This is a genomic window from Nonomuraea sp. NPDC047897 (assembly GCF_043204415.1).
In the GTDB taxonomy this organism is placed as follows: domain Bacteria; phylum Actinomycetota; class Actinomycetes; order Streptosporangiales; family Streptosporangiaceae; genus Nonomuraea.
Genome location: NZ_JBIDCC010000002.1, coordinates 186,656 through 299,435, shown reverse-complemented (window position 1 = coordinate 299,435; position 112,780 = coordinate 186,656). Strand labels below are relative to the sequence as shown.

At 73.0% G+C, this 112,780-nt stretch carries 103 protein-coding genes (2 of these 103 cut by a window edge); 49 read left to right on the top strand and 54 right to left on the bottom strand.

Features of this window, described 5'->3' with window-relative positions; all coding sequences use genetic code 11:
- Nucleotides 1-132, top strand: partial view of a carboxymuconolactone decarboxylase family protein gene (locus tag ACGF0J_RS04805; RefSeq protein ID WP_393142112.1) — the final stretch only. Its footprint begins 204 nt before the window's first position; the window shows 132 of its 336 coding nt (coding positions 205-336); the start codon falls outside the window, past its left edge; the stop codon is at nt 130-132.
- A gap of 104 nt (nt 133-236) precedes the next feature.
- On the opposite strand, the gene ACGF0J_RS04800 is transcribed toward ACGF0J_RS04805, so the two are convergent.
- Complete coding sequence (locus tag ACGF0J_RS04800; protein ID WP_393142111.1) at nt 237-1,352, bottom strand: virginiamycin B lyase; 1,116 nt, start codon at nt 1,350-1,352, stop codon at nt 237-239.
- Nucleotides 1,353-1,479: 127 nt separating this feature from the next.
- Nucleotides 1,480-2,016 (bottom strand): hypothetical protein, encoded by a 537-nt coding sequence (locus ACGF0J_RS04795; RefSeq protein WP_393142110.1) that lies wholly within the window; start codon nt 2,014-2,016, stop codon nt 1,480-1,482.
- Between the two features lie 317 nt (nt 2,017-2,333).
- Between ACGF0J_RS04795 and ACGF0J_RS04790 the strand changes: the two genes are divergently transcribed.
- A complete protein-coding gene (locus tag ACGF0J_RS04790) occupies nt 2,334-2,879 on the top strand; it encodes a hypothetical protein (RefSeq protein ID WP_393142109.1) in 546 nt (181 codons plus the stop codon).
- Between the two features lie 19 nt (nt 2,880-2,898).
- Complete coding sequence (locus ACGF0J_RS04785; RefSeq protein WP_393142108.1) at nt 2,899-3,912, top strand: hypothetical protein; 1,014 nt, start codon at nt 2,899-2,901, stop codon at nt 3,910-3,912.
- Here ACGF0J_RS04785 and ACGF0J_RS04780 read toward each other — a convergent pair.
- Entirely contained in the window at nt 3,909-5,042 is a 1,134-nt protein-coding gene (locus tag ACGF0J_RS04780) for a ferritin-like domain-containing protein (protein WP_393142107.1), read from the bottom strand. The two genes, ACGF0J_RS04785 and ACGF0J_RS04780, sit on opposite strands and share 4 nt — an antisense overlap.
- An 81-nt stretch (nt 5,043-5,123) precedes the next feature.
- Here ACGF0J_RS04780 and ACGF0J_RS04775 point away from each other — a divergent pair, with 81 nt between their 5' ends.
- Nucleotides 5,124-5,771 (top strand): TetR/AcrR family transcriptional regulator, encoded by a 648-nt coding sequence (locus ACGF0J_RS04775; RefSeq protein ID WP_393142106.1) that lies wholly within the window; start codon nt 5,124-5,126, stop codon nt 5,769-5,771.
- 60 nt (nt 5,772-5,831) lie between these two features.
- Here ACGF0J_RS04775 and ACGF0J_RS04770 read toward each other — a convergent pair whose 3' ends face one another.
- Nucleotides 5,832-6,557, bottom strand: a complete 726-nt coding sequence (locus tag ACGF0J_RS04770; RefSeq protein WP_393142104.1) for a lytic transglycosylase domain-containing protein — start codon at nt 6,555-6,557, stop codon at nt 5,832-5,834.
- 266 nt (nt 6,558-6,823) lie between these two features.
- Entirely contained in the window at nt 6,824-7,261 is a 438-nt protein-coding gene (locus ACGF0J_RS04765; protein ID WP_393142103.1) for a transglycosylase SLT domain-containing protein, read from the bottom strand.
- A gap of 187 nt (nt 7,262-7,448) precedes the next feature.
- Between ACGF0J_RS04765 and ACGF0J_RS04760 the strand changes: the two genes are divergently transcribed.
- Both ACGF0J_RS04760 and ACGF0J_RS04755 read left to right on the top strand, forming a co-directional pair.
- Nucleotides 7,449-7,934, top strand: a complete 486-nt coding sequence (locus ACGF0J_RS04760) for a glutathione peroxidase (RefSeq protein ID WP_393142102.1) — start codon at nt 7,449-7,451, stop codon at nt 7,932-7,934.
- 17 nt (nt 7,935-7,951) lie between these two features.
- Nucleotides 7,952-8,755, top strand: a complete 804-nt coding sequence (locus tag ACGF0J_RS04755) for an alpha/beta hydrolase (protein ID WP_393142101.1) — start codon at nt 7,952-7,954, stop codon at nt 8,753-8,755.
- A gap of 4 nt (nt 8,756-8,759) precedes the next feature.
- Here ACGF0J_RS04755 and ACGF0J_RS04750 read toward each other — a convergent pair whose 3' ends face one another.
- A complete protein-coding gene (locus tag ACGF0J_RS04750) occupies nt 8,760-9,230 on the bottom strand; it encodes a hypothetical protein (RefSeq protein WP_393142100.1) in 471 nt (156 codons plus the stop codon).
- Between the two features lie 307 nt (nt 9,231-9,537).
- On the opposite strand from ACGF0J_RS04750, the gene ACGF0J_RS04745 reads away from it, so the two are divergent.
- Nucleotides 9,538-9,933, top strand: a complete 396-nt coding sequence (locus ACGF0J_RS04745) for a hypothetical protein (protein WP_393142099.1) — start codon at nt 9,538-9,540, stop codon at nt 9,931-9,933.
- A gap of 28 nt (nt 9,934-9,961) precedes the next feature.
- On the opposite strand, the gene ACGF0J_RS04740 is transcribed toward ACGF0J_RS04745, so the two are convergent.
- Nucleotides 9,962-11,035, bottom strand: coding sequence for a LacI family DNA-binding transcriptional regulator (locus ACGF0J_RS04740; RefSeq protein WP_393142098.1), 1,074 nt, complete (start codon nt 11,033-11,035; stop codon nt 9,962-9,964).
- Between the two features lie 178 nt (nt 11,036-11,213).
- On the opposite strand from ACGF0J_RS04740, the gene ACGF0J_RS04735 reads away from it, so the two are divergent.
- A complete protein-coding gene (locus ACGF0J_RS04735) occupies nt 11,214-12,428 on the top strand; it encodes an ABC transporter ATP-binding protein (protein ID WP_393142097.1) in 1,215 nt (404 codons plus the stop codon).
- A 166-nt stretch (nt 12,429-12,594) separates the two neighbouring features.
- On the opposite strand, the gene ACGF0J_RS04730 is transcribed toward ACGF0J_RS04735, so the two are convergent.
- A complete protein-coding gene (locus ACGF0J_RS04730; RefSeq protein ID WP_393142096.1) occupies nt 12,595-13,431 on the bottom strand; it encodes a PaaX family transcriptional regulator C-terminal domain-containing protein in 837 nt (278 codons plus the stop codon).
- 89 nt (nt 13,432-13,520) lie between these two features.
- Between ACGF0J_RS04730 and ACGF0J_RS04725 the strand changes: the two genes are divergently transcribed.
- Nucleotides 13,521-15,188, top strand: a complete 1,668-nt coding sequence (locus ACGF0J_RS04725) for an acyl-CoA dehydrogenase family protein (RefSeq protein WP_393142095.1) — start codon at nt 13,521-13,523, stop codon at nt 15,186-15,188.
- A gap of 55 nt (nt 15,189-15,243) precedes the next feature.
- On the opposite strand, the gene ACGF0J_RS04720 is transcribed toward ACGF0J_RS04725, so the two are convergent.
- Nucleotides 15,244-15,996: an SDR family NAD(P)-dependent oxidoreductase gene (locus ACGF0J_RS04720; RefSeq protein ID WP_393142094.1), complete on the bottom strand. Its 753-nt coding sequence runs from the start codon at nt 15,994-15,996 to the stop codon at nt 15,244-15,246.
- Between the two features lie 208 nt (nt 15,997-16,204).
- Between ACGF0J_RS04720 and ACGF0J_RS04715 the strand changes: the two genes are divergently transcribed.
- Complete coding sequence (locus ACGF0J_RS04715) at nt 16,205-17,200, top strand: endonuclease/exonuclease/phosphatase family protein (protein ID WP_393142093.1); 996 nt, start codon at nt 16,205-16,207, stop codon at nt 17,198-17,200.
- A 15-nt stretch (nt 17,201-17,215) separates the two neighbouring features.
- Here ACGF0J_RS04715 and ACGF0J_RS04710 read toward each other — a convergent pair whose 3' ends face one another.
- From ACGF0J_RS04710 to ACGF0J_RS04690, 5 genes are all read right to left on the bottom strand, one after another.
- Nucleotides 17,216-17,515 carry a hypothetical protein gene (locus ACGF0J_RS04710; protein ID WP_393142091.1) on the bottom strand — a complete coding sequence of 100 codons (300 nt, stop codon included), beginning with the start codon at nt 17,513-17,515 and terminating at the stop codon, nt 17,216-17,218.
- Nucleotides 17,516-17,540: 25 nt separating this feature from the next.
- The gene (locus tag ACGF0J_RS04705) at nt 17,541-18,368 is read right to left on the bottom strand and encodes an MBL fold metallo-hydrolase (RefSeq protein ID WP_393142090.1); all 828 of its coding nucleotides are present in this window, start codon (nt 18,366-18,368) and stop codon (nt 17,541-17,543) included.
- Between the two features lie 18 nt (nt 18,369-18,386).
- The gene (locus ACGF0J_RS04700) at nt 18,387-19,658 is read right to left on the bottom strand and encodes an NAD(P)/FAD-dependent oxidoreductase (protein WP_393142089.1); all 1,272 of its coding nucleotides are present in this window, start codon (nt 19,656-19,658) and stop codon (nt 18,387-18,389) included.
- Nucleotides 19,659-19,769: 111 nt separating this feature from the next.
- Nucleotides 19,770-21,479, bottom strand: a complete 1,710-nt coding sequence (ctaD, locus tag ACGF0J_RS04695) for a cytochrome c oxidase subunit I (protein ID WP_393142713.1) — start codon at nt 21,477-21,479, stop codon at nt 19,770-19,772.
- 171 nt (nt 21,480-21,650) lie between these two features.
- A complete protein-coding gene (locus tag ACGF0J_RS04690; protein ID WP_393142087.1) occupies nt 21,651-25,166 on the bottom strand; it encodes a S8 family serine peptidase in 3,516 nt (1,171 codons plus the stop codon).
- 325 nt (nt 25,167-25,491) lie between these two features.
- Here ACGF0J_RS04690 and ACGF0J_RS04685 point away from each other — a divergent pair, with 325 nt between their 5' ends.
- A complete protein-coding gene (locus tag ACGF0J_RS04685) occupies nt 25,492-26,004 on the top strand; it encodes an RNA polymerase sigma factor (protein WP_393142085.1) in 513 nt (170 codons plus the stop codon).
- Nucleotides 26,001-26,858: a hypothetical protein gene (locus ACGF0J_RS04680; RefSeq protein WP_393142084.1), complete on the top strand. Its 858-nt coding sequence runs from the start codon at nt 26,001-26,003 to the stop codon at nt 26,856-26,858. Before ACGF0J_RS04685 ends, ACGF0J_RS04680 begins: the two co-directional genes overlap by 4 nt.
- An 88-nt stretch (nt 26,859-26,946) precedes the next feature.
- On the opposite strand, the gene ACGF0J_RS04675 is transcribed toward ACGF0J_RS04680, so the two are convergent.
- The 6 genes from ACGF0J_RS04675 to ACGF0J_RS04650 form a co-directional block, all read right to left on the bottom strand.
- Nucleotides 26,947-27,591, bottom strand: a complete 645-nt coding sequence (locus ACGF0J_RS04675; protein WP_393142083.1) for a response regulator — start codon at nt 27,589-27,591, stop codon at nt 26,947-26,949.
- Nucleotides 27,582-28,745, bottom strand: a complete 1,164-nt coding sequence (locus tag ACGF0J_RS04670; RefSeq protein ID WP_393142082.1) for a sensor histidine kinase — start codon at nt 28,743-28,745, stop codon at nt 27,582-27,584. The genes ACGF0J_RS04675 and ACGF0J_RS04670 overlap by 10 nt, the downstream gene beginning before the upstream one ends.
- A gap of 117 nt (nt 28,746-28,862) precedes the next feature.
- Nucleotides 28,863-29,660 carry an ABC transporter permease gene (locus ACGF0J_RS04665; protein ID WP_393142081.1) on the bottom strand — a complete coding sequence of 266 codons (798 nt, stop codon included), beginning with the start codon at nt 29,658-29,660 and terminating at the stop codon, nt 28,863-28,865.
- Nucleotides 29,657-30,553, bottom strand: coding sequence for an ABC transporter ATP-binding protein (locus ACGF0J_RS04660; RefSeq protein WP_393142080.1), 897 nt, complete (start codon nt 30,551-30,553; stop codon nt 29,657-29,659). The genes ACGF0J_RS04665 and ACGF0J_RS04660 overlap by 4 nt, the downstream gene beginning before the upstream one ends.
- Nucleotides 30,554-30,632: 79 nt before the next feature.
- Nucleotides 30,633-31,109 (bottom strand): metallophosphoesterase family protein, encoded by a 477-nt coding sequence (locus ACGF0J_RS04655; RefSeq protein ID WP_393142079.1) that lies wholly within the window; start codon nt 31,107-31,109, stop codon nt 30,633-30,635.
- 39 nt (nt 31,110-31,148) lie between these two features.
- A complete protein-coding gene (locus tag ACGF0J_RS04650) occupies nt 31,149-32,921 on the bottom strand; it encodes an IucA/IucC family protein (RefSeq protein WP_393142078.1) in 1,773 nt (590 codons plus the stop codon).
- An 85-nt stretch (nt 32,922-33,006) separates the two neighbouring features.
- On the opposite strand from ACGF0J_RS04650, the gene ACGF0J_RS04645 reads away from it, so the two are divergent.
- The 6 genes from ACGF0J_RS04645 (at nt 33,007) to nirD (ending at nt 42,325) form a co-directional block, all read left to right on the top strand.
- Entirely contained in the window at nt 33,007-34,632 is a 1,626-nt protein-coding gene (locus tag ACGF0J_RS04645; RefSeq protein WP_393142076.1) for an IucA/IucC family C-terminal-domain containing protein, read from the top strand.
- Between the two features lie 113 nt (nt 34,633-34,745).
- A complete protein-coding gene (locus tag ACGF0J_RS04640) occupies nt 34,746-36,056 on the top strand; it encodes an MFS transporter (RefSeq protein WP_393142074.1) in 1,311 nt (436 codons plus the stop codon).
- 26 nt (nt 36,057-36,082) lie between these two features.
- Nucleotides 36,083-38,128: a molybdopterin oxidoreductase family protein gene (locus ACGF0J_RS04635; protein WP_393142073.1), complete on the top strand. Its 2,046-nt coding sequence runs from the start codon at nt 36,083-36,085 to the stop codon at nt 38,126-38,128.
- Nucleotides 38,125-39,522, top strand: coding sequence for an FAD-dependent oxidoreductase (locus tag ACGF0J_RS04630; RefSeq protein WP_393142071.1), 1,398 nt, complete (start codon nt 38,125-38,127; stop codon nt 39,520-39,522). Before ACGF0J_RS04635 ends, ACGF0J_RS04630 begins: the two co-directional genes overlap by 4 nt.
- Complete coding sequence (gene nirB, locus ACGF0J_RS04625; protein WP_393142069.1) at nt 39,519-41,957, top strand: nitrite reductase large subunit NirB; 2,439 nt, start codon at nt 39,519-39,521, stop codon at nt 41,955-41,957. The genes ACGF0J_RS04630 and nirB overlap by 4 nt, the downstream gene beginning before the upstream one ends.
- Complete coding sequence (nirD, locus tag ACGF0J_RS04620; RefSeq protein ID WP_393142068.1) at nt 41,954-42,325, top strand: nitrite reductase small subunit NirD; 372 nt, start codon at nt 41,954-41,956, stop codon at nt 42,323-42,325. Before nirB ends, nirD begins: the two co-directional genes overlap by 4 nt.
- Nucleotides 42,326-42,389: 64 nt before the next feature.
- Here nirD and ACGF0J_RS04615 read toward each other — a convergent pair whose 3' ends face one another.
- Nucleotides 42,390-43,976, bottom strand: coding sequence for an MFS transporter (locus ACGF0J_RS04615; RefSeq protein WP_393142067.1), 1,587 nt, complete (start codon nt 43,974-43,976; stop codon nt 42,390-42,392).
- 109 nt (nt 43,977-44,085) lie between these two features.
- Here ACGF0J_RS04615 and ACGF0J_RS04610 point away from each other — a divergent pair, with 109 nt between their 5' ends.
- A complete protein-coding gene (locus ACGF0J_RS04610; RefSeq protein ID WP_393142066.1) occupies nt 44,086-47,382 on the top strand; it encodes a BTAD domain-containing putative transcriptional regulator in 3,297 nt (1,098 codons plus the stop codon).
- A gap of 180 nt (nt 47,383-47,562) precedes the next feature.
- Here ACGF0J_RS04610 and ACGF0J_RS04605 read toward each other — a convergent pair whose 3' ends face one another.
- Genes ACGF0J_RS04605 through ACGF0J_RS04585 form a run of 5 tightly spaced genes read right to left on the bottom strand, consistent with a single transcriptional unit; the run spans nt 47,563 to nt 53,126 of the window.
- A complete protein-coding gene (locus ACGF0J_RS04605) occupies nt 47,563-48,528 on the bottom strand; it encodes an ABC transporter ATP-binding protein (RefSeq protein WP_393142065.1) in 966 nt (321 codons plus the stop codon).
- The gene (locus tag ACGF0J_RS04600) at nt 48,528-49,469 is read right to left on the bottom strand and encodes an ABC transporter ATP-binding protein (RefSeq protein WP_393142064.1); all 942 of its coding nucleotides are present in this window, start codon (nt 49,467-49,469) and stop codon (nt 48,528-48,530) included. The genes ACGF0J_RS04605 and ACGF0J_RS04600 overlap by 1 nt, the downstream gene beginning before the upstream one ends.
- On the bottom strand, nt 49,466-50,356 hold the full coding sequence (locus tag ACGF0J_RS04595; RefSeq protein ID WP_393142063.1) for an ABC transporter permease: 891 nt from the start codon (nt 50,354-50,356) through the stop codon (nt 49,466-49,468). The genes ACGF0J_RS04600 and ACGF0J_RS04595 overlap by 4 nt, the downstream gene beginning before the upstream one ends.
- On the bottom strand, nt 50,353-51,348 hold the full coding sequence (locus tag ACGF0J_RS04590) for an ABC transporter permease (RefSeq protein WP_393142062.1): 996 nt from the start codon (nt 51,346-51,348) through the stop codon (nt 50,353-50,355). The genes ACGF0J_RS04595 and ACGF0J_RS04590 overlap by 4 nt, the downstream gene beginning before the upstream one ends.
- Nucleotides 51,349-51,368: 20 nt before the next feature.
- A complete protein-coding gene (locus ACGF0J_RS04585) occupies nt 51,369-53,126 on the bottom strand; it encodes an ABC transporter substrate-binding protein (RefSeq protein WP_393142061.1) in 1,758 nt (585 codons plus the stop codon).
- Nucleotides 53,127-53,454: 328 nt separating this feature from the next.
- On the opposite strand from ACGF0J_RS04585, the gene ACGF0J_RS04580 reads away from it, so the two are divergent.
- On the top strand, nt 53,455-54,477 hold the full coding sequence (locus ACGF0J_RS04580; protein WP_393142060.1) for a LacI family DNA-binding transcriptional regulator: 1,023 nt from the start codon (nt 53,455-53,457) through the stop codon (nt 54,475-54,477).
- 25 nt (nt 54,478-54,502) lie between these two features.
- Here the strand turns inward: ACGF0J_RS04580 and ACGF0J_RS04575 are convergent, their stop codons facing one another.
- Nucleotides 54,503-55,360: an FRG domain-containing protein gene (locus ACGF0J_RS04575; RefSeq protein WP_393142059.1), complete on the bottom strand. Its 858-nt coding sequence runs from the start codon at nt 55,358-55,360 to the stop codon at nt 54,503-54,505.
- Nucleotides 55,361-55,386: 26 nt separating this feature from the next.
- Between ACGF0J_RS04575 and ACGF0J_RS04570 the strand changes: the two genes are divergently transcribed.
- Nucleotides 55,387-55,515 (top strand): helix-turn-helix domain-containing protein, encoded by a 129-nt coding sequence (locus ACGF0J_RS04570; RefSeq protein WP_393142058.1) that lies wholly within the window; start codon nt 55,387-55,389, stop codon nt 55,513-55,515.
- Between the two features lie 52 nt (nt 55,516-55,567).
- On the opposite strand, the gene ACGF0J_RS04565 is transcribed toward ACGF0J_RS04570, so the two are convergent.
- The 6 genes from ACGF0J_RS04565 to ACGF0J_RS04540 form a co-directional block, all read right to left on the bottom strand.
- Nucleotides 55,568-55,939: a VOC family protein gene (locus ACGF0J_RS04565; RefSeq protein ID WP_393142057.1), complete on the bottom strand. Its 372-nt coding sequence runs from the start codon at nt 55,937-55,939 to the stop codon at nt 55,568-55,570.
- Between the two features lie 12 nt (nt 55,940-55,951).
- Nucleotides 55,952-56,329, bottom strand: a complete 378-nt coding sequence (locus ACGF0J_RS04560; protein WP_393142056.1) for a VOC family protein — start codon at nt 56,327-56,329, stop codon at nt 55,952-55,954.
- A gap of 161 nt (nt 56,330-56,490) precedes the next feature.
- Entirely contained in the window at nt 56,491-57,666 is a 1,176-nt protein-coding gene (locus ACGF0J_RS04555; RefSeq protein ID WP_393142711.1) for an ABC transporter permease, read from the bottom strand.
- A 92-nt stretch (nt 57,667-57,758) separates the two neighbouring features.
- Entirely contained in the window at nt 57,759-58,553 is a 795-nt protein-coding gene (locus tag ACGF0J_RS04550) for an ABC transporter ATP-binding protein (protein ID WP_393142055.1), read from the bottom strand.
- A gap of 5 nt (nt 58,554-58,558) precedes the next feature.
- Nucleotides 58,559-59,701 (bottom strand): peptidoglycan-binding protein, encoded by a 1,143-nt coding sequence (locus tag ACGF0J_RS04545; RefSeq protein ID WP_393142054.1) that lies wholly within the window; start codon nt 59,699-59,701, stop codon nt 58,559-58,561.
- Complete coding sequence (locus tag ACGF0J_RS04540) at nt 59,701-60,225, bottom strand: hypothetical protein (protein WP_393142053.1); 525 nt, start codon at nt 60,223-60,225, stop codon at nt 59,701-59,703. The genes ACGF0J_RS04545 and ACGF0J_RS04540 overlap by 1 nt, the downstream gene beginning before the upstream one ends.
- Before the next feature lie 148 nt (nt 60,226-60,373).
- Between ACGF0J_RS04540 and ACGF0J_RS04535 the strand changes: the two genes are divergently transcribed.
- The 3 genes from ACGF0J_RS04535 (at nt 60,374) to ACGF0J_RS04525 (ending at nt 62,775) form a co-directional block, all read left to right on the top strand.
- Entirely contained in the window at nt 60,374-61,030 is a 657-nt protein-coding gene (locus tag ACGF0J_RS04535; RefSeq protein WP_393142052.1) for a response regulator transcription factor, read from the top strand.
- Nucleotides 61,027-62,235 (top strand): sensor histidine kinase, encoded by a 1,209-nt coding sequence (locus ACGF0J_RS04530; protein ID WP_393142051.1) that lies wholly within the window; start codon nt 61,027-61,029, stop codon nt 62,233-62,235. Before ACGF0J_RS04535 ends, ACGF0J_RS04530 begins: the two co-directional genes overlap by 4 nt.
- Nucleotides 62,236-62,406: 171 nt before the next feature.
- Entirely contained in the window at nt 62,407-62,775 is a 369-nt protein-coding gene (locus ACGF0J_RS04525; RefSeq protein WP_393142050.1) for an STAS domain-containing protein, read from the top strand.
- A gap of 122 nt (nt 62,776-62,897) precedes the next feature.
- Here the strand turns inward: ACGF0J_RS04525 and ACGF0J_RS04520 are convergent, their stop codons facing one another.
- A complete protein-coding gene (locus tag ACGF0J_RS04520; RefSeq protein ID WP_393142049.1) occupies nt 62,898-63,101 on the bottom strand; it encodes a cold-shock protein in 204 nt (67 codons plus the stop codon).
- 578 nt (nt 63,102-63,679) lie between these two features.
- Between ACGF0J_RS04520 and chvE the strand changes: the two genes are divergently transcribed.
- The 11 genes from chvE (at nt 63,680) to ACGF0J_RS04465 (ending at nt 75,845) form a co-directional block, all read left to right on the top strand.
- Nucleotides 63,680-64,807: a multiple monosaccharide ABC transporter substrate-binding protein gene (chvE, locus tag ACGF0J_RS04515; RefSeq protein ID WP_393142048.1), complete on the top strand. Its 1,128-nt coding sequence runs from the start codon at nt 63,680-63,682 to the stop codon at nt 64,805-64,807.
- 36 nt (nt 64,808-64,843) lie between these two features.
- Nucleotides 64,844-66,376, top strand: a complete 1,533-nt coding sequence (gene mmsA, locus ACGF0J_RS04510) for a multiple monosaccharide ABC transporter ATP-binding protein (protein ID WP_393142047.1) — start codon at nt 64,844-64,846, stop codon at nt 66,374-66,376.
- A 5-nt stretch (nt 66,377-66,381) separates the two neighbouring features.
- Entirely contained in the window at nt 66,382-67,647 is a 1,266-nt protein-coding gene (mmsB, locus tag ACGF0J_RS04505) for a multiple monosaccharide ABC transporter permease (RefSeq protein ID WP_393142046.1), read from the top strand.
- A 43-nt stretch (nt 67,648-67,690) separates the two neighbouring features.
- Nucleotides 67,691-68,317 (top strand): heme ABC exporter ATP-binding protein CcmA, encoded by a 627-nt coding sequence (ccmA, locus tag ACGF0J_RS04500; protein WP_393142045.1) that lies wholly within the window; start codon nt 67,691-67,693, stop codon nt 68,315-68,317.
- A gap of 74 nt (nt 68,318-68,391) precedes the next feature.
- Nucleotides 68,392-69,987 carry a DUF6297 family protein gene (locus tag ACGF0J_RS04495; protein WP_393142044.1) on the top strand — a complete coding sequence of 532 codons (1,596 nt, stop codon included), beginning with the start codon at nt 68,392-68,394 and terminating at the stop codon, nt 69,985-69,987.
- 129 nt (nt 69,988-70,116) lie between these two features.
- On the top strand, nt 70,117-70,530 hold the full coding sequence (locus tag ACGF0J_RS04490; protein WP_393142043.1) for an ArsR/SmtB family transcription factor: 414 nt from the start codon (nt 70,117-70,119) through the stop codon (nt 70,528-70,530).
- On the top strand, nt 70,530-71,429 hold the full coding sequence (locus ACGF0J_RS04485) for a cation diffusion facilitator family transporter (RefSeq protein WP_393142042.1): 900 nt from the start codon (nt 70,530-70,532) through the stop codon (nt 71,427-71,429). Before ACGF0J_RS04490 ends, ACGF0J_RS04485 begins: the two co-directional genes overlap by 1 nt.
- A 258-nt stretch (nt 71,430-71,687) precedes the next feature.
- Nucleotides 71,688-72,605, top strand: coding sequence for a CAP domain-containing protein (locus tag ACGF0J_RS04480; protein ID WP_393142041.1), 918 nt, complete (start codon nt 71,688-71,690; stop codon nt 72,603-72,605).
- 197 nt (nt 72,606-72,802) lie between these two features.
- Entirely contained in the window at nt 72,803-73,546 is a 744-nt protein-coding gene (locus ACGF0J_RS04475; protein WP_393142040.1) for a class I SAM-dependent DNA methyltransferase, read from the top strand.
- Nucleotides 73,546-74,664, top strand: a complete 1,119-nt coding sequence (locus ACGF0J_RS04470) for an iron-containing redox enzyme family protein (RefSeq protein WP_393142039.1) — start codon at nt 73,546-73,548, stop codon at nt 74,662-74,664. The genes ACGF0J_RS04475 and ACGF0J_RS04470 overlap by 1 nt, the downstream gene beginning before the upstream one ends.
- Nucleotides 74,661-75,845 carry a glycosyltransferase gene (locus ACGF0J_RS04465; protein WP_393142038.1) on the top strand — a complete coding sequence of 395 codons (1,185 nt, stop codon included), beginning with the start codon at nt 74,661-74,663 and terminating at the stop codon, nt 75,843-75,845. The genes ACGF0J_RS04470 and ACGF0J_RS04465 overlap by 4 nt, the downstream gene beginning before the upstream one ends.
- On the opposite strand, the gene ACGF0J_RS04460 is transcribed toward ACGF0J_RS04465, so the two are convergent.
- Nucleotides 75,835-76,275, bottom strand: coding sequence for a DUF4383 domain-containing protein (locus ACGF0J_RS04460; RefSeq protein ID WP_393142037.1), 441 nt, complete (start codon nt 76,273-76,275; stop codon nt 75,835-75,837). The genes ACGF0J_RS04465 and ACGF0J_RS04460 overlap by 11 nt on opposite strands.
- 183 nt (nt 76,276-76,458) lie before the next feature.
- On the opposite strand from ACGF0J_RS04460, the gene ACGF0J_RS04455 reads away from it, so the two are divergent.
- The 3 genes from ACGF0J_RS04455 (at nt 76,459) to ACGF0J_RS04445 (ending at nt 79,369) form a co-directional block, all read left to right on the top strand.
- Nucleotides 76,459-77,664 carry a hypothetical protein gene (locus ACGF0J_RS04455; protein WP_393142036.1) on the top strand — a complete coding sequence of 402 codons (1,206 nt, stop codon included), beginning with the start codon at nt 76,459-76,461 and terminating at the stop codon, nt 77,662-77,664.
- Nucleotides 77,665-77,771: 107 nt separating this feature from the next.
- Nucleotides 77,772-78,203, top strand: a complete 432-nt coding sequence (locus ACGF0J_RS04450) for a hypothetical protein (RefSeq protein ID WP_393142035.1) — start codon at nt 77,772-77,774, stop codon at nt 78,201-78,203.
- Nucleotides 78,200-79,369, top strand: a complete 1,170-nt coding sequence (locus ACGF0J_RS04445) for a zinc-dependent alcohol dehydrogenase (protein ID WP_393142034.1) — start codon at nt 78,200-78,202, stop codon at nt 79,367-79,369. Before ACGF0J_RS04450 ends, ACGF0J_RS04445 begins: the two co-directional genes overlap by 4 nt.
- 16 nt (nt 79,370-79,385) lie before the next feature.
- On the opposite strand, the gene ACGF0J_RS04440 is transcribed toward ACGF0J_RS04445, so the two are convergent.
- Nucleotides 79,386-80,216 carry an SAM-dependent methyltransferase gene (locus ACGF0J_RS04440; RefSeq protein ID WP_393142033.1) on the bottom strand — a complete coding sequence of 277 codons (831 nt, stop codon included), beginning with the start codon at nt 80,214-80,216 and terminating at the stop codon, nt 79,386-79,388.
- Between the two features lie 67 nt (nt 80,217-80,283).
- Nucleotides 80,284-81,126 carry a universal stress protein gene (locus tag ACGF0J_RS04435; protein ID WP_393142032.1) on the bottom strand — a complete coding sequence of 281 codons (843 nt, stop codon included), beginning with the start codon at nt 81,124-81,126 and terminating at the stop codon, nt 80,284-80,286.
- A 146-nt stretch (nt 81,127-81,272) separates the two neighbouring features.
- Between ACGF0J_RS04435 and ACGF0J_RS04430 the strand changes: the two genes are divergently transcribed.
- The gene (locus ACGF0J_RS04430; protein ID WP_393142031.1) at nt 81,273-81,914 is read left to right on the top strand and encodes a response regulator; all 642 of its coding nucleotides are present in this window, start codon (nt 81,273-81,275) and stop codon (nt 81,912-81,914) included.
- A gap of 51 nt (nt 81,915-81,965) precedes the next feature.
- A complete protein-coding gene (locus ACGF0J_RS04425) occupies nt 81,966-82,415 on the top strand; it encodes a pyridoxamine 5'-phosphate oxidase family protein (RefSeq protein WP_393142030.1) in 450 nt (149 codons plus the stop codon).
- Here the strand turns inward: ACGF0J_RS04425 and ACGF0J_RS04420 are convergent.
- Both ACGF0J_RS04420 and ACGF0J_RS04415 read right to left on the bottom strand, forming a co-directional pair.
- Nucleotides 82,363-84,048, bottom strand: a complete 1,686-nt coding sequence (locus tag ACGF0J_RS04420) for a GAF domain-containing sensor histidine kinase (protein WP_393142029.1) — start codon at nt 84,046-84,048, stop codon at nt 82,363-82,365. The two genes, ACGF0J_RS04425 and ACGF0J_RS04420, sit on opposite strands and share 53 nt — an antisense overlap.
- Before the next feature lie 90 nt (nt 84,049-84,138).
- Nucleotides 84,139-85,122: an Acg family FMN-binding oxidoreductase gene (locus ACGF0J_RS04415; protein ID WP_393142028.1), complete on the bottom strand. Its 984-nt coding sequence runs from the start codon at nt 85,120-85,122 to the stop codon at nt 84,139-84,141.
- A 301-nt stretch (nt 85,123-85,423) separates the two neighbouring features.
- Between ACGF0J_RS04415 and ACGF0J_RS04410 the strand changes: the two genes are divergently transcribed.
- Nucleotides 85,424-85,549, top strand: a complete 126-nt coding sequence (locus ACGF0J_RS04410; RefSeq protein WP_393142027.1) for a hypothetical protein — start codon at nt 85,424-85,426, stop codon at nt 85,547-85,549.
- A gap of 2 nt (nt 85,550-85,551) precedes the next feature.
- A complete protein-coding gene (locus tag ACGF0J_RS04405) occupies nt 85,552-86,163 on the top strand; it encodes an HPP family protein (RefSeq protein WP_393142026.1) in 612 nt (203 codons plus the stop codon).
- Between the two features lie 19 nt (nt 86,164-86,182).
- Here the strand turns inward: ACGF0J_RS04405 and ACGF0J_RS04400 are convergent, their stop codons facing one another.
- Nucleotides 86,183-86,836, bottom strand: a complete 654-nt coding sequence (locus ACGF0J_RS04400) for a CBS domain-containing protein (RefSeq protein ID WP_393142025.1) — start codon at nt 86,834-86,836, stop codon at nt 86,183-86,185.
- Between the two features lie 130 nt (nt 86,837-86,966).
- Here ACGF0J_RS04400 and ACGF0J_RS04395 point away from each other — a divergent pair, with 130 nt between their 5' ends.
- The gene (locus tag ACGF0J_RS04395) at nt 86,967-87,716 is read left to right on the top strand and encodes an HAD family hydrolase (protein ID WP_393142024.1); all 750 of its coding nucleotides are present in this window, start codon (nt 86,967-86,969) and stop codon (nt 87,714-87,716) included.
- A complete protein-coding gene (locus ACGF0J_RS04390; protein WP_393142023.1) occupies nt 87,713-90,697 on the top strand; it encodes a pyridoxamine 5'-phosphate oxidase family protein in 2,985 nt (994 codons plus the stop codon). Before ACGF0J_RS04395 ends, ACGF0J_RS04390 begins: the two co-directional genes overlap by 4 nt.
- 33 nt (nt 90,698-90,730) lie before the next feature.
- On the opposite strand, the gene ACGF0J_RS04385 is transcribed toward ACGF0J_RS04390, so the two are convergent.
- Complete coding sequence (locus ACGF0J_RS04385; protein ID WP_393142022.1) at nt 90,731-91,507, bottom strand: DUF6544 family protein; 777 nt, start codon at nt 91,505-91,507, stop codon at nt 90,731-90,733.
- Between the two features lie 280 nt (nt 91,508-91,787).
- On the opposite strand from ACGF0J_RS04385, the gene ACGF0J_RS04380 reads away from it, so the two are divergent.
- The 3 genes from ACGF0J_RS04380 to ACGF0J_RS04370 are packed head-to-tail and all read left to right on the top strand — an operon-like array spanning nt 91,788 to nt 94,662.
- Nucleotides 91,788-93,212: an aldehyde dehydrogenase family protein gene (locus tag ACGF0J_RS04380; RefSeq protein ID WP_393142021.1), complete on the top strand. Its 1,425-nt coding sequence runs from the start codon at nt 91,788-91,790 to the stop codon at nt 93,210-93,212.
- A gap of 3 nt (nt 93,213-93,215) precedes the next feature.
- A complete protein-coding gene (locus ACGF0J_RS04375; RefSeq protein WP_393142020.1) occupies nt 93,216-93,659 on the top strand; it encodes a hypothetical protein in 444 nt (147 codons plus the stop codon).
- A 1-nt stretch (nt 93,660) separates the two neighbouring features.
- Nucleotides 93,661-94,662 (top strand): nitrilase-related carbon-nitrogen hydrolase, encoded by a 1,002-nt coding sequence (locus ACGF0J_RS04370; RefSeq protein WP_393142019.1) that lies wholly within the window; start codon nt 93,661-93,663, stop codon nt 94,660-94,662.
- A 22-nt stretch (nt 94,663-94,684) separates the two neighbouring features.
- Here the strand turns inward: ACGF0J_RS04370 and ACGF0J_RS04365 are convergent, their stop codons facing one another.
- The 6 genes from ACGF0J_RS04365 to ACGF0J_RS04340 form a co-directional block, all read right to left on the bottom strand.
- Nucleotides 94,685-95,479 (bottom strand): ABC transporter permease, encoded by a 795-nt coding sequence (locus ACGF0J_RS04365; RefSeq protein WP_393142018.1) that lies wholly within the window; start codon nt 95,477-95,479, stop codon nt 94,685-94,687.
- Nucleotides 95,476-96,258, bottom strand: coding sequence for an ABC transporter permease (locus ACGF0J_RS04360; protein ID WP_393142017.1), 783 nt, complete (start codon nt 96,256-96,258; stop codon nt 95,476-95,478). Before ACGF0J_RS04360 ends, ACGF0J_RS04365 begins: the two co-directional genes overlap by 4 nt.
- Nucleotides 96,255-97,241 carry an ABC transporter substrate-binding protein gene (locus ACGF0J_RS04355; protein ID WP_393142016.1) on the bottom strand — a complete coding sequence of 329 codons (987 nt, stop codon included), beginning with the start codon at nt 97,239-97,241 and terminating at the stop codon, nt 96,255-96,257. The genes ACGF0J_RS04360 and ACGF0J_RS04355 overlap by 4 nt, the downstream gene beginning before the upstream one ends.
- 234 nt (nt 97,242-97,475) lie before the next feature.
- Nucleotides 97,476-99,929 carry a cation-translocating P-type ATPase gene (locus ACGF0J_RS04350; RefSeq protein WP_393142015.1) on the bottom strand — a complete coding sequence of 818 codons (2,454 nt, stop codon included), beginning with the start codon at nt 99,927-99,929 and terminating at the stop codon, nt 97,476-97,478.
- A gap of 95 nt (nt 99,930-100,024) precedes the next feature.
- A complete protein-coding gene (locus tag ACGF0J_RS04345) occupies nt 100,025-100,507 on the bottom strand; it encodes an HPP family protein (RefSeq protein WP_393142014.1) in 483 nt (160 codons plus the stop codon).
- Nucleotides 100,504-101,514, bottom strand: a complete 1,011-nt coding sequence (locus ACGF0J_RS04340; protein WP_393142013.1) for a universal stress protein — start codon at nt 101,512-101,514, stop codon at nt 100,504-100,506. The genes ACGF0J_RS04345 and ACGF0J_RS04340 overlap by 4 nt, the downstream gene beginning before the upstream one ends.
- Before the next feature lie 196 nt (nt 101,515-101,710).
- On the opposite strand from ACGF0J_RS04340, the gene ACGF0J_RS04335 reads away from it, so the two are divergent.
- Together ACGF0J_RS04335 and ACGF0J_RS04330 are read left to right on the top strand one after the other, a co-directional pair.
- On the top strand, nt 101,711-102,052 hold the full coding sequence (locus ACGF0J_RS04335) for an ArsR/SmtB family transcription factor (RefSeq protein ID WP_393142012.1): 342 nt from the start codon (nt 101,711-101,713) through the stop codon (nt 102,050-102,052).
- Nucleotides 102,049-103,755 (top strand): SulP family inorganic anion transporter, encoded by a 1,707-nt coding sequence (locus tag ACGF0J_RS04330; RefSeq protein WP_393142011.1) that lies wholly within the window; start codon nt 102,049-102,051, stop codon nt 103,753-103,755. The genes ACGF0J_RS04335 and ACGF0J_RS04330 overlap by 4 nt, the downstream gene beginning before the upstream one ends.
- A gap of 60 nt (nt 103,756-103,815) precedes the next feature.
- Here ACGF0J_RS04330 and narI read toward each other — a convergent pair whose 3' ends face one another.
- The 7 genes from narI to ACGF0J_RS04295 all read right to left on the bottom strand — a co-directional run.
- Complete coding sequence (gene narI / locus ACGF0J_RS04325) at nt 103,816-104,538, bottom strand: respiratory nitrate reductase subunit gamma (RefSeq protein WP_393142010.1); 723 nt, start codon at nt 104,536-104,538, stop codon at nt 103,816-103,818.
- Nucleotides 104,535-105,140 (bottom strand): nitrate reductase molybdenum cofactor assembly chaperone, encoded by a 606-nt coding sequence (gene narJ, locus ACGF0J_RS04320; RefSeq protein ID WP_393142009.1) that lies wholly within the window; start codon nt 105,138-105,140, stop codon nt 104,535-104,537. The genes narI and narJ overlap by 4 nt, the downstream gene beginning before the upstream one ends.
- A complete protein-coding gene (gene narH, locus ACGF0J_RS04315) occupies nt 105,137-106,789 on the bottom strand; it encodes a nitrate reductase subunit beta (protein WP_393142008.1) in 1,653 nt (550 codons plus the stop codon). The genes narJ and narH overlap by 4 nt, the downstream gene beginning before the upstream one ends.
- Nucleotides 106,789-110,430, bottom strand: coding sequence for a nitrate reductase subunit alpha (locus ACGF0J_RS04310; RefSeq protein ID WP_393142007.1), 3,642 nt, complete (start codon nt 110,428-110,430; stop codon nt 106,789-106,791). Before ACGF0J_RS04310 ends, narH begins: the two co-directional genes overlap by 1 nt.
- 18 nt (nt 110,431-110,448) lie before the next feature.
- Entirely contained in the window at nt 110,449-111,651 is a 1,203-nt protein-coding gene (locus tag ACGF0J_RS04305) for a nitrate/nitrite transporter (RefSeq protein WP_393142006.1), read from the bottom strand.
- Nucleotides 111,652-111,832: 181 nt separating this feature from the next.
- Nucleotides 111,833-112,492, bottom strand: coding sequence for a helix-turn-helix domain-containing protein (locus tag ACGF0J_RS04300; protein WP_393142005.1), 660 nt, complete (start codon nt 112,490-112,492; stop codon nt 111,833-111,835).
- Nucleotides 112,493-112,615: 123 nt separating this feature from the next.
- Nucleotides 112,616-112,780 carry the 3' portion of a helix-turn-helix domain-containing protein gene (locus ACGF0J_RS04295; RefSeq protein WP_393142004.1) on the bottom strand. It continues 147 nt past the right edge of the window, so only the last 165 of its 312 coding nucleotides appear in the window; its start codon lies off the right edge, out of view — the gene reads right to left on this strand; it ends in the stop codon at nt 112,616-112,618.

The window sequence follows — 112,780 nt, the reverse complement described above, 5'->3', positions numbered from 1 at the left end:
CTGCGCGAGGTCGTCGTCTTCCTCACCCACTACGCGGGCTGGTCGCGCGGGGCGCGGCTCAACGCCCAGGTGGAGGAGCTGATCGAGCGGGTCAGACGGCCGCGGGCCGACGCACCGGACCCCGCGGACTGAGGGGGGCTCGAAGAATGTACGGCGAACACCACTGCGGCGGCTGAGCCGCTTCGGCCGAGGCCGGCGGCCCGCCTTCGCGGGAGCCGCCGGCCTGTTGCGCGGGGTCAGGGAGTCACGACGGCGAGCTTGTCGACGTAGTCCTCGGTGACCCACAGGTTGTCGTCGGGGCCGACGGCGACCTGGAACGGCCCCGAGATCGAGGTGGGCAGCGCGTACCGGTTGACCGTGCCGGAGGTGGTGACGCTGCTGATGTTGGAGCTGCCCTGCTCGGCGAACCACAGGTTGTCGTCCGGTCCGAGCGTGATACCCCACGGGTAGGCGTAGGGGTCGTTGATGGAGTACTCGGTGAAGGTGCCCGACGTGGTGACGGAGCCGACGGCCCCGGCGATGTCGGTGTACCACAGGTTGCCGTCGGAGCCGGTGGTGATGCCGACCGGCATGGCGCCCGTGGTCGGAGCGGCGAACTCGGTGATCGTGCCGCTCGGCGTGACGCGCGCGACGCTCTCCGCCAGCGACTGGGTGACCCACAGGTTGCCGTCAGGGCCCGTCGTGATGAGGGACGGGAACGCGCCGGCGGTCGGCAGCGTGTACTCCGTGATCGTGCCGGACGTGGTGATGCGCCCGACCTTGTTGGCGTCGATCTCGGTGAACCACAGGGCGCCGTCCGGGCCGACCGTGATGCCCCAGGGATAGGCGGCGCTGGTCGGCAGGCTGTACTCGGTGATCGTGCCGTTGGTGGTGATGCGCCCGATCTTGTTGTTGGTCGCCTCGGTGAACCACAGGGCGCCGTCCGGTCCGACGGTGATGTGCGCCGGCTGCGAGTCCTCCGTGGGCAGCGAGTACTCGGTGAACACGCCCGACGTGGTGACCTTGCCGATCTTGTTGCCGAAGTTCTCGGTGAACCACAGGTTGTCGTCCGGCCCGGCCACGATGCCGATGGGCGTCGCCGGGTTGGTCGGGATGGAGATCTCCGAGATCGTCGGCGTGCGCCTGGCCTCCGCCGTGCGCAGGGCGCGCTCGCCGCGGGGCGGGCGCGGGAAACGGCAGCGGATGTTGCGGTGGGTGGGCCGCTGCTTGAGCTTCAGGCACAGCCGGACCCAGGGGCGGATCTGGGACTCCGCCTGGGGCGGCGGGGCCGCGGCCGACACCGGGACGGCGGCCGTCATGGCCAGGGCCATGACGGCGAGCGGGTAGACGAGGAATCGCGTGCGCTTTCGCAAGGGAATCCTTCCAGAATTGCTGCGGAAAGAACGCACCGAATATCTCGCGCCGTGCCTGCCGGCGGCCGGGCCCGCACGTTAAGGGCGGGTCACGTGTCGCTCAATTCGCGGGCGGCGGGAATGGCTTTCAGGCGACCGAATGCACGACGGTTCCCGTGTAGGTGCCCACCGGCGCGGTCGCCGGGATCGTGATGACGAGCGTCGGCCGCCAGCTCGTGGACGTGGGCTGCGGCCCCTTCGACGCGCGGAAGGCGGTCTGCTGCGCGGACAGCGGCACCCGCTGGTTGAAGGTAGCCTGGCCGGGCGCCCGGGTGCCGCTGCCCGAGGTCTCGGTCGTCGGGCCCGACCAGTAGGAGACGCTGGCGTTCGAGACCGTCTTGGGGCCTGCCCCGTCGCCGGTGACGAAGTTCGTCGCCGACACGGCGGCCCGCCACGAGCGGTTGCCCGGCCGGGTGTCGTTGACGGTGACCTCGTCCAGCGTGGCGCTGATCATGTTGCCCGCCCGCGTGGCCCCCATCAGGAGCATGTTCGGCAGGATGATCTCCAGCGGGAAGGCGCGCTGCACCACCAGCATCCGCCGGGCGCCCGCGTCGGCCCAGGCCGTGGCGTCGCCGAGCGCCGTCGCCAGCGCCAGTGAGACCGCCAGTGAGGGGATTGTCCGCACCTTTCTCCTCTGCCGCCGCGAAACCCGATTCCGTGCAAGGGCATGTGAAAATCCGATGGGCAGCCTAGATCGCCGGAACGCCACCGCATTCTCCAATCACGCCCGTGGATGGTAAACAGCGCGGCAGGAGTGAGCCGGGAACGCGCCGACTTCCAAGACTCGGCAGATCACGACAAAGGTGTCACCGGACGCGCGTGGCCGCCGTTTCCTCTTCGGGCGCGCGGAGCAGGATGTGATCACGTACATCCGCTCATGACCGGGAGCGGGCTTTTCTGGGGGGATGGGCAGTGCTCAAGAGCCGTTACGGCGCCCTTTGGGTGGGCGTTTCCGCTGCGATGGTGGCCACGGCGGTCGCGGTGCCGGCCAGCGCCGGCACGTGCGCGCCGTCGACCACGTGTCCGACGACGGTGACGTTCACCGTGTCCGCAGGCGACGGGCTGGAGATCACCGTGCCGGACGGGCCGGTCAGCGTCGGGACGGGAGCTCCGGGGACCCAGGTCTCCGGCCAGATCGGCACGGTGACGGTGTCCGACGAACGGGCCGCGCTCTCGGCCACCTGGATCACCTCGGTGACGGCGACGGACTTCACCACCGGCGGCGGCACCCCCAGCGAGACGGTGCCGAACACCGCCGTCCGCTACTGGTCGGGGCCGGCCACGGCCACCACCGGCGTCGGCACCTTCGTCCCCGGCCAGCTCAACGCCGCGTCGGCGGTCTTCCTCGACCAGGTGCGCACGGCGTTCAGCAAGACGACGGGCTCCGGCAACAACTCCGCCTCCTGGAACCCGACCGTCGTGGTCGACATCCCGGCCAGCGCGGTGGCCGGCCTCTACACCGGCACGGTGAACCACTCCGTTGCCTGACCCACGTCTCCTGCGAGCGGTGGCTTCCGCGCTGCTCGCGATCCTTCTCCATCCGGCGGGCGCCGCCGCGGCCGCGGCGGCCGACCGGGACTCCGACGGCACGCGGACGGTCGGCATCCGGCTGATCGAGGTGCCGGCCAGCCGGCTCGACGACCCGCGGGCGCTCTCGTACATCGTGGACCACGTCAACCCCGGCGCGACGATCAAGCGGCGGCTGGAGATCGCCAACAGCTCGCCCGCGCCGGTGCGCGTCCAGGTGTACGCGGGCGCCGCGAGCGTCGGCAAGGGCGGATTCGCCTTCGCGCCGGAGGGCGTCGCGAACGAGCTCACGTCCTGGATCACGCTCGACCGGACCGTGCTGGAGCTCGGCCCGCGCGACCGGGAGACGGTGCGGGCCACCATCGCCGTGCCCGAGACGGCCGTCAAGGGCGAGCGGTACGGCGTCATCTGGGCCCAGGTCTCCTCGGACGCCCCCGGCCCGCGCGGCAACGTCGCCCTCGTCAACCGGGTCGGCGTGCGCGCCTACCTGGACGTCGGGCCCGGCGGCGACCCGCCGACAGACTTCACCGTCGGGAAGATCCTGCCGCAGCGCACCGCGGACGGGCGGCCCCGGATCGTGGCCACGGTCGCCAACACCGGTGAGCGGGCCGTCGACCTCGACGGGGAGGTGACGCTGTCCGACGGGCCCAGCGCGCTGCGCGCCGGCCCGTTCCCGATCGTCCGCGGCACCACCCTGGCGCCGGGCCACAGCGGCGACGTCGAGGCGCTCCTCGGCCAGGAGCTGCCCAACGGACCATGGGCGTTCCGGCTCACCCTGCGCAGCGGCCAGGTGGAGCGCACCGTGTCGGGCAGGATCACCTTCCCCGACAGGCCCGGCACCTGGGGGCTGCCCGCGTCGATGGACTCCCCGCTCGGGCTGGGCATGGTGCTCGCCGGCATGCTGGCCGGCGCGACCGTCATGATCCTGTGGCGGCTGCGCAGGTCGCTGCGAAGGGCCGCCGCCCGAGCCGCCGACGACGGTCAAGACGGTTAGGACGGCTGGGACGGCTGGGACGACTCGCCGAGGGCGATCGTCTCGGCCACCTCCGCGTGCCGTTCGGCCTCCTCCTCCGCGAAGCGCGCCGCGTCCAGCTTCTCGGCGATCTCCTCGTCCTGCCTCATCAGGGCCTCCAGGGACTGGCCGGCCATGTCCAGCACGCCCATGTCCGCGTACGCCTGCTGCAGGCGCGGACTCCACAGCCCGATGTCCTTCACGCACGGCACGATGCGGCTGAACAGCAGCGACCGGAACAGCCGGAGGTACTCCGAGTGTTCGGTGGCCTCCATGGCCTCGTGCGTCTCGGCCTTCGACAGGCCCATGTTCTCCCAGGTCTCCCGGCCGCGCAGCCGGTCGCGCATGAGGTAGCAGCCCTCGATGACGAAGTCCTCCCGCTCGCGACGCTCGGCCTCGGAAAGGTCACGGTAGTGGTCGCGCAGCGCCATCCGCCCGAACGCGACGTGCCGGGCCTCGTCCTGCATGACGTAGGCGAGGATCTGCTTGGGCAGCGGCTTGGTGGTGATGTCGCGCATCACGCCGAACGCCGCCAGCGCCAGGCCCTCGATGAGCACCTGCATGCCGAGGTAGGGCATGTCCCAGCGCGAGTCGGACAGCGTGCTCTCCAGCAGCGCCTTCAGGTGCTGGTTGATCGGGTAGGCGAGGCCCACCTTCTCCTGCAGGAACCGGGCGTAGGTCTCGGCGTGGCGGGCCTCGTCCATGGTCTGGGTGGCGGCGTAGAACTTGGAGTCCAGGTCGGGAACCGTCTCCACGATCTTGGCCGAGCAGATCATGGCGCCCTGCTCCCCGTGCAGGAACTGCGAGAACTGCCAGGCGGCGCCGTGCCGGCGCACCTCCCGGCGCTGCCGGTCGTCCATCCGCTCCCACAGCGGGGTGCCGTGGATGGCGATGGTCTGGTCGGGGATGCCGAGCACGTCGTACGGGTCGACCTCAAGGTCCCAGTCGATGCGCTTGGCCGAGTCCCACTGCTTGTCCTTGCCCTTCTGGTACAGGGCGAGCATGCGGTCCCGGCCGTCGTCGTACTCCCAGGTGAACCTGCTCGAACCGGCCATCTCCACGTTCCAGGTGGAGAGCTCGGCGGGGATGGTGTAGAGATCGTGCGTCGACATCGGACCTCCGCAGGGGACGTACACCGTACGTACACCTTCGAGGCTGGCACGTACGGCGTACGTGCGTCAATAGAATGAGCTATGACCACGGAGCCCCTGTCCAGGGCGCGCATCATCGCGGCGGCGATCGACCTGATCGAGCGTGAGGGCGCCGACGCGGTGTCCATGCGGCGCATCGCGGCGGAGCTGGGCGTCGGCGTGATGTCCCTCTACAACCACGTGCCCAACAAGGACGCGCTGCTGAGCGGTGTCGCCGAGGCCGTGATGAGCGGGATCGAGTTCACCGACGACCCCGACGCCCACTGGAGCGACCGGGTGCGGATGCAGGCGCGCGCCTTCCGGCAGATCGCGCACCACTATCCCCGCTCGACCATGCTCGTGGTCAGCCGCACCCTCCACTCCAGCGCCGGGCTGCTGCCGGTCGAGCGGGCCCTGGCCACGCTGCGCAGCGCCGGCTTCGACGGGGTCGACGCGGTGCGGATGCTCCGGATGTTCATCGCCTTCATCGTGGGCTCGCTGCTGCGCGAGGTCGGGGTGACCCCCACGTTCGCGCCGCCCCAGCAGCGTTCCGTGGACGCCGAGCAGGTGGACCAGACACTGTTCCCGCACGTGAGCGAGCTGGCCCCGCTGCTCGGGCGGTGCGACCACGAGGCGGAGTTCGAGTTCGGGGTGGAGTTGCTGATCTCGGCCATCACCGTGCACCCGGCGCGCGAGGAGGGCACCCGGTGACACCGGACGCCCTCCCCCTGCCCTGGCCCGGGCAGCCGTCCCTTCCCCTGAACGGCTGCGTCAGTACCAGTTGTGCGCCTGGAAGTGCCCCCAGGCGTCGCACGGCCGGCCGTACCTGCCCCTGATGTAGGTCAGGCCCCAGCGGATCTGCGTCTCCGGGTTGGACCGCCAGTCACTGCCGGCCCCCTGCATCTTGCCCCCCGGCAGCGCCTGCGGGATGCCGTAGGCGCCGGACGAGCTGTTGTAGGCGCGGTGATTCCAGTTGCTCTCGCGGGTCCACAGACTGTCCAAACACTGGAACTGCCGGTAGGACCACGATCGCCGGACGACGTGGTCCAGGGCGATCTCCTTGTTGTGGCTTCTGGGATCGGCGGCCCTGAGCCGCTTGACGACCCGCGGCCTGGTGGTCGTCCGCCAGGTGCGGACCTTGACGACCGGCGCCCGCCAGACGTTCTCGTGGACGACCATCTGGTCGCCCTCGGTGTGCGCCCCGGCGGGCGCCGCTGCGCGGGCCGCATCTGTGCGGGCCACGCCTGCGCGGGCCACATCTGTGCGGGCCACCTCCGCGCGGGCCGCATCTGTGCGGGCCGCATCTGTGCGGGCCGCGTCCGCGTGGGCCGGGGCGCGGGATTCCATCGTGGTGGCGCCGATTGCGCTGGCCGCCGCCATCGTGGCGAGTGTGCTGCGAAGCACGCGTTTGCTGTCCAAGGCGATCCTTGCTGTCGGGTCGCGTGCGGACGTGCGCCGGGCGGCGATGCCGCCGGCGCCCTGCCGGTCCCCGTCCATGGCGCGGACGAGAAGGGTCCGCGCGGCCCGCTCCGGGATCTGTCGACCGCCCGATCGAGCTGGGCGGCCCGCAGGGGCCCACGACGTGTCCTCTAGCGGGTTTCTATTACGGACAGTGACGACTCGTCACACCATGTGACACGCCGCGGACAGGTGTTTACGAGACCGTTCCGGATCTCTGCCCGTCTCACTGGCCCGCCGTGGAGTGGCCCGACGTCACGTTGACGCGGCCTTGGCCGGACACGGGCGCGGACGTGGGACGCCGATCAGTACCAGTGGCGCGACTGGAAGTGGGCCCACGCGCCGCACGGCGTGCCGTACCGCTGCTTGATGTACCCGAGGCCCCACCTGATCTGGGTCCTGGGGTTGGTGCGCCAGTCGCGGCCCTTGGTGGCCATCTTGCTGCCCGGCAGCGCCTGGGGGATGCCGTAGGCGCCGGACGAGCCGTTGGCGGCCCGGTGGTTCCAGCCGCTCTCCCTGGCCCACAGCTTGACCAGGCACCTGTACTGGGCCTTGGTCCAGCCGCGCTTGGTCACCATGGCCCTGGCGATGGCCCTGTTCTTGGCGCCGGCCTTTTTCTTGACACCGGCCTTGGTCGTGACGCCGGTCGCCTGGGAGCTCTGCGCCTGTGCGGCCGTGGCCCCGCCTGCCGTCATGAGCGTGGCGGACAGGAGCAGGACACCGGTACGGCGGAGCATGGGCATGCGGATGCCTTTCAGACGGGGTTCGGGGACCGCGCCACCCTGCCCGACTAACGGCATTTATGGCGAATTGACCATGAAACGATAGATTCACGGCAAAGGATGATCTGTTGCGCTGTTCAGGGCTTTTGTCGTAAAAATGTGGACCTTCTCACAAAGAGGCGACGGGAGCCTTCTGTAGGGTCAGATCATGAGCCTTCGTGACATTCCGCTGCGCACCCTCGCCGGTTCGGCGACCACCCTCGACGCCCTCGCCCCCGGCCAGGCCGTCCTCGTCGTGAACGTGGCCTCCAAGTGCGGTCTCACTCCGCAGTACACGGGCCTGGCCGAGCTCCACCAGCGGTACGGCCCGCGCGGCTTCAGCGTGGTCGGCGTGCCGTGCAACCAGTTCATGGGCCAGGAACCCGGCTCGGCCGAGGAGATCCAGGAGTTCTGCTCCACGACGTACGGCGTCGACTTCCCCCTGCTGGAGAAGACCGACGTCAACGGCCCCGACCGGCATCCCCTCTACGAGGCGCTCACCGCGACGCCCGACGCCGACGGCGAGGCGGGCGACGTGCAGTGGAACTTCGAGAAGTTCCTGCTCGACCGCGACGGCGCCGTGGTGGCCCGGTTCCGCCCCGGCACCACCCCGGAGGACCCCGCCGTCGTCTCGGCCGTCGAGAAGGTCCTCTAGCCACGGGTGGAAGCGCGGTGGGAGTGACGGTGCTGGTGCGGGGCGCCCTGGTGGTGCTCGCCGTGGCCGTCCTGCTGCTCGGCCTGCTGTGGGTGTTCCAGCGTTCGCTGATCTACCTGCCGGACCGGGGGCCGGTGCCACCGGCCGGCGCGGCGCTCGCCGGGGCCCGCGACGTGTCCTTCACCACCGGCGACGGCGTCCGGCTCGGCGCCTGGTTCGTGCCGGGCGAGCACCCGGTGACGGTCCTCGTCGCGGGCGGCAACGCCGGCAACCGGTCGCACCGCGCGCCGCTGGCCCGCGCCCTGGCCGCGCGCGGGCTGCCGGTCCTGCTGATGGACTACCGCGGCTACGGAGGCAACCCGGGCCGGCCGACCGAGGAAGGGCTGCATCTCGACGCGGTCGCGGCACGCCGGTTCCTCGGCGACGTCCCGGTGATCTACTTCGGGGAGAGCCTCGGCGGGGGCGTCGTGACGCGGCTGGCCGCCGAGCATCCGCCGGACGGGCTGGTGCTCCGCTCGCCGTTCACCGACCTGGCCGCGGCGGGCCAGGTCAACTATCCGTTCCTGCCGGTCCGGCCGCTGCTGCGCGACCGGTTCCCGGTCGCCGCGCGCGTCGCCGACCTCCACGTGCCGACCGTGGTGGTGTACGGCACGGCCGACACCATCGTGCCGCCGGAGCAGAGCAGGGCCGTGGCCCGGGCGGCCGCCGGGCGGACGACGCTCGTCGAGGTGCCCGGCGCCGGCCACAACGACCTGCGGCTCCTCGACGGGCCCGAACTGGTGGCCGCCGTGGCGGACCTGGCGGCCCGCATCCGCCGGTGACCGCTCAGCCCGTCGCGGCGCGGGTGTAGGCGACCTCGAAGTCGAGGGTCCAGGTGACGCCGTCGGGTGACGCCTCCCAGCGCCCGTCGATGGCGGAGCCGTCGGGGCTGAGCGTGCCGGTGAAGCGCTGGCCGAACCCCGGCGCGTCCCGCCAGATGGTCAGCACCGCGCCGTCGAACGTCATCCGGTACACCCGGTGCACGCCGCGCCCGTCGGCGTACAGCATGGCGAACTCGCCCGTGGCGTCGTCCAGCCCGAAGACGGCCCGGGTGGGGAACGGCGCGTTGTCGCGCCAGGCCCGCGGCGCGGTGGCCGGCATCGGGTCGGCGTCGGAGTACTGGCACAGGAAGGCCCCGCCGTCCTGCCAGGCGAACTCCGTCCACGCCACGCCCAGACCCGCCACGTTCGGCCGGACCGTCCAGCGGCCGATCAGCGCGTCGAGCCGGGCGAGGGCGGGATGCCGGGTGGTGTTCATGGACATGTTCCTTCCACCGGGGGATGTCGTGTCGTCCTTACCGACTCCCCGGCGCGCGGAAACTCATCGGGCGGGCACCAGAGGGCCATCGGACGCCGCCGTCCACCAGGTAGGCGGCCGAGGAACGCGAGCTCCGGGACGTGGCGGCGTCCTCGCCGTCGCCGATGCCGTAGCAGCGCTTCATGGCCGCCGGTCACCGCCGGGCCGGTGAAACTCCACACCGCACGTCGCGGCGCGACGGGTTCGTGAAAGCGCCGGCACGGGAGTCACCTGCAGGCTGGCCGGGTCGAGAACCCAAGGAGGACCGGTGCGCTCCGCTGCCCGTATCACGGCGACGCTGCTGTTCGCCGCCGTCGGACTGCTCAACCTCGCGCCGGGGGTCGTCGCGCTGGCGCCGTCCCAACTGGCCACCGCCTACGGAGTCGTGGACACCGACGTGACGAGCGTGCTGCTGCTGCGGCATCGCGCTGTCATGCTGGCGCTGCTCGGCGTGGCGCTCCTGGCGGCCGCCGCCGTACCCGAATGGCGCAAACCCGTCCTGGTCGTCGCCGTGATCGGCAAGGTGTCCTTCATCGTGCTGGTGGCGACGTCGGCACACACCCACCCCGGACTGACCCCGGTCGCGCTCGCGGACGTCGCGGCGCTGGCCGCCCTGACGACGGCCGCCGTCCTCACCCGCGCCACATGGTCCGCAGCCGAATGACCGATCCTCCACACGTGGAGCCGATCTTCTAGTGGCGGGGGCCGCAACTGCCGCGGACGATGAGTTCCGTCGGCAGCGTCGCCCCGCGGGCCCGCCGGCCGGCGCCGCGTAGCACCAGTTCGGCCGCGCGATACCCGATGTCGCGGCCCGGCTGGGCGATCACGGTGAGCGGGGGCGAGCACAGTTCGGCCCACGGCACGTCGTCGTACATGACGAGCGAGACGTCACGCGGCACCCGCAGGTCGAGCTCCCTGGCCGCGAGCACGGCGGCCTCCCCCAGCATGTTGCCCGCCGCCAGCACGGCCGTCAGGTCGGGGCGGCTCTGGAACAGGCCGGAGGCCGCCGCGTACGCCGAGTCGCGGCTGCCGGTGGCGAACACCACGAGCTCCTCGTCCACCGGGCCGCCCACCGCCTCGCGGAAGGCCGCCACCCGCCGGTCGTGCCCCGGGCCGCCGAGGAAGGCGATGCGCCGGTGGCCGAGGCCGCGCAGGTAGCGCACCGCCGTACGGATGCCCGACCGGTCGTCGGCCAGCACGGCGGGCACGTCGGCGAGGGCGCGGCCGTGCCGGCCGACGGGAGGGGGCGGCAGGACGCCGTCGAGCAGCATGAGGTCGGCGGTGGAGCCGGGCAGGTCGTCGTCGGGCGGGGCAGCGGGCAGCCGGTCGGCGAAGACCACCGTCATGCCCGCCCTGGTGACCGGCAGCCAGGTCTCCACGCCGCCCGACGGCACGGCGATCATCCGGTCCACGCTCTGCTCCAGCAGCATGCCGACCAGCTCGGCCTCCTGCTCGGGGTCGTCGCCCGTCGAGCCGACCACCACCGGCTCCCCCGCCGCGCGGGCGCACGCGAGCACGCCCTCGGCGACCTGGCCGAAGAACGTGTCGGTCAGGTCGGGCACGAGCAGGCCGATCCCGCCGGTGCGGCGCTGGCGCAGGTTGCGGCCGAGCGCGCTCGGCCGGTAGTCGAGCTGGGCGGCCACGGCCAGCACCCGCTCCCTCGTCTCCGGGCTCGCCGAGCCGCCGGACAGCACCCGCGACACGGTCGCGACGCCCACACCGGCCGCCTCGGCCACGTCCTTGATGGTGGCCCGCCTCAGTTCCATGGAAACGATTCCATCATGGTTTCCATGTCGCGGGAAACCCGGCCGTCCCTCAAAAGCTGGTCACGGCTGGGCTCTTGACACCCAAGGTCCATTTCGGGTGAGATGCTTGAAAACGTATCCACGTGAGTGGACACCCGACGAACACCCGGGCCACCGCCCTGGACCTCAAAGGAATGTCATGGCATCCATCGTTCTGACCAATGTCGACAAGGTCTACGCCGGTGGCGTGAAGGCCGTGGACGGGCTCAACCTTGAGATCAAGGATGGCGAGTTCATGGTGCTGGTCGGCCCGTCGGGTTGCGGCAAGTCGACCGCCCTGCGGATGATCGCGGGCCTGGAGGACATCAGCGGCGGTGAGATCGCCATCGGCGACAAGGTGGTCAACCACCTGCCGCCGAAGGACCGCGACATCGCCATGGTCTTCCAGAACTACGCCCTCTACCCGCACATGACGGTCGAGGAGAACCTCGCCTTCGGCCTGAAGCTCCGCAAGATGCCGAAGCCCGAGATCCAGAAGCGGGTGAACGAGGCCGCCAAGATGCTCGGCCTGGAGACCTACCTCAAGCGCAAGCCGGCCGCCCTGTCCGGTGGTCAGCGCCAGCGTGTCGCGATGGGCCGCGCCATCGTCCGCGAGCCGCAGGCGTTCCTCATGGACGAGCCGCTGTCCAACCTGGACGCCAAGCTCCGCGTCTCCATGCGCGCCTCCCTCAACACGCTGCACGAGCGCCTCGGCGTCACGACCGTCTACGTCACCCACGACCAGGTCGAGGCCATGACGCTGGGCGACCGGGTCTGCGTCCTGCGCGACGGCCTGCTGCAGCAGGTCGACACCCCGCAGAACCTGTTCGACAAGCCGGTCAACCTGTTCGTCGCGGGCTTCATGGGCTCGCCGTCGATGAACTTCGTCAACGCCGAGCTGATCCGCGACGGCGGCGCGGCGGTCGCCTTCGCCGGCATCAAGCTGCCGATCCCCGACTCCACGTTCACCGACAAGCCGGGCCTCGACCAGTACGTCGGCAAGAAGATCATCCTCGGCATCCGCCCGTCGGACTTCGAGGACGCCGCCTCCGCGGGCAGCCACGCCAACGGCTGGGCCACGCTGCCCGTCAAGGCCGAGGTCACCGAGGAGCTGGGCTCCGAGATCAACGTGCTGTTCCTCATCGACGCTCCGCCCGTCGAGCACAAGGACACCGTCGCCGCCGCCGACCAGGGCGACGACGACGAGTCGGCGCTGCCGCTCGTGGGCGACAAGTCCCTGTGGACCGCCCGCGTCAACGCCCGCAGCCACGCCCGTCCCGGCCAGAACATCGACCTGGTCGTCGACACGCACAACCTGCACTTCTTCGACCCGGTCTCCGGCCTGGCGATCGGCCACCCGGCCAACGTCAAGTAGCCCCACCGGATGTCGGTCACGAGCCCGCTCGTGACCGACCGGGCCCCCACCGCGACCCCCTCCCGCGGCGGGGGCCCTCGCTTTTCCGCGTCCCGCCCCTACGCGCGGCCGCGTTTCGCCGTACGACGGCCCACCCGGCGGCTCACCCTGCGGCCCACCCGGCGGCTCACCCTGCGGCGCGGGCGAGGGTGGTGAGTTCTGCGCGGTAGGCGGCGTGGGCGTCGCGCAGGGCGGCGGCCGGCCAGCCAGCCGGCAGCAGGGGCTCGGGCAGCACCGGGTCGGTGAGCAGGTGCCGGACGATCGCGGCGACGATCGCGAACCGGTCGGCCGGGGCGGTCACCTCCTCGTAGGCGGCCAGGAGCGCGCGGCCGTCGCCGGCCCAGCCTTCCAGGTCCCACAGCGTCGCGGCCAGTTCGGCGGGCGGCGGTCCGGGCCGGCCCGTCCAGTGTTGGACGCGGTCCGCCGGGCGGCCGGGCCACGGCCGGGCGAGGTTGGCCGGGCGGGTCCAGACGCCCTCGCGCAGCTCGGCGAGCCGCAGGGCCGCCAGGTCGGCGCGCAACTGGGCGCGTTCGGCGGCGCCGCGCCCCGTGGCGGTGACGACGGCGAGCTCCCAGTCGCCGCCCCAGGCCCGGACGGCCGGGGCGATGGCGGCGTCCTGGCGTTGCTGGCGGAGCAGCAGCCGGTCGCTGAGCCGGTACGTGCTGCCGGTGCGGCGCAGGTCGCCGGCGGTCACCATGCGGGTGAGCGCGACCCGCAGCGTGGCACCGGAGACGCCGAAGGGCTCCACGATCCGGACGAGCGCGTGCACGGGCAGCTCGGGCGGGTGCGAGCCGAGCAGCAGGCTCAGCACGACCGACCGCGCCGACAGCGGACGCAGCCCGGCTACGACGCCGGGAACGGCGACGGCACGGGAGACGCCACCGGGGACGTCGGTGGAGAGGCCGGCGGGCCGGTCGCCGGGGACGGCAGCGGGTCGGGGCGGCCGGGTTCCCTTCGTCGGCATGCAGCCATTGTGCCCGGCCGCGGACCGGCGCAGGGCATCCCCGTATTACATACTTGCTGCGACTGCACGCGACTTCGTAATATCGACGCATGGTGAGAGCACTCGCGGCCGGATCATCCGCCACCCACGAGGTGACCAACCAGCCGCCTCCCCTGCCGCCCTACGACGCCTCGGACGACGCCGCCCTCCTGGAGGGGCTGCGCCGGGAGGGCGCGGGGTGGGCCGAGGCGGACGTGCGGCGGGTCGGCCGCCTGGCAGGGAGCGCCGAGGGGCAGCGCTGGGCGGAGGACGCCGACCGGCACGAGCCGGAGCTGCGCACGCACGACCGCTTCGGCGAGCGGATCGACGAGGTGGAGTTCCACCCGAGCTGGCACAACCTCATGCGGACCGCCGTGGCCGAAGGGCTCGCCGGGGCCGTCTGGGCCGACGGCCGGCCGGGCGCGCACGTGGCGCGGACCGCGACGGGGCTGGTGTGGGGGCACACCGAGGCCGGGCACCTCTGCCCGATGGCGATGACGTACGCCGCCGTGCCCACGCTGCGGCACCAGCCGGACCTGGCGGCGGTGTACGAACCACTGCTGGCGAGTCGCGTCTACGACCCGGGCCTGGCGGTGCCGGCGGGCAAGCGGGGGCTGCTGGCGGGCATGGGCATGACCGAGAAGCAGGGCGGCTCCGACGTGCGCGCCAACAGCACGGTCGCCACCCCGGCCGGCGAGGACGGCGTGTACACGCTGCGCGGCCACAAGTGGTTCACCTCCGCGCCGATGTGCGACCTGTTCCTCGTCCTGGCACAGGCCCCCGGCGGCCTCTCGTGCTTCCTGCTGCCGCGGGTGCTGCCCGACGGCACCCGCAACGTCTTCCGCATCCAGCGGCTGAAGGACAAGCTGGGCAACCGGTCCAACGCCAGCAGCGAGCCGGAGTTCGACGGCACGGTGGCCTGGCTGGTCGGCGGCGAGGGCCAGGGCGTCAAGACGATCATCGACATGGTCAACCTGACCCGCCTGGACTGCGTGATGGCCACCGCGACGCTGATGCGCAGGACCCTCGTCGAGGCGGGGCACCACGCGCGCCACCGGGCCGCGTTCGGCCGCCGGCTGCTCGACCAGCCGCTCATGCGCAACGTGCTGGCCGACCTGGCGCTGGAGTCGGAGGCGGCCACCGCGCTGGCGCTGCGGCTGGCCGGGGCGACCGACCGCGCGCTGGCCGGGGACCAGGGCGAGCGGGCGCTGCGGCGGATCGCCACCGCGGCGGGGAAGTACTGGGTGACCAAGCGGGGGCCGGCGTTCACCGCCGAGGCCCTGGAGTGCCTCGGCGGCAACGGCTACGTCGAGGAGTCGGGGATGCCGCGCCACTACCGCGAGGCGCCGCTGCTGTCGATCTGGGAGGGGTCGGGCAACGTCAACGCGCTCGACGCGCTCCGCGCCCTGGCCAGGGAGCCCGGCACCCGCGACGCGCTGTTCGGCGAGCTGGCCCTGGCCCGCGGCGGCGACGCCCGCCTGGACGCCGCGGTGACCCGGCTGCGCGACGACCTGGCCGACGCCGAAGGGATCGAGGCGCGGGCCCGCCGCCTGGTCGAGCGGATCGCGCTCACCCTGCAGGGGTCGCTGCTGGTGCGCCACGCGCCGCCCGCCGTCGCCGACGCCTTCTGCGCGACCCGCCTGGGCGGCGACTGGGGTCACGCCTACGGCACCCTCCCCCGCTCGGCCGACGTCACCGCGATCCTGACCCGCGCCCTGCCCGCCCGCGCGGGCGACTGAGGCGGGCAGCCGCCCGCCTGGGCGGCTGAGACGGGGCAGCGGCGGCAGTCGTGGGTCAGCGGCGCCCGAGGCGGCCCGAGACGGCGGCGACCACGCCGCGGGGCACGAACCGGCCCACCGCCACGATCGCCTTGTAGCGCAGGTCGGGCACCGAGACCGTCCTGCGCAGGGCGAGGTCGCGCATGGCCGCGTTCACCACGTCGTCGGCCTCCAGCCACAGGAAGCCGGGGATCGTCGAGGCGTCCATCCCGGCCCGCTGGTGGAACTCGGTCCGCACGAACCCGGGGCACAGCGCCATGACGCGGATCCTCGGGTGGCCGATCTCGGCCGCGGCGGACTCGCTGAAGTTGACCACCCACGCCTTGGAGGCGCTGTAGGTGCCGCGGGTGAAGAACGCGGCCACGGAGGCGACGTTGATCACCGCGCCGCGGTCACGTTCCCGCATGCCGGGCAGGGCGGCCAGGGTGAGTCGCAGCACGGCCTCGCAGTGCAGCTTGAGCATGCGGACCTCGTCCTCGACGGGCACGGTCGGGAACGAGCCGGGGTGGCCGAACCCCGCGTTGTTGACGAGCAGGTCCACCCCGTCGCGCAGCCGGCTCTCGACCCGGGTGAGGCCCTCCTCGGTGGCGAGGTCGGCGCCGAGCACCTCGACGTTCACGCCGTATCTGAGCTTGAGCCGGTCGGCGACCTCGGCGAGGCGGGCCTCGTCGCGCGCCACGAGGACGAGGGAGAAGCCGTCGCCGGCCAGCCGCCGGGCGAAGGCGGCGCCGAGGCCGGCGGTCGCGCCGGTGATCAGTGCGGTAGGCATGGCAGCACCCTAACTCCCCCGCCTGCCGGCGCGGGCGTCCAGCGCCGCTCGGCCCTTTCCTGAGAGAGTTCCCAGCAAGCGCGGGGACGATCGCCCAGGTCAGAGCGTTCCAAGGCGCGACCCGGCGGAGAGCGGCACGCGGCCGCCCTGCGCAGCGTTTAAGGTCGGGCACAGAACGTGGGCGGATCTGACGAGGACGGGCGATCGGGTGAGCATCACGGCCGACACGCGGGGGGCGGGCACGCGGAAGACCGGCGGTGGCGCCGCCGGACGGCGCCGCCGCGGCCGCCGGCTGTCGTGGATCATTGTCACGTTCCCGGCCCTGTGGGCGGTCGTCCGGCTGGGCGGGCTGGAGTGGGGCTGGTTCCTCACCCAGCTGATGACGTTCACCCCGTACGCGGTCGTCGGGTCGGGGGCCCTGGCGGTGCTGCTGGGGCTGCGGCGCAACAGGCCGGCCGCGGTGGTGGCCCTGGCCGCGTGCCTGGCGCTGGCGGCCACGGTCGTGCCGCGGACCGTGCGGGCCGCCGCGGCTCCGGGCGGGACCCCGCTGCGGGTGCTGACCATCAACCTGTTCGCGCGGGCCGACGCCGACGCGGTCGTGCGGCTGGTGCGGGAGTACGACCCCGACGTCCTCAGCGCCCTGGAGATCACGCCGGAGAAGGTCGCCGAGCTCGACGCGGCGGGCCTGGCGGGGCTGATGCCGCACCGCTTGCTGCAGGCCGACGAGGGCCCCAAGGGCAGCGGCCTGTACGCCAAGCACCCCCTGACGCCGTTGGAGGGACTGTTCACGCCGATCGGGCACAACATGCCCGCGGCGACGGTGCGCCTGCCGGGCGGGGCGAGCGCGCAGGTCGTGGCCGTCCACCCGAACCCGCCGCTGCCCGGCAGGGCCGCCGAGTGGAACGCCGCGCTCGCCGCCCTGCCGCCGGCGTCCGGCGACGCGGTGCGGGTGCTGGCCGGCGACTTCAACGCCACCCTCGACCATCGGGCGCTGCGTGACCTGCTGGACCGCGGCTACGTGGACGCGGCCGACCGGGCCGGCGAGGGCCTGGTGCCGACGTGGCCGAACAACAGGCCCATACCGCCGATGATCACGATCGACCACGTCCTGGTGGACGAGCGGGTCGCGGTGGACTCGGTGCGGGTGCTCGACGTGCCGCGCACCGACCACCGGGGCGTCCTCGCCGACCTTCGCCTCCCCTGAAGCGCGCGGTCGGGGTCAGCCGGCCGCCCCCCAGACGGACTCGAAGGCGGCCTCGGTGATCTCGGTGAGGTCCCAGATCTCCAGCGGCTGGTCGGTGAGGAAGCCGTGCTCGTCCTGCAGGTGGCCCCACCAGTAACGGTGGGCGCCGCGCGGGCCGACCTCGATCTGCCGGATCGCCCAGTGCTCGCCGTCGCCCTCGACGCTCTCGAACAGCCATGTCCCGCCGTCGCCGTCGGCGCCGTGCCAGTGGCGGCGGGGCGTGCCGGACTCGGCGAGCTGCCTGACGAGAGGGCCGCGCAGGTCGGGAAGAAGCACCGCCCCACTGTAGTCGGCGCCGCGGTCAGGTGGGCCGGCGGGCGGCCGGTCTGGCCGGGAGGGTGTAGCTGTCGCCGCGGTCGAGGCGGATGACGCGGTCGAGGTCGCCGGTCTGCCGCAGGTGGTCGAGGAAGTCCTCCAGCGGCGAGGAGAAGACCGTGTAGTCGTCGTAGTGAACGGGCAGCACCCGTTCGGGCCGGACGAGGTCCACCCAGTCGGCGCCCTGCCGGCCGTCCATGGTGACGAGGAAGGCGCCGAGCAGTTTGGTGCCGCCCAGGTGGACGATGCCGAGGTCGAGGTCGGGGAAGCGTTCGGCGATCTCGCGCAGCCGGCGGTCGAGCAGCGTGTCGCCGCTGATGTGCAGCCGCAGGTCCACGCGCCCTTCGCTGTGGAACTCCAGCACGCTGCCCATGACCGGCGGCAGCAGCGCCTCCAGTCGCCCGTACGCGTGCCGGGCGGGCACCGAGGTGATGGTGAGCACGCCGTGGGCGTTGCGCAGGCAGTACTCCTCCCACGTCTTCAGGCCGACGGCGTGTTCGAAGCCCTGGCGGCGCAGCCTGTGGGCGGCGTGCGGGGTCGTGACGACGGGGGTGGACCGGTCGAGGCCGTCGCGGGCCACCGGGTCCCAGTGGTCGCCGTGCAGGTGCGACAGCACGACGGCGTCCAGCGGCGGCAGGTCCTCGATCTCCAGGGCGGGGTCGGTGAGCCGCTTGGAGCTGAGGCCGTAGCCGAGGCGGGCCCGCTCACCGCGGTGCAGGAAGTTGGGATCGGTGAGCAGGGTGAAGCCGTTGTAGCGGATCAGCGTGGTCGCGTTGCCGACGAACAGCACGCTGCCGTGGTCCGCCCTGTCCATGACGCCTCCCGGGTGGGGTCATTCGGCGACCGAGGCGGCGCTGCGGCGCGGCCCCAGGTAGCGCCAGAAGAAGTCGATGAGCACGGTGAGCCGGTTCCGCCCGCCCAGCAGGTAGGCCACGTGCAGGAAGATCCACACCAGCCAGGCGACGAGGCCGCGCATCGTCGCGCCGTTGCGCAACTGCACGACGGCCTCGGCGCGGCCGACGATCGCCATGATGCCGGGGTCGCGGTAGGAGAACCGCCTGACGGGCCGGCCCTGGGCGGCGGCGAGGATCTGCCGGCCCACGTGCTTGCCCATCTGGATGGCGGGCTGGGCGAGCTGCGGCAGCGGCTGCGGCGGCAGCGCGAGGTCGCCGGCGACGAACACCTCGGGGTGCTCCTCCAGGTTGAGCGCCTCGGTGACGACGACCCTGCCGCCCTTGCCCTGCGGCAGGCCGCAGTCGGCGACCTCCTTGGGCGCGGTGACGCCGAGCGCCCAGACGGTCGCGTCGCTGTGCAGCCGGGTGCCGTCGTCGAGGACGACCGCGTCGGGCTCGACGGCGGCGACCGTGCTGCCGAGCATGAGCCGCACGCCGCGCTTGCGCAGCGCGTCGGCGGCGGCGTCGCGCAGCCTCGGCTTGTACGGCGCGAGCACGTAGTCGAACCGCTCGACCAGGGTGACGCTCGTCTGGTCGGGTTTGATCTCCGGGTGGGTGAGCGGGAGGGTGCGGCGGCGCAGCTCGGCCATGACGCCGGCGATCTCGACCCCGGTGGCGCCGCCGCCGACGACGACCACGTGGCCGGTGGGCCGTTTGCCCTCGGCGATCTCCTCCAGGCTGGTCTGCAGCCTCCTGCGCAGGGTGACGGCGTCGTGCAGGCCGTACAGCGGCATGGCGTGCTCTTCGGCGCCCTTGATGCCGAGCCAGTTGGTGGTGACGCCGGTGGCGATGACGAGGTAGTCGTAGTCGATGGCGGTGCCGTCGTCGAGCTCGACCCGCTTGTCGTCGAGGTGCAGCTTGCCCAGGCCCGCCACGCGGACGCGCAGGTTGGGGTACTGCCCGGCGAAGGTCCGCAGCGGGTAGGACACGTCTCCGGCGTTGATCCCGGCGGTGGCGACCTGGTAGAGCAGCGGCTGGAAGGTGGTGTAGGGACGTTGGTCGACGAGCGCCACCAGCGCGCCGCCGCGGGCGAGCTCGCGGGCGGCGTTCAGCCCGGCGAACCCCGCACCCACCACGACGACGCGCGGCCGGGCCGGCCGCTCCCCCGCCCTGCCGGGGCGGGCCTTGAGCCGCTTCACGGGGGCTGTCACCGAAGCCATCACCGAGGCCATCACTGGGGCCATCACAAAGCCATCCCTCCGACGGTCGTCCTACGGTTGCCTCTGGCACCAGACAAGGGTGTTAAACCCGTTCGCCCGCATTCACCGCTGTCTCTCGCCTTCACCGGCCTCGACGGGGCGCCGCTGCTCCTGCCCCTCACGCGGATAGTGCAGGTCGAAGGCGGGCCGCTCGGACCGGATGTTGGGGACGAAGGTGAAGTTGTGCCGGGGCGGCGGGCAGGAGGTGGCCCACTCCAGCGAGTTGCCGTAGCCCCACGGGTCGTCCACGGTCACGCGCGGCGCGTGCCGGGCGGTCTTCCACACGTTGTAGAGGAACGGCAGCGTGGACAGGCCGAGCAGGAACGCGCCGAGCGAGGAGAGCTGGTTGAGCGCGGTGAACCCGTCGGCGGCGCTGTAGTCGGCGTAGCGACGCGGGAAGCCCGCCACGCCGAGCCAGTGCTGCACGAGGAACGTGGTGTGGAAGCCGATGAACAGCATCCAGAAGTGCACCTTGCCCAGCCGGTCGTCCAGCATCCGCCCGGTCATCTTCGGCCACCAGAAGTAGAAGCCCGCGAACATCGCGAACACCACCGTCCCGAACACCACGTAGTGGAAGTGGGCCACCACGAAGTAGGTGTCGGTGATGTGGAAGTCGAGCGGCGGCGAGGCCAGGATGACGCCGGTCAGCCCGCCGAGCAGGAACGTGATGAGGAACCCGACGGAGAACAGCATGGGCGTCTCGAAGGTCAGGTGTCCGCGCCACATGGTGCCGATCCAGTTGAAGAACTTCACGCCCGTCGGCACGGCGATGAGGAACGTCATGAACGAGAAGAACGGCAGCAGCACCTGCCCGGTGGGGAACATGTGGTGCGCCCACACGGTCATCGACAGCCCGGCGATGGCGATGGTCGCCCCGACCAGGCCCATGTACCCGAAGATCGGTTTGCGCGAGAACACCGGGATGACCTCGGTGACGATCCCGAAGAACGGCAGGGCGATGATGTACACCTCGGGATGGCCGAAGAACCAGAACAGGTGCTGCCACAGCAGCGGCCCGCCGCTCTCGGCGTCGTAGACGTGCATGCCGAACTTGCGGTCGAGCTCCAGCGCCAGCATCGCGGCCGCCAGCACCGGGAAGGCCATCAGCACGAGCATGCTGGTCAGCAGCGTGTTCCAGGTGAACAGCGGCATCCGGAACATGGTCATGCCGGGCGCGCGCATGCAGATGATGGTGGTGATGAAGTTGACGGAGCCGAGGATCGTGCCGAGGCCGGCCAGGGTCAGTCCCATGATCCACAGGTCGCCGCCGATGCCCGGCGAGTACGTGGCCGTCGACAGCGGCGTGTAGGCGAACCAGCCGAAGTCCGCCGCCCCGCCCGGCGTGGCGAACCCCCACATGGTCATGATCCCGCCGAACAGGAACAGCCAGTACGCCACCGCGTTCAGCCGCGGGAACGCCACGTCCGGCGCGCCGATCTGCAACGGCATGATGACGTTGGCGAACCCGGCGAACAGCGGCGTGGCGAACAGCAGCAGCATGACGGCGCCGTGCATGGTGAACAGCTGGTTGTAGACCTGGGCGCTGACGACCTGCAGTCCCGGCTCCAGCAGCTCGGCCCGGATGACCATCGCCATCAGGCCGGCGAAGAGGAAGAAGACGAACGACGTGATCAGGTAGAGGTAGCCGATCACCTTGTGGTCGGTGGTGGACAGCCACGCGGCGATCACCGAACCCGCCCGCCGCCGCCTGACGGGGGCCAGCGGCGAGGTGAGCGGCTCGCCGGTCGCCGGCTTGTGTGTCGTCACCGCGATCTCCCCTCGCGCGACTCGGCACGGTCCCATGCCGCATTCACCAGGGAATACCCCGGTCTGTCCGGGTCTATGGTCAAGGCCCGGACGACCCTCGTTAACGGCCGCCCCAAAAGGAGCCCGCCCCGCCGCCCCGACCGGGCGGCGGGGCGGCGGGGCGGGCCGGGACAGGCGTCAGGACGTGCCGCGGTCCGGACGCTCGGAGACGCGGATCGCGTTCACGATGGGCGAGCCCTCACGTGTCGCGAAGCGCAGGTTGAGCTGCCCGTCGGTGACCTGGACCGTGTACTGCCTGCTGACGGCCGTGTACGTGCCGGCCTCCAGCGCCAGGTCCAGCGCCGGCAGCACGAGCTGCCCCTCGGCCAGCACGTCGAAGACGCGCCGGCCGATCTTCGTCGACCTGGTGTCGGCGAAGCCCAGCTCGATCGTGTAGGTGCCGGCCGGGACGTTGTCGAAGCGGTATTCGAGCATGCCCTCGCGGGCGGTCCTGAACAGCGCCTGGTCGTCGGTCCCCTTGATGGTCCTGGACGTGGAGTGCGTCCGGTTCTGGGTGGCGACGTAGCCGTGGCCGCCCTGGGCGTACCTGCGGTCGGCCGTCCAGGAGTCGCCGGCGGCGTCCACCAGGCCCCTGCTCGCGCCGACGTCCACGGCGACCTGGTGCTTGGGCACCACGACCGACACCTTGACCTCGATGACCGGCTGCCGGCCGCTGGCCGAGCGGATGACCACCTTGCCGGTGCGGACGGTGCCCGGCTGGACCCCGGCGCTGGAGACCGTGACCTTGAGCGCCACCTTCTGGCCCTTGGCCAGCTCACCCGCCGCGGGCGTCACGCCGAGCCAGCTCGACGCCGGGTCGGCGGTGACGGTGTAGGCGGTCGGCGAGCCGAGGTTGGTCAGCTCGAAGGCGCGGCTGCGGCTGGCCTCGCCCGGCATCACCACCGTGACCTCACCCAGCGAGGCGCTGACCCGGCCGGTGACCAGGGCGGTGTCGATCCTGGTCGGTGTGGCCGGAGTGACGGTGACGGGCTTGGTGAAGGTGCCGTAGTGCTCCTTGGACACCTCGACCTGGTAGTCGCCCGCGGGCACCTGGCCGTAGAAGGCGCCGTCGGCGCCGGTGGTGAGGGTGGCCACGTCGCCCACCTTGACCGTCGCGCCGGGCAGCGGGTCGCCGTCGTTGGCGTCGGTGACGACGCCGGTGACGAGGCCGTGCCGGCTGGCGGTGAAGCCGAGGCTCATCCCCTCGGACAGGGCGGCCTCCTCGTACGAGTAGAGCATCGCGTCGGTGCCGGTCGCGTTCTCGAGGCCGACGGTGGCGCTGGTGCCCCGGTCGCGCTGGCTGTCGACGTCCTTGTAGCGGAAGCTGACGCTGCCGTCCTCGCCGAGCAGGGCGGAGAAGGAGATCCGCTGCGCGCTGTCGTTGTAGTACTTGAGGTTGCGCCACTCGATGACGAAGCGGCGGTGCGGCGCGGCGCCGGTGACCGCGGTGTAGACGCCGCCGGCGGCGTCGGCGACGAGGTCGTCCCAGTACGGGTAGACGGCGTTGTTGGGCGTGCCGGCGGTGGGGAGGCGGCCGTTGGAGCCGCTGACGACCCGGTCGGCGGCGAAGGTGGCGAAGCCGTTGGTGCTGATCCACGCCTTGTTCTGCCCGGTGCCGTAGAACGGCACGGGGAAGGGCAGGGTGACCTGCTGGGCCTCGTCGTCGCCGGTGAGGGCGAGCTTGTCGGTGCCCGCGACCCACGGCTCGGCGCCGGCCTGGCAGGTGTAGCCGAAGTCGTCGCCGCGCAGGGCCAGCTCGATGTCCTGCGTCCGGTCGCCGGTGAGGGTCACCCCGACGGACGCGGCGCGGGCGCACCGGGAGGAGGGGGTGACCGCGACGGTGTACTCGCCGTGCGGCAGCGTGAGCCGGTAGCGGCCGGCGGCGTCGGTGACGGTGCTGACGGGGGTGCCGGTGGCCGCCACGGTGGCGCCCGCCTCGGGGCTGCCCGCCGTGGTGACCGTGCCGGACAGCACCGCCTCGGCCTGCTGGGTCAGGGTGACGTCGGCGGTGGCGCTCTGGCCGGCGACGACGGTGGCCGTCGCGGTGCCGCGGGCGTAGCCGAACTTCTCCACGGCGATCTCGTACGTGCCGGGGACCAGGCGCGGCACCGTGTAGCGGCCGTCGGCGCCGGTGACGGCGGTCCGCGTCAGCGGGCCGGTGATGGTGACGGTGGCGCCGGCCACGGGAGCGCCGCCCGAGGTGACGGCGCCGGCGAGGTCGCCGACCTGGTCGGCCGGGGCGGTCCGGACGGCGTTGTAGGCGTCGAGGCGGCCCTCGCCCCAGACGTTGTTGTCGGCCGCGGTGCCGCCGCAGCTCGTGTCGGAGACGTCGATCGCGGTGGTGTCCAGCAGCGGCCGGGTCGCGGCGATGTCGCCCTGCAGGGCGGGCGCGGCCGACCAGATCAGCGCGACGGTGGCCGCCACGTGCGGCGAGGCCATCGAGGTGCCCGTGTAGGAGGCGTACGAGCCGCCGGGCACCGAGGAGCGGACGCTGACGGCGGGGGCGGAGATGTTGGGCTTGATCTCGCCGTTCTCGCCCTCACCCTTGCTGGAGCGGTTGTAGAGCGCGTTGTTGACGTCGAAGCCGCCCGCGCTGTAGCTGGTCACGTACTGGCCGGGCGAGCCGCTGGTGCGGCAGGCGGGGCCCTCGTTGCCGTTGGAGAAGGCCGGGAAGATGCCGGCGGCGACCCACGCCTCGACGGTCTCCTTGTACCAGGGATCGAAGCCGGCGCCGCCCCAGGAGTTGTTGACGATGTCGGGGGCGAGGTCGGGGCGCGGGTTGGCGCCGCTCAGGTCGGTGGGGGCGAGGATCCACTGGCCGGCGGCGAGCAGCGAGGCGTCGGTGCAGGTGTTGACCTCGCAGCCCTTGGCAGCGATCCACTTGACGCCGGGGGCGACGCCGATGCCGTTGGCGCCGGCCATGGTGCCCATGGTGTGGGTGCCGTGGCCGTTGTTGTCGCACGGCGCGGAGGTCGGGCAGACCCGGGCCGGGTCGAACCAGTTGTAGTCGTGGCCGACGACCCCGCCGGCGCCGCGGCCGCGGTAGGAGGCGGCCAGGTCGGGGTGGTCGAACTGGACGCCGGTGTCGATGTTGGCGACGACGATGCCCTCGCCGCGGTTGCCCAGTTCCTCCCACACGCGGGGGGCGCCGATCCGGTCGATGTTCCACTCGACGGCGTTGACCTTGGCCTCGGCCTTGGCCGGGTCCGGCTTGGGCAGGGCGACGGTGCGGACCGGCTCGATGCTCCTGACCTCGTCGAGCTTGGCGATCTCGGCGGCCAGCTTGGGCCCGGCAGTCACCCGCACGGCGTTGACGATCCAGAACGAGGTGTAGTCGGCGTCCTGCGCGTCCAGCAGCTTGCGCAGGTCGGCCTGGGACGACGTGGCCTTGGCGGTCTTGGCCTCGTAGACGAGCTCCGCCTTGTCGTCCTTGGTGCTCGCCCGGCGGGCGGCGCCGAGGTCGGCCGCGCCCTTGAGGCGTACCCAGAAGGTGGACTTGCCGTCCTCGGCCAGTTCGGCGCGGACGGTGGCGTTGATCTTGTCCGGCTCGGGGGCCGCCTGGGCGGCGACCCCCTGCGGGAGCATGAGGGTGAGGGCGGTGATCATCCCGGTGAGTCCGGTCAGGAATGATCGCCGGCGGGGGGTGTACGGCACATGCGCTCCTTCATGCCCGGCGGGGATCGCCCACCGGGGTAGAGCTGATCTTTACGCCTACGGATGAAGGGTGAAGTGATCATGGCCGCTTTGCAAGAGTCTTGGCATAACAAGACTGGACATGTCATGAAATGTGATCTGGTCAGGGCGAGTGTCGTGATCTCGCTGGACGCCCTCGGCGCCGCACCCCGTCCCCGAAAGGACAACCCGCGCGAGTCGCGTGAAATCGGCGGCAGGCTGCCGGACACGTACCCATCGGAAGCAACCGAATGACCTCCGAGGACGGCGCGTGAATGAGCAAGACGACCGGTCACGGTTCGAAGCCGTGTACCGACAGACGTACGAACGGATCTTCGGCTATGCCGTGCGACGCTGCGGTTCACCCGAGGACGCGGCCGACGTCGTGGCCGAGACCTATGTGACCGCCTGGCGGCGGATGTCAGAACTGCCGCGCGGCGAGACCGCCCTGCTGTGGCTGTACGGGGTGGCCCGGCGCGTGCTGGCCAACCACCGCCGCGGCGAGCAGCGCAGAGCCACCCTGCACGCCGAGCTCAAGAGCGAGGCCGAGCACCTCTACACCGCGCACCCGGCCCCGGCCCCGGAGGACCGGGTCGGTCGGGCGATGGACCTGCTCTCCGACCAGGATCGCGAGTTACTCGCCCTGTCCATCTGGGAGGACCTCGACCCGGCCGAGATCTCCGAAGTGCTCGGCTGCTCGCGCAACGCCACCCGCATCCGGCTGCACCGCGCGCGCAAACGCTTCGCGCGCGCCCTGAACACCGTCAGCCCGGCCGTCCGCGTCGCAGCGCGGCCGGTGGCCGAGAAGGAGTCGAAGTGACCGATCACCTGTTCAAGAGCCAGGCCCGCGTGCTGGACGAGGACCTGTCCGGCAGCGCGTCCACCGCGGGGGCGGACGCGCTGCTGGCGGAGATCGTCGTCCTGGAGCGCGTTCCGGCCAGGCGCCGGCTGTTCGCTCCACGCCGCGCCCTGCTCGGCCTGGCCGCCGCCGCGGTGCTGGCGGGAGCCATCGTGGTCGGCCCGTCCCTGCTCGGCACGGAGAACGAGCGGGTGTACGCGAGCCAGGCAGTAACCATCGACCGGCAGGACGACCAGTACGTCTTCTACTTCACCGACGACGACCCCGATCCCGGCGAACTGCGCAAGGCCCTGCGCCAGGTGGGCCTGGACAACGTGACGGTGACGCTGTTCCCCGTCTCTCCCCAGGAGAAGAACCCGGTCTTCGGGTGGGAGAAGACCGACCCCGACGCCCGGGCGGAGTTCACCGGGAGCGACTGCGCCACGCGCGTGTCGCACTGCCTGACGTCCTTCAGCGTCAGCGCCGACATCGAGGGGCCGGCCGAGGTCCGCCTGGGCCGCCCGGCCAGACCCGGCGAGAAGTACGGCCACCCCGCCCAGGCGAGCTGGCCCGGTGAGGCGCTCGGCGGGATCGAGCTCAAGGGACGGACGGCGGGCGAGGCGGAGCGCGTCGTGCGCGAGCACCGCCTGAAGGTGTCCTACGCGCTCGACTGGCCGTTGCCCGGGGACAAGAACGGCTTCAGCGTCGAGACCGACGTGCCCGCCGCCCGGATCGATGCGAACTGGACGGTGTCCAGCGCGGAGACCTACAACGACGGCGTGATCGTCCTGCACGTCACCCCTGGGCCTGGAGCCACCCGGCCGGCCGGCTCCTGACCCGGTGACGGGCCCGCTCCGGACAGCGCCGGAGCGGGCCCGTCACCCCCGGCCGCCGGCCCGGGGAAGGCGCGCGGGGCCCGCCCGGTCACTGGTCGAGGTAACGGAGGATGGCCAGCACGCGCCTGCTGTAGGTGGGCGTCCGGGGCAGCGCCAGCTTGTCGAAGATGGCGTTGACGTGCTTCTCCACCGTGCTGAGCGAGACGTGCAGGTTGCCGGCGATGGCGGTGTTGGCGTAGCCCTGGGCGAGCTGCCGCAGCACCTCGCCCTCCCGCTCGGTCAGCGTGCGCAGCGGGTCGGCGCGCGTGGTGCGGGCCAGAAGCTGGCGCACCACCTCGGGATCGACCACCGTGCCGCCGCCCCGGACCCGCGCCAGCGACTCCAGGAACTCCGCCACCTCCGACACCCGGTCCTTCAGCAGGTAGCCGACCCGCTCGGTCGCCCCCGACAGCAGCTTGGCCGCGTACGTCTTCTCCACGTACTGCGACAGGACCAGGATGGCCACGCCGGGCCAGCGCTCCCGGATCTCCAGCGCTGCCCGCAGCCCCTCGTCGGAGTGGCCGGGCGGCATCCGCACGTCCACGACCGCCACGTCGGGCCGGTGCTCGGCCACCGCCGCGACCAGGGCCGCGGCGTCGCCGACCGCGGCCACCACGTCGTGCCCGGCGTCCGCCAGCAGCCGGGCCAGGCCCTCGCGCAGCAGCACCGAGTCGTCGGCGAGGATCACCCGCACGGCGGCCGCCCGTCCGGGGGCCGCTTCGGCAGGGACGCGGTCACCCGGGTGCCGCCCCCCTCGCCGTCGCCCACCTCGAACCTGCCGTCGAGCGCCAGCACCCGCCTGGCCAGACCGGACAGCCCGCCGCCGGCCGGGTCGGCGCCGCCGCGGCCGTCGTCGGAGACCGCCACCCGCACCTCCCGCTCGTCCTCGTCCAGGACGACCAGGATGTCACGGGCCCCGGAGTGCTTGACCGCGTTCGTGATCGCCTCACGGGCGACGAAGTACAGGGCCGTCTCCACCTCCGAGACCGGGCGGTCGCGCAGCCCGTAGTGGACGGTCACCGGCAACCCGGCCCGTTCGGCGGCACCGGCGAGGGCGGCGCGCAGCCCGAGCTCGTCCAGCGCCGTCGGGTAGATCCGCCACGCCACGTCCCGCAACTCGTCCAGCAGCCGCCGCGTCTCGGCGTAGGCCTGGTCGACCAGCTCGGGGGCCGGGGCGGAGCCGTGCCGGGCGCGGCCGAGCAGCATCGCCAGCGCCACGCCGCGCTGCTGCACGCCGTCATGCAGGTCCCGTTCGATGCGCCGCCGCTCGTCGTCCACCGCCCGCACGATGCCGTACCGGGTGGCGGTCAGCTCGGCGATGCGCCGCCGCATCAGCTCCTCGCGGCCCGGGCCGAGGAACCGGACGGCCAGCCGCCGCTCGGCGGAGGCGACCAGCAGGCACCACAGCGCGGCCAGACCGAGCACGGCCAGGCCGCAGGTGATGCCGAGCACCCAGTTCGCGGTGCTCAGCCGCGCCCCGGGCAGGCGCAGCGACACGCTCTCGCCCTTGCCGTGCAGCATGGCCCACAGGCCGCCCGCGACCAGCACCCCGCCGAGGAACCCCACCGACAGCAGCACGTAACCGCCGACCAGCCCGGCGAGGCCGCGCAACGCCAGGTAGCCCGGTCCGGGGACGCCGGGGCCGGCGTCGTGGCCGAGCCAGGCGGCCAGGCGGGCCCGCTCGACGGCGGCCAGCCGGGGCGCCCACCTGCCGCGCCACGGCCAGGCCGTCGCGAGCAGCGCGAGGGCGGCGGCGCCGGTGAACGTCCCGGCCAGCACCCCGGCCAGCCGCCGCAGCGCGGTCGCCACCAGGGCCGACGCGGTCGTCGTGACCCCCGTCCCTGCCACGGCTCCCCTTCCCTGCAGTCGTCCGCTTCCGCCACCGCCGTGCAGTCTAGGAGCGCGCCCGGCCATGCGGTCCAGGAGCGCACCCGGCCCGCGCAGTCCAGGAGCGCGCCCGGCCGGCTACGCGTCGCGCCGGCGCAGCACGGCATGGCCGACGGCCAGCGCCGTCGTCGTCCAGCCCAGCAGCCAGACCAGCCCCTCCCCCGGCGGGTACGGGATCGGCCCGCCGGTGAGGTTGTCGGCGCTGTCCATGAACGCCAGACCGGCGAACATCGGCAGCCGCATCGCCGCCTCCACCGCCACCGGGCTGCCCGTCATGAGCAGCGCCATCGGCATCCCGAACAGCAGCATGAAGGTCACGGTCAGCGCCCCGGCCGCGCCGCGCAGCGCCGTTCCGACGCCGAGCGCGATCAGCGACACCAGCGCGGCGAACACCCCCAGCCGTAGCAGGTCCACCGCCGTCTCGCCGGCGTCCAGGGTGACGAACCCGCCGAAGACCGGCATCGACAGCAGCGCGTACGTGGCCCCGGCCGCGAGGCCGCCGGCCAGCACTCCGGTCGCGAACATCACCGGTGCCACCACCAGCGCCTTGGCCGCCATCATCCGCCCCCTGACCGGCACGGCCTGCAGCGTGCCGCGGATGCTGCCGGCGGCGTACTCGGAGGTGACGGCCAGCATGCCGAGGGTGACCATGACGAGCTGGGCGAACGTCGTCCCGGAGATCACCCCTTCGGTGGCCGGCAGGCGGGCCGACGTCACGCCTTCTCGCACCAGGTCCGTCGCCCGGGAGGCGCTGAGCGTCACCGCGGACAGCACGGTGGCGGCGGCCGTCCCTGCCAGGCACCAGAGGGTCGAGCGGACCGACCACAGCTTTGTCCACTCGGCGGCCACCGGCCAGGTGACGGGTGTGAGGTTCATCGGGCGCTCCCGTACTCGACGCTGCCGGCGGTCAGCTCCTGGTAGGCCTGCTCCAGGGAGGGTTCGCGGGGGCTGAGCTCGTGCAGCCGGACGCCCGCCTCGTGGGCGAGGTCGCCGACGCGCTCGATCGGCGCGCCGGTGGCGACCAGCTCGTTCTCGCCGCGCCGCTCCACCGCGACGCCGGCCGCCGCCAGCCGTGCCGCGAGGTCCCCGGCGTGCGGGGTGCGGACGAGCACCGCCGTGGCGGCCAGGACCTCGCTGAGCGGGGCGTCGGCGAGCAGCCTGCCCCTGCCGATCACCACGAGGTGGTCCGCGGTGAGCTGCATCTCGCTCATCAGATGGCTGGAGACGAACACCGTACGCCCCTCCGCCGCCAGTGAGCGCATCAGCCGGCGCACCCAGCGCACCCCGTCGGGGTCGAGCCCGTTGACCGGCTCGTCGAACATCAGCACCTCCGGGTCGCCGAGCAGCGCCGCCGCGATGCCGAGCCGCTGGCTCATGCCGAGCGACAGCGTGCCCGCCCGCTTCCCGGCGACGGCGCCGAGGCCGACGGTCTCCAGCACCTCGCCGACGCGGGCCGTGCCGATGCCGTTGCTGCGCGCCAGCGCCAGCAGGTGCGCGCGGACGCTGCGGCCCGGGTGCACGCCCCGCGCGTCCAGCAGCGCCCCGACCACGCGCAGCGGGTTGTCCAGCTCGGGGTACGGCGTGCGGCCGATGAGCGCCCGTCCCGCCGTGGGCCGGTCCAGGCCGAGGATCATGCGCATGGTGGTGGACTTTCCGGCGCCGTTGGGGCCGAGAAAACCGGTGACCGCCCCCGGGCGCAGCCGGAGCGTGAGGTCGTCCACGGCGACGCGGTCGCCGTAGCGCTTGGTGAGATGGTCGAGGCTGATCACGTCACACCACGCTAGGGAACGCCAGGTCCGGCGGCCATGGGGGCGATCCGCCGGTTCCCGTGGGGGTTTCCCGTAACCGTCAGGGCGTCACGGGCACGATGCGCGCCTCGCGCAGCACGCCGGCCTCGATCGTCAGCAGGCCGAGGGTGCCGTGCGGCTGGCGGCGGCGGTCGGTGGGCGAGCCGGGGTTGAAGATGCGCAGGCCCTCGCCCGCCTCGTCGAGCGGGATGTGCGAGTGGCCGAACACGACCAGGTCCGCCTCGGGGAAGCGGCGGCGCAGCCGCGCCGGCCGGCCGCGGGCCGGACCGCTGTCGTGGATCATGCCGAGCCGCAGGCCGTCGAGGGTCAGCTCCAGCGTCTCTGGCGCCGTCACGTCGGGGCCGTCGTTGTTGCCCTTCACGGCGTGGACGGGCGCGTACGCGGCCAGTTCGGCCAGCACGGAGGCCACGCACACGTCCCCGGCGTGCAGGATCGCGTCCGCGCCGCGCAGGTGCTCGGCCACCCGGGGTGGGCAGGAGCGCCAGTGGCGCGGCGCGTGCGTGTCCGACAGCGCCACCACTCTCACCCTTGTCCCCTGCCCGTCCACCCGCCGCCCTCACGCTCCGGCGAGCGGGTTCGGCAGGTACGCCCAGCGGTCGCCCGGCGGGCCGCCCTCGATCTGCATGAGGGTGTGCGCCTTCACCGGCAGTTCCGGGCCGAACAGGGCCGCCCGGTCGGCCTGCCGGCCGGGCGTGGCCGGCAGCTCGTCGAACGCGTGCCGCGCGGCCGCCGCGATCTCGCTCCACAGCCGCGCCTCCCGCTCGCGGTCGCCGCGGCCGAGGGCCGAGACGAGCGTGCCGAACGTGGTGCCGACGAGCGAGCCGAACAGCTTCTCCCGCAGCCGCCGGGGGTCGTCGGTGACGAGGCGGGCGTGCAGCGGCGGCGGCTGCAGCCCGTGGCGGCCGAGCCGGGCGGGACTCACCCGGACGTCGGCCAGGTCGCGGTAGACCAGGCGCAGGGGCCGGCCGTGCCGGTCGAGGACGGCCAGCAGGTTCTGGCCGTGGGCCTCCAGCGCGATGCCCATCGCCAGCAGCCCCAGCCCGGCGGCGAACGCCGCCCGCGCGAACGCCGCCACCCACTCCGTTCCCCCTCCTCCCTCCGTTCCCCCTCCTCCCTCCGTTCCCCCTCCTGCCCGGGTGGCGGTTCCGTGTGTTTCCCGGGTGAGCGGCCCCTCGGCGAGGACGTGGATCAGGGGTGGGGCGCCGTGGGCCGGCCGCGTGGTGAGCGCGGCCAGCGGCACCACGACCTCCCCCGGTCCGGCGAACCGTGAGGGCGGCTCGCGCAGCAGGACCGCCACCTCGGCGCTGGGCCGCCCGTCCACCAGCACGGCGGCCCCGCACAGGTAGCGGGCGATGTGCGGGCCCGCCCTCCCCAGCCGGGCGGCGGCCCGCGTCAGCAGGTCCGACAGCGGGACGGCGTCCCGCACGGATGCCGCGGAGATGTCGCGGACGTGCGAGGTCATCCGCGCCGAGACGGCCGTCTTGACGTGCGGCCCGCCGTCCAGGGGCGCGAGGGTGCGCAGCGACATCAGCGGACGGGCCGGGATCATTCCGCGGCGGGACGGCTCCAGCCCCAGCTCCGGCAGCCGGTGCCTGCTCTGCCAGGGGTGCACCGGCACCAGGACGTGGCCGCCGTCGGTCAGTCCGGCCGGCCACGGGCCCGCCACGAGGCAGCGGGCGGCGGGCACGGCCACGAGGTCGAGCGGCACGACGGGCCGGTGTTCGGGCGCGTACGCGAGCTGTTCGGCGACGGACAGTCCTGGCCGGTTGCGGCAGCACGGATGGTACGGGTGCCCGTCGACCACCGCCTGCTCGAACTCCTCCAGCCCCCACCCGGGGGCGCGGGCGGCGTCCTGCGCTGCGGCGTCCCAGGCCGCGGCCTTGCAGGCGGGGTCGAGGGCCGCGGCGCCCGCCCGGGACAGGGCGAGGGAGGCGGTGCCGCGTTCCAGGTCGCCGATCAGGCGGGCCGTGCCGGGCAGGCCGAGGGCGGCGAGGAGGCGTGCGGGGTCGGTGTGGGCGCGCCCGTCCAGCCGCACCACGGACGGCGGGTCGGGGGCCAGGTCGGGGGCCAGGTCGGGGGCCAGGTCGTGCGGGAGGCTGGCGGGGCCGGTGAGGAGGCGGCCGTCGCCGAGCCGTACGCTGCCCGGACCGCGCGCGGCGACGCCCGGCAGCGGCTCGTACAGCAGCCCGCGCCAGAGCCGGGCGAGGACGGCGGCCCGGGCGCCCGGCAGCGCGGCCGCGTAGGCGTCGGTCAGGCCGGGCCGCACGGCGGCGAGCTCGGCGGCGAACCCGGCTTCGACTTCTCCGAGAGCCGGCGGAACGTGGAACATCACCCTCCATTACCCGAAGTGCCGGAACCGATACCGAGGGTAGGAAGATGTCATGTCATGTCGGGACATAGGGGAAGTTCTCACCATGACGGCCCTGCTCAACTGCGTCCTGCGCGAGGTCGCCCGGCCGGACCCGGACGGCCATCGCCTCCCGGCCACCGGTCGGCTCCTCCGCGTCCACCCGGCCCACCCACATCCCCGGGACGGGAACGGTCGCGGCGGGGCGGGGCGGTTCCCGTCCTCGGTGGAGGTGCTCACCCGCGAGGGCTGGCGGCCGCTCTCCCTGGACGGGTTGGTGGCCGTGGTGGGCGACGAGCTGCGGGCGGGCACCGGGGTCGGCAACGACGCCCTGCCCGGCGAGATCGCCCACAGCCGGGACGTCGTCGCGGCGCTGGCCGCCGCCCGCCGCGAGGCGGCGCCACCGGACGATCCGTACCTGCGGTCGGAACAGGCGCTGCTGGCGGGGCACCGCTACCACCCAGCGCCCAAGGCGCGCGGCGGGAGAGAGCCGGACACGTGGCTGCGATACGCCCCCGAGGCGTACGCGCGCTTCCCGCTGGAGTTGCTGGGCGTGCCCGAGGAGATGCTGGTGGAGGAGGGCGATCCGGCGGCGCTCGACGGGCTCGGACCGTCCCCGCCCGACGGCTACCGCCTGCTGCCGGCCCATCCGTGGCAGCTCGACCTGCTGGGCGGCCTCCCGGGGCGCGGCCGGGGCGGGGCGCACGGCCCGGTCCCGGGAGTGGTGCGGCTGGGGCGCACCGCGGTGGCGGCCGTGCCGACCTCGTCCCTGCGGACGGTGTACCTGCCGGAGGCCGACGTGTTCTGCAAGTTCAGCCTCGACGTGCGGATCACGAACGACGTGCGGCGGCTCTGGCTGCGGGACCTGCGGTGGCTGACGGCGGTGGACGGCGTGCTGCGGACCGTCTTCGACGACCTGCCGGGACACCTGCCCCGGCCGTCCGTGCTGTCGGACCGCGGTTACCGCACGGCGGACCCGGGCGGGCCGGACGGCGGCGAGGCGCTGGCGGTCGTGGTGCGCGACGGCCTGCGGAGGCACCTGCGCGCCGGGCTGACGCCGTTGCTGGCGGCGGGGATCAGCGAGGGCTACCCGGGGGCCCCGCTCGACGGCCTGGATCGGGCCGGGGCGGTGGAGTGGTGGCAGCGCTACCTCGACCACCTCGTGCCGCCGGTGCTGCACGCGTACCTGCGGCACGGGGTGGTGCTGGAATGTCACCTGCAGAACGTGCTCGTCGGCGTGGACGGGGCCACGGGGACGCCGGGGCAGGTGATCTTCCGCGACCACGAGGGGGTGAAGCTCGTCGCGGACCGACACCGCGACCTGCTGGCCGGGCGCGACGCGACCGGCGGGCCGGGCGTGAGCGCCGCCTACGGCTGGGAGCGGCTGGTGTACTGCCTGGTGGTCAACCACCTGACGGAGATCGCCGGCGCCGTCGGCGAGCGGCATGCCGGGCTGGCCGGGGAACTGTGGGGACGGGCGCGGGCCGTGGTGGCGGCGTGCGCGCGGGACCACGACGACCCGCCCGAGCTGCGCGCCCTGCTCGCCGCCTCGCACGTCCCCGCCAAGGCCAACCTGCTGCTGCGCTGGACGGGCGCCGACGGCGGCGCGATGCGGTGCGTGCCGGTGCCGAACCCGCTGGCCCCCTCACACCCCGATTGTTTCGACCGTGTTTCCGGCGTTACCCATGTGTAGCCGTTGTTACAGCGGTGAATGACCCGTAACGGAAGCACCGCCACGGACTGCAAGAGTGCGTAACCCGTCGTTCCTACGCTCAACGAGCACGAAACAGAGCGTAGGAGGCGATGATGGCGCGGTGGCTCGCCGAATGGCACCCCGATGACGAGGCGTTCTGGGAGCGCAAGGGCAAGCGGGTCGCCCGGCGCAACCTGGTCTTCTCCGTCTTCGCCGAACATCTCGGGTTCACCGTCTGGACCGTGTGGAGCATCGTGGCGACCAAGATGGGCAGCTACGCGTTCTCCACCGACCAGCTCTTCTGGCTGGTGGCGCTGCCCAACCTGATCGGGTCGGCGCTGCGCATCCCGTACACGTTCGGCCCCGCCAGGTTCGGCGGGCGCAACTTCACCGTGGCCAGCGCCCTGCTGCTGCTCCTCCCGGCCGTCCTGCTCGGCTTCGCCGTGACCGACCCGGGCACGCCGTACTGGATGTTCCTGCTGATCGCGGCGCTGGCCGGCGTGGGCGGCGGCAACTTCGCCTCCAGCATGGCCAACATCACCTACTTCTACCCGCGCTCCAAGCAGGGCGTGGCGCTCGGGCTGAACGCGGCGGGCGGCAACATCGGCGTCAGCTCGGTGCAGCTCGTCATGCCGCTGGTCATCGGCTCGCTCGGGCTGGCCGCCGCCGGCTGGTTCTGGGTGCCGTTCATCGTGCTGGCCGCCGGCTGCGCCTGGTTCTTCATGGACAACCTGACCAGCGCCAGGGCCAACCCGCGCGAGCAGCTCGCGGTGGCCGGGCGGGCGCAGACGTGGGTCATGGCGTTCCTCTACATCGGCACGTTCGGCTCGTTCATCGGCTACTCGACGGCGTTCCCGCTGCTCAGCCAGAGCGTCTTCCCCGACGCCCCGTACGCGGCCGTGGCGTTCGTCGGGCCACTCCTCGGCTCCCTGATCAGGCCGGTGGGCGGCTGGCTGGCCGACCGCATGGGCGGCGCGCCGGTCACGCTGTGGAACTTCGCCGGAATGGGCGTGGGCGTCGTGCTGGCGTGGCTCGCCATCACGTCGGGCTCGTTCTGGCTGTTCTTCCTCGCCTTCCAGACGCTGTTCGTCACGGCGGGCATCGGCAACGGCTCCACGTACCGGATGATCCCGGCGATCTTCCAGGCGAAGGCGGTCGCCGAGCGCGGCCAGGGCGAGGAGGCGCTGCTGCACGGCAAGCGCCAGGCCTCGGCGGCGATCGGCATCATCTCGGCGGTCGGCGCGCTGGGCGGCTTCCTCATCAACCGGGCGTTCGGCATGTCGTTCGCGGCGACCGGCAGCCCCGCGACAGCCTTCCTCGCCTTCGGCGCGTTCTACCTGGCCTGCTTCGCCCTGACCTGGTGGTGCTACATGCGCACCGTCGGCGTCTCCCGGGTGGCCAGCCTGGCCCACGCCCGGGTCTGAGAACCCCCCGACAAGCCCAGTCCGGCATGACGACCCCTGGTAGGACGAACGTGGAACTCCCCGTGCTGACGCACTGCCCGTACTGCGCCCTGCAGTGCGGCATGGCGATCACCCCAGAGGCCGCCATCACCCCGCGGACCGACATCCCGGCCAACGCCGGCGGCGCCCTGTGCCAGAAGGGCTGGACCGCGGGCGAACTGCTCACCAACGGCGCACGGCTGACCAGCCCGCTGCTGCACGGCAGGCCCGTCCCGTGGCAGGTCGCCCTCGACCACGTGGCCGGCCGGCTGTCCCTGATCCGCGCCGAGCACGGCCCCGACGCCGTGGCCGTGTTCGGCGGCGGCGGGCTCACCAACGAGAAGGCGTACCAGCTCGGCAAGTTCGCCCGGGTGGCGCTCGGCACCAGCCAGATCGACTACAACGGCCGCTTCTGCATGTCGTCGGCGGCGGCCGCGTCGCTGCGGGCGTTCGGCATGGACCGCGGGATGCCGTTCCCGATCACCGACCTGGCCGAGGCGGACGTGGTGCTGCTGGCCGGCGGCAACGTGGCCGAGACGATGCCGCCGTTCGTCCGCCACCTGTCGGGGCCCCGGCTCATCGTGGTGGACCCGCGCCGCACCGCCACCGCCAAGCTGGCCTGGCTGCACCTGCAGCCCACCCCCGGCACCGACCTGGCGCTCGCGCTCGGCCTGCTGCACCTCGTCATCGCCGAAGGGCTCGCCGACGAGCGGTACATCGCCGCCCGCACCACCGGCTTCGAGGAGGTGCGCACGTCGCTCGCGTCGTGGTGGCCGGAGCGGGTCGAGCGGGTGACCGGCGTGCCGGTGGCGCGGATGCGGCAGGCCGTACGGGCGATGGCCGCCGCCGGGCGGGCGATCGTGCTCACCGGCCGGGGCGCCGAGCAGCACGCCAAGGGCACCGACACGGTGACCGCGTTCATCAACCTGGCGCTCGCGCTCGGCCTGCCCGGCACGCCCGGCTCCGGGTACGGCTGTGTCACCGGCCAGGGCAACGGCCAGGGCGGCCGCGAACACGGGCAGAAGGCCGACCAGCTCCCCGGCTACCGCAGGATCGACGACCCGGCGGCCCGCGAGCACGTCGCCAAGGTGTGGGGCGTGCACCCGGACGACCTGCCGGGCCCCGGCCGGTCCGCCTACGAGCTGCTCGACGCGCTCGGCACCCCGGGCGGGCCGCGGGCGCTGCTGCTGTTCGGCTCCAACCCGGTGGTGTCGGCGCCGCGCTCGGCGCACGTCACCGGGCGGCTGGACGCGCTCGACCTGCTGGTGGTGTGCGACGTGGTGCTGTCGGAGACCGCCGCGATGGCCGAGGTGGTGTTCCCGGTGACGCAGTGGGCCGAGGAGACGGGCACGATGACCAACCTGGAGGGCCGGGTGCTGCTCCGCCGCAAGGCGGTCGAGCCGCCCGCCGGGGTGCGCAGCGACCTGGACGTCATCCGGGAGCTGGCCGCCCGGCTCGGCCACGCGTGGCCGTCGGACCCGCGCGCGGTGTTCGACGAGCTGCGCGAGGCGAGCGCCGGCGGGCCGGCCGACTACGCGGGCATCACCTACGAACGGATCGAGGCGGACAAGGGCGTCTTCTGGCCCTGCCCGTCGCCGGACCATCCGGGCACGCCGCGCCCGTTCCTCGACCGGTTCGCCACGCCGGACGGCCGGGCCAGGTTCACCCCGGTCGAGCACCGGCCCGCGGCCGAGGAGATCGACGAGGACTACCCCGTCTACCTCACCACGGGACGGGTGCTCGCCCACTACCAGAGCGGCGCCCAGACCCGCCGCGTCGGCCCGCTGGTCGAGGCGGCGGCCGAGCCGTTCGTGGAGCTGCACCCGGACCTGGCCGAGGAGCTGCGGATCGGGGCGGGCGACAGGGTGCGGGTGAGCAGCCGCCGGGGCGAGACGGAGGGGACGGCGAGGATCAGCGACGCGATCAGGCGCGACACGGTGTTCATGCCGTTCCACTGGGAGGGCGCCAACCGCCTGACCAATCCCGCGCTCGATCCGACGTCCCGGATGCCGGAGTTCAAGGTGTGCGCCGTCAAGGTGGAGAGGGTCGCATGAGACTGGTCGTCGTAGGGAACGGCATGGCGGGCTCCCGCCTGGTGAGCGAGGTGCGGGCCCGCGACCCGCACCTGCCGATCACCGTGGTGGGAGCGGAGACGTGCCAGCCGTACAACCGGGTGTTGCTGTCCAACGTGCTCGCCGGGAGCACCAGGGCCGAGCAGGTGCGGCTGCTCGACCCCTCCTGGTACGCCGCGCACCGCGTGGAGGCGATCTTCGGCAGCGCGGTGACGTGCCTGGACCGGGACGCCCGCGCCGTGGTCACCGAGGACGGGCGGCGGGTGCCGTACGACGTGCTCGTGCTGGCCACCGGCAGCGACGCCGTCGTGCCGCCGATCCCCGGCGTGGAGCGGGCCGTCCCGTTCCGGACGCTGGACGACTGCGAGCGCATCCTCGCGTCGGCGGGCAGCAGCCGCCGGGCCGTGGTGATCGGCGGCGGGCTGCTCGGCATCGAGGCGGCCCGCGGCCTGGCCGGGCGGGGCCTGCCGGTGACGCTGCTGCACCTGGCCGGCCACCTGATGGAGCGCCAGCTCGACGTGGAGGCCGGGCAGGTGCTCGGCGAGACGCTGGCCGGGCTGGGCGTGGACATCCGCACCGGGGTCAACGCGGAGGCGGTCCTGGCGGACGGCGTCCGGCTCGCGGACGGCGAGCTGGTCGAGGGCGAGCTGGTGATCCTGGCCTGCGGGGTGCGCCCGGTGACCGGGCTGGCCGCCGAGGCGGGCCTGGAGGTGCGCCGCGGCGTCGTGGTGGACGACGAGATGCGCACCGACGACCCGTCGATCTTCGCGATCGGCGAGTGCGCCGAGCACGACGGCACCGTGTACGGCCTGGTCGCCCCCGCGTGGGAGCAGGCGGGCGTCGCCGCGGACGTCATCACCGGCGGCAAGGCGCTCTACCGCGGGTCGCGCATGGTGACCCGGCTCAAGGCGCGCAGCGTGGAGCTGGCCGCGATGGGCGAGACCCAGCTCACCGAGGAGCACGCCGAGGTGGTGCGGTTCAGCCACCGGGCCCGCGGCACCTACCGCAAGCTCGTCATCCGCGACGGCCGGCTGGTCGGCGCGATCGTGCTCGGCGAGAGCGACGCGGTCGGCACGCTGACGCAGCTTTTCGACCGCGGCGGCCCGCTGCCGGGCGACCGGGCGGGGTTGCTGTTCCCCGGCCTGTCGGCGACGGCGCACGTCGCCGACAGCCCGACGCTGATGCCGGACGCGGCGAAGGTGTGCCAGTGCAACAACGTGACGAAGGGCCAGATCCGGGCGTGCTGGGAGGCCGGCGCGCGGGACGTGGCCGGGATCGCGGCCGCCACCAGGGCCACGACCGGGTGCGGCACCTGCCGCGACGCGGTCGAGGGGATCGTCGGCTGGCTGTGTGAGCAGGAAGGGGTTTCGGCATGAGCAACGTCGTCGTCGTGGGGTTCGGTCCGGCCGCCCACCGGTTCGTCGAGACCTTGACGGAGCGCGGGTTCGGCGGGCGGATCACCGTCATCGGGGAGGAGCCGCGCCCGGCCTACGACCGGGTGGCGCTGACCTCGTACCTGACGGACAAGAGCCTGGAGGAGCTCACCTACGCGGTGCCGGACGGGGTGGTGACCCGGCTGGACACCCGGGTCACCGGGATCGACCGGGAGGCCCGCGTGGTGACCACGGCCGACGGGACGGCCGAGCCGTACGACGTGCTCGTGCTCGCGACCGGGTCGGCGCCGTTCGTGCCGCCGGTGCCGGGCGCCGAGCACGCCTTCGTCTACCGCACGATCGACGATCTGGACGCCATCCGCGACGCCTCGCGGGAGGCGTCCGAGGGCGTCGTGGTCGGCGGCGGGCTGCTCGGCCTGGAGGCGGCCGACGCGCTGCGCGGTCTCGGGCTGCGCACCCACATCGTGGAGATGAGCCCGTGGCTGATGCCGCGCCAGGTCGACGAGGGCGGCGGCTCGGTGCTGAAGGGCCACATCGAGGGCCTGGGGCTGAGCGTGCACGCCGGCGCGGGCGTCAAGGAGATCGTCACCGACGCCGCCGGCCGGGTCACCGGGCTGCTGAAGCCGGACGGCACGCTGCTCGACGCCCAGGTGGTGGTCTTCTCCGCCGGGGTCAGGCCGCGCGACGAGCTGGCCCGCGCCTGCGGCCTGGAGGTGGGCGAGCGGGGCGGCATCGTGGTCGACGAGGGCATGCGCACCTCCGACCCGGCCGTGTACGCGATCGGCGAGTGCGCGCTGGCCGGCGGCATGGTGTACGGCCTGGTCGGGCCGTGCTTCACGATGGCCGAGGTGGCAGCCGACCGCGTCCTGGGCGGCGGGTCCGGCTTCGCGGGCGCCGACCTGTCCACCAAGCTGAAGCTGCTGGGCGTGGAGGTGGCGCAGTTCGGCGCGATGGACGGCGCGCTCGACGTGACCTACATGGACCCGGTGGGCGGCGTCTACAAGAAGCTGTTCATCAGCGACGACGCGCGGACGCTGCTCGGCGGCATCTGCGTGGGCGACGCCGGCCCGTACACCACGCTGCGGCCCTTCGTCGGCAAGCCGCTGCCGGCCGCGCCGTCGGACCTGCTGTTCGCCGGCTCGGGCGGGGCGAACCTGGACCTGCCCGACGAGGCGCAGATGTGCTCGTGCAACAACGTCACCGCGGGCGCGGTCCGCACGGCCATCGCCGACAAGGGCGTGACCGACGTCCCCGGCGTCAAGGCGTGCACCCGGGCGGGCACCACGTGCGGGAGCTGCGTGCCGATGCTCAAGCAGCTCCTGGAGAAGTCGGGGGTGGAGATCAGCAAGGCGCTGTGCGAGCACTTCACGTACTCGCGGGCCGAGCTGTTCGACATCATCCGGGTGCGCGGCGTCACGACGTTCTCCGAGCTGATCGCGAACCACGGGACCGGGCGCGGCTGCGACATCTGCAAGCCGACGGTGGCCTCGATCCTGGCCTCGCTGCACAACGGGCACGTCCTGGAGGGCGAGCGGGCGACGCTGCAGGACACCAACGACGCGTTCCTGGCCAACATCCAGAAGAACGGCACCTACTCGGTCGTGCCGCGCATCCCCGGCGGCGAGATCACCCCGGACAAGCTCATCGTGATCGGCGAGGTGGCCCGCGACTTCGGCCTCTACACCAAGATCACCGGCGGGCAGCGGATCGACCTGTTCGGCGCCCGCGTCGAACAGCTCCCGCAGATCTGGAAGCGGCTGGTGGACGCCGGGTTCGAGTCGGGTCACGCGTACGGCAAGGCGCTGCGCACGGTCAAGTCGTGCGTCGGCTCCACCTGGTGCCGCTACGGCGTGCAGGACTCGGTGGGCCTGGCCATCGCGCTGGAGCTGCGCTACCGGGGCCTGCGCGCGCCGCACAAGCTCAAGTCGGCGGTGTCGGGATGCGCCCGAGAGTGCGCCGAGGCCCGGTCGAAGGACTTCGGCATCATCGCCACCGAGCAGGGCTGGAACCTGTACGTGGGCGGCAACGGCGGCTTCAAGCCGCGCCACGCCGACCTGTTCGCCTCGGACCTGTCGACCGACGAGCTGATCAGGACCATCGACCGGTTCCTCATGTACTACATCCGCACGGCCGACCGGCTCCAGCGCACGGCCGCCTGGATCGAGTCCGTCGAGGGCGGCCTCGACCACGTCCGCGACGTGATCGTGCACGACTCGCTGGGCCTGTGCGCGGAGCTGGACGCGCAGATGGCGCACCACGTGGCCACGTACGAGGACGAGTGGCGCGCCACCATCGACGACCCGGAGAAGCTGAGCCGCTTCGTCAGCTTCGTCAACGCCCCGGGCGTCCCCGACCCGTCGATCGTCTTCGAACGCGAACGTGACCAGATCAAGCCGATGGTGGTGACTTCTTCATGAGCTGGATGACCGTATGCGACTACCACGTCCTGCTGCCGGAGCGGGGGGCGTGCGCCCTGGTGGGCGGCGAGCAGGTGGCCGTCTTCCGCACCTTCGAGGGGCAGGTGTACGCGATCGGCAACCTCGACCCGTTCAGCGGCGCGTACGTGCTCTCCCGGGGCATCGTGGGCACCAGGGGCGGCGAGCCGACCGTGGCCTCCCCCCTGCACAAGCAGGTGTTCTCCCTCGTCACGGGGGTGTGCCTGGACGATCCGGGCGTGCGAGTGCCGACCTATCCGGCGCGGGTGGTCGACGGGCGGGTCGAGGTGGCCGCCGGAGCCGCGATCGTGGAGGCGGCCGGCGAGCGCCGCCTCGTGGACGCCTCGTAGCGACTCGTCAGCGCCGCCACCGCGGCGACCAGCCGCAGCGGTCCCTTCCCGCCTGCCGTTGCCTTCAGCTCTCGGCTGGTTGGATGGGTCTGCCGGCTTCCGGCGCGGGCTTCGCCTCGCCGGGCCGGTCGCCGCCCGCACTCCGCCGGCGCAGCGCGGTCATCGCGATGAGCGCGGTGAGGACGCCGATGGCCACGCAGACCATGGCCACCACGTTCAGACCGTTGGTGTAGGCCTCGCGGGCGCTGACCAGGAGTCGCCCGCCCACTTCGGCGGCGACGTCGTGGCTCGTCGCGAGGGCCCCTTCGAGGCTCTCGCGGGCGGCTTCGGCGTCGGCCGCGGGCAGGCCGGCCGGTACGGCGACGTAGCTCCGGTAGACGACGGAGCCCAGGCTGCCGAGTACGGCGATGCCGATGGCGGTTCCGAGGTGGCCTGCGGTTTCCGAAAGTGAGGCGGCGGAGCCTCCCTTCTCCGGCGGTGCGGCGCTGACGATCAGGTTGGTGCCGAGAGCGCCGATCGGACCGATGCCGAAGAAGCTGATCACGAAGCCGGTGACCAGCAGCGGCAACCCGCCGGCCGGGTCGACGAAGGCGATCAGAGCGTATCCGGCGGCCGTGATGGCCAGACCGGCCGCGATGACGGTCGCGGTCGACATGCGCTTGGCGAGAGCAGGGGCCAACTGCGCGGCGACGATGGAGGCGATGGCGGAGGGCACCATCCACATGCCGGCCTGGATCGGGGACAGGTTCTCCACCATTTGCAGGAAGCCGGTGATGAACAGGTAGCTGCCGGCGACGGCGACCATGATGACCACCTGGATCGTCAGTGCGGCGGTGAAGGCGCCGTTGCGGAACAGCCGGACGTCCAGGACGGGGTTGTGCAGCTTGCCCTGCCGGGAGACGAACACTGCGCCGATCACCACACCGGCCAGGGCGGCGACAGTCGGCACCACGGCCCAGCCGTACTTGGTGATCTCCTTGAGACCGTAGATGAAGGGCAGGATCGCGGCGAGCGAGAGCACCACGCTGAGAGGGTCCATTCTCCCGCCGGCCGGGTCCTTGTACTCGGGCAGCAGCAGCGGGCCGGCCACGAGCAGGATCAGACCGACCGGTACGCCGAGCAGGAAGACCGACCCCCACCAGAAGTACTCCAGCAGCAGACCACCGATGACGGGGCCGAGCGCGGTGCCGGCCATGAAGCAGCTGGCCCACAGCGCGAAGGCGCGGCCGCGCTGTCCGGGGTCGTGGAACATGTTGCCGATCAGGGCCAGGGTGGACGGCATGAGGGTGGCCGCGGCGACGCCGAGCAGCGCGCGGCTGACGATCAGCATTTCGGCGCTGGCCGAGTAGGCGGCCAGCAGCGAGGTGAGGACGACGGCGACGGCGCCGACCATCAGCAGCTTGCGGCGGCCGATCCGGTCACCGAGAGTTCCCATGGTGACCAGGAAACCGGCCATGAGGAATCCGTAGATGTCCATGATCCATAGCGTTTGGTTGCCGCTGGGGCGCAGCGACTCCGCCAGCGCAGGCAGTGCCAGGAACAGCACGCTCTGGTCCAGGGACATGAGCAGGGTGGGCAGGGCCAGAACCGCGAGTCCGATCCATTCCCGTGCGCCGGCCTTCGGGTGGGCCGCGGGAGTGTTGGCTGTCATGTTTTCCTTCCGTGTTCGATATGGGCATCACCGTGCCCGCGGCCACTCCCGGAGCGCTCTCGGTCCACTCTCGCTGACCTGCCTGTGCCGCTGTTGATAGCGTGACCGGGTGCGTTTCGGAGTGCTTGGTCCGTTGGGGGTGTGGACGGACGACAACCGGCCGGTCCAGGTACCCGAACTCAAGGTCCGCGCTCTGCTCGCCTGCCTGCTGGCGCACGAGGGCCGCCTCGTCTCCGCCGACCGGCTGGTCATGGACCTGTGGGGCGTCAGGCCGCCGGGCGACCCGGCCGGTGCGTTGCAGAACAAGGTGTGGCAGCTGCGTCGGGCCTTGGAGGGCGCCGAGCCCGGTGGTCGCGACTTGGTGGCCCGGCAGGGGCACGGCTACCGGCTGCTGGTGGGGTCCGGTGCCGTGGACGCGGACCGGTTCCACGATCTGACGACCCGGGCACGCGCGTCCGAGGACCCACGCGTCCGGGCCGGCCTACTGGCGGACGCGCTGGCGCTGTGGCGAGGCCCGGCGTTCGCCGACTTCGCCGACGAGGAGTTCGCCCGCGCCGCGAAGGACAGGTTGGAGGAGCAGCGACTCACCGCCTTGGAGGAGCAGGCCGAGACCCGTCTCGCCCTGGGCGATCATGCGCTCGTCGCCGACGAGCTGGTCGATCTGGTCGACCGGTACCCCTTGCGCGAACGGCTGCGCGCCGCCCATGTCCGGGCCTTGTATCTGGCGGGGCGGCAGAGCGCCGCGCTGAGCAGCTACGCGGAGCTGCGCGCACGTCTCGCAGACGAGCTGGGCCTGGACCCGAGTCCCGAGCTGGCCGCGTTGCATCAGGCGATCCTGACTCAGGACCCCTCCCTCAGCCCCGCGCCCTCGCCGGCCACCACCGCGGCCCGCCCGGCGACGAATCTGCCGGCCGCGCTGACCGAGCTGATCGGCCGGGACGAGGCCGTCGAGGAGCTGCGTACGCTGCTCGGCACCCATCGGCTCGTGACCCTGACCGGCTGCGGCGGGGTCGGCAAGACCCAGCTGGCACTCGCGGCAGCCGCCCGGGTGGCCCCGACGTTCCCGGACGGCGTGCGGCTGGCCGAGTTCGCCGCGCTCGCCCCACATCCGGGATCACCGGCGAACAGGCCCGGCCGACGTCCCACGGCGGTGCCGACGGAGGTGCACGAGGCGGTCGCCTCGGTCCTCGGGATACGGGACGACATCGTGGTCGTGCCCGGAGGCGGCTCCCTTTCGCTGACCGACCGGATCGTCCAGGCGATCGGGGCCCGGCCCATCCTGCTGCTCTTCGACAACTGCGAGCATGTGATCGAACCGGTCGCCGCATTGACCGAGGAACTGCTCAAAAGGTGCCCGGCCCTGCGGATTCTGTCGACCAGCCGGAGCCCGCTGGGGGTAACCGGGGAGTATCTCCGGGAGGTGCCCCCACTGCGGTGGCCCGAACCGTCGTCGAAGGCTTCCCCTGAGGCCCTACGGCGCTTCAGCGCCGTCGAACTGTTCGTCAGGCGTGCCACGGCGGCCGCGCCGGGCTTCGTCCTGGACGAGTCCAACACCGAGGCGGTGGGGTCGATCTGCCGGCGCCTCGACGGCATTCCGCTCGCCCTGGAGATGGCGGCCACCCGCGTGCGCGCCCTCGGGGTACGGGAGTTGGACGCACGTCTCGACGACCGTCTGCGTCTGCTGACCTCCGGCGCGCGTACCGCCCCGGCCCGGCAGCGGACCCTGCGCGCGGTGATCGACTGGAGCTGGGAGCTGCTCGGCGAGCAGGAGCGGGCGGTGCTCCGCCGCCTGGCCGTGCACATCGGCGGCTTGACGCTCGCAGCGGCCGAAGAGACCTGCGGCTTCGACGGGCTGGGGCGCGCCGAGGTCCTGGATCTCCTGGCCCGGCTGGTGGACTGCTCGCTCGTGGTGATGACCGAGGGTGCCGACGGGCCGCGCTACCGTCTGCTGGAGTCCGTCACCGCGTACTGTCTGGAACGCCTGCGCGAAGCGGATGAGCTGACGGAGCTGCAACGCCGGCACCGCACCTACTACACCGGTCTCGCCGAGCGGGCCGGACCATGTCTGCGTGGCCACGACCAGGGCCGTTGGCTGCGCCTCCTGGACGCCGAGAACGCGAATCTGCGCGGCGCACTGGACAGCGCCGTACGGTCCGCGGACGCCGAGTGCGCGCTGCGCCTGGCCAACGCGCTGACCTGGTACTGGCAGCTACGCGGCCGCACCGGCGAGGCCGAACGTTCACTGACCTCGGCGCTGTCGCTGGAGGCCGCGGCGCCGGCCGCGCTGGCGGCCAGGGCCACCGCATGGCGGGGCGGGTTCCGGCTGGCGCTCGGCGGCAGCGCGGACCCGCTCGCGGACTACCGCACCGCGCTGCGCCGTTACGCGGAGGTCGACGAGCCGCAGGAGCGAGCCCACGCACAGTGGTTCCTCGCCTCCAACCTCTACGGCATGGGCGACACCGGTCCCAGCAAGGATCTGCTCCATGACGCGTTGGCGACGTTCCGTTCGTACGGGGACCGCTGGGGTACCGCGGCCGCGCTGAGCACCCTGGCCTTCCACGCCAAGTTCCGCGGGGATTTCGACGCGCTGCGGCGTGACGGGGAGCGGAGCCTGGAGATGTTCGGGGAACTGGGCGATCAGTGGGGGCGACTCCAGGCGATGGTGCCGTTGCAGACGCTCGCGGAGGTCTTCGGCGACTATCCGCAGGCCCGGCGGCTGTACCGGGACGGGCTGCGCATCGCGGAGGACCTCGGGCTCTGGCCGAACGTCACCTTCCAACTCGCCGGACTCGGGCGGATCGCGCTGCTGATGCGCGACTACCCGCGGGCTCGGGAGTTCCACGAGCGTGCGCGGCGGCTCGCGGTCGAGCAGTCGGACGCGTTCGGGGAGCAGTACGCCGAGATCGGCCTGGGGCTGGGCGCGCGGCGCGAGGGCGATCTGAGCGCCGCAGAGGCTCACATGCGCAATGTCCTCGCGCTGCACCAGAAGCTGGGGTACGAGCCGGGCATGCCCGCCTTGATCCTCGCGGAGCTGGGCTTCACCGCCGAACTGCGCGGCGATGCGCGGCGCGCGCGGGAGCTCCAACTGGAGGGACTGGCCGCAGCCCGGTCCACGGGTGATCCGCGTGCGATCGCGCTGGCCCTGGAGGGACTGGCGGGAGCGCAGGCGCTGGCGGGTCATGCTGATCACGCGGCCCGGTTGCTGGGAGCCGCCGCGGCGGCGCGGCTCTCGGTGGGGGTCCCCCTGCCCGAGGGCGAGCGGGACGACGTGGACCGTGTCGAGACGCTGGCCAGGCGGACCCTCGGCGTGGCGGAGTACGACGCCGAGTTCGCGCGGGGCCGCGAGTCGGGGCCCACGGCTTGCCTCGACCACCCGTCGCTGACGGCGGATCGCCGGACTTCGTGATCTCCTCCGCACGGGGGAGGAGATCACCTGCGGCACGTGCGGCCCCGGGTGCGCGGGGTGTGTGGTGGCGCCGTCGGCCGATCTCCCCGGCTCCGGGCACGGGGTTCTCCGCGTACCCCCAGCCTGAGGTGATGTGGGAATCCACGCTGTGCGGGTCGGAGCAGGCGGTTCCGCGGGCCCTCAGGCGGGCGGGCAGTCGGCGAGCCGGGCGCAGGCGACCAGGTGTCCCGGCCCGGCCTCGGCCATCGGCCCGCCCACCGTCCGCCCGCCCACCGTCCGCCCGCCCGCCGTCCGCCCGCCCGCCGTCCGCCCGCTCGCCGTCCGCTCGCCGCCCGCGGCCCCACTCTCGTGGTAGAGGCAGGACGTCACGGGCGGCGGATCCTCCCAGGGCGCGTTCAGCCGGGGCACCGCGGCCAGCAGGGCCCGCGTGTAGGGGTGCCGGGGGTCGCCGAACACCAGGTCCGTCGGGCCCATCTCGACGACGGCGCCGCCGCGCAGCACGACCGTGCGCTCTGCCAGGTAGGTGCCGAGTGACAGGTCATGGGTGACGTACAGCACGCCGAGACCGCGGGTCTTCAGCTCGGCCAGCAGGTTGAGCACGTCGATCCGGGTGGAGGCGTCGAGCATGCTGGTGATCTCGTCGGCGACCAGCAGCTTGAGGTCGAGCAGCAGCGCGCGGGCGATGAGCATGCGCTGGAGCTGGCCGCCGCTGAGCTGGTGGGGGTACTTGCCGAGCACCTCGCCGGGGTTGAGCCGCACGTCACGCACCGCGCTCTCCACGCGCTGCTCCCACTCCGCCGTCGCGACCCGCGGGAAGTAGCTCTCCCTGATCAGCGTGAACACGCGGTCGGCCTTGAAGACCGGGTTGTAGCAGCTGAACGGGTCCTGGAAGACGCCCTGGACGGCCCGGTAGTAGTCCTTGCCCGGCCTGACCGGCGCCCCGTCCACGGTGATGGAGCCGCTGGTCACGGAGGTCAGGCCGAGGATCATCCGGCCGATGGTGCTCTTGCCGCTGCCGCTCTCGCCGATCAGCGAGACCACCTCGCCCGGCCGCACGTCGAAGCTCACCCCGCCGACGGCCGTGACCGTCCGCCCGCCGAAGGTGCCGGTCCTGAACACCTTGGTGACGTTGTCGAGTCTCAGCATCAGGCCTTCCAGCACGCGACGAAGTGGTCAGGCTCGGTCTCGGTCACCGGCGGGTCCTCGGCGCACCCCTCGTCGGCGAGCGGGCAGCGGTCGCGGAACCGGCAGCCGGGCGGCGGGTCCAGCAGGGAGGGCGGGCTGCCGGCGATTCCGGACAGCCGCCGCTCGGCGTGCCGGACGCCGACCTCGGGCAGCGAGTTGATCAGCATGCGGGTGTACGGGTGGCGGGGCGCCTTGACCATGACGTCGGCGGGCGCCTTCTCGGCCAGCCGGCCCGCGTACATCACCATGATCGTGTCGGCGATGTGGGAGGTGAGGGCCAGGTCGTGGGTGATGAAGATCATGCTCTTGACGAAGCCGCTGTCGCGGAAGCCGAGCAGGGCGCGGGCCACCGCCTTCTGGGTGGACACGTCGAGCGCGGAGGTGATCTCGTCGGCCACCAGCAGCGACGGGTCGAGCAGCGTCGATACGACCATGACCATGCGCTGCTTCATGCCGCCGGACAGTTCGAGGGGATAGCGGTCCAGCACCTCGCGGGGCAGACCGACGAGGTCGAGCCGGCGCTCCAGCTTGGCGTGGTCGAGGGCGACGCCGCGCGACTTCAGCAACTCGGCGACCATCCGGCCGATGCGGCGGGTGGGGTTGAGCGCGCTCATCGAGTACTGCGGGACCAGCGAGACCTCGTGGAAGCGGAACTCGTTCATCCGCCGGTCGTCGGCGATGGGCAGCTCGCGGCCGTCCAGCTCGACCGTGCCGCCGGCGTGCCGCATCCGCCCGTCCAGGCGGATGAGGCTCTTGCCGAGCGTCGTCTTGCCGCACCCGGACTCGCCGGCGAGGCCGAGGATCTCGCCGTCGCGCACGCCGAACGACACGCCGTCGAGCGCCTTCACCTCGCCCCGCAGCGTCCGGTAGGAGACCCGCAGGTCGGTCACCCTGAGTGTCATGTCGTCCTCAGCTTGGGGTTGAAGACCTCGTCGAGGCCGACGTTGGCGACGTAGAGGGCGCCCACGATCGCGGTGATCGCCAGGCCGGGCGGCACGAACCACCACCACAGGCCGAGTTGCAGCGCGCTCCACTGGGTGGCGTTCTGCAGCATCAGCCCGAGCGAGACGCCCTCCGTAGGGCCGAGCCCGATGAAGTCGAGCGACGAGGCGATGAGCACCGACCCGCCGAACAGCAGGATGAACGTCATGAACAGGTAGGAGCTCATGTTGGGCGCGATCTCCCGGGCGATGATGCGCGGCGTGGACAGGCCGCTGAGCCGGGCCAGGTCCACGAAGTCGCGGCCGCGCAGCGAGAACGTCTGCGCCCGGATCGCCCGCGCCGCCCACGGCCAGGAGGTCAGGCCGATGAACAGCGCCTGCACGGCGACGCTGCGGATGCCGAGGTAGGCGTTGACGATGAGCAGCACCGCCAGCGTCGGGATGACGAGCACGACGTTGGTGAGCATGTTCAGCACCTCGTCCACCAGGCCGCCCCGGTAGCCGGCGGCGAACCCCACCACCATCGCGATCACCGCGGCGATCCCGCCGCCGAGCGCCCCGGCGGCGAACGTGGTGCGCAGGCCGTACACGAACTGGGTGAAGACGTCCTGGCCGAACGTCGTCGTGCCGAACCAGTGCTCGGCCGACGGCGGCAGCATCGGGGCGGCGACGTACTCGTTGGGCGCCGTGACGCCGAGGACGAGCGGCCCGAGCAGGCCGAGCAGCAGCAGGGCCAGCACCAGCCCGAAGCCGGCGACCAGCTTGCCGTTGCGCACCGCGAAGTGCAGCGCCTCCCGGCGGACCACCCGGGTCCCGGCGCGGCCCTCGGCGAGGGGGGTCGTCGTCATGCCTGGGCACCCGCCATTCCGGCTCGTGTGCGGGGATCGACCACGACGTAGACGAGGTCGATGACGAAGTTGGCCACGAGCACGCCGATCACGATGAACATGAACGTGCCCTGCAGCAGGAAGAAGTCCTGGTTCTGGATGGCCTTGAGGATCAGGCTGCCCAGCCCCGGATAGGAGAAGACGATCTCGGTGACGAGCGCGCCCGCCACCAGCACGCCGAGCTGCAGCGCGAGCCCGGTGATCTGCGGGAGCACCGCGTTGCGGAAGGCGTAGCGGCGGATCAGCTTGGCCGGCGCGCCGAGCGCTGCCAGGTAGGTGGCGTAGTCGGACTCCAGCTCATAGATGATCATGTTGCGCATGCCGATGGCCCAGCCGCCGAGCGCCACGAGGAACAGCGACAGGAACGGCAGCACCCAGTGGTGCAGCAGGCTCAGCAGGAACTCCCCGGTCAGCGCCGGCTGGAGCGAGAAGGCGTAGCCGCCGGCCACCGGGAACCAGCCCGCCACCACCCCGAGCCCCCAGGCCAGCAGCACGGCCAGCCACATGTACGGCATGGCCGTCAGCACGTATCCGACGGGCAGGACGGTGTTGTCGAGCAGCCTGCGCCGCGCCGCGTAGGCGCCGAGCCGGTTGCCGGCCCACCAGCTCAGCAGCACCGCCGGGATCATCAGCGCCAGCGTGTACGGCACCGCCCGCAGGATGACCGTGCTGACCGGGGTGGGGAACAGCCAGATGCTGATGCCGAAGTCACCGCGCAGCAGGGTCGCCCAGAAGCCGGCGTACTGCTCCCACAGCGGCCGGTCGAAGCCGAACAGGTCGGTGTAGTAGACGCGCATCGCCTCGACGGCCGCGGGCTGCGACACGCCGGTCCTGGCCAGCATGCCCGCCACGGGGTCGCCCGGCATGAAGCGCGGGATCATCCAGTTGACGGTGACGGCGACCACGAAGGTCAGCGCGTAGACGAGGAGTTTCCTGCCGAAGTATTGGCGCACGGGGGCCTCTCCAGGGCCGGTCAGGAGCCGGCCGGCTGGATCTGCGTGAGCGTCTCGAACCCGCCCAGCTCCAGCCAGTGGCGCCACATCACCGGCGCGGACTTGGGGGCGCCCTGCGCGGCGGACGGCCAGTTCTTCCACGAGGCGACGCTGGACTGGGCCCACAGGCCGTTGTACCAGAGCGGGATGATCGGCATCTCGTCGAGGTGGATCCGCTGGATCTGCGAGATGATCGTCTTCATGCCGGCGACGTCGTCGGTGCGGACCTGGTTGAGCTGCTGCACCAGTTCCCAGGCGCGCTTGTTCTCGTAGCGGCCGAAGTTGACGGTGTTCTGCGTCTTGTTGACGGGGAGCTGGAAGACGTAGTCGTAGTACGTCCACGGGGTGTTGGAGAGCTGGCGCTCGTTGTTGACCAGCAGGTCGAAGTCACCCTTGCTGCGCTTCTCGACCAGGGCGTTGAAGTCGGGGAAGTCGGGGGTGACGTCGATGCCGGCGGCCTTGGCGCCGGTGGCGATGGTGCGGGCCGCCTCCATCCAGTCGGTCCAGCCGGTCGGCACGATCAGCGAGAGCTTGATCTTGGATCCGTCCTTGTTCTCCACCAGCCCGTCGCCGTCGCGGTCACGGTAGCCGGCGTCGGCCAACGTCTTCCTGGCCTTGGCGGTGTCGAAGGCGAAGCCGGCGGCGCCCACCACGGCCTGGTCGACGAACTGCTCCCACTGCGGCAGCAGGCCGGTCGGGCTGGCCACCTTGACGAGGTTGCCGTACACGCCTTCGACGATCTTCTTGGTGTCGACGGAGGCGGCCAGCGCCTTGCGGAAGGCCGGATCGTCCATCGGCTTCCTGGTGGTGTTGGGCACCAGCCAGGCGGTGTTGGCCGAGAGCATGTACGGCGGCTGGTCGTAGAAGGTGGTGATGCCGAAGTTGCCCTTGACCAGGTTGGCGACGCCGGGCAGGAAGTTGTTGCTCAGGTCGAGGCCCTTCTGCAGCAGCATGCCCATGGCCACCTCGTTGCTGGGGGTGGCGACGTCCACGATGTACCGCGGTTTGGGCTCCTTGCCGAGGGCGGCCCTGCCCCACCAGTCGTCGCGCCTGACATAGACGACGCGGTCCTGGTCGTGGCTCTGGTAGGCGTAGGCGCCGGAGCCGACGGGCTTGTCGTTGGCGCCGTTGAGCACCTCCTCCTCCGACCGGCCGGCCCAGATGTGCTCGGGCACGATGACGCGGCTGTAGAGGTTGAAGTCCCACTCCTGGTAGTTGGCCTTGGAGAAGGTGAACCGCACCGTCCTGTCGTCGACGGCCTCGGCGCTCTTGAGCCAGTCGAACAGGTTGTGGAACGAGATCGTCTCGATCTTGCCCAGGCCGTAGGAGAAGGCCACGTCCTTGGCGGTGAGCGGCTTGCCGTCGGACCAGGTGACCCCGGAGCGGATCTTGGCCTCGTAGACGGTGTCGCCGGTCCAGGAGCCGCTCTCGGCGAGCCAGGGGACGAGCTTGGCGGCGTTGGGGTCGTAGTGGAAGAGCGTCTCGTAGACCAGCCCCTTGGTGCCGGTGGCGTGGTCGCCTTCGCGAATGGGGTTGAAGTGGGCGGGCGGGCCCCACTGGGTGCCGGTGGTGTAGAGCGTCTCGTTGCGGGGCAGCGAGCCGGGGTTCCCCGGGTTGCCGGCGGGCGGGCTCGCGCCCTGGGAGCCCTGAGGGGGCGGGGTGGCGCCGCCACCGGAACAGGCGGCGGCGGCCAGGGCCGCCGCAAGGAGCGGAACGAGAATCCGCGCCCGCTTTCGCATCTGTCTCTCCTTCCCCCGCCGCGGCGGAGGCTCGACCGTCTGTCTCAGCCCCGAGGTGGCGGCCCGTGGGCGCGCCGTGGTGGACCGGTCAGCGGCCGTTCCGCGCGCGGGCAGGCAAGCGGCAGGCTCGCCGTGAGAGCGCTCCCACTGAACCGGGTAAGCAACGCGACCGTAAAATCGCGCGCACGCCCAGTCAAGACCTGTGATGAGGTCGAGATCCCTCAACCCCGCTCTCGGCCGGAAATCCCCCGTTGACCCGTGTCATCCGGAGCCGGCGGGAGTATGGTTCGTCTGCACGTATGGCTAACCGGTTCACGCGGGGGGCTCGGTGAAGCGTCCGACGATCGCCGACATCGCACGGCGCGCGGGAGTCTCCAAGGTGGCCGTATCGTACGCCCTCAACGACCGGCCCGGGGTGTCGGCGGCCAAGCGAGCGGTGATCAAGGCGATCGCGGAGGAGATCGGCTGGCGGCCCAACAGCGCCGCGCGGGCGCTGAGCCGGGCGCGGGCCCACTCCGTCGGCCTGACGCTGTGCCGGCCCGCCCGCATCCTCGGCGTGGAGCCGTTCTTCATGGAGCTGATCAGCGGCATCGAGAGCGAACTGTCCCGGCGCTCGTACGCGCTGATGCTGCAGGTGGCGAGCACGCCGGAGGAGGAGCTGGAGGTCTACCGCCGCTGGTCCGGCGAGGGGCGGGTGGACGGAGTGATCCTGGTCGACCTCCGCTTCGCCGACCCCCGGATCGCCGCCCTGGAGGAGCTCGGCCTGCCGGCGGTGGTGATCGGCCATCCGTCGGAGTCCGGGCCGCTGGCGGCGGTGTGGTCCGACGACGCCGCGCCCGTACGCGAGACCGTCGAATACCTGGCGGCGCTCGGGCACCGCAGGATCGCCCGGGTGGCCGGGCTGCCCGAGCTGGTGCACACGGTGCTGCGCGACCGGGCGTTCGGCGACGCCTGCGCGGAGCTGGGGGTGGACTGGCACGCCGTCATGCACACCGACTACACCGGCGCGGAGGGGGCCCGGGCCACCCGCCGCCTGGTGAGCACGCCCACCCGCCCGACCGCGATCGTCTACGACAACGACATCATGGCCGTCGCCGGGATGTCGGCGGCCCGCGAGCTGCGGCTGGACGTGCCCGAGGACCTGTCGATCGTGGCCTGGGACGACTCGCCGCTCTCGCAGGTCGTCCGGCCGGCACTCAGCGCGGTCACCCGCGACATCCCCGCCTACGGCGCCCGCGCGGCGCGCACCCTGCTGTCGCTGATCGCCGGGGAGGACGCGGCGGGCTCCGAGGACGCCGCCGCCCGCCTGGTGCCGCGCGGCAGCACCGCCCCACCACCCGCCGCCCGATGACGCGCCCGGGCGCGGTCGAGGTCCGTCACGGGGCGTCCGGCGGCGTCTGGTCTGCCATCCGGGTGGCGGCGCAGGCGTCCTCGTCCCAGGTGAGAGCGGAGCCGGGCGAGTAGTAGCGGCGCAGCCACGCGGCCAGCCCGTCCAGGCCGGGCATCAGCGCGCGCTCGGTGATCCCCGCCTGGTCCAGCCGCTCGCGGACCTCGGCCTTGACCTCGGGTGGCACCCGCCAGGCCCACCACAAATCGCGATGCTTGTCCAGCCAGTCCTCGACCGGCCGGGTCACGTCCGACAGCGCTGACAGCACCGACGACTGGGTGATGATCCGCTCGTCCAGCGAAGGCGGCTCGAAGAACGCCAGGAACGGGTCGTCGGCGCCCAGCTCGTCGAGGGTGTCGAGGTCGGGCACCGCGCGCGCCAGCATCTCGGTGGTGAACAGCAGCGCCCCTTCGGCGTCGAGCACCTCGCGCAGCGGCGCGGGCAGCCGCCGGTGCACGGCCGCGCAGTCCACGCCGACGAGCATCGCCTCCTCCTCCGGCCAGGCGACCGTGGCGAAGTGCAGCGCCACCAGCGGCGAGAACGTCCAGTCGAGCAGCCGGGTGGGCAGGCCGTGGTGCTGCCCGAGGGCGAGCCAGTCCCACAGGGTCGGGCCGGGCGCCTGGCGGTGGGCGTACTTGCGGAAGTTGCGGATGAGGTGCCGTTCCACGCTCCGGCAGTCGCCGGTCAGCCGCGTGAGCCCCGCGAGCAACCCGTACGGAGGGCGGGCCCGGCCGCGGAAGACCATGGTCGAGTGGGAGTGGCCGCCCGTGCCATGCCCGCGCAGGCCGCTGACCTCGCTGATCGTGTCGTCGAGCTCCCTCCAGGAGGACACCGTGCGGATCGCCATGCCGCTACCGATGCCCCTTCGGTGGAGTGCCACACCTCAGGACCGGCAAGGGCAAGGCCATCAGGTTCTCGACCCTGACCCGGCTGTGCGAGGTGCTGGAGTGCCGGCGGGGCGACCTGCTGCGCTACACCGAGGACCCGCCGCCCGGCTCGTGACGGCCCCGGCCACCCGCTCCGCCCGGGTGGGCGGAGCGGGTGGCCGCTGTCCTCAGGGCTCCTGCAGGACCGACAGGATGTTGCCCGCCGGGTCGGTGAACCACGCGATGAGCGGGCCGCCGCCGCGGAAGATCCCCCGCTCGTCCGTCTCCAGGTGCGGGTAGCGCTCGAAGCGGACCCCGCGCGCGGCCAGCTCGTCCACGGCCTTGCCGATGTCGTCCACCGGGAAGTTGAGCACGGTGTACGTGGCCGGAACATGGTCGTCCTTCGGGTAGACCAGGATGTCCCGGCCGCCCGCGATGTGCAGGGTCAGCAGGCCGTTCGCCACCGACACCGACAGGCCGAGCGTGCCCTCGTAGAACGCCCTGGCCGCCTCGACGTCGTCCACGGAGAAGCCGCTGTACGCCTTGACCGAGCCGAACATGGTGACCTCCCCTCACATGGCCGCGCGATGTTCGTCGCTGAGCTGGATGATCTGGACGTAGTTGCCGTCCGGGTCGAGCGCGGTGGCGAACAGGCTGCCGTCACGGTCTTCGAGCTCCGCCAGCCACGATACGCCGAGCCCGTTCATCCGGGCGACCACGGCGCGGGCGTCGGCCACGTCGAAGTTGAGGATGAACCGGCCGGGCTCGGGATTCTTGTCGGAGATGTCGGCGCGGGTGTCGACGATGAGGTGGAAGCCGCCGAACGTGAACACCCGGTAGTCGCCGACCACGGTGTCGGCCTCCGGGTCGAGCGCGGCGGCGTACCAGCGGCCCAGCCGTCCGGGGTCGGTGCTGGCGAGCAGCAGGCCGTCCAGGGTGGGTCGTTTCATGATGCCTCCCGAGGCGATGAGGTGCTGTTACCTGTCCTGACTCGGCGGCGGGCTGGAACTCATCGCTCGGGAGGCATCGTCTTCTGTCAGCCGCAGGCCCCGGATGCGAGGGCGCCGTTGTGGGCGGCGGCGTTGCGGGCGGTATGCCCGCTCGTGCCGGGTCACGGTGCGGCGAGGGCTTCCGTCGGGGAGAGGCGGGCGGCGCGGACGGCCGGGTAGAGGCCGGCGACCGCGCCGATGGCGAGGGTGGCGGCGAGGCCGCCGCCGGTCGCCCAGGCGGGCACGACAGCCGGCCACCCCTGGTAGAGCGCGTACCCGGCCGTGACGGCCGTGCCGAGCAGCACCCCGCCGGCGCCGCCCAGCGCCGACAGCAGCAGCGACTCCGCGAGGAACTGCGTGCGGATCTGGCCGCGCGTCGCGCCGAGCGAGCGGCGCAGCCCGATCTCCGGACGCCGCTCCAGCACCGAGATGACCATGGTGTTGGCCACGCCGACGCCGCCGACGAGCAGCGCCACCGCGCCGACGCCCAGCAGCAGCCCGGTGAACGCCTGGCTGGTGGCCTGCTTGGCGGCGAGAGCGTCGGACGGGCGTGACACCTCGACCTCGTTCGGCGCCTGCGGGTTCGCGGTCGCGGCCAGCACCGCGCGGACGGCCTCCAGCCGGGTCTCCGCCGACCGGGTGTAGAGGGTCGTCGGGTGCCCGTCGAAGTCGAGGACGGTCTCGGCGACGGGCCAGCCCACGAGGGCGGCCGTGTCCAGTTCGGTGGCCAGCGGCACCGGGGCGAGCACCCCGACGACCGTGAACCTCCGCCCGCCGACGACCACTTGGGTTTCGGGCCCGGCGGCGGCCACGCCCAGCCGAGCGGCGGCGGTGGATCCGAGCACGACGGCCGGGTAACGGTGGGTGGCCGCGTTCAGCCAGGTGCCGCTGCGCGGCGCGGCGCCGACGGTGGCGAGCAGGTCGGGGCGGGCGGCGTAGACGGAGATGCCGCCGGTCTGGGCGCGGGGGATCTCCTCGCTGCGGTACACCTTCGCGTCGGGCAGGTACCCGATGGCGGAGACGGCCTCGACGGGGCCGATCCGCTCGATCATCGCCTCGGCGTCCACCGGCATCTTGGCCTCCTCGCCGAGGAGGGTGCGGCCGGAGGAGACGGTGAGCAGGTTGGTGCCGAGCGCGGAGAGCGTGCGGTCCAGCTCGGCTCCCGACGAGGAGGAGATGCCGACCACGCCGATCATGGCGGCGATGCCGATGGCGATGCCCAGCGCGGACAGGAACGCGCGCAGCGGCCGGGTGCGCAGACCCACCGCCCCGACGCGCAGCACGTCACGCGACCGCATCCGGGCCGGGACGGGCGGCGGCCGGTCGGCGTGCTCGGCCACGGCGTGCTCGGCCACGGCGTGCTCGGCCACGGCGTGCTCAGGCCCGGCCATCACGTTTCTCCCGCCGTGACGGCCACGACCGGCCTGTCCGAAGAGGCGGCCGGGTCGCTGGCGTCGGCGCCGGTGTTGCCGCCGGTGTCGGTGTCGGTGTCGGTGTCGGTGTCGGTGTCGGTGTCGGTGTCGGTGTCGGTGTCGGCGATGATCCGGCCGTCGCGCATGCGCACCTGCCGGGGCAGGCCGGCGGCGATCTCCCGGTCGTGGGTGATGATCACGATGGTGGTCCCGGCGGCGTTCAGGTCGCGCAGCAGATCCATCACCCCCGCGCCCGAGACGGAGTCGAGGGCGCCCGTCGGCTCGTCGGCCAGCAGCACCGGCGGGTCGCCCGCCACGGCCCGTGCGATGGCGACCCGCTGCCGCTCTCCCCCGGACAGCTCGTGCGGCTCGTGGCCGAGCCGGTGGCCGAGGCCCACCCGGCGCAGCGCGTCGGCGGCGCGACGCCGCCGCTCGGGCCGGGGCAGGTCGCTGTAGAGCAGCCCGTCGGCGACGTTGTCCAGGGCGGGCACCCTGGCGGCGAGGTGGAAGTGCTGGAAGACGAACCCGATCCGGGTCGCCCGCAGTGCCGACAGCGCCCTGTCGGACAGGGCGGAGACGTCGTAGCCGTCGACGCGCACGGTCCCGGACGTCGGCCGGTCGAGCGTGCCGATGGTGTTGAGCATGGTCGACTTGCCGGACCCCGACGGGCCGACGATGGCGACCAGCTCGCCCCGCCCGATCTCCAGCGACACCCCCGCCAGCGCCACGACGCCGCCGGGGTAGGCCTTGGTCACCTCGGACATGGCGATCATGGGCGTCACCTGGGCACCCCCACCGTCATGCCCGCCGTGAGGCCGGCTCCGCTGATCTCGACGCGGCCGCCGGCGAACAGGCCGGTCTCCACCGGGACGTACCTGGTGGAGCCGCCCTCGACGACCTCGACGCCGAAGCCGCCCTCGCGCAGGGCGACGAGCGCGGCGACCGGCACGGTGAGCACGTCCTCGCGCCGGGCAGCGGTGAAGGTGACGTCCACGGCGGCCTGGTCGAACCGTGCGGCCGCCCTGCGCGCGGCCTTGCCGCCGCCCAGCGAGACGAGCGCCTCCAGCCTCGTCAGCGGCTCCGCGTTCGGGCCGTCGCCGGGCTCGATGACGGTGGCCACCTCCGTCACCTTGCCGGACGAGCGCCCGCCGTCGGGGAAGGTGACGGCGACCTTGGCTCCCTTGGCGGCCATCCGCTGGTCCTCCGCGTCCAGCCGGACGGTGACGACCTTCTCGGTGCCGGTGTAGGACAGGACCGCGCGGCCGGGGGCGGTGGGCTGACCGGCCTGGGCGTCCAGTGCCTGCACGCGGACCGCCCCGGTGGCGAAGACGACCCGGCCCAGCTCGACGACGCCGGTCCGCTCCAGGCCGCGGTCGTCCTGCCATTCCATGACGGCTTCGGCGGTGGCCGCGGTGTAGGTGTCGTCCACGGTGAAGCCCTCGTAGCCGAGCTTGCGCAGGTTGCGCTCCAGGTTCTCGACGTCGCGGCCTTCCACGCCGATGCGCAGGTCGCGGTAGGCGGGCGTGGAGCCGTACATGAGCACGACGGGGTCGTTGTCGACGCGGTACAGCGACCTGCCGCAGGTGATCCGGGCGCCGCTGTCGGGCAGCCAGGTGATCGTGCCGGGCGCTCGGCTCACCGCCGTGGTGGCGGGGCCGTAGCCGAGTTCGCCGTCCACGTCACGGGTGTCGTCGAGCGTCTGCTGGGTGATCCGGGTGGTGGCGGGTGGCAGGGCGGCCGTAGCCGGCTCGGCCCCGCCACCCTCCAGCAGGCCGGTGCCGGTCACGGTCACGGCGGCCACCCCGGTGAGGGCGACGGCGGTGAGCAGGGCCGCCGCCTTCCGGCCCCGGCGGCGGCGTGGCCGGGGCGACGGCGGTTCGGTGCCGGCGGCGGGCGGGTCGCCGAGGCTGGCGCGCCCCATCAGGAGCGTCCCGCGTTCAGCCGGCACTTCTGCTGGGCCGCCTCGAAGTCGGGGTCTTCGGCGATCTTTCCGGTGACGCGCAAGCCGCCGCCCGGCTCCGGGTCGGGGAAGTCCGGCACGCCGTTGTCGCGCATGCACTGGGCGAGCGCGCGCATCCGCTCGGCGTTCTGCTGGGCGCCCGGCCCGTCGCCGCCCATCGGCTGGTACTGCTTGCACGCCGCCATGGCTTTGTCCATGGTCGCCTTGCTGCCGGGCGCGGCGGAGACCATGATGCCCTTGCCGGGTTGCGGGTCGGCCATGTCGATGCCGTTCTCCCGCATGCACTGCGCGAACTTCACCGCTTTCTCGTCGTTGCTCAGGCTCGGCGTGGCGCTGCCGGTGGCCGACGGGCCCCCGCCGGTGGCCGAGGCGACGTCGGAGCCGCCGCCGTCGTCCGCGCCGCATCCGGCCAGGGTCAGGGCTGCGGCCAGGGCCAGCGCCGGGACCGCGCCGAGGACCCGTCCCTGTCGTGAGGTGTTGCGCATGTGCTCTCCTCGTCCGGGCCGGACCCGTGCCGGCCGTACGGGGAGAGATGCAACCGGGCGCTCGGTTTCCCGGCCGTTTCCGCCGGCGCTAACGCGGAGGAAACGACCGCTGCGGCAGGATCGGCGCGGTGCGTGAGGAAGGACGGCGATGCGGGTTCTGGTGGTGGAGGACGAGCGCGTGCTCGCCGACGCGATAGCCGAGTGGCTGCGCGAGGAGACGCACGCGGTCGACACCGCGCACGACGGCGCGGCGGCGCTGGAGCGGCTCGCGGTCAACGACTACGACGTGGTCGTCCTCGACCGGGACCTGCCGGTGGTGCACGGCGACGACGTGTGCCGTGAACTGGTCGCGTCGGAGTCGGCCGCACGGGTGCTCATGCTCACGGCCGCCGCGGAGATCGGCGACCGGGTGGCGGGCCTGTCGCTGGGCGCCGACGATTACCTCGCCAAGCCCTTCGCGTTCGCCGAGCTGGCCGCGCGGGTGCTGGCGCTGGGGCGGCGGGCGCGGCCCGCGGCGCCGCCGGTGCTGCGACGGGCCGGGATCACGCTCGACCCCGCGCGCCGCGAGGTGTTCAGGGACGGCAGGTACGTGCCGCTGTCGAAGAAGGAGTTCGCCGTGCTGACGGAGTTGTTGCGGGCCAACGGGGCGGTGGTGCCGGCCGAGACGCTGCTGGAGAAGGCGTGGGACGAGAACGCCGACCCGTTCACCGGCGTGGTCCGCCTGACGGTGCTCAAGCTGCGCCGCAAGCTCGGCGAGCCGGCGGTGGTGCTGACGGTGCCAGGTGTGGGGTACCGGATTCCATGAGGCCATTCTTCCGCGCCTCGCACCCCACGCTGCGGGCCCGGCTCACGTTCGTGTACGGGGCGCTGTTCCTGCTCGCCGGGCTGACGCTGCTCGCCGTCACCTACCTGCTGTTCACCCAGCAGCTCGCGCAGTCGTTCGGTTCCCGGTACGGCGGCCCGGGCGACCGGCCGACCCGGCTCGCCATCGTCTCGCCCGGCGGGTACATGCTGCAGGGCGACGACGCGCTGCGCTGGTTGCAGGCGCAGGAGGCCGAGCTCCGCGAGGCGGCCGTGACGTCGCTGCTGAGCCAGGGGGCCGTCGCCCTGGGCGTGGTCGGCCTCGTCGCCGGCGCGCTCGGCTGGGTGGCGGCCGGCCGGATGCTCGCCCCGCTGCGCCTGGTGACCGCCACGGCCCGGCGCATCGCCGCCGCCCCGGCCGCCGAGCGCGGCCTGCATGAGCGCATCGCGCTGCGCGGGCCGGTGGACGAGGTGAAGGAGCTGGCCGACACGTTCGACACCATGGTCGAACGGCTCGACCACTCCTTCGACGGGCAGCGCAGGTTCGTCGCCAACGCCTCCCACGAGCTGCGCACCCCGTTGACGCTCAACCGGGCGCTGGTCGAGCTGGCCATGCACCGCAGGTCGGCCTCGGCCGACGTGAGACAGCTCGGGGAGAGCCTGCTGGAGATCAACGTCCGGCACGAGCGGCTCATCTCGGGGCTGCTGCTGCTGGCCCGCGCCGACCACGAGATCGGCGACCGGTCTCCGGTGGACCTGGCCGACGTGGTGGCCCACGTGGTGGCGCAGACGGCCGCGGAGGCGGAGCAGGCGCGCGTCACCGTGCGGGAGGCGGCCTTCCCCGCTCCGGCCGGGGGCGACGCGATGCTGCTCGAACGGATGGTGCACAACCTGGTCGAGAACGGCATCCGGCACAACACCGGCGACGGCACCGGCTGGGTGCGGGTCGCCAGCCGCGTCCCGCCCGGAGGAGGGGCCGAGGTGGAGGTGGCCAACAGCGGCCCTGCCGTGCCGCCGTACGAGGTGCCGGCGCTGTTCAAGCCGTTCCACCGGCTCGGCGAGGAGCGCGTGGTCACCGGGCGCGGCGCCGGGCTGGGCCTGTCGATCGTCCGGTCGGTGGCGCGGGCGCACGGCGGCGACGTCACGGCCCGGCCGCGCGAGGGCGGCGGGCTCGTCGTCACCGTCACGCTCCCCCGCCCGCCGGTGTGACAGCGGAGACGGGAGGATGACAGGGACGCCGGGGGAGATCAGGGGCGGTGGGGACGACAGGGACGGCCAAGTCGCACGTGTCGCTTACGCTATGCAATCATGTCCTGTCGGCATGTACGGGCGAGGTGCGCCGCGAGGGCGCCATGTCGCCGGCGTCGGGAGGATGTGCACGTGAACCACGCGAGGCGGACCGGCTTCTCCTCGGTCATCACCCGGCACGACGGGGCGACCGTCGTGAGCCTCGCGGGCGAGCTCGACATCGCCACGGCCGCCGAGCTGCGGCAGGCCCTGGCCGACGCGGTCACCGGTGCCGCGCCTCCGCGCGTCGTCATCCATCTGGAGGGTGTCGACTTCTGTGACTCCACGGGGCTGAGCGTGCTCATCTCGGCCATGAACGGGGCGGAGGCGGCCGGCGGGCGGGTGCTGCTCAGCGGCGTGCGGGCCCGTATGACGCGGCTGCTCACCATGACGGGGCTGACCAAGCGCTTCGAGATCCGCGAGACGGCCGACGACGCCGTCCGGGAGCTGCTCGGCGGGTAGTCGCCGCTCGCAGGGGTCCTCGGCGGGGGTTTCCTGGCTCCGCGCTGCGCGTGGGATCCCGTGGAACACCGCGAGCCGGTGACCGCCTCCTGGCGGTCACCGGCTCGCGCACGCGTTTCGGGTCAGGCGGGGACGATGTTCTCCGCCTGCGGGCCCTTCTGGCCCTGCGTGATGTCGAAGCTCACCTTCTGGCCCTCGTGCAGCTCGCGGAAGCCGCGGGCGGCGATGTTGGAGTAGTGCGCGAACACGTCCTCGCCGCCGCCGTCCTGCTCGATGAAGCCGAAGCCCTTTTCGGAGTTGAACCACTTCACGGTGCCGGTCGCCATGTCGTTCTCCCTTGATAGAGGCGCAGATCCGGGACCCGCACCTCACGGGCCCCGCGTCGCCGCCTTGGCCCATCCGGACATGACCGGTCAAAAACAAAAGTGCGCCCGAGGGTTACATCCCGTCAGGCGCACACGAGTTCATGGGTACCAAACTGCAACGCGGCCACGCTACCACAGGGCGTGGGGCGGTCACTGCGACACGCCTGACCAGGTCCGCAGGCGCGGCCGATACGGTCCGGACCGTGAACGCTCTGTTTCCGAGACGTTATCCCGAGGCGTTGACAGGCGGAATGTTAGCGATAACACTCGTGGCCCTAGGCAAGAAGTCCTCATCCGGACGACAGTCCGGGGCGGAGGTGTCAGGGCATGCCACCGAGTCGCTTACCATTCCGCAAGCCCACCTCCGGCCCGGTGACAGCACGGGTCCGAGGACGCGTCCTGCCTGATCACAGGGCGGTTCCCCCCGACGCCCGGCGACCCGGCGCCCCAGAGCGGCGCCGTCGTGGCCGTGCCGCCGCGGCGTCCGCCGCGCCGGCGGGGATCGCGTACGCACATGTCACCCCACAAGGAGACAGTTCATGAGATTCGGACGGATCGCGACGGTCCTCACAAGTCTCGCACTCACCGCCACCGTCGCGGCGTGCGGATCGAGTGAGAAGACGATCGACAAGGAGGCCGCCTCCGGCGACACGAGCGGCGCGCTGGTGGGCGTCACCATGCCGACGCGGTCCTCGGAGCGCTGGATCAGCGACGGCGAGAACCTCAAGTCCGGCCTGGAGAAGCTGGGCTACAAGGTGGACCTGCAGTACGCCGAGAACGACATCCCCACGCAGGTCAACCAGATCGAGAACCAGATCACCAAGGGCGCCAAGCTGCTGATCGTCGCCTCGATCGACGGCACCGCCCTCACCACCCAGCTCCAGCAGGCCGCCGACAACAAGATCCCGGTGATCTCCTACGACCGGCTGATCCGCAACAGCCCGAACGTCGACTACTACGCCACCTTCGACAACTTCAAGGTCGGCGTCCAGCAGGCCACCTCACTGCTGGTGGGCCTCAAGGTGCTGAACGCCGACGGCTCCGAGGGCAGCGCCAAGGGCCCGTTCGACATCGAGCTGTTCGCCGGGTCGCCCGACGACAACAACGCGACGTTCTTCTTCAACGGCGCCATGTCCGTGCTCAAGCCGCACATCGACAAGGGCGTGCTCAAGGTCAAGAGCGGCCAGACCGACTTCAAGACCGTCGCCATCCTGCGCTGGGACCCGGCCACCGCGCAGAAGCGCATGGAGGACATCCTCACCAAGACCTACTCCGGCGACTCCAAGGTGGACGGCGTCCTGTCGCCCTACGACGGCCTGTCCATCGGCATCCTGTCGGCGCTCAAGAGCAACGGCTACGGCACCTCCGAGCAGCCGTACCCCATCGTGACCGGCCAGGACGCCGAGCTGGCCTCGGTGAAGTCGATCATCTCCGACGAGCAGTACTCCACCATCTTCAAGGACACCCGCGAGCTGGCGAAGGTCACGGTCACCATGGCCGACAGCGTGCTCAAGGGCGGCAAGCCCGAGGTCAACAACACCAAGGACTACGACAACGGCAACAAGGTCGTGCCCGCCTACCTCCTCGACCCGATGATCGTCGACAGGACCAACTACCAGAAGGCCCTCGTCGACACCGGCTACTACACGGCCGCCGAGCTCGGCTGAGCCGCCGCCGGGAGGAGTACGGGAGGAAGAGTGGAGATGACCGATTCGATCCTGCACATGCGGGGGATCACCAAGACCTTCCCCGGGGTGCGCGCGCTCCAGGAGGTGAACCTCTCCGTCCGCCGGGGCGAGATCCACGCGATCTGCGGTGAGAACGGCGCGGGCAAGTCGACCCTGATGAAGGTGCTGTCGGGGGTCTACCCGCACGGCTCCTACGACGGGGAGATCGAGTTCGACGGCGAGCTGTGCCGCTTCGGCGGCATCAAGGACAGCGAGGACGCCGGGATCGTCATCATCCACCAGGAGCTGGCGCTGTGCCCGCAGCTGTCCATCGCCGAGAACATCTTCCTCGGCAACGAGCAGGCCGAGCGCGGGCTCGTCGACTGGAACCGCACCAACCACCAGGCCGCCCTGCTGCTCCAGCGGGTCGGCCTGGCGGAGAGCCCGGTCACCCAGATCTCCGACATCGGGGTCGGCAAGCAGCAGCTCGTGGAGATCGCCAAGGCGCTGTCGAAGAAGGTCAAGCTGCTCATCCTGGACGAGCCGACCGCGGCGCTGAACGACCAGGACTCCGCCCACCTGCTCGACCTGCTGCGCGGACTGCGCGGCGAGGGCATCACCTGCGTGATCATCTCGCACAAGCTGAACGAGATCATCGACATCTCCGACTCCATCACGATCCTGCGCGACGGCCGCACGATCGAGACGCTGGAGATGGCGGGCGGCGAGGTCACGGAGGACCGGATCATCTCCGGCATGGTGGGCCGCGACCTGGACAACCGCTTCCCGCCGCACGAGCCGCACATCGGCGAGGAGGTGCTGCGGATCGAGGACTGGACGGTTCACAGCCCCTCCCAGCCGGACCGGCGCGTCGTCTCCGGCGCCCACCTCACCCTGCGCAGAGGCGAGATCGTCGGGCTGGCGGGGCTCATGGGCGCCGGGCGGACGGAGCTCGCGATGAGCGTCTTCGGCCGCACGTACGGCGTCGGCATCTCCGGCCGCATCTACAAGGACGGCCGCGAGGTGGAGATCCGCACCGTCCAGGACGCCATCCGGCTCGGCATCGCCTACGCCACCGAGGACCGCAAGCGCTACGGGCTCAACCTCATCGAGGACATCAAGCGGAACATCTCGGCCGTCGGCCTGGGCACCCGGCTGAGCCGGCGCGGCTGGGTGGACGAGAACGAGGAGTACCGGGTCGCCGAAGGGTTCCGCCGCAGCATGAACATCAAGGCGCCCGGCGTGCAGAGCGTCGTGGGGAAGCTGAGCGGCGGCAACCAGCAGAAGGTCGTGCTGTCGAAGTGGATCTACGCCGACCCCGACGTCCTCATCCTCGACGAGCCGACCCGCGGCATCGACGTCGGCGCCAAGTACGAGATCTACACGATCATCAACAGGCTGGCCGACGAGGGCAAGGCGGTGCTGGTCATCTCGTCCGAGCTGCCGGAGCTGCTCGGCCTGTGCGACCGCATCTACACGCTCTCCCAGGGCCGCGTCACCGGCGAGCTGCCGCGCGGTGAGGCGACCCAGGAACGGCTGATGTACCACATGACCATGGGACAGGAGTAGCTCGGATGAGCAGCAGCACGACCCCCGCCACCGTCGAGGTGGGCCCGACCGGGACGCCCGGGGAGCAGCGCCCGCCCGGCAGGCTCAACCTCGGCCCCCTGTCCGTCAACATCAGGCAGAGCGGCATCTACATCGCCTTCGCCCTGATCGTGGTGTTGTTCTCGGTGCTGACCGACGGCGCCCTGTTGCAACCGCAGAACATCTCCAACATCATCGTCCAGAACTCCTACATCCTCATCCTCGCCATCGGCATGATCCTCGTCATCATCGCCGGGCACATCGACCTGTCCGTGGGCTCGGTGGTCGCCGTCACAGGCGCGGTGGCGGCCGTGCTGATGGTGAACTACGGCGTGCCCTGGCCCGTCGCGCTGCTGCTCACGATGGTGGTGGGCGGCCTGATCGGGGCCTGGCAGGGATTCTGGATCGCCTACTTCGGCATCCCGTCGTTCATCGTGACGCTGGCGGGCATGCTGCTGTTCCGGGCGCTGACGCTGACCGTGCTCGGCAACCAGGGCATCGGTCCGTTCCCCGACGCGGTGCGGACCCTGTCCAACGGCTTCACCGACGGCTACCTCGGCAACGTCGGCCTCGGCCCGCTGGGCGGCGCCGACCTGTTCAGCCTGCTCGTCGGGCTCATCGCCATCGCCGGCATGGCGGCGGCGCAGTGGCGCACCAGGGCCGCGCGGGCCGGATACGGCCAGTCGGTGGAGCCGCTGCCGATGTTCGCGCTCAAGCTGGTCGCCTCGGCCGTCCTGATCATGGCCGTGGTGGTGCAGCTCGCCCGGTTCCGCAACCTACCGTGGGTGCTGGTGCTGCTGGCCGTGCTGGTGCTCGGCTACTCGCTGCTGGCCAACCGGTCGGTGTTCGGCCGCCGGATCTACGCGGTCGGCGGCAACCTGCAGGCGGCGGTCCTGTCGGGCGTCAAGGTCAAGTCCGTGGTGTTCTGGATCTTCGTCAACATGGGCGTGCTCGCCTCGCTGGCCGGCATCATCTTCGCCGGCCGGCTCAACCAGGCGGGGCCCACGGCGGGCAACTCGTTCGAGCTGGACGCGATCGCGGCGGCGTTCATCGGCGGCGCGGCCGTACAGGGCGGCGTCGGCAAGGTGGTCGGCGCGATCACCGGTGGCCTCATCATGGGCGTGATCAACAACGGCATGTCGCTGATCGGCTCGCCGAGTGAGCGGGTCATGCTGGTGAAGGGCGCCGTGCTGCTGGCGGCGGTCGCCTTCGACGTGTGGACCAAGCGGCGGGCGGGCGCGGCCGGCCGCTGACCTCCTGTCCGCCGGCCAGGGCCCGCCGGGCTACGCTGAAGGCGTGTCAGCAGCGATCATCGTCGTCCGTGAAGCGAGCGTGGAGCTCGGCGGCAATCCTGTCCTCGCGGGAGTGTCGCTGACCGTGTCGCGGGGCGAGGTCGTCGCCCTCGTGGGGCCCAACGGCTCGGGCAAGTCCACTCTGCTGCGCTGCCTGGCCGGGCTGCAGCCCGTCACCGGCGGCCACGTCACGGTGCTGGGCGCCGAGCCGGTCGACGAGGCGTCGTTCTGGCGGCAGGTGGCGCTGCTGGGCGACGAGCCCGCCTGGTATCCGGGCCTGACCGGGCGCGAACATCTGGAGCTCGTCACGGCGGTGCACGGCGCTCCCCGGATGACGGCCGACGAGGCGTTGGAGCTGTTCGGCCTGGCCGAACGCGCCGACGCCCCTCCGCTGAACCTGTCCACGGGGCAGCGCCAGCGCCTCCACCTCGCCGCCGCGCTGATCCGGCCGAGCCGCGTGCTGCTGCTCGACGAGCCCGAACGCGGGCTTGACTCCGCTTTCCGCACGCGGCTCGGCGTCCTCGTCGAGGAGTACGCGGCGGAGGGCGGGACGGTGGTCATGGCCACGCACGACCCCGAGCTGGCCGGCCGCGGTCGCCGGATCTCCCCCGCGGGTCGGCTCGTCCCCTGACCGACGTCCCCCGGTGACTCCCGGCTGACCGCAGTCCCCGGTCCCGACCTCCGAGCCCTTACCTGAGGATCCGCGTGAACGTGCCAGGCCGCGCCCCCGCCACACCGTCGTCCGTACGGGCCTTCGTCCGGTCGCGGCGCGCTCGCCCGGCCGGACTGCTCGACCGGTACATGACCGTGTTCGGCGTCCTGATGGCCGCCGCCGTCCTGGGCAATCCTCTCTCCGCCGCCCTGGCGGGGCTGGCCGGGCGGATGGAGCCCGCGCGGGCGGCGGCCGGGCTGGCGCTCGTCGCGGTCGCCTGGGCGGCGTTCGTCGCCCTGGCCAGGGTCGCCGGACCGGTCGCGCTGCCGGCCGCGGACGCCGCCTGGCTGGTGCTCTCGCCACTGGACCGGCGCGGCGTGCTGGCCCGGACGGCGCGCGTGCTGCTCGCGACCGCGGTCGTCGTGGGGGCGGTGCTCGGGCTGGCCGCGCTGGCCGCGCTCGGCGCGCCCGACGCGCTGGTCTGGCGGCTGGTGGCCGCCGTGGTGCTCGGCGTCTCGGCGACGGCCGGCACGATGGCGCTCGCGGTGCTCGGGCAGGCGACGCCGACGTGGAACGGCTGGCTGACCGCCGTGACGACCGCGCTGTTGCTGGTGGCGGTGCTGCTCGGCGTCGCCGCCATGGGCGGCCGGGCGTGGTCGGCCTTCGGGCCTGTCACCGTGGTGCTGACGTGGCCGGCCGCGCTGGCGGACGCCTCGCCGGCGTGGGTGGCGGCCGTGGCCGGCGGTGCCGCGTCGGCGGCGGCCCTCCTGGTACGGCGGGCCTGGTCGGCGCTCGGCCACATGCCGGCCCGTGCCGTGCTCGCCGCCTCGACCAGGGTGGGGCACGTGGCGACGGCGACGACGACGCTGGACCCGTCGGCACTGACCTGGGCGGCCGAGGACAACCACTGGCGGACCAGGCGGCTGCGGTCCCGGCCGTGGCCGTCGTTCCCGGCCCCGTTCGCGCTGGCCTGGCACGACTGGCGACGGGCGGCCCGCCGTCCCGGCCGCCTGGTCGCGCTGCCGGCCACGGCGGTCCTGCCCACCGTGCTCGCGCAGGCGCTGGGCGGTACGGCGGGAGGCGCCGCGCCGGGCCTGCCGCCGATCGTGGTGGCGAGCGTGCTGGCGGGGGCGGTGGCCGTCGCGGTGGTCCACACGGCCGGTTCGCGCCGCGACGGCGACAATCCCGCCCTGTCCCGCCTCGCCGGGGTGGGCCGGCGCCCGGCGCTGGCGGCGCGGGCCCTGCTGCCCGCCCTGCTCGGCGGCGCGTGGGCGGCCGCGGCGCTGGCCGGTCTGATGCTCGTCGGGGCGCTGCCCGCGGGGCCGACGGCGGGCCTGGGCGGGGCGTGGTGGCTGTTCGGTCCGGCGATGGCGCCCGCCGTGGCGGCCGGAGCGCTGCGGATGGCGCGTCGCGGCCCGGTCGACCACTCCATGCCGGTCATCGACACCCCGGGCGGCGCCATCCCCACAGGCCCCCTCTTCTGGGCGCTGACCGGCGTGGACCTGGCCGTCCTCGGCTGCCTGCCGGCCCTGGCCGCGCTGGCGGCCGGCCCGGACGGGATCGGCGGCCTGCTGGCGGCGCAGGTCGTCACGGGTCTCGCGGTCCTCGCAGGCTACGTCCTGCGCGCCGGATCATCGCGCCGCCCGTAGCCACACCTCCGTAGCCGTACCCCCCATACGCGCACCGGCCGTAGGCGCGCCGCCGCGTGCGGCGGCCGGCTCGGGGTGGTCGGGTGGCCCCGTTGACAGGGTGGCTGGGGGAGGCCCTATCTTGTTCGTATGAACGGGTCTTCAGATAATCATCTGGTCATCGACGGGTGCGCCGTCCGGGTGGTGGACGCCCCGCGGGTGGCCGCGGTGCGGGAGCGGATGCCGGCAGCGGAGGACCTGCGGGGCACCGCCGAGGTGTTCGGGCTGCTGTCCGACCCGGGCCGGCTGCGGCTGCTGGTCGCGCTGCTCGACGGGGAGCTGTGCGTGTGCGACCTGGCCGCGGTGAGCGGGCAGAGCGAGTCGGCCGTCTCCCACGCGCTGCGGCTGCTGCGGGCGCACCGGGTGGTGTCGGTACGCCGGGCCGGGCGGATGGCGTACTACCGCCTGGAGGACGCCCACGTGCGCATGCTGCTGGACCTGGCGGTCGCCCACACCGAGCACACGCACGCCCTGCGCCCGGAACGCGACGAGGACACCCACTGATGGGCGCCGGGCACGGGCACGGGCACGCGGGCGGCCGGCACCGGTGGCGGCTGGCGGTGGCGTTCGCGCTGGTCGGCTGCTACTTCGTGGTGGAGCTGGTGTACGGCCTGCTGTCGGGGTCGCTGGCGCTGCTGTCGGACGCCGGGCACATGGCCGCCGACGTGGTGACGCTGGGCGCCGCGCTGGTGGCCACCCGGATCGCGACGCGTCCCGACACGACGGGCCGGCGAACGTACGGCTCCTACCGGGCCGAGGTGTTCGCCTCGCTGCTGGCCGTGGTGATGATGCTGGGCGTCGCGGTGTACGTGGTGGCCGAGGCGATCGGCCGGATCGGCGAGCGGGCGAGCGTCGCCTCCGGCCCCATGCTCGTCGTGGGCGCCATCGGCCTGGCCGTCAACGTCGTGGCGCTGCTGATGCTGCGCGCGGGCGCGGAGGAGAGCCTGAACGTCAAGGGCGCCTACATGGAGGTGGTGGCCGACACGGCCGGCTCGGTCGGCGTCATCGTCGCGGGCTGGCTGGTCGCCGCCACCGGCGACCCTCTCTGGGACACGCTGATCGCCCTGGCCATCGGGGCGTTCGTCGCCCTGCGGGCGCTGGCGCTCGGCCGCCAGGTGTTCGCGGTGCTGGGCCAGCACGTGCCGGACGGGATGGACGCCACGGCCGTGGCCGCCGACCTGACGGCCATCGAGGGTGTCCGCGACGTGCACGACCTGCACCTGTGGACGCTCACCTCCGGCATGCACGTGGCCACCGCCCACCTGGTGACGGCCGAGCGCGCCGACAACCACGCCGTGCTCGACCGGGCCCGTGACGTGCTGCGCAACCACCACGGCGTCGCCCACGCCACCCTTCAGGTGGAGCCGGCCGACCACCGGGGCTGCGACGAGCTCGACTGGTGACCCCGCCTCGCTCCGGCGCCGCGGTCGGCCCGCGCTGACCGTGGGTGCGCGGCCCGTCGCCGGGTGCGATCGCCACGACGCGGGAGGGTCGCGACGGGCCGAAGATTTTTCGCACCGTGAATGGCCAGGTCACGGGGAGATTACGGCGCCACGTTGACCTCTCCGGTCACACTAATATCCGATTTTCCCTGACACGGGGGTTTAGTCCCGGCCAGAATGCGGGCCGTCCAGCGTCTACATCTCTGGAGGGACCCCCATATGCGTAGACCCCTTGGGGTACTCGCGTGCCTCGTGAGCGTGGCGGCCGTGTCCGCGCCCGTCGCCACCGCCCACGCGGCGGCGGCTCCGCAGGCGGAGTGCCGCCTGACGGTCGCCGCCCCCAGCGTCGCCGCCACCGGCCGGCTGCAGGTCTCCGTCGACCGCCTCGACTGCGGCAACCGCGCCCTGGTCCGGGTCCGCCTCATGCGGGCCGTGCCCGGACCCGACCGGGTGGTCAGGAGCGGCGCCAAGCGTGTCCGCGACGGCCGGATGACCATGACCGTGCCGTGCGCCCCCGGCGTCTACTACGCCACCGCCACCGACTACCGCGGACTGTCCGCCAAGTCCAAGGCGGTCCGCCTGGCCTGCTCCCCCGTGACCCCGCCGACCGCCTCCCCCACCGCGACATCCACCGCCAGTCCCACCGCGACACCCACCGCGACACCCACCGCCAGTCCCACCGCGACGGCGCGCCCCAAGCCGAGTGCCACGCCGACCTCCTCCAGCACGCCGCCCGCCGGCGGCGTCGGCACCGCCGAGGAGAACGAGGTCGTCCGGCTCACCAACGCCGAGCGGGTCAAGGGCGGCTGCCAGCCGCTCAAGCACGACGCCCACCTCCGCAAGGCCGCCTTCGGCCACTCCTCGGACATGGCGACCCAGAACTACTTCAACCACACGTCCAAGGACGGCCGCACGTTCATGGACCGCATCCGCGGCGCCGGGTTCGCGGGCGGCTCGGCCTTCGCCGAGAACATCGCGATGGGCCAGCAGACCCCGTCGGCCGTCGTCACCGCCTGGATGAACAGCTCCGGCCACAAGGCCAACATCATGAACTGCAAGTACACCGTCATCGGTGTCGGCGCGGCCAAGAACGCCAAGGGCCAGATCTACTGGACCCAGAACTTCGCCGCCCGCTAGACGGAGATCGCGTTCAGATCCCGCCCACGCGGCAGTGACCCGGGGACAGCCGGGCGGCTGCCGGAAGGCGACGCCCCGCGACGGGCATCCGTCGCGGGGCGTCGCCGTGCGCGGGCGTCCTCCCCCGCCCCGGCTGGGCGCGTTTGCCCAGCTCAGCGCCGGGCAGCAGGACCTGCACCCAGCAGAGGACGGGAAGCATGGCACCTGCGTTCGACGCCTCCGCCTACGGGCGGGGCATCGCCGACATCTATGACGCGACGGTCCGCGACCTGCCCACCGAGGCGGCCGTGGACCGGCTGCACGCGCTGGCGGGCGACGGGCCGGTGCTGGAGTTCGGCATCGGCACCGGCCGGCTCGCGCTGCCGCTGCTGGAGCGGGGCCTGGCCGTGGCCGGCATCGACGGCTCGCCGGAGATGGTGGAGGTGCTGCGCGCCAAGCCGGGCGGCGATCGCGTCCCCGTGGCCGTCGGCGACTTCGCCACCACCCGGGTGGGCGGCCGGTTCACCCTGGTGGCCCTCACCACGAACACGATCTTCGCGTTGCCCTCCCAGGACGCCCAGGTGGCCTGCTTCCGCAACGCCGCCGACCACCTGGAGCCGGGGGGCAGGTTCGTCGTGGAGGCGTGGGTGCCCGACCTGGCGTCCTTCGCGAACGGCCAGGCGCTGCGGCTGCTGGCGATGTCGGAGGACGCGGTCACGGCGGAGGCGGCCCGGGTGTCGCCGGCGCGGCAGATGATGTACACGACGCGGGTCCGGATGACCGCCGACGGGGTGCGGCTGCTCCCCGCCGACCACCGCTACGCCTGGCCGGCCGAACTGGACCTGATGGCCCGCCTGGCGGGCATGACCCTGGAGCACCGCTGGGCCGGTTGGACGGGCGCGCCGTTCGACGACGACAGCCGCGCGCACGTGTCGGTGTACCAGTTGCCGGAGGAGGTCTGATGCGGCTGCCCCGTTCGCGCGGTCCCATCACCGCCGCCCTCTTCGACCGCCTCGCCGCCCCGCCTGCCGGAGCCGCGCTCGACCGCCCGCCCACCTCTCCACCGCCCCACTCACCACCTCCCACGGCGACGCCGTCCGTCTCCGTACCGCCCGTCCCCGTACCGATCGCCGGTCCACCGCCCGCCGGTGGGCCGTCCGCCCGTTCCGCGCTGACCGACGGTGACCTGCAGCTCGCCCTGTTCGTCTGTTACGAGCTGCACTACCAGGGGTTCGACGACGTGGACGACCGCTGGGAGTGGGAGCCGTCGCTGCTGGCCACCCGCGCCGCCCTGGAACGGCGGCTGGAGGACGCCCTGGCCGCCGCGGTCCCGAGGCCCCGCGCCGTGCCGCCCCACCAGGTGCGCGCCGCGCTGGTCGAGCTGACCGAGGACGACGGGCCGTCACTGTCGGCCTACCTGCGGCGCGAGGCCGATCTGAGCGTCTTCCGCGAGTTCGTCGTGCACCGGTCGATCTACCACCTGAAGGAGGCCGACCCGCACACCTGGGCGATCCCCCGGCTGCGCGGCGGCCCGAAGGCGGCGCTCGTCGAGATCCAGACCGACGAGTACGGCGGCGGCCGGGCCGAGCGCATGCACGCCGAGCTGTTCGCGACCACGATGACCAGCCTGGGTCTGGACCCCTCCTACGGCGCCTACCTGAACCGGGTGCCGGGCGTCACGCTGGCCGTCTCCAACGTCATGTCCCTGTTCGGGCTGCACCGGCGGTGGCGCGGGGCCCTGGCCGGGCACCTGGCGGCCCTGGAGATGACCTCGTCGTCGCCGAACCGCCGCTACGGCGACGGGCTGCGGCGGCTGGGCGGTGACCGGGCCGCGACCCGGTTCTACGACGAGCACGTGCAGGCCGATGCCGTGCACGAGCAGGTGGCGGCGCACGACCTGTGCGCGGGGCTGGCCGCCCAGGACCCGGCGCTCACGACCGACATCCTGTACGGCGCGGGGTGCGCGCTGGCGGTCGAACGTCTCTGGGCCGGGCACGTGCTGGCCCGCTGGCGACGTGGGCTCAGCTCCCTGGAGCCGGAGAGCGGGACCCGGGCGAGCATGGCGGCGAGGTCCGCGTGACGGAGCCCGCAGCTCACCCGCACGCGCAGGACCCGGACATGCTGGACCCGGACGCGCAGAACCCGCACGCGCAGGACCCGCACGCGCAGGACCCGGACGTGCAGGATCCGGACGTGCTGGACCCGGACGTGCTGGACCTGGACTATGTGCTGCCGCTGCGGTGGGACGACGACGGTGACGGCGGCGGCGACCTGGAGGAGCTGACCGCCTACCTGGGCCGGCTGGCCCGCCAGGTCTCGCGGGTGGTCGTGGTGGACGGCAGCCCCGCCGAGGTGTTCGAGCGGCACGCCGCCCGCTGGCGCGGCCTGGTGGTGCACGTGCGCCCGGCCGCCGGGCTGGGCTTCGCCAACGGCAAGGTGAACGGCGTGACGACGGGACTGCGGCTGGCCCGCGCCGACCATGTGGTGATCGCCGACGACGACGTGCGCTACGACCGGCCGGCCCTGGCCGGGATGCGCGCCCTGCTCGACGGGGCGCACCTGGTCAGACCGCAGAACTACTTCGAGCCGCTCCCCTGGCACGCCCGCTGGGACACCGCGCGCACGCTGCTCAACCGCAGCCTCGGCAGCGACTACCCCGGCACGTTCGGCGTGCGGCGCACGTTCTTCCTGCGGATGGGCGGCTACGACGGCGACGTGCTGTTCGAGAATCTGGAGCTCATCCGCACGGTCCGCGCCCACGGCGGGACCGAGCGCCGGCCGGCCGGCCTGTACGTGCGGCGGCTGCCGCCCGAGGCGGGCCGGTTCTGGTCCCAGCGGGTCCGGCAGGCCTACGACGACCTGGCGCAGCCGGCCCGGATGGCGTTGTTCCTCGCGGTGCTGCCCGCCTCGGCGACGGCGCTGCTGCGGCGCAGGTTCGGCCTGCTGGCGGCGGGCGCCGGGGTGAGCGTCGCGCTGGCCGAGGCCGGGCGGCGCAAGGCGGGGGGCCGCCGCGTGTTCCCGCGGACGGCCTGCCTGTTCGCCCCGGTGTGGGTGCTGGAGCGGGCCGTGTGCAGCTGGCTCGCACTGGCGGCCGCGCTGCGCGGCGGTGTCCCGTACGCGGGCCGCCGGCTCCGCCGCGCCGCGCACTCGACCCGGTGGCTACGCGCCCGCGCCGTCCGGCGGGCGCGTAGGCCGGAGGCCCGGCCGTGGGAGGAGCTCTCCGGCGGCCGGGCCGTACGGCGTCACCGCGTCACTTGGTGAGCGTCCGGCGGCGGGACAGCAGGAAGCCGAGGGCGACCATGCCGACGCCGAGCAGGAAGTGCAGCCAGTCGTCGGCCACGTTGACCGGCACGAAGTTGGCGGCGCTGTCCTTGTCGATGAGCAGGCCGTAGAGCCACAGCAGCAGGTAGATGACACCGCCGCCGATGAGGTAGGCCCGGGCGCCGCTCCACGTGCGCGCCATGACGATGCCCGCCACGCCGAACAGCAGGTGGACGATGTTGTGCAGGATCGACACCTGGAACACGCCGAGCAGCATCGCGCCGGAGTTGTGGCCGGCGAAGCTCATGTCGCCGTAGTCGGTGGTGATGCCCGGGACGAAGCCGAGCACGCCGACCAGCAGGAACACCGCTCCGACGACGAGGGCCGCCAGCTGGACAGGTGAGCGAGCCGAGGTTCGCGGGGTGTTCATGGAGCCTCCTTGAGGGGCGTTCGAGACCGTCCTGCTACCCCTGCCGCACCACCTCACGCCACGACCTTGACAACATTTGAACATGCAGGTCAGCAGGCTTCTTTCCGGCTCGCGGTTGCTGGGTGGGCGCTCGGGTAGGCCGGGTCGTACCCATGCGTCGAGAGCTTGAGGGAGCACGAGCACATGACCTTCAACCCGTTGCGCGAGCGTGGCATCCCGCTCGACAGGCAACTGCGGAACTGGCGTGAGCTCAACGTCACGCCGATCGACCCCGACCACGCGGACCCGTACACGCGCTGCCGCATCATCGCGATGAACGGCATCGAGGTCGAGGCGATCCTGTTCAGCCACCAGCTCGCCCGCCACTGCCCCGACCTGGAGATCAAGCAGCAGCTCGCCAGTGTCCGCTACATCGAGGCCCAGCAGCAGAAGGCCGTCAACTGGCTGCTGCCCGGCCTGGCGTCGGTGCTGGAGACGACGATCGCCTACGAGCAGGTCGCCGTCGACCTGACCGCCTGGGTCGCCAGGATGGAGCCGGACCCGTACCTGAAGCAGGCCTACCAGTTCGGCGTGCTGGAGGACTTCGACCACCTCTACCGGTACGCCAACCTGTACGAAATGATCGAGCACCGCAAGGCGGAGAAGATCGTCGACGACCTGACCGAGGTCATGCCCGGCCGGCCGACGTACCTGCACCACCGTCACCCGGTCGACAACGTGCGCGAGCCGTACGACCGGAGCAGCACCGAGCCGATCTCCAAGCTGCACGCGCTGACCATCATGGCCGCCGAGCAGCAGACCATGAACTTCTACATGAACGTCGGTCCCACCTCCATGGAGCCCATCGCCCGCCAGCTCTACCAGGAGATCGGGCTGATCGAGGAGGAGCACGTCACCCACTACGAGTCGCTGGTCGACCCGGGCGAGAGCTGGTGGGAGATGCTGCTCAACCACGAGTACAACGAGTGCTACCTGTACCACTCCTTCATGGAGACGGAGTCCGACCCGAAGGTGAAGGCCATCTGGGAGCTGCACCTCAACATGGAGCTGGAGCACCTGCGGCTGGCGGCCGAGCTGTTCAAGCGGCACGACGGCCGCGACCCGGAGCAGGTGCTCGCGCCCGAGCTGCCGGCCCCGGTCACCTTCGAGCCGAACAAGGGCTACCTGCGCGAGCTGATCTCCACCCAGATCGACTACACCACGCTGGGCACCGGCTACGTCCAGGAGGCCCACGAGCGGTTCGAGAGGATGCAGGAGGCGCTCATGGGCGGCGAGAAGGCGCCCTCCGAGCAGGTCATCACCGACAACGTGCACAAGTCCGGCGAGGAGTACCGGCTGGAGACGGAGGGCCCTCATCCGATGGCCAGCCTCCGCGTCGACCGCCCCTGAGCCCGGCGGTCACCCCGACCCGGGCCGGCCCTCGACCCCGGCGGTCACCCGATCCGGGCTGCCGTCGTGTTCGGTTTGCCCCGGACGGTGCCGGGCAGCCGCGTGGCATGAGAGCCAAGGAGCACACCACAGCCAGGGGGCCGCTGCTGCTCACGGCGACGGCGGCCATGGTGGCGGGCGCCGTCGTGGCGCGGGTGGCCGCCCGGCGGCGCGCCCTGCGGCCGGGCCCGTCGGAGTGGTTCGCCGTCACCGTCGCCTGCGAGCCCGAGCGGCTGGCGGGGGCCGGACGGCCGGACGAGCTGGCCCGGATCGCCGAATGCCACGAGGTCCGGCTGGTCCCCGCGCCGGGAGGCCGGGGCACCGAGATCGCGGTGCGGGGCGCCGACGGCCGGGCCCGGGAGCGGGTGCGCGCGCTCAAGCAACTGCTGGAGACCGGCGAGGTGCTGCGCGTCGAGGGCCAGCCCGAAGGCCACCGGACGCCGCTGGGGCGGACGGCCATCCCGCTGATGCGGCAGCTCACCAGAAGGGGCATGGGATGAAGGCGCTGTGCTGGACCGGCGTCGGCAAGGTGTCGGTCGAGGACGTCCCGGAGCCGCGGCCGCTCAACCGGCAGGACGCGGTCGTCAAGGTGACCGCCAGCTCGGTGTGCGGGTCGGACCTGCACCTGCTGGACGGGTACATGCCCACGATGATGGCCGGCGACGTGATCGGCCACGAGTTCGTCGGCGAGGTGGTCGAGGTCGGGCCGGACGTGCGGGAGCGCCGGGTCGGCGAACGCGTCGCAGTCTGCTCGATCATCGGCTGCGGCCGGTGCCGCTACTGCCGCGACCAGCTCTGGTCGCTGTGCGACAACACCAACCCCGACCCGGGGTTCCTGGAGACGATGAACGGCCACGCGACGGCGGGCATCTTCGGGTACTCGCACGCGCTGGGCGGGTTCGCCGGCAGCCACGCCGAGTACGTGCGGGTGCCGTACGCCGACGTCAACGCGTTCCCGGTGCCGGAAGGGGTGCCCGACTCCAGCGCGGTGTTCGCCTCCGACGCGGTGCCCACCGGCTGGATGGGCGCCGACCTGGCCGAGGTACGGCCCGGCGACGTGGTCGCGGTGTGGGGCTGCGGCGGCGTCGGCCAGATGGCGGCGCTGGCCGCCCGGACCATGGGCGCGGAGCGGGTGATCGCCATCGACCGGTTCCCGGAGCGGCTGGCCATGACCGCCCGCGAGATCGGTGTGGAGACGCTCGACTACCGCAAGGTGGACGTGCTCGACGCGCTCAAGGAGATGACGGGCGGGCGGGGCCCCGACGCGTGCATCGAGGCCGTCGGCATGGAGAGCCACGGCACGGGCGCCCAGTACGCCTACGACCGGGTCAAGCAGGCCATGCGGCTGCAGACCGACCGGGGCCTGTCGCTGCGGCAGGCCGTGCACGCCTGCCGCAAGGGCGGCACGGTGTCGGTGCTCGGCGTCTTCGTGGGAGTCGTCGACAAGTTCCCGATGGGCGCGGTCATGAACAAGGGCCTGACCCTGCGCGGCGCCCAGCAGCACGGCCACCGCTACATCCCGATGATCCTGGAGCGGATGGCCGGCGGCGAGCTGGACGCCTCGCACCTGCTCACGCACCCGATGCCGCTGGAGGACGGGCCGAGGGGCTACGAGCTGTTCAAGACCAAGGAGGACGGCTGCGTCCGCGTGGTCTTCACGCCGTGACCCGCCGGTGAGGCGGTCAGCCCGCGTCGGCGGGCAGGCGGCCGACGCCGCCCTCGACCCGCAGCGCGGGCGTGCCCTCCAGCAGCGGGATCACCGGCTCGTCCGCCTCGCCGATCGTCCACTCGTGGACGGGCACGAGGCCGGGCCCGATCAGCTCGAACCCGTCGAACAGGCGCAGGACCTGCTCGTGGGTGCGGAAGGTGGGGCGCGCGGGCGAGCCGGCGGTCGCCCGGGTGAGCTGGGCGACCGCCGCGGGGCTGCTCTCGGCCATGGCGTGCGAGACGACCAGGTGGCTGCCCGGCGCCAGCCACTTGCGGAAGGCCGCCACGATGCCGCCGGGGTCCTCGTCGTCGGTCACGAAGTGCAGGCAGGCGACCATGAGCACGGCCACCGGCTGGTCGAAGTCGATCAGGCCCGTGACGTGCGGGTCACCGAGGATGACGTCGGGCTGGCGCAGGTCGGCGCGGATGCTCTCGATCCCCGGCGCGCCGGTCAGCAGCACCTGGGCGTGCATGGTGACGACGGGGTCGTAGTCGACGTAGACGACGCGGCAGGCGGGGCTCACCTCGCGGGCGACCTCGTGCACGCTGGGCGAGGTGGGGATGCCGGTGCCGAGGTCCAGGAACTGCCGGATGCCCTGCCGGGCCAGATGGCGGACGGCCCGGGTCAGGAACATGCGGTTGGCCCGGGCGACGAGCCGCGCGTCCGGCGCGACGGCGAGGAGCCGGTCGGCGACCGCGCGGTCCACCGCGAGGTTGTCCTTGCCGCCCAGGAGGTAGTCGTAGACGCGGGCGGAACTGGGGACGACGGGGTTCACGCCAGGAGGCATGCGCTCCAACTCGGACACGGGGCCGCCTCCTTCGTCAATGCCGCAGAACCGTCATCCTACCGGTTCGGTGATCACCGCACGCGCCTCACCGGTCTCTCTTGGCCACGAGCAGCGGGCACGGGGCGTGGTGCACCATGGCCTGGCTGACCGACCCGAGGACCATTCCCTTGAGGGTGCCGTAGCCGCGCGAGCCGACCACGAGCAGCTCCGCCCCGGCGGCGGCCTGCCGGAGCGCGGCGACGGGGTGGCCGTGCACGACCTCCTCGACGACCACGACGCCGGGGTGGCGTTCGCGGTGCCCGGCGAGGCGCTCCTTCAGCATGAGCACCTGGTCCCGCTCGCCGTCGCCGGCGGGCGACAGGAAGCCGCCGGCCTGCGGCAGGGACCAGGCGTGCACCGCCCGCAGGGTCAGCTTGCGCAGCTCGGCCTCGCGGAAGGCGACGTCGAGCACCCGGCCGGCGGTGGGCGAGCCGTCGACGCCGGCCACCACCTCGTCGCGCGGCGCGACGGGCACCTCGCGGACCAGCGCGACGTCGCACTCGGCGTGCGCGGCGACACCGTAGGCCACCGACCCGACGAGCAGGCCGCGCACCCCGCCAAGGCCGTGGTCGCCGACCACCACCAGCTCGGCGTCCCTGGCCGCCTCGATCAGCGCGGCGCGCGGGTCACCGGGCAGCAGGCCCGTCTCGACGGCGATCCCGGGCTGCTCGCCGCGGACCCGGTTCTCGGCGGCGGCGAGCACGGTCCGGCCGCCCTCGCGCATCCACCGGGCCACCTCCGCCAGCCGGCCGGAGGCGTCCTCCTCGCACGCCCAGGAGGGCATGGCGTGCACCAGCCGCAACGGCGTCCCGCGCAGCGCCGCCTCCCCGGCCGCCCATCCGGCGGCCTCCAGCCCGGCCCGCGAGCCGTCGACACCAACAATGATCATGCTTCCTCCTCAGTGGCCTCGATGACATCATGTCCGGCCGGGCAGCGGCCATTCACGAAGGTCCCCCGCATCGGCGACCTTCCCCACGTGATCAGAGGACCTTCGTCCCTACCCGGCCGGGCCCGCCGCCCGCTACCGTCTGAGGCATGATTCGTGTGTTCCTCGTCGATGATCATGAGGTGGTACGGCGGGGCGTGGCCGCCCTGCTGGGCTCCGAGGACGACATCGAGGTGATCGGCGAGGCCGGCACCGCCGAGTCGGCGATCGCCCGCATCCCGGCGTTGAAGCCCGACGTGGCGGTGCTGGACGTGCGACTGCCCGACGGCAACGGCGTCGACGTGTGCCGCGAGGCCCGCTCGCGGCTGCCGGGGCTGGCCTGCCTCATGCTGACCTCCTTCGCCGACGACGACGCGCTGTTCGACGCGGTGATGGCGGGCGCCTCCGGCTACGTGCTCAAGCAGATCCACGGCTCCGACCTGGTCGGCGCGGTGCGGACGGTCGCCTCCGGGCAGTCGCTGCTCGACCCCCAGACCACGGCGGCGATGCTGCAGCGGCTGCGCGACCAGGCGGCCAGGCAGGACCCGCTCGCCGCGCTGTCGGAGCAGGAGCGCCACATCCTCGACCTCATCGGCGAGGGGCTGACCAACCGGCAGATCGGCGAGCGGCTGTTCCTGGCCGAGAAGACGGTCAAGAACTACGTCTCCAACCTGCTGGCCAAGCTCAACATGCAGCGCCGCACCCAGGCCGCCGCGCTGTCGGCGCGGCTGCGGGCAGATCGGCGCGAATGATGGGACCTTCGCCCCTAAGGATCTGCTCTGACCGCCGGTGATCCTGAAGACATGCCGATCGATTCGTCCGGACTGCAGGTCCTGTCCCGCGAGGAGTGCCTGCGGCTGTTGTCGTCCACGCCGATCGGGCGGATCGTGTTCACCGATCGCGCCCTGCCCGCGGTGCAGCCGGTCACGTTCCGGCTCGACGGCGACAGCGTGGTCATCCGCACCGCCGCCGGCTCCAAGCTCGCCGCCGCCACCCGGCACGCCGTCGTGGCGTTCGAGGTGGACGAGTTCGACCCGGAGGAGCGCACCGGCTGGTCGGTGACCGCCGTCGGCCACGCGCGAGCCGTGCACGATCCCGACGAGATCGCCCGCCTGTCGGCGCTGCCGCTGACCGCGTGGGCTCCGGGCGAGCGCGACCACTACATCGTGGTGGACGTCGAGCAGGTGACCGGCCGCCAGATCAGACCGGCACACTCCACCGGAGCGCGACGCCCCCGGACTCCGGAGAGCTGATCTCGAACGAGCCGCCCAGACTGGCCGCCCGCTCCTCCATGTTGCGCAGGCCGCTGCGGCGGCCCTCCCCGGGCAGGCCGACGCCGTCGTCCTGGACGATGAGCGTCAGCATCTCGCCCCGCACCTCCACCGACACGTCGGCCTTGGCCGCCTTGGCGTGGCGCACCACGTTGGACAGCGCCTCGCGCAGCACCGCCAGCAGGTGCTCGGCGGCCTCCTCGGGCACCCGGTTGTCGAGCTGGCCCTCCATGCGCAGGCCCGGCATGAACCCGAGGTGGCCGCGCGACGACTCGACCAGCTCGACGATGCGGGTCCGCAGGCTGGGCGCGTCCTCGTCGGGCACCGACTGCAGCGCGAAGATGGTGGAGCGGATCTGCCGGATCGTCTCGTCGAGTTCGTCGATGGCGTGCTGCAGCCGGCTGGACGCCTCCGGCCGCTCGACCAGCCGGACCGTGCTCATGAGCGTCATGGCGGTGGCGAACAGCCGCTGGATGACGACGTCGTGCAGGTCCTTGGCGATGCGGTCGCGGTCCTCCAGCAGGGTCAGCCGCTCGGCGTGCCGGCGCGCCTCGGCGAGCTCCAGCGCGACCGCCGCCTGACCGGCGAACGCCTCCAGCATGCGCAGGTCGGAGGCGCTGAACGGCAGCCGCCCGGACCGCTTGGCCAGGGCGAGCACGCCGCGCACCGTCTCACCGGAGCCGATCGGCATGAGCAGTTCGGGCCCGAAGCCGAGCCCGCGCAGCGGGGACGCGGAGTCGAGCAGGTCTCCGGCGGCGACCGGCCGGCCGCTGGTGAACACCTCTCCGGCGGCGCTGGCGGTCAGCTCGAAGGTCAGGCCCGCCACGTCGTCGGACAGCTCCCCCTCGACGAACTCGACCGCGAGGCTCCCGCCGTCGGGGTCCGGCAGCAGGATCTGCACCAGGTCGGCGTCGCTCATCTGGCGGGCGCGGGCGGCCATCATGGCCAGCACCCGGCCGCGGTCGGCGCCGGACAGCAGGGTCGTGGTGACCTCGGCGGACGCCTCCAGCCAGGTCTCGCGCCGGCGCGATTCCTCGTACAGGCGGGCGTTCTCGATGGCGACGCCGGCGGCGGTGGCCAGGGCGATGACGATCGCCTCGTCCTCCTCGTCGAACTCGCCGCCGCCGCGCTTCTCGGTGAGGTAGAGGTTGCCGAACACCTCGTCGCGCACCCGTACCGGGACGCCGAGGAACGTGCCCATGGGCGGGTGGCCCGGCGGGAACCCGTAGGACTCGGGGTGGTCGGAGATGCGGCCGAGCCGCAGCGGCCGGGCGTCCTTGATCAGCAGGCCGAGCAGGCCGAGGCCGTGGGGCCAGTGCTCGATCTTGGCGATCTCCTCCTCGGTCAGCCCCACCGGGATGAACTGCAGGAGGGTGTGCTCCTGGCCGACGACGCCGAGCGCTCCGTAGCTGGCGTCGACGAGCTTGGTGGCCGTCGCCACGATGCGGCGCAGCACGGTCTCCAGGTCGAGGTCGCTGCCGACCGAGACGACCGCCTCCATCAGCGCGTGCACCCGGTCGCGGGTGGCCAGCACGGCGTTGAGCCGGAGCTGGAGCTCCGCCAGCAGCTCGTCGAGCCGCATGCCGGGCATGAGGCGGTGGTCGCCTTGCGTCATACGATCAGTGTCGCACCACCGTGTAGCGGTATCCACCTCGGGCGGAGCGGCGCGGCGGGCGACGGCGGGCGACGGCGGGCGACGGCGGGCTCAGTCGAGCACGTCCGGCAGGGAGCGCCGGACGGTGCTGCCCTCGTCGAAGGTGATGCCCAATCGCATGATCATCTGCGGGTACTCGTGACCGCACACCTCCTGCCGCAGGAACTCGCGCAGGTGGTACATCTCCAGCGCCTGGGTGTGGAAGGCGGCGCTGACGCCGTGGGCGCAGGCCAGCAGCAGGACGCGCTGCAGCGCCTGGCCGGCCGCGATCCACTCCTCGCGGGTGTCGCCGCGCGTGGTCAGCAGCGCGACCACGCCCGTCGCCGTCTGCTCCTGGCCGCCCTCGACGCCCCACTCGTGCCGCCAGGCGTAGTCACGCTGCGGGAAGTGCGGGTCGGTGTGCGGCGCCGTACGGGGGTAGGCGTCGGCGGGGACACCGTCCGTGCGCGCGCTGCCCGGCGGCCGGGCCCACCGGATGACCTCCAGGGTGAGCACCCGGTCCGCCGACTGGGCCTCCTGGGCCGCCCGGGTGAGCGCGGCGACGATCTCCACCGCCTCGGGCGAGCCGACCGGCGTGAGCTTCGCGCCCTCCGCGCGCGCCTCCCGTGTCAGGGCGTCGAGCAGCCGGTCCGGCACGGGCAGGTCGGTGAATCCGGCCCGGTGCGTGCGGCGCCGCTCGATCTGCCGGCCGAGGTCGCGCGTGTGCTCGTCGACCTCGACCGGCCCGCCGAGCGTGACCGTGGCCACCAGCGACGGCCGGTCGGGGTCGGGCAGCACCCGTACGATCGGCTCGAAACCCTCGCAGCGCAGTGCGGTGCGGATGGTGAACAGGGCGGCGCCGCAGCTGATCAGCAGCTCCCGGCCGGACGGGTCGCCCATCCGGAGCTTGCGGTCCACGTCGGCGCGCACGCTGATCTCGTCGCCGGAGACGGCGAACGACCACGGCTGCGTGTTGTGCACCGACGGCGCCCACCGGGCGGCCTCCAGCGCGCCGTGGATGGCGCGGTCCCGCTGCCCTGTCGTCCGAGTGGTCATCGCAGCACCTCCTGTGGTGTCGGCTCCAGCCCATCACGGGCCGACGCGGCCGGGCAGGGCCGAAGGTCCCGCCCGGCCGGTCCCTAGGGCCCGGCTGGACGCTGCCGGGCGGCTCGGCTGCGGGCCGTTCGTCGCCCGCGCGCCTCGCCGCCCCGCCGGCGAACTGGCGACCTCGCATGTCTGACGACGCGGTGCGCCGCAACGGTGCCGACCGGTCAACGATTCGGGACTTACGCCCCTGGCAGGGGTGTAAGTACCACGTTGTGATGGAAGACACCCCGCCAGGAGCTTGGGGGCGGCCATGAGCACGACGGACGACACGACCACCGGCACGACCGGCACGACGACCGGCATGACCGGCATGACCGGCACGATGACCGGCACGGCGGTCGCGCGGGCGCGGTTCGCCGAGAGAGGGGCCGGATAGCGATGCTGGTCCGCGAGGTCATGAGCAGCCCGCCCGTCACCGTCCACCGCGCCGACCCGGTGCGGCGGGCGATCCGCGTGCTGTACGCCCACGACGTCACCGCCGCGCCCGTCCTCGACGACTCGGGCCGTCTGGCCGGCATGGTGAGCGAGATAGACCTGCTGCGCGGCGAGTTCGAGCCGGACCCGCGCGCGTCCGTGCGGCCGCCGGTGCCGTCCGCCGAGCCGCCGCCGCGCCAGGTGTGGCAGGTGATGACCCATGCCGTGGTGACGGTGACCCCGGCCACCGACGCGGCCACGGCGATCGACCTCATGGTCGGCAAGCGCGTCAAGAGCCTCCCCGTCCTGGAGGGCGAGAAGGTGGTGGGCATCCTGAGCCGCCGCGACCTGCTCTCCATGCTGGCCCGGCCCGACGAGGAACTGCGCGAGGCGGTCGTCGCCGCGCTGCGCGAGCACCGTCCCGCCGGCGAGGAGGAGTGGGAGGTCACGGTCACCGAGGGGGTGGCCGTGCTGCGCGGGGCGCGCGGAACGCCGCACGACGAGCGCGCCGCCCACGTCGCCGGCCTGCTGACGCGTACGGTGCCGGGCATCGTACGCGTCCGCGTGCTGCCGTGACCGCCCGTCCCTGATCCACCTACGGGAGCGGCGGGGTGACGATGTCCTCGCGGGTCCAGGCGAGTTCGGACACGACGTCGACGACGCCCTCGACCGAGCGGAGCCGCTCCGTCACCGCGATGGCCTGCGACCTCGTCTCCACCGTGCCGCGCACGGTCACGACGCCCCGGTCGACCTCGATGGCGAGCGCCCGCGCGTCCGGGAGCTGCGCCCGGATGTCGGCCATCAGCTCGGCGGCGGGACGGGTGAAGACCCGCAGCGCGTCCTGCTGGTGCAGCGTGCCGACGATCCGCCCGGTGACCGGGTCCACGACCGGGAGCTGCTTGACGCGCTCGTCGCGCATCATCCGCGCCGCGGCGCGGACCGGCGTCGCCGGGGTGACCGTGATGGCCGGGGAGGTCATGATCTGGGCCGCCGTCACGCCCGCGGCCTTGCGGTGGTCCCGCCGCTGACGGCGCGACTCGAACATCGAGACGCCGCGACGTACCGAGTCGCTCTCCTTGAGCAGGAGATCTGCCTCCGAGACCACGCCCACCGGCCGGCGTTCGGCGTCGATCACGGTGACGGCTCCGACGGCGTACCTGCGCATCGCGGCGACGATCTCCGCGAACGGCGCGTCCTCGAACACGGCGATGGCCACGCGTCCCATGACGTCCTTGACTTCGATTGCCATGGTGTCCTCCTCGCTTCGCCTCCCACGTTCCTCCTCCGCCGCGCCGCGTTGCACCGGCCAACGTCCCGGACCTGCGGGTCCAAGGTCCCGTGTCATGTCTGGCGACCCGGCCTGTGGGTAGCGACGTCGCATGACCGTCATCGATCTCGGCGCGGTCCGTGCCGTCGTCCTCGACACCGACGGTGTGGTCACCGACACGGCCCGCGTGCACGCCGCGGCGTGGAAGCACGTGTTCGACGGGTTCCTGCGCGGCCGGTCGGCGCCCTTCGACGTGCGCGCCGACTACCTGCGCCACGTGGACGGGCGGTCCCGGCTGGACGGCGTGCGGACCTTCCTGGCCGCGCGGGGCATCAGCCTGCCGGAGGGCTGCCCGGACGACGAACCGGGGGCGCCGACCGTGTACGGTCTCGGTCTGGCCAAGGACGCGCTGTTCGTCGAGCAGATCCGCCGGCACGGGGTGGCCGCGTTCCCCTCGACCGTGGCACTGCTGCACGAGCTGCGGCGGCGCGGCTGCCGGACGGCGGTGGTGTCGGCGAGCAGGCACTGCCGCGCCGTGGTGGCGTCGGCGGGGCTGCTGCACCTGTTCGACGTGCTGGTCGGCGGCGACGACGCCGCGCGGCTGGGCCTGCCGGGCAAGCCCGACCCGGCGCTGTTCCTGGAGGCGGCGCGCCGGCTCGGGCTGCCTCCGGAGGAGACGGCGGTCGTCGAGGACGCGCTGCCGGGGGTGGCGGCGGGCCGCCGGGGCGGGTTCGGGCTGGTCGTCGGGGTGGACCGGTCGGGCACGCAGGCGGCGCGGATGCTCGACGCGGGTGCGGACGTCGTCGTGACCGACCTGGCGGAGCTGTCCGTCACGGGCCGCGTCCCCGTGAGCCGTCCATGACCACGCGCGGCCCGCTCGCCCCGCCGCACGAGACCTCTCCCGGCCGGCAGGTCGTCGACCCCTGGTCGTTGCGTTACGACGGGTACGACCCCGCGCGGGAGGGGCTGCGCGAGGCGCTGTGCACGCTGGGCAACGGCCGGTTCGCCACCCGCGGGGCCACGCCCGACGGCGGCGCGCGGACGCCCGGCACGTACGCCGCCGGCTGCTACGACCGCCTCGACTCCACGGTCGCCGGCCGGACCGTCACCAACGAGGACCTGGTCAACCTGCCCGACTGGCTGCCGCTGACGTTCGCCACGCCCGACGGTGACTGGTTCAGCCCGGACCGGGCCTGCCTGCTGGAGTACCGGCACGAGCTGGACCTGCGGCGCGGGGTGCTGGCCAGGACGCTGCGCTGGCGTGACGGCGCGGGCCGCGTCACCCGGGTGCGGCAGCGGCGCCTCGTGTCCATGGCCGACCCGCTGCTGGCCGCCCTGGAGACCGTGTTCGTCGCGGAGAACTGGTCCGGCCCCCTGCGCGTGCGGGCGGCCCTCGACGGCCGGGTCGCCAACAACGGTGTGGCCCGCTACCGCGACCTGAACGGCGACCATCTCACCGGCCACGCCACGGGCACGGCGGGCGACCTGGCCTGGCTGAGCGCCGTCACCCGGTCCTCCGGCATCACGGTCGTGCTGGCGGCCCGCGCCGACCACGGGGCGCCCGCGCCGGAGGTGACCCGCGAGCCGGACCTGATCTCCGCCGAGCACGTGCTCGACCTGGCCCAGGGGACGCCCGCGTCGCTGACGAAGATCGTGGCGCTGGTGACGTCCCGCGACCCGGCGATCCACGACCCGTCCTCGGCGGCGCTGCGGGCGGTGCGGCTCGCCCCCGGCTTCGACACGCTGCTGGCGCGGCACACGGAGGCCTGGCGCCGGCTGTGGGAGCGGGGCCGGCTGGACGTGGACGGCGCGGAGATCGCCCAGGCCGTCCACCTGCACGTCTTCCACCTGCTGCAGACACTGTCGCCGCACACCGCCGACCTGGACGTGGGCGTGCCCGCCCGCGGGCTGCACGGCGAGGCGTACCGGGGGCACGTGTTCTGGGACGAGCTGTTCGTGCTGCCCTGGCTGAACCTGCGCTTCCCCGAGATCTCCCTCGGCCTGCTGCGCTACCGGTGGCGGCGGCTGCCGGAGGCGAGGGCGGCGGCGCGGGCGGCCGGGTTCGACGGGGCGATGTTCCCCTGGCAGAGCGGCAGCGACGGCCGGGAGGAGACGCAGACGCTGCACCTGAATCCGCTGTCGGGGCGCTGGCTGCCGGACCGTTCGCGGCTGCAGCGGCACGTGGGGCTGGCCATCGCCTACAACGTGTGGCAGTACTACCTGGGGACCGGGTCGATGCCGCCGTGGTGCGCGGAACTGCTCGTCGACATCGCCCGGTTCTTCGCGTCGCTGGCGGTGCCGTACGAGGAGTCGGGACGGTACGAGATCCACGGCGTGATGGGCCCCGACGAGTACCACGAGAACTACCCCGGCGCCGCCTCCCCCGGGCTGGCCAACAACGCCTACACCAACGTCATGACCGTGTGGCTGCTGCTGCGCGCCTTCGACACCCTGGAGCTCCACCCCGACCTGCCGGTGGCGGAGGGAGAGCCGGAACGCTGGCTCGACATCACCCGGCGGATGCGGGTGGACTTCCACGACGGCGTGATCAGCCAGTTCGGCGGTTACGCCGAACTGGCGGAGCTCGACTGGGACAGGTACCGGGGGGCGCGCCGCCTGGACCGGGTGCTGGAGTCGGAGGGCGACGACGTCAACCGCTACCAGGCGTCGAAGCAGGCCGACACGCTCATGCTGTTCTACCTGCTGAGCTCCGACGAGCTGCTGGGCCTGCTGCACCGGCTCGGCTATCCGGCCGGGCCCGAGCTGATCCCCCGCACCATCCACTACTACCTCGACCGCACCAGTCACGGTTCCACGCTCAGCGCCGTCGTGCACGCCTGGGTGCTCACCCGGTCCGACCGGGCGCGCTCGTGGACGTTCTTCACCGAGGCGCTGGCCAGCGACATCGAGGACGTGCAGGGCGGCACCACGGCGGAGGGCATCCACCTCGGCGCGATGGGGGGCACGCTCGACCTGATCCAGCGCTGCTACCTGGGGTTGCACCTGCGCCGTGACGGGATCCACCTCGACCCGCTGCTGCCCGACGAGCTGGCGCCGCTGTCCCTGCCGATCCGGTTCCGCGGCCTGCGCTACTTCATCGACGCGGACCACGAGAAGACCCGCGTCAACGGCGTCACGCTCGCGCGCGGCGCCCGCCGCACCTTCGCCAGCCAGCAAGGGGGGACGACCATGTCCACCGGCGACCTCGGACGTCGCATCATCCACCATCGCGAACGGCTCGGCCTGACCCGCGAGCAGCTCGCCGAGCGCGCCGCCATGGCGCCCGGGTACGTCAAGTATCTGGAGGAGCATCCCGACACCATCGGCACCAGCGCCCTGACCCGCCTGGCCGACGCGCTGCAGATCACCGTGGAGGACCTGCTGGGCGGCGGCACGGACCGGCCGCCCGGGGTGGGGCCGGCCCAGGCGGGCCCCCGGCTGGAGACGCTCCGGCCGGAGGAGTGCCTGCGTCTCATCGCGCCCGGCGGGATCGGGCGGGTGGCGTTCGGCGGGCCGCAGGGGCCGACGGTGCTGCCGGTCAACTACAAGCTGCACGAGGGCGCGATCGTGTTCCGCACCGCCTACGGCGGCCCCATGGACGAGAGCCTGCGCACCGGGTTGGAAGGCGTCGAGATCAAGATCGGTTTCGAGGTGGACCAGATCGACGAGGCCCGACGGGAGGGGTGGAGCGTGCTGGTGCAGGGGCCGGCGCACCACGTGCCGCAGGAGGAGCAGCGGCAGGTGACCGGCGCGGGCGTCTCGCCGTGGGCGGGCGGCGAGCGAGAGCTGTACATCCGCATCGTCCCCCACCAGATCACCGGCCGCCGCATCCGGGGGCTCTGACCGTCCCCGTCAGGGCACGGCTGGTGGGGCGGATCAGCGGTAGCGGGCGTGGTCGACGGTGCAGCGGATGAACTCGCCGTCAGACCACCGGTCGCCGCCCGGCCACCAGCCGCCACGCAGCTCCGCCGGGATCGTGAATCCGTCGAAGACGGCCTCACGACCGCATTCCACGCCGAACGGATGCACGGCGAACCGGCCGTCGCCCCTCGGGTCGCCCCAGCGGGGCATGGTGACGGCCTGCAGGCTGCCGTCGGGGGCGACGGTGAGCGTCACCTCGTGGTCCTCCTCCCCCACCGGGAGCCGGGCGACCGCCTGGTGGTCGCCGAGCTGCTTCCACTGGACGCGGGGGTCCAGGGCGGTCGCGGGCGCCAGGACGAACTCGCAGGCCAGCCGGCCGGCGGCGCTGCGGGCGATGTCGGGGCCGCCGCCGGACATGACGGGCAGGACGTCGAGCAGCCGCCAGCGCATCTCCCCCGTCCCGTCGCGGTAGCGGTCGAACCCGCGTACCGTGACCGGGCCCAGCCGGGCGGTGGCCGCCCAGACGTACCCGGCGAGGGGCAGCAGCGCCTGCGCGGCGCGGAACGGGCGCCAGCCGCCGAGCCGGATCGTCCCGTGCAGGTCCAGCACCACCGCGCGCAGCAGCGGCGTGCCGGGCGCGACGGCGTGCAGGAGCCAGCGGCGGGCGGGTTCGGGCAGCGGCCCGGCCTGCTCCGGGTCGAAGCGGGGCGCGGACGGGGTGGGGGCCTGCAGGGCGTCCCAGTCGGCGCGGGCGGCGTCCGTCAGGTGCGGCGGGGCGACGATGACGGTCATGACGGTCTCCAGAGGTCGCGGCCCACGGCGCCGTACGGCGAAGGCCGCCGGCGGCGCCGGTCCGGCACGTGACCGGCGGTCCGGCGTCCTCTCAGCACACACCCGGGGCCGGGCCGCGCCCAGAGGACGAGGTCCCGCGCCGGGCGGGACCATCGGCCCTACCGAAATACGGTCGCGGGATTGTCTTTTTCCACGCGCGGCCGTGGCCTATGGACAGGGCCGCCCCGCGAATGTTCACAATGGTCGCCGTCGCCTCTTCCGGAACAGCGCGGGAGCATTGTTGTCCAGACGCAGCAGGGCGGTCCGCGACCCTCTCACCGGCCGGGTGGAGCGGCCTCCGGCCCCCGTCCCCCCGGACCGCCTGGCCGCCATCGCCGCCGAACTCCGGACGCTGGCCCCCGCCTGGTCCGGCGCCCCCGCGTGGGAGCGGCGGGCGGAGACGCTCGCGCGGTTCGGCGCGGCCGTCGAGCGGGACGAGGAGCTGCTGGCGGCGCTGGTCGCCGACACCGGCCGGGTCGCCGAGTCGCTGATGGAACGGCAGGCCGTCGCCGGGCTGATCGCCCGCTGCGTACGGCAGGCGCCCGCGCTGCTGGCCCCGCCGCCCGAACGGCCCGCGTCCCTGCCGGGGCCGCCGGGCGGGCCCCGGGTCGTGGTGACGGGTGACGCGGTGCCGTACGAGCTGGTCGGGGTGATCGGCCCGTGGAACTTCCCGCTGCTGCTCGGCCTCATCGACGCGGTCCCCGCGCTGGCAGCCGGCTGCGCGGTGCTGGTCAAGCCGAGCGAGGTCACGCCGAGGTTCATCGAGCCGCTGGCCCGCCTGGTGCCCGACGGGCTGCCCCTGCGGATCGTCGAGGGCGACGGCGAGACCGGCGCGGCCCTCGTGGAGCTGGTCGACGCCGTGGCGTTCACCGGCAGCGTGCCGACGGGGTCACAGGTGGCGCGGGCCGCGGCTCGCGCGTTCGTCCCGGCCTTTCTGGAGCTGGGCGGCAAGGACCCGGCGATCGTGCTCGACGGCGCCGACCTCGACCGGGCCGCCTCGGCGATCCTGTGGGGCGGCACCGCCAACGCCGGCCAGTCCTGCCAGTCGATCGAGCGGGTCTACGTGGCGCGGGCGGTGCACGACGCGTTCCTGGCGCGGCTCGCCCGCGAGGCGGCCGGGGTGCGGCTGACCTGCGAGGGCGGCCCCATCGGCCCGATCATCGATCCGGAGCAGGCGGACGTCATCGCCGCCCACCTGGCCGACGCCACCGCCAAGGGCGCGGTCACGCACACGGGCGGCCGGATCGAACGGCACGGCGGCGGCCACTGGTGCCGGCCGACGGTGCTGTCGGAGGTGGACCACTCGATGCTGGTCATGACCGAGGAGACGTTCGGCCCCGTCCTGCCCGTCATGGCGGTGGACGGGCCCGGCGAGGCGGTGGCGCTGGCCAACGACTCGGCGTACGGGCTGTCGGCGGCGGTCTTCGCCGGCTCGGAGGAGGCGGCGCTGGCCGTGGCCGCCCGCCTGCGGGCCGGCGCGGTCAGCGTGAACGACGCCTCGCTGACGGCGTTCGTGCACGACGGCGAGAAGCACGCGTTCGGGCTGTCGGGCCTCGGCGGTTCCCGCATGGGCGCCGCGTCGATCGCCCGGTTCCTGCGCCGCCGAGCGTTCCTGGTCAACCGGTCCACGGCCGCCGACCCGTGGTGGCACGCGAGCGAGGAGTAGCACATGGGACTGCGTACGGAGATGCCGCTGCTGGCGCGGCACGAGGGCGCGTGGGCCGGCGAGTACGTGCACCTCGACCGGGACGGCGCCGTGCTCGACCGGCACCGCGTCGAGATGACGTGCGCCATCGTGGGCGACGCCGCCTACCACCAGACCAACCGCTACACCTGGGCCGACGGGCGGGTCGAGGTGCACGAGTTCCCGGGTGTCTACCTGGGCGGCGGCCGGTGCGGCTTCAACACCGACCGGCTGCGGGGCGAGTTCTGGGAGCTGGACGACACCACCATCTACCTGACCTGGCGGTACAAGGCGGAGGGCGAGAATCTGCGGCTGTTCGAGCTGATCGTGCTGAGCGACGACGGCGCGTCGCGCAGCAGGGTCTGGCAGTGGCTCAGGGACGGGGTGTGCGTGCGGCGGACCCTGATCGACGAGAAGCGGGTCGGCTGAGATGACGGCGTTCCGCGCCCTCGCGCTGCAGACGCGGACCACGGCGGTCAACGCCGCCGGCGACCCGCGTGCCGAGATCCGCGCCGCCGTCGACCGCGTCGGCCGGCAGGTCGGCGCGTCCAAGGCGTGGATCGGCCGTGACCTGCGCCTGGTCGTGCTGCCGGAGTACGCGCTGACCGGGTTCCCGATGGGGGAGAGCGTCGCCGAGTGGCGGGACAAGGCCGCGCTCGACCCCGACGGCCCCGAGTACCTGGCCCTGGCCGAAATCGCGGCCCGCCACGACGTGTTCCTCTGCGTGAACGCCTACGAGCGCGACGGGCACTTCCCCGAGCTGTACTTCCAGGCCTGCGTCGTCCTGTCGCCCGCCGGGGAGGCGGTGCTGCGGTATCGCCGGCTGCACTCGATGTTCAGCCCGAGCCCGTACGACGTGTGGGACCGCTACCTGCGGATCTACGGGATCGACGGCGTCCTGCCGGTGGCCCGCACCGAGATCGGCGCGTTGGCGGCGATCGCCTCGGAGGAGATCCTGCACCCCGAGCTGGCGCGCGCGCTGGCGCTGCGCGGCGCCGAGGTCCTCTGCAACCCCACCTGCGAGGCGTCGTCGCCCATGCTCACGGCCAAGGCGGTCGCGCGGCGGGCCAGGGCCGTGGAGAACCTCGCCTACGTCGTCTCCGCCAACACCGGCGGGCTGGCGGGCATCGCGATCCCCGGCGACTCCACCAACGGCGGCTCCGAACTGATCGACTACGAGGGGCGGGTCCTGGCGCAGGCAGGTCCCGGCGAGTCGCTGGTCGCCGCCGCCGAGGTCGATGTGGCCGCGCTGCGCCGCTTCCGCCGCCGGCCCGGTCTGGACAACCTGCTGAGCCGGGTCAAGACCCGGCTCTGGGCCGAGGAGTACGGCCGGCACGACGGCGAACGGCCGGACGGGCTGGCGGGAGGGGCGCCGGAGCGGGCGTGGTTCGCCGCCAGGCAGGCGGAGACGATCGAACGGCTGCACGGCTGAGCAGCCGTTCGATCGCCTGCTGTCAGGCCGCGTCGTGGCGGGCGCTGCGGTGCCAGCCGAGCAGCCGCCGTTCGACGGCCACGAATCCGGCGTTCAGCAGCACCCCGAGCACGCCCAGCAGGACGATCCCGGCCCACATGGCGGGGATGTCGAACTGGCTCTGCGCCTCCAGCATCCGGTGGCCGATCCCCTCGGTGCTGCCGTACAGCTCCGAGATCACCATCATGATGAGCGCCAGGGAGACGCTGAGCCGCAGCCCGGCGAAGATCTTCGGCGCGGCGGCGGGAAGGATGATCCGCACCAGGCGCGTCACCGCGCCGATCCGGAACACCTGGCCGGTCTCCAGGTAGCGGCGGTCCACGGTGCGGCCGCCGTCCATGGAGTTGATCAGCACCGGCCAGACCACGCCGTACACGATCGCCGCGACCTGCATCGGCGTACCGATCTTGAACAGCAGCAGGAACACCGGCAGCAGCGCCGACGGCGGCACCGAGCGGCCGAAGTGCAGCAGCGGCTCGGCCAGCGCCGCGAGCGTGCGCGAGCGGCCCATCGCCAGGCCCAGGGCCACGCCCGCCGTCGCGGCCAGCGCCCAGCCGGCGAACAGCCTGCCGAGGCTCGGCAGCAGGTCGTGCACCGCCTCCTCGGTGAGGAACAGGCCGGCGGCCGGCCCGGCGAACCACATCTCGTGCAGCCTGGCCACGATCACGGTCGGCGGCGGGAAGTAGACGGCCTCGGCCCGCCGGGTGGCCGCCTCCCACAGCAGGGCGGCCACCGGCAGCAGCCAGTACCAGCGTGCCCTGGCGAGGAACGCGCTCACACCGCCTCCCCCGTCCGGGCCGTGTGCCAGTGGAACAGCCGCCGTTCCCCGGCGGCGAACAGCAGGCTGGCGGCCAGCCCGAGCAGCCCCGACCACACGACGGCCGCGAGCACCCGGTCCACCCGGTTGGCGCTGCCGGCCTCCACCAGGTAGGCGCCGATGCCGCCCCCGCCGGGGGCGACGATCTCCACGCTGACCGCGACGATGAGCGTGACGCCGACGGCGATCCGCACGCCGGTCGCGATGAACGGCGCGGCGCTGGGCAGCGAGACGCGCAGCGCCACGGCGGGCTCGCCGAAGCCGAACCCGCGCAGCGTGTCCTTGGCCAGCGGATCGACGTCGGCCAGCCCGTACAGGGTGTTGATGAGCAGCGGCCAGCAGCAGGTGTAGACGATGAGGGACGTCTTGGCGTCGGCGCTGTCGACGAACAGGAACATGGCCAGCGGGATGAGCGACACGGACGGGATCGGGCGCAGGAACTCGACCAGCGGACGCACCGATCGCTCCACCACCGGCACCGTGCCCAGCAGCAGCCCGGCGGGCACGGCGACGGCGAACGCGATCAGCAGCCCCGCCGCGCAGGCGCCCAGCGTGGCGAGCACGTGCCGGTGGAACCCGCCGTCGGCGGCCAGCTCGGCCGCCGTGGCGAGGACGGTCGAGACGTACGGCAGGACGTCCCGATCGATGATCCCGAGACGCCCCGCGGCCTCGAGGAGGGCGACGAACCCGACGACGCCGGCCGCGCCGAGGGCTCCCCGCCGGATGGCGGTGGAACTCATCCGAGCGTGGCCGCGATCTGCTGCGTCACGTCGGGCTTCTTCTTCAGGTAGCCGTAGCCGGCCAGCAGGTCGCCCAGTTTCTGCAGCTTGGCCTTGTCGACCTCCATGGAGTAGACGCCGAGCTTGATCGAGGCGGCCGTCTCGGCGGGGATCTGCGTGTAGGTGGGGATGACCTCGTTGACGGCGTTGCGGTCGCTGCCGGCGATGAGCTGCGCCCTGGCCAGCGCGCGGTGCAGCGCCTTGGCGGTGTTGGGGTTCTTGGTCAGCCACGCCTCGGAGACGCCCCAGCCGTCGACGGGGATGCTCGCGGTGGGGCCGCTCATCGTGTCGATCACCTCGACGGCGCCCAGCTCGGCCTTGGCGGCGGTGAGGAACGGCTCCACCAGCCAGGCGGCGTCCACCTGGCCCGACGACAGCGCGGCGAGCTGGTCGGCGAACGGCACGGCGACGTACTTGACGTCGGTCGGCGCCAGCCCCGCCTGCTCCAGGTGCGCGTTGGTGACCGTCTGGCCGAGCGCCTTCAGCACGTTGACCGCGACGGTCTTGCCCTTGAGGTCCGCCGCCGTCTTGACCGGCGATCCCTTGGGCACCACGACGGAGGCCATGCCGGGGGCCGCCTCCTGGCTGTGCTGGAACAGCTTCAGTTTCGCCGCTCCCGAGTCGTTGATCGCCAAGAGCGACACGTAGCTGGTCAGGAAGGCGTCCATGCTGCCGTTCATGATCTTCGGCATGACGGCCTGCGGGGCCTGGATGATCTCCGTCTTGACGGTCAGGCCCTCCTCCTTGAAGAAGCCCCTCTTCTGCGCGATGAACAGCGGCGCCGAGGAGGGCACGGGCACCACGCCGATGGTGAGCGTCGTCTTCTCCAGGGAGCCGCCGCTTCGGCCCGGTTCGGCGGCGTCGGAGGACGTCGTGCCCCCGCCGCAGGCCGCCAGGCCCAACGCGATCGCGAGCCCGGCGACGCAGGCACGTGCGAACTTCATCAAATCTCCTTGACTGGGGAGACCTCCGCCTTCAGGCGCAGGGAGGCAACGGGGAGGGGGCCGTCCGGGCGGTGATCGTACCGACTATCGGCGGCCATTGCCACAATTGCGCTGCGCCTGCTCCGCGCCGCCGGAGAATGGGACTTTAATTGAATCGTCTAAACGTCAACTAATCCGCCGACTTGACCGCCGTTATTCACCGCGAAAACGCCGCGGAATGGCGCGGGAACCCGGTCACCCTTTACGGCCGTAGTCGCGCCTGACCGCCTTGCCCGCCCACCTCGCCAGGTCGCACAGGAACGGCGTGAGCAGGGCGGCGGCCAACGCCATGGCCCAGCCCGCCGGCGGGAGCGGCTGCAAAGCGAGGAGCCGGCCGAGCGGCGGCACCAGCGTCACCAGCGCCTGCAGCGCGGCGGTGCCCAGCACGGCGGCCAGCACCGCCCGCCCGCGCCCCCAGCCCGCCTCGAACGTCCACCGCCGCGCCCTGGCGACGTAGGCGAGGGTCAGCCGCGCGAAGACGAGCGCGAGCACGGCCTGCGTCCTGACCTGCTCGTCGCTCCAGCCGAGCCGCCTGGCCACCTCCACCGCCGCGAACACCAGCAGCCCCACGATCAGCGAGCGCACCGCGATGCGGGCCAGTACCCGGTTGGTGAGCAGCCCGTCGCGGGCGGGACGGCCGGACAGCGGGTCGCCCGGCGCCCTGTCCACGCCGAGCGCGATGGCGGGGATGCCGTCGAGGACGAGGTTGATCCACAGCAGTTGCACCGGCAGCAGCGGGATGACCAGTTCCGGCCAGGCGAACATGCCCACGAGCACGAGGAAGATCTCGGCCAGGTTCCCGGCGAGCAGGTAGCCGATCATGGAGCCGACGTTGTGGTGCAGGCGGCGGCCCTGGCGCACGCCGGTCACGATGGTGCCCAGCTCTCCGTTGGTGACGACCACGGCGGCCGCCTCGCGGGCGACGTCGGTGCCCTCGTCGCCGGCCATGGCGACGCCCACGTCGGCGTGCCGCAGCGCGGGCGCGTCGTTGACGCCGTCACCGGTCATCGCGACGATCTCCCCCTCGTCGCGCAGCGCCTGGACCAGGTCGAGCTTCGTCGCCGGATCCACGCGGGCCAGCACCCCCGCCTCGCGCAGCCGCCGGGCGCGGTCGTCGCCGTCGAGCCCGGCGCCGGTGACGACGGGCTCGGGTTCGATGCCGACCTCCTCGGCGACGGCGCGCGCGGTGTCGGGATGGTCGCCGGTCACCATGACCACCCGGATGCCGCCCGCCCGGCAGTCGGCCACCGCCTGCCGGGCGGAGGCGCGGATCTCGTCGCTCAGCCCCACCAGGCCGACGGGGCGCAGGCCGGCGGCGTCGAGGTCGTCGGTGTCGCGTTCGGCGAGGGCCAGCACCCGAAGCCCGCCACGGGCCAGCTCGGGCACGGCGCGGACCAGCGCGTCGGTCGCCTCTCCGGGCGTGCAGCGGGGCAGCACCACCTCGGGCGCGCCCTTCACGGTCAGCACCGGCCCGTCGGTGACGACCGCCATGGAGCGGGTGTCGGCGTCGAACGGCCGGCCGGCCAGCCTCGTCTCGCCGGGGGCGCGCCGCACCCCGTTGCGGGCGGCGGCGTCGAGCAGGGCCACGTCCACGGCGTCGCCCAGCCCGTCGCGGGCGTCGTTGCAGCGTACGGCGGCCCGCCACAGGTCGGCTCCGGGTACGGCGACGTGGTCGGTGACGGCCAGCCGGCCGGTGGTGAGCGTGCCGGTCTTGTCGGTGGCGATCACGGTCGTGGCGCCGAGCGCCTGGATGGCCGACAGTCGCCGGACGATCACGCCGAGCCTGGCCATCCGCTGGGAGCCGAGCGCCAGGGCGGTGGTGACGGCCGCCGCCATGCTCTCCGGCACCGCCGCGATGGCCAGCGCCACCCCGGCCAGCACCAGGTCCAGCGGCTCGATCCCGCCCCTGGCCAGGCCGAGCGCCACCATGACCACCCCGGCCGCGACGGCGAGCACGCCGATGCGCCTGGAGACCGTGGCCAGCTCCACCTCCAGCGGCCCCTTGACGTGGCCGTGCAGCGCGGAGGCGATGCGGCCCATCTCCGTGCCGGCGCCGGTCCGCTCGACCACCGCGACGCCGGAGCCGCGCACCACCATGCTGCCGGAGAACAGCTCGCCGTCGCGGTCGCCCAGCGGCCCGTCGGTCGCGCCGTCCGCTCGCTTGCCCGCCGAACGGGACTCGCCGGTCAGCATGGACTCGTTCACCGCCAGCGAGGCCGCCTCCAGCACCAGGCCGTCGGCCGGCACCCGGTCGCCCGCCGCCACCTCGATCACGTCCCCGGGGACGACCTCGGCGGCCGGGACGCGCCGGACGACACCGTCGCGCCGGACCTTGGCCATCGGCGCCGTCATGGTCCGCAGGGCGCGGACCGCCTGCTCCGCCTTCATCTCCTGGGTCACGCCGATGACCACGTTCACCAGGAGGATGGCCATGATGGCGGCGCCCTCGGGCACCTCCCGCAGCACCAGCAGCGTCACCACGCCCGCGCCGAGCAGCAGGATGGACAGCGGGTCGGCGAGCTGGCGCAGCACGCGGGCGGGCACCGACGGCGGCTTCGGCTCGGGCAGCGCGTTGGGGCCGTGCTCGGCCAGCAGGCGGGCGGCGTCGGCGGCGGCGAGCCCGGTCCGGGCATGCGTGGTGGCGTCCATGCCCCTACCAGATCATTTTCCCGGTGCCCCGGCCGGAGCCGAAGGGCCCGACAGCCCGGGACCTTCGGCCCGGAGAACTGGCCGGCCCGCGCTCGTCAGCTCCGCGGCGGCAGGACGGGCTCCAGCCGGAACATCCCGGTGACCAGCTCGCCCGGCCCGCCGGAGGGACGGGCGCGGCCGGCCACGGCGGCGAGCACGTCGTGCGCGGTGATGAGCCCGACCAGGCCCTGTCCGGTGACCACGGGGACCGCGTCGCACCCGGCGTCGGCCATGACGGCCGCGACGCGCGCCAGCGCGTCGCCGGGGCGCACCCGCGGCCGGGGGTCGCAGCCGAGCAGCGACCGGACCTTGCGGGACGACAGCTCGTGCGGGCCGCCGGACCAGGAGGCGGCCAGGTCGGCGCGCGACAGGACGCCCAGCACGTGCCGGCCGTCCACGATGGGCAGGTGGTGCACCCCGGCGCGGCGCATCAGCTCCCAGGCCATCAGCGGTGACTCCTCCGGCCCGACCGCGACCACGATCCTGCTCATCACCTGCTCGGCGGTCAGCGATCCGACGTTCACAGACTCGATGCTCATGACCGTTCCCTCGTCTCCTCGTGGCCGCCCGTGGGCGGCGTCCCGCCGCCGGCGGGCGGCTCCCGCCGGTCGTCGCGGGGGCGGACCACCGCGACCGGGCAGGTCACGTGGTGCAGCACGCCGTGGCTGACCGACCCCAGCACCGCCGCGGCGAACCCGCCGTGCCCGCGCGAGCCGACCACCACGAGGTCCGCCGACGCCGACGCCTTGACCAGCGCCGACACCGGGTGCTCGGACACCTGGTCGTCCACGATCCGCACGTCGGGGTTGCGCTCCCGCCACGGCACGACCCAGGCGCGGGCCCGGCGGACCTCCTCCTCGTACACCTGCTGCAGCAGGTCGCTGTAGGCGGCGGCGTACGGGGAGAACACCGGCATCGGCCAGGCGGTCACCACGTACAACTGCGCGTCGCGGGACCGGGCCTGCTCGATGGCGTACGCCATGGCGGCCGTCGAGTGCTCCGACCCGTCGTAGCCGACGACGATCTGGTCGTGCTGGACGACGGAGGGCCCGCGCACGACCACGACCGGCCCGGCGGCGTGCCCGGCCAGGTTGAGCCCCACCGACCCGAGCAGCATCCCGGCGAACCCGCCCAGCCCCCTGCTGCCGACCACGACGCCGTCGGCGCTCGCCGACTCGCGGACCAGCGCCTCGATCACGCCGCCGGTCAGCATCCCGGTGGTCACCTCGACGCCGGGAGCGAGGTCGCGGGCGTGGCCGGCGGCGGCGTCCAGTGCCCGGGCACAGTACGCGACCGCGCCCGGAGCACCCCCCGCTGTCCCGGCCGTGCTTGCGACCGTGCTTTCGGCCGTGCTCTCGGCCGTGCTCTCGACCGCACTCCCGGCCGCGCTCCCGGAAGCGGTCCCGGACACCGTGACGGCCCACTGCTCGCACACGTGCACGATCCGCAAGGCCAACCCGCGGCGCCGCGCGTCGGCCGCCGCCCACTCCACGGCGGCGGTCGCCGACACGGACCCGTCCACGCCGACCACGATCCGTCCGCCCATCGTCCATCGCCTCCGTGCTCAGCCCGCTCTCTCTCCCTCCAGCGTGCCGGGCGCCCCCGTGCGACGCCTGAGCAGGAAGTCCCCCGTGCGTGGGCCGTTGGTCCCGGCCCGCGTCACCCCTCGGTCATCGACTTGCGAATATTCGCAATTGACCAGATAGTATGACGCGGTCAGGCGAACGAAGCGGAGGCATGTCGTGCCGGTCCCCCTCTACCAGGCCAAGGCCGAGTTCTTCCGGATGCTCGGGCACCCCGTCCGCATCCGGGTCCTGGAGCTGCTCCAGGACGGCCCGGTGCCGGTGCGCGACCTGCTGGCCGCGCTCGGCGTCGAGCCGCCCAACCTGTCGCAGCACCTGGCGGTGCTGCGCCGCTCGGGGATCGTGCTGTCCACCCGCGAGGGGTCCAATGTGATCTACCAGCTCGCGGGCGGCGACGTGGCCGACCTGATGCGGGCCGCCCGGCGGATCCTGACGGCGATGCTCGACGACCAGAGCGGCCTGCTGGCGGAGCTGCGAGCCTCCGAGAGCGGATCCGCATGAGCGGGCGGGCGGGCCGGGCGTGGGCCTCGGCGTGGGCCTCGACGGTCTCCCTGCTGCCCGGGCGGGCCGACCTGACGGCGATGCGCCGCCACCCCCGCCGTGACCTGCTGGCGGGCGTGACGGTCGCGATCGTCGCGCTGCCCCTGGCGCTGGGCTTCGGCGTCTCCTCCGGAATGGGCGCCGCGGCCGGGCTGGCCACGGCGGTCGTGGCCGGGGCCGTCGCGGCACTGTTCGGCGGGTCCAACCTGCAGGTGTCGGGCCCGACGGGCGCGATGACGGTCGTGCTGGTGCCGATCGTCGCCCAGTACGGCCCGGGAGGCGTGCTGACGGTGGGGCTGATGGCCGGGGTCATCCTGATCGCGCTGGCCCTGGCCAGGGTCGGGCGGTACATGCGCTACGTGCCCGCCCCGGTCGTGGAGGGGTTCACGCTCGGCATCGCCTGCGTCATCGCCCTGCAGCAGGTGCCGTCGGCGCTCGGCGTGCCGAAGCCGGAGGGCGACAAGGCCCTCGCCGTCGCCTGGCAGGCGGTGCTCGACTTCGCCCGCGAGCCGCGCTGGGCCGAGGTGGCGCTGGCGGTGGCCGTCGCCGCCGTGATGCTGGTGGGTGCCCGGTGGCGGCCGGGCGTGCCGTTCTCGATCATCGCCGTGGTGGCCGCGACCGTGGCGGCGCAGGCGCTTCCTCTCGACGCGGCCGTGATCGGCGCCCTGCCCGCCGGGCTGCCCGCGCCGTCCCTCGCCTTCCTCGACCCGGCCGCGCTCGGCTCGCTGCTGGCCCCGGCCGTCGCGGTGGCGGCACTGGCCGCGCTGGAGTCGCTGCTGTCGGCGTCCGTGGCCGACGGCATGACCGTCGGCGAGCGGCACGACCCCGACCGGGAGCTGTTCGGCCAGGGCCTGGCCAACATCGCCGCGCCGCTGTTCGGCGGGGTGCCCGCGACGGCGGCGATCGCCCGCACGGCCGTGAACGTGCGCACCGGTGCCGCGTCACGGCTGGCCGCGCTCACCCACGCGGCCGTGCTGGCCGCCATCGTGTTCGCCGCGGCGCCGCTGGTCTCCCGCATCCCGCTGGCCGCGCTGGCGGGGGTGCTGCTGGCCACGGCCGTGCGGATGGTGGAGGTGGGCTCGCTGCGCGCGATCGCCCGCGCCACCCGCGCCGACGGCCTGGTGCTGGCGCTGACGGCGGTGGCCACCGTGGCGCTCGACCTGGTCTACGCGGTCATCATCGGCCTGGTCATCGCGGGCGCGCTGGCCCTGCGCGCGGTGGCCCGCCAGGCCCGGCTGGACCAGGTGGACTTCAAGCCCGACCTGCCGGGCGAGCACAGCGACGAGGAGTACGAACTACTCACCGAGCACATCGTGGCCTACCGCATCGACGGGCCGCTGTTCTTCGCCGCCGCGCACCGCTTCCTGCTGGAACTGCTGGAGGTCGCCGACGTGCGCGTGGTCATCCTGCGCATGTCGCGGGTGACGACGGTCGACGCCACCGGGGCGCTGGTGCTCAAGGACGCGATCGACCGGCTGCACCGGCGCGGCATCCTGGTCCTCGCCTCCGGCGTCCGTCCCGGGCAGCGGCAGGTGTTCGACTCGGTCGAGACGCTGGTGGGGCTGGGCGGCGAGCACGCCACCACACCGGAGGCGATCCGCCACGCCCGCACCCACCTGCAGCACACCGGCATCCTGCCGCGCCACGACGCGCAACCGGCCTGACGCCCCACCGCCCCGGTGCCCGGCCCGGCTGAGCCGGGCCGGGCCGGGCACCGGGGCGGCTCAGCCCGCCCAGCCGCGCCGGGCCGGGCGGGAGCCCGCGACGTCCTCGCGGCTGCGGTAGACGACGTACGGCCGGGTCAGGTAGCCGACCGGCGCGGTGAGCATGTGCACCAGCCGGGTGAACGGCCAGATCGCGAACAGCACCAGGGCGCTCAGCGCGTGGAGCTGGAACAGCAGCGGCGCCCCCGCCATCAGCGCCGGGTCGGGACTGAAGTAGAAGATCGACCTGAACCACGGCGAGATGGTGGTGCGGTAGTCGTAGCCGCCGCCGACGATGTTGGCGACGACCGTGGCGGCCAGGCCGAGCACGATGGTCAGCGCGAGGACGGCGTACATGAGCTTGTCGTTGCGCGTGGTCGCGGTGAAGACGGGGCCCACGGTGCGGCGGCGGTAGATGAGGATCGCCAGCCCGGCCAGCGTGCACACGCCCGCGATCGTGCCGAGCACGACGGCCACCACGTGGTATGCCTCCTCGCTGACGCCCGCCGCCTCGGTCCACGACTTGGGGATCACCAGCCCGCCCACGTGGCCGAGGATCACGACGAGGATGCCGAAGTGGAACAGCGGGCTGCCGACGCGCAGCAGCCGCGACTCGTACATCTGCGACGAGCGGGTCGTCCAGCCGAACTTGTCGTAGCGGTAACGCCAGACGTGGCCGAGGACGAACACGGTGAGCGCCACGTAGGGGGCGACCACCCACAGCAGCAGGTCCAGGGCGTTCACCGGGCTCCTCCGGCGGTGTAGGGCTCCAGGCCGACCTGCTCCATCGGCGGCCCCTCCTGGGCGAGCCTGAGCGCGGCGGCCCGCTCGCGGCCGGTGGCGGGCGGCAGGGTGGCCAGCACGGCGGCGACCACGTCGGCGTACGGCGAGTGCTCGGCCTCCAGCGCCCGGTGCAGCGTCTCGACTCCGGCGCGGTGCTCGCGCAGCAGCCGGACGGCCTGCTCGACGCCGCCGCGGGCGGACAGCTCGCACACCACGGCCAGGTGGTCGGGCAGTTCGCCGTCGACCGGCTCGAAGCCGGCCGTCCGGAAGGCGTGCTTGAAGCGCAGCAGCGCCATGCCGCGCTTCCTGGTGTCGCCGTAGGTGTAGTAGGTCAGGTACGGGCAGCAGCGGCGTTTGAGGTCGAAGGTGGCCACGTAGTGCTCGGCCAGCCGCGGCAGCGGGGTGGCGGCCACGTGCGCCAGGAAGGCGCTCAGCCGGGAGGCGGCCTCGCCGGGCGGCAGGCTCTCCACGGTCCTGGTGAGCAGCGGCAGCGCCTCGGCCAGCCGTTCGTCCGGATAGCCGAGCAGCACCGACGCGGTCAGGTGGATGGCACGCTCGCTCACGAGTCCTCCTTGCGCCTGGGGAACAGCCCCTCGGGCGTCCCCTTGCCGTCCCAGTTGAGCAGGTTGACGCGCCCGGCCCGGTCGGCCGGGTCCACGAGGGCGCCGGTCTCCTGCCGGTCCTTGAGCGCGTGGAAGGTCTCCACGGCGACCGGGGCGGGCGTGCCGGACGCCTCGCCGAACGGCCCGCCCATGCCGGGCCCGCCCTCGTAGTCGAGGCTGCAGCCGGTCGCCAGCTCCTCCAGCTCCCTGCCCTGCTCGGCGTGGGCCTTGGGGATGACGTACCGCTCGGCGTACGGGGCCAGGGCGAGCAGCCGGTGCATGCCCTCGACCTGCTCGCCGGTCATGCCCACCGCGCCGGCGATCGACTCGTCGGACTGCTGCCCCAGGTTGAGGCGGCGCATGTAGGAGCGCATGGCGGCCAGGCGGCGCAGCACGGCGCGCACCGGCTCGGGGTCTCCGGCGGTGAACAGCTCGGCCAGGTAGCCGATCGGGATGCGCAGCGCGTCGATGGCGCCGAACAGGTTGCCGGCGTCCTCGCCGTCGTGCCCGGTGTTGGCCAGCACGTCGACCACGGGCGACAGCGGCGGAATGTACCAGACCATCGGCATCGTCCGGTACTCCGGGTGCAGCGGCAGCGCCACGCCGTACTCGAAGATCAGTTTGTGGATCGGGGAGGTGCGCGCCGCCTCCAGCCAGTCGTCCGGGATGCCCTCCTTGCGGGCGGCCGCGATCACCTCGGGGTCGTGCGGGTCGAGCAGGACGCTCTTCTGCGCCTCGTACAGGTCCTTCTCGTCGGGCACCGAGGCGGCCTCGGCGACGCGGTCGGCGTCGTAGAGCAGCAGGCCGATGTAGCGCAGCCGGCCGACGCACGTCTCGGAGCACACGGTCGGGATGCCGACCTCGACCCGGGGGTAGCAGAACGTGCACTTCTCGGCCTTGCCGGTGCGGTGGTTGAAGTACACCTTCTTGTACGGGCACCCGGTCACGCACATCCGCCAGCCGCGGCAGCGGTCCTGGTCCACGAGCACGATGCCGTCCTCGGAGCGCTTGTACATCGCGCCGGAGGGGCAGGAGGCGACACAGGACGGGTTGAGGCAGTGCTCGCAGATGCGCGGCAGGTAGAACATGAACGCCCGCTCGAACTCCAGCTTCACCTGGCCCGACAGCTTCTTCAGCACCGGGTCGGCCGGGGCCAGCTCGGGGCCGCCCGCCAGGTTGTCGTCCCAGTTGGCGCTCCAGGTGATCTTCGTCTCCCGGCCGCTGATGAGCGACCTGGGCCGGGCGACCGGCGTGTCCTCGGTGGCCGGGGCGGAGAAGAGCCGGTCGTAGTCGTACGTCCACGGCTCGTAGTAGTCCTGGATGGACGGCATGAGCGGGTTGGCGAAGATGGTGAACAGCTTGCGCAGCCGCCCGCCCGCCTTCAGCTGGAGCCGGCCGCGCCGGTTCAGCTCCCAGCCGCCCCGCCACCTGTCCTGGTCCTGGTAGGTGCGGGGATAGCCCTGGCCGGGCCGGGTCTCGACGTTGTTGAACCAGACGTACTCGGTGCCGGAACGGTTGGTCCACGCCTGCTTGCAGGTGACCGAGCAGGTGTGGCAGCCGATGCACTTGTCGAGGTTCATCACCATGGCGAGCTGTGCCATGACCCTCATCAGTAGTCCACCTCCTGGGAGCGGCGGCGGATCACGGTGACCTCGTCGCGCTGGTTGCCTGTGGGGCCGAGATAGTTGAAGGCGAAGCTGAGCTGGGCGTAGCCGCCGATGAGGTGGGTGGGTTTGACCAGCAGCCGGGTGAGCGAGTTGTGGATGCCGCCGCGCCGCCCCGAGGTCTCGCTCTTGGGCACGTCCACCACGCGTTCCTGGGCGTGGTACATGTACACGGTGCCCTCGGGCATGCGGTGCGAGACGACCGCGCGGGCCACGACGACGCCGTTGCGGTTGACCGCCTCCACCCAGTCGTTGTCGCCGATCTTCGCCTTGGCGGCGTCCGCCGGGCTCATCCAGATGGTCGGCCCGCCGCGCGACAGCGTCAGCATGAGCAGGTTGTCCTGGTATTCGGAGTGGATGGACCACTTGGAGTGCGGGGTCAGGTAGCGAACGGTGATGCCGGCCTCTCCCCCGTCGCCGATGCCGGGCTCGCCGAACATCGCGGTCATGTTGAGCGGCGGCCGGTAGACGGGCAGCGCCTCGCCCGCCTCGTGCATCCAGTCGTGGTCGAGGTAGAAGTGCTGGCGCCCGGTGAGGGTGTGCCAGGGTTTGCGGTGCTCGACGTTGACGGTGAACGCCGAGTAGCGCCGCCCGCCGGTCTCGCTGCCCGACCACTCCGGCGAGGTGATCACCGGGACGGGACGGTTCTGGGTGTCGGCGAAGGTGATCTGCTTGTGCTCGTCGGCCAGGCCGTCGAACGACGTCCCGGTGCGGCGGCCGAGCGTGGCGAAGCCCTGGGCCGCCAGGTGGCCGTTGGTGGTGCCGGACAGGGCGAGGATCGCCTCGCACATGTTGACGTCGGTGGCCAGCGAGGGCCGGCCGTCCCTGGTGACGCCGTTGATCCGGCCGAGCCTGCCGATCTCTCCGGACACGTCGTACGTCAGGCCCTTGGTGGTGGCGCCGAGCCGGTCCAGCAGCGGGCCGAGCGCGGCCATCTTGTCGGCGACCGCCCCGTAGTCGCGCTCCACCACGACGATCTTCGGGAAGTCGCGGCCGGGCACCGGGGTGGCGCCGGTCTCCCGCCAGTCGCGCACGGCCCCGTGCGGGGTGGCCAGCTCGTCGGGCGTGTCGTGCAGCAGCGGCACGGCCACCACGTCCCTGCGGGTGCCCAGGTGGGTCCCGGCCAGGTCGCTGAAGGCGCGGGCGATGGCGTGGAAGGCGGCGAAGTCGGTGCGGGTCTGCCAGGGCGGGTCGATCGCCGGGGTGAAGGCGTGCACGAACGGGTGCATGTCGGTGGACGACAGGTCGTGCTTCTCGTACCAGGTGGCGGCGGGCAGCACGATGTCGGAGAACAGCGTGGTGGACGTCATCCGGAAGTCCAGCGACAGCAGCAGGTCGAGCTTGCCCCGCGGCGCCTCCTCCGGCCAGGCCAGGCTGTCCGGCCGCTGGTCCGGCGCGGCCTCCTCGGCGCGCACGGCCGAGTCGGTGCCCAGCAGGTGGCGCAGGAAGTACTCGTTGCCCTTGGCCGAGGAACCGAGCAGGTTGGCCCGCCACACGGTCAGCACGCGCGGCCAGTTCTCCGGCGCGTCGGGGTCCTCGCAGGCGAACCCGAGCCGCCCCCGCGCGACCTGCTCGGCCACGTACGGGCCGGGCTCGGCGCCCGCGGCGGCGACCTCGTCGGCCAGGTCGAGCGGGTTGCGGTCGAACGTCGGGTACGACGGCATCCAGCCGAGCCGCGCCGACTGCGACAGCAGGTCGGCGGTGGCCTTCCCGGCGAACCTGCCGTCGCCGAGCGGCGAGGACACCACGTCGGCGGTGTAGGTGTCGTAGCGCCACTGGTCGGTGTGCAGGTACCAGAAGGCGGTGCCGATCATCTGCCGGGGCGGGCGCGCCCAGTCCAGGCCGAAGGCGAGCTGCGCCCACCCGGTGACCGGCCGGCACTTCTCCTGGCCGACGTAGTGGGCCCAGCCGCCGCCGTTGACGCCCTGGCAGCCGGTCAGCGTGGTCAGCGCCAGGAACGAGCGGTAGATCGTGTCGGAGTGGAACCAGTGGTTCGTCCCCGCCCCCATGATGATCATGGATCTGCCGCCGGACTCCTCGGCGTTGCGGGCGAACTCGCGGGCGATGCGCGCCGCCGCCGCGGCCGGGACCGAGGTGAGCGGCTCCTGCCAGGCCGGCGTGTACGGCTCGGCCGCGTCGTCGTAGCCGGCCGGCCAGCGGCCCGGCAGCCCGTCGCGGGCCACGCCGTACTGGGCGAGCATCAGGTCGTACACGGTGGTGACCAGGTGGCCGCCGACCCGGCGCACCGGGACGCCGCGTTCCAGCACGCCGTCGCCGTGCCCGTCGAAGCGCGGCAGCGACACCGCGACGGACTCCGCCCCGAGGGCGGTCAGCAGCGGGTCCACGTCGCCGAGGTCGAGGTTCCAGCGGCCCTGGCCCTGCTCGGAGTAGCGGAAGCCGAGCGAGCCGTTCGGCACGACCGGCTCGCCGGTGCGCGCGTCCAGCAGCACCGTGGCGAACGCCGCCTCCGTCCCGTCCTGCCCGAGGTCGGCCGCGGTGAGGAACTTGTCGGGCACGAAGCCGCCGTCCCGCTCGCGCAGCCGGACGAGGAACGGCAGGTCGGTGAACCGCTTGACGTAGTCGAGGAAGGCGGGCGTGGACCGCTCGACGAAGAACTCCTTCAGGATCACGTGCCCCATGGCCATGGCCAGCGCCCCGTCCGTGCCCGGGTGCGGCGCCAGCCACTCGTCGGCGAACTTGGCGGCGTCGTTGTAGTCGGGCGACAGCACCACGACCTTCTGGCCCCGGTAGCGCGCCTCGGCCATGTAGTGGGCGTCGGGCGTGCGGGTGACCGGCACGTTCGAGCCCCACAGCATCAGGTAGGCGGCGTCCCACCAGTCGGCCGACTCCGGCACGTCCGTCTGGTCGCCGAACACCTGCGGCGAGGCCACCGGCAGGTCGGCGTACCAGTCGTAGAACGACAGCATCGACCCGCCGATCAGCGAGACGAACCGGGCGCCCACGGCGTGCGAGGCCATCGACATGGCCGGGATGGGCGAGAAGCCCGCCACCCGGTCCGGCCCGTAGGCCTTGATGGTGTGCACGTGCGCCGCCGCGATGATCTCGGTGGCCTCGTCCCAGGTGACGCGCACCAGCCCGCCCTTGCCGCGGGCGCTCTGGTAGCGGCGGCGCCGGTCCGGGTCGGTGGTGATCTCGGCCCAGGCGGCGACCGGGTCGCCCAGCCGGGCCTTGGCCTCGCGGTACATCTCCACCAGCACGCCCCTGGCGTAGGGGAAGCGGACGCGGGTCGGCGAGTAGGTGTACCAGGAGAAGGCGGCGCCGCGGGGGCAGCCGCGCGGCTCGTACTCGGGCCGGTCGCCGCCGACGCTCGGGTAGTCGGTCTGCTGCGCCTCCCAGGTGATCACGCCGTCCTTGACGTACACCTTCCAGGAGCAGGAGCCGGTGCAGTTGACGCCGTGCGTGGAGCGGACGACCTTGTCGTGGCTCCACCGGTCGCGGTAGAACGCGTCGCCCTGCCGGCCGCCGATCCGGTGCAGCGTCCGCAGGTCCGGGGAGACCTCGCCGGGACGCAGGTAGCGGCCGAACTGGAGCAGCGCGTCGCTGAGCGGCCCGTCAGTGCTCGACATGGGTGGTGCCTCTCTGTGTCAGGACGGGATGCGCGCGGGTTGACGCAGGACGAACCACGCGTAGACGAACGCGCCGAAGGCCATGGCCGCGAGCAGCATCAGGCCGATGGAGTACGAACCGGTGGCCTGGAAGATCAGGCCCATCACGATGGGCGGCAGGAACCCGCCGAGACCGCCGGCGGCGCCCACCACGCCGGTGGCGCTCCCCACCATCGGGCCGGGCACGCCCCGGCCGAGGATCGCGAAGATCGCGCCGTTGCCCAGGCCGAGCGCGGCGGCCATGGTCAGGAAGCCGACCGTGGCGACCGGCATGCCCGGCGCGAAGGACACGACGATCGCGCAGCCGAAGACCGCGAGCAGCACCCAGCACAGCACGCGCTCGCCGCCGAACCGGTCGGCGAGCCAGCCGCCCACCGGGCGGGCCAGCGTGGCCAGCACCACGAACCCGGCCGCGCGGGCCGCCGCGTCGGCGACGCTCAGCTCGTACACGGCGCGCAGGTACAGCGGCAGGTAGACGCCGAAGGCGACGAAACCGCCGAACGTCAGCGCGTACATGCCGGCCATCTCGCGGGTGACGCGCAGCCGCGCGGCGGCGGCGAACCTGGTCGTGAACGGCTCCGCCGGCGCCCTGCCGCCGGGCGCGTCGCGGCCGACGGCGAGGAAGACGAGGCCGACGACGACGAGCGCCACGGCGACCGCGAAGAACGGCGCGGGCCGGCCGAACTCCTCGGCCAGCCACGGCGTGGCGAAGCCGGAGATGCCGGTGCCGATGTTGCCCATGCCGAAGATGCCGAGAGCCAGGCCGCGCCGCTCCGGCGGGAACCAGGCGTTGACGAACGGCACGCCGATCGCGAACGTCGCGCCCGTCATGCCGAGCAGCAGCCCGCCGGCCAGCAGCATGGGGTAGCTCTCGGCGAAGGCGAGGAACAGCACGGGGACGGCGCCGAGCAGGCTCGTGACGCCGAACACCAGCCGCCCGCCGTAGCGGTCGGTCAGCGCGCCGAGGACCATCCGGCCCAGCGAACCGACGATGACGGGCACGGCGACCAGCAGGGACACGGCGAAGGAGCTAAGGCCCAGCAGTTCCTTGTAGACGGGCCCGAGCGGGCTCAGCAGCGCCCAAGCCCAGAAGTTGACCGCGAAGGCGGCCGTGGCGAGGACCAGCGCCACGGTCGCGGAACCCGTGCGCACGGACGTCGCGGCGGGCGGGATGGGAGCCATCCGAAGTCCTTCCTCCGGGGATTCTGGTTGGGCGCTGCCAGCCTCCTTGATCGCCCCATACCCCAAAAAGGGTCTTTGGTCCTCCCATACCCACCCGAAAGGCTCCCTGGTGGGTGAACTCCCTGGCTGCCGCCGTGAAATTCCTCCGCCTGCCCCGCGCCCCGCGGCCCGCGCCTCGTGCTCAGCCGAGGGTGATGCGCCGGCCCGTCAGCCGCGCCGGGGCGATGCGGAGGTACTGCCGCCGGTCGCCGCCCGCCCACGGGTCCACGCCCGACGCCTGCGCCTCGGCCAGCTCCTCGTCGGTGACGTGATGCAGGGAGCCCTGCACGAGCACGCTCCACCCCGTCCGGGTGCCCTCGTCGAGCCGGTCCACCTCGAAGGCGACCATGTACTCGACGCCTTCGAGCCCGGTGCGCAGGTCGGCCTCCATCGAACCGCCGGCGGTGGTGCGCAGGACGATGGCGCCGCCCGCCATGCGGTAGTTGACGGGCAGCACGGTCGGCCCGTAGCGGCCGTTGTAGGCGATGCGGCCCACCCCGCCGGGAGAGATCAGCCGCACGCACTCGTCCTCGTCCAGCTCGCCCAGGTGCGCGCCGGCCGCCGCTCCGCCCTCACCCGAGGGCGCCTCGCCGAGCAGTTGCGCCGCCGTCGTGTCGAGCGCGGGCGCCAGCCGGGCGGCGGCCTCGCGCACCGCGCTCTCGGACTGCTCCTCCAGGTAGCCGACGTACGCCTCGTCGACGCCGGCGCGCTCGGCGAGCTGCCCGCGGGTCAGCCCCAGCTTCTCCCGCCGCTCCGCGACGCGGCGGCCGAACGCGCCCAGGTGTCCTGCCAGATCCGACATGTAGCACTCCATCTCCACGGCATGATGACCTTCTCCCGTTCACGGTAGTAGTCGCCCGCCGCGGCGCGGGCCTCCGGCTCACCCGTGCCCACCTCCCTCCGGCCCGGCTCGTTCGTGGTCGGCTCACTCCAGCTCGGCGAGTCTCGTCCGGGCGGCGTCCAGCTCCGTGCGCAGCTCGGCCAGCTCGCTCTCGAGTTCGAGGATGCGGCGGATGGCGGCGAGGGTCATGCCCTGGTCGGTCATCCGGGTGACGTGCTGGACGGTCATGATGTCGCGCTGGGAGTAGCG

Coding starts and splice junctions, on each gene's coding strand:
- ACGF0J_RS04725 (WP_393142095.1), top strand. CDS start 13,521: ATGGTGAGAGCACTCGCGGCCGGATCATCCGCCACCCACGAGGTGACC.
- ACGF0J_RS04630 (WP_393142071.1), top strand. CDS start 38,125: ATGAGACTGGTCGTCGTAGGGAACGGCATGGCGGGCTCCCGCCTGGTG.
- ACGF0J_RS04540 (WP_393142053.1), bottom strand. CDS start 60,225: ATGCGCAACACCTCACGACAGGGACGGGTCCTCGGCGCGGTCCCGGCG.
- ACGF0J_RS04490 (WP_393142043.1), top strand. CDS start 70,117: ATGAACGGGTCTTCAGATAATCATCTGGTCATCGACGGGTGCGCCGTC.
- ACGF0J_RS04430 (WP_393142031.1), top strand. CDS start 81,273: ATGATTCGTGTGTTCCTCGTCGATGATCATGAGGTGGTACGGCGGGGC.
- ACGF0J_RS04445 (WP_393142034.1), top strand. CDS start 78,200: ATGAAGGCGCTGTGCTGGACCGGCGTCGGCAAGGTGTCGGTCGAGGAC.
- ACGF0J_RS04310 (WP_393142007.1), bottom strand. CDS start 110,430: ATGTCGAGCACTGACGGGCCGCTCAGCGACGCGCTGCTCCAGTTCGGC.
- ACGF0J_RS04760 (WP_393142102.1), top strand. CDS start 7,449: ATGAGCCTTCGTGACATTCCGCTGCGCACCCTCGCCGGTTCGGCGACC.
- ACGF0J_RS04595 (WP_393142063.1), bottom strand. CDS start 50,356: ATGACGACGACCCCCCTCGCCGAGGGCCGCGCCGGGACCCGGGTGGTC.
- ACGF0J_RS04555 (WP_393142711.1), bottom strand. CDS start 57,666: ATGCGGTCGCGTGACGTGCTGCGCGTCGGGGCGGTGGGTCTGCGCACC.
- ACGF0J_RS04375 (WP_393142020.1), top strand. CDS start 93,216: ATGGGACTGCGTACGGAGATGCCGCTGCTGGCGCGGCACGAGGGCGCG.
- ACGF0J_RS04415 (WP_393142028.1), bottom strand. CDS start 85,122: ATGACCACTCGGACGACAGGGCAGCGGGACCGCGCCATCCACGGCGCG.
- ACGF0J_RS04705 (WP_393142090.1), bottom strand. CDS start 18,368: ATGGACAGGGCGGACCACGGCAGCGTGCTGTTCGTCGGCAACGCGACC.
- ACGF0J_RS04635 (WP_393142073.1), top strand. CDS start 36,083: ATGACGACCCCTGGTAGGACGAACGTGGAACTCCCCGTGCTGACGCAC.
- chvE (WP_393142048.1), top strand. CDS start 63,680: ATGAGATTCGGACGGATCGCGACGGTCCTCACAAGTCTCGCACTCACC.
- ACGF0J_RS04425 (WP_393142030.1), top strand. CDS start 81,966: ATGCCGATCGATTCGTCCGGACTGCAGGTCCTGTCCCGCGAGGAGTGC.
- ACGF0J_RS04340 (WP_393142013.1), bottom strand. CDS start 101,514: ATGGGCGGACGGATCGTGGTCGGCGTGGACGGGTCCGTGTCGGCGACC.
- ACGF0J_RS04565 (WP_393142057.1), bottom strand. CDS start 55,939: ATGTTCGGCTCGGTCAAGGCGTACAGCGGCTTCTCCGTGGACGACGTC.
- ACGF0J_RS04560 (WP_393142056.1), bottom strand. CDS start 56,329: ATGAAACGACCCACCCTGGACGGCCTGCTGCTCGCCAGCACCGACCCC.
- mmsA (WP_393142047.1), top strand. CDS start 64,844: ATGACCGATTCGATCCTGCACATGCGGGGGATCACCAAGACCTTCCCC.
- nirD (WP_393142068.1), top strand. CDS start 41,954: ATGAGCTGGATGACCGTATGCGACTACCACGTCCTGCTGCCGGAGCGG.
- ACGF0J_RS04665 (WP_393142081.1), bottom strand. CDS start 29,660: ATGAACCTCACACCCGTCACCTGGCCGGTGGCCGCCGAGTGGACAAAG.
- ACGF0J_RS04730 (WP_393142096.1), bottom strand. CDS start 13,431: ATGCCGACGAAGGGAACCCGGCCGCCCCGACCCGCTGCCGTCCCCGGC.
- ACGF0J_RS04405 (WP_393142026.1), top strand. CDS start 85,552: ATGCTGGTCCGCGAGGTCATGAGCAGCCCGCCCGTCACCGTCCACCGC.
- ACGF0J_RS04485 (WP_393142042.1), top strand. CDS start 70,530: ATGGGCGCCGGGCACGGGCACGGGCACGCGGGCGGCCGGCACCGGTGG.
- ACGF0J_RS04520 (WP_393142049.1), bottom strand. CDS start 63,101: ATGGCGACCGGCACCGTGAAGTGGTTCAACTCCGAAAAGGGCTTCGGC.
- ACGF0J_RS04400 (WP_393142025.1), bottom strand. CDS start 86,836: ATGGCAATCGAAGTCAAGGACGTCATGGGACGCGTGGCCATCGCCGTG.
- ACGF0J_RS04470 (WP_393142039.1), top strand. CDS start 73,546: ATGCGGCTGCCCCGTTCGCGCGGTCCCATCACCGCCGCCCTCTTCGAC.
- ACGF0J_RS04530 (WP_393142051.1), top strand. CDS start 61,027: ATGAGGCCATTCTTCCGCGCCTCGCACCCCACGCTGCGGGCCCGGCTC.
- ACGF0J_RS04480 (WP_393142041.1), top strand. CDS start 71,688: ATGCGTAGACCCCTTGGGGTACTCGCGTGCCTCGTGAGCGTGGCGGCC.
- ACGF0J_RS04735 (WP_393142097.1), top strand. CDS start 11,214: ATGGCATCCATCGTTCTGACCAATGTCGACAAGGTCTACGCCGGTGGC.
- ACGF0J_RS04475 (WP_393142040.1), top strand. CDS start 72,803: ATGGCACCTGCGTTCGACGCCTCCGCCTACGGGCGGGGCATCGCCGAC.
- ACGF0J_RS04450 (WP_393142035.1), top strand. CDS start 77,772: ATGAGAGCCAAGGAGCACACCACAGCCAGGGGGCCGCTGCTGCTCACG.
- narH (WP_393142008.1), bottom strand. CDS start 106,789: ATGAGGGTCATGGCACAGCTCGCCATGGTGATGAACCTCGACAAGTGC.
- ACGF0J_RS04390 (WP_393142023.1), top strand. CDS start 87,713: ATGACCACGCGCGGCCCGCTCGCCCCGCCGCACGAGACCTCTCCCGGC.
- ACGF0J_RS04575 (WP_393142059.1), bottom strand. CDS start 55,360: ATGGCGATCCGCACGGTGTCCTCCTGGAGGGAGCTCGACGACACGATC.
- ACGF0J_RS04770 (WP_393142104.1), bottom strand. CDS start 6,557: ATGGACGGGGACCGGCAGGGCGCCGGCGGCATCGCCGCCCGGCGCACG.
- ACGF0J_RS04615 (WP_393142067.1), bottom strand. CDS start 43,976: ATGACAGCCAACACTCCCGCGGCCCACCCGAAGGCCGGCGCACGGGAA.
- ACGF0J_RS04330 (WP_393142011.1), top strand. CDS start 102,049: ATGAGCGGGCGGGCGGGCCGGGCGTGGGCCTCGGCGTGGGCCTCGACG.
- ACGF0J_RS04605 (WP_393142065.1), bottom strand. CDS start 48,528: ATGCTGAGACTCGACAACGTCACCAAGGTGTTCAGGACCGGCACCTTC.
- ACGF0J_RS04345 (WP_393142014.1), bottom strand. CDS start 100,507: ATGAGCATCGAGTCTGTGAACGTCGGATCGCTGACCGCCGAGCAGGTG.
- nirB (WP_393142069.1), top strand. CDS start 39,519: ATGAGCAACGTCGTCGTCGTGGGGTTCGGTCCGGCCGCCCACCGGTTC.
- ACGF0J_RS04600 (WP_393142064.1), bottom strand. CDS start 49,469: ATGACACTCAGGGTGACCGACCTGCGGGTCTCCTACCGGACGCTGCGG.
- mmsB (WP_393142046.1), top strand. CDS start 66,382: ATGAGCAGCAGCACGACCCCCGCCACCGTCGAGGTGGGCCCGACCGGG.
- ACGF0J_RS04740 (WP_393142098.1), bottom strand. CDS start 11,035: ATGGAACTGAGGCGGGCCACCATCAAGGACGTGGCCGAGGCGGCCGGT.
- ACGF0J_RS04645 (WP_393142076.1), top strand. CDS start 33,007: ATGACGGCCCTGCTCAACTGCGTCCTGCGCGAGGTCGCCCGGCCGGAC.
- ACGF0J_RS04395 (WP_393142024.1), top strand. CDS start 86,967: ATGACCGTCATCGATCTCGGCGCGGTCCGTGCCGTCGTCCTCGACACC.
- ACGF0J_RS04360 (WP_393142017.1), bottom strand. CDS start 96,258: ATGAGTTCCACCGCCATCCGGCGGGGAGCCCTCGGCGCGGCCGGCGTC.
- ACGF0J_RS04650 (WP_393142078.1), bottom strand. CDS start 32,921: ATGTTCCACGTTCCGCCGGCTCTCGGAGAAGTCGAAGCCGGGTTCGCC.
- ACGF0J_RS04370 (WP_393142019.1), top strand. CDS start 93,661: ATGACGGCGTTCCGCGCCCTCGCGCTGCAGACGCGGACCACGGCGGTC.
- ACGF0J_RS04435 (WP_393142032.1), bottom strand. CDS start 81,126: ATGATCATTGTTGGTGTCGACGGCTCGCGGGCCGGGCTGGAGGCCGCC.
- ACGF0J_RS04350 (WP_393142015.1), bottom strand. CDS start 99,929: ATGGACGCCACCACGCATGCCCGGACCGGGCTCGCCGCCGCCGACGCC.
- ACGF0J_RS04550 (WP_393142055.1), bottom strand. CDS start 58,553: ATGATCGCCATGTCCGAGGTGACCAAGGCCTACCCCGGCGGCGTCGTG.
- ACGF0J_RS04455 (WP_393142036.1), top strand. CDS start 76,459: ATGACCTTCAACCCGTTGCGCGAGCGTGGCATCCCGCTCGACAGGCAA.
- ACGF0J_RS04750 (WP_393142100.1), bottom strand. CDS start 9,230: ATGAACACCACCCGGCATCCCGCCCTCGCCCGGCTCGACGCGCTGATC.
- ACGF0J_RS04305 (WP_393142006.1), bottom strand. CDS start 111,651: ATGGCTCCCATCCCGCCCGCCGCGACGTCCGTGCGCACGGGTTCCGCG.
- ACGF0J_RS04545 (WP_393142054.1), bottom strand. CDS start 59,701: ATGGGGCGCGCCAGCCTCGGCGACCCGCCCGCCGCCGGCACCGAACCG.
- ACGF0J_RS04420 (WP_393142029.1), bottom strand. CDS start 84,048: ATGACGCAAGGCGACCACCGCCTCATGCCCGGCATGCGGCTCGACGAG.
- ACGF0J_RS04775 (WP_393142106.1), top strand. CDS start 5,124: ATGACCACGGAGCCCCTGTCCAGGGCGCGCATCATCGCGGCGGCGATC.
- ACGF0J_RS04410 (WP_393142027.1), top strand. CDS start 85,424: ATGAGCACGACGGACGACACGACCACCGGCACGACCGGCACGACGACC.
- ACGF0J_RS04385 (WP_393142022.1), bottom strand. CDS start 91,507: ATGACCGTCATCGTCGCCCCGCCGCACCTGACGGACGCCGCCCGCGCC.
- ACGF0J_RS04535 (WP_393142052.1), top strand. CDS start 60,374: ATGCGGGTTCTGGTGGTGGAGGACGAGCGCGTGCTCGCCGACGCGATA.
- ACGF0J_RS04300 (WP_393142005.1), bottom strand. CDS start 112,492: ATGTCGGATCTGGCAGGACACCTGGGCGCGTTCGGCCGCCGCGTCGCG.
- ACGF0J_RS04460 (WP_393142037.1), bottom strand. CDS start 76,275: ATGAACACCCCGCGAACCTCGGCTCGCTCACCTGTCCAGCTGGCGGCC.
- ACGF0J_RS04355 (WP_393142016.1), bottom strand. CDS start 97,241: ATGAAGTTCGCACGTGCCTGCGTCGCCGGGCTCGCGATCGCGTTGGGC.
- ACGF0J_RS04765 (WP_393142103.1), bottom strand. CDS start 7,261: ATGCCCATGCTCCGCCGTACCGGTGTCCTGCTCCTGTCCGCCACGCTC.
- ACGF0J_RS04640 (WP_393142074.1), top strand. CDS start 34,746: ATGGCGCGGTGGCTCGCCGAATGGCACCCCGATGACGAGGCGTTCTGG.
- ACGF0J_RS04780 (WP_393142107.1), bottom strand. CDS start 5,042: ATGTCGACGCACGATCTCTACACCATCCCCGCCGAGCTCTCCACCTGG.
- ACGF0J_RS04720 (WP_393142094.1), bottom strand. CDS start 15,996: ATGCCTACCGCACTGATCACCGGCGCGACCGCCGGCCTCGGCGCCGCC.
- ACGF0J_RS04585 (WP_393142061.1), bottom strand. CDS start 53,126: ATGCGAAAGCGGGCGCGGATTCTCGTTCCGCTCCTTGCGGCGGCCCTG.